The sequence below is a fragment of the Streptomyces sp. NPDC030165 genome, from assembly GCF_055573595.1.
This window is the reverse complement of sequence record NZ_JBVIBD010000025.1, coordinates 1-112,978: the sequence shown is the minus strand read 5'-3', so window position 1 is coordinate 112,978 and position 112,978 is coordinate 1. Positions and strand designations below refer to the sequence as shown.

Sequence of the window (112,978 nt, the reverse complement as noted above, 5' to 3'; positions counted from 1 at the left end):
GGCAGCCCGCAGCACGGCGATCTGGCGGGCCAGCATGTCCACCGCAACCGCGGAGCGTCCCACCTGATAGTGCCGCTGTCCGGCGGCCAGGGCACGGACCTCGTCATCGGTGACGACGGCGACGACGACCTGGTACTTCGCCAGCAGCCCCAGCGCCGAGGCGCGGGCGAAGGACAGCGTGTAGCTCCGGGGGCCATAGATTTTCGGGTTGTCCATGCTGACGGCGAAGTCGTCGAGACCGAGCCCCCTGCGGGTGCCGACGATCCGGGGCGTGGCCGTCAGATACAGCCGCCGGCCGGCCGGCAGCGCCACGTCGTCGTGGACCCGTGCCCAGGCTTTGCCGGCCGCTCCTGCGGTACGGTGCGCCTCGTCCACGATCCCGAGGCTCCAGGGGCCCAGGCCGTAGGAAGCGTGCGCCTCCTGCAGGACCCGCATGCCTGCGTAGGTGCTGACCACCGTCACCCGGCCCGGTCCCGCGGTCAGCCGGGCGAGTTCCGCTGGGCTGGTGGTCACGGCGGCGTGTTCGGCGCGCAGGTCCTGGCCGCGCCGGTCCATCACGCCCGGGTCGGAGCACAGGGCCACGGTACGGCCGGCGCCGTCGCCGTAGGTCTGCCGCCACGCGTGCAGGGTCTGCCCGACCAGTTCGATGCTGGGGACCACCGTCAGTACCCGGCCGGTGGGCGCGATGTTCTGTGCGATCTCGATGCCCACCCGGGTCTTGCCGGTCCCGCAGGCCATCACCGCGGTGGTGCGCTCGGTCCGCGACAGTGTGTCCGTGACCGTGGTGACGGCTTCGCGCTGGTGCGGCCACAGTTCGGGAGCACGCTGGTGGGGAGGGTAAGGCATCTGGGCTGTTCCTTTACGTTGTTCATCGGCGCTGGCCGCCAGCGCGGTAGCGGGCGGCTCAGGCGAACCTTGGCCGGGCTTCGTGGCGCGGGCCGGCGCTGGCCGTGGGGCAAGAGGTGGCGGGCTATGTCGGCGTAGGGCCTGTGGATTGGGGTGGCACAGGTTTCCATTGCGGTTGATGTGACATGAGCTTCAGTTCCTGAGCGACGCGGATGGATGAGGAGAGGTTCGGGCGGCCGTGTACCGCTCGCGCTGACATACCGGTGTCATCTTCCGAGGGTGCTGGCTGAGCAAGTCAGGCCGCCTGGTGCGGCTCCTGGCCCATGCGATCGGTGCAGCCGGGCTTGAGGCTGCCGGTCACAGCGCTTGCAGCAGTCGTCGGATGCGGTCGGCCTCGGCGGGGCGGATCCGGCGGTACAGCTCCGCGCTGCGCTGGTAGTGAAGGCGTGCGCGCTCGCGGGCGCCGGTGGCCTGGTGGGCCTGGGCCAGCAGCGCCAGGGTGCGGGCCTGCCAGAGGGTGCTGCCGGCTTGGGTGATGGTCTCCAGCGCGGCTTCCATCTCGGTGATGCCGTCGGCGATGCGGCCGAGGAGGACGTGCGTGTGGCCGTGGAGAGCGAGTGCGCGGGCGGCTTCGTAGGGTTCCTGGGCGTCCAGGAGGAGCGTGCGGGCGCGGTGGAGCTGGGTCAGGGCCTGGTGCGGCGCGTCGGTGGCGAGCGCGGTCTCGCCCAGCATGATGAGGGCGAGGCCGACCCCGCGTAGGTAACCGCATCCCTTCCAGCAGGTGATGGCCTGGGCGAGGTGCTCCTCGGCGTCGTGCGGGCGTCCGGCGTGCAGGTGGCAGGTGGCAGGTGCCGAGGCCGAGGTGGGCCTGTCCCTCGTCGCGGACATCAGCGCAGTCGCGGGCGGCGTCCAGCATCCCGGTGTACCACTCGATGGCGTCGTGGCTGCGGCCCGCCGCGGCCAGGCCGATGGCTCCGGAGGCGAGCATCTGAAACTGGAGTGCCGACGGGTTCCCTCCGGGGTGCTATGTGAAAGTTATGGCTGTTCACGCAGGTCGGGGCCGGTGGTCGATGCTTCACCCGATCGTGTGGGGATCTGACGATTCCTCGCAGGTTCCAGGAGTTCTCTTCGTATCTTGCGTGCTTGTGACGGATTCCAGGACCCGCCGCTTCTCCCTCATCACGGGTGGCGATGTAGCTGTGCAGGACCGGCCTGGCGAGCAAGAGCGGCCGGAGCCGGGACTGGCCGATGTGCTGACGCTGCAGCGGCAGAGTGCGGCAACCGCATCTGCGGAAGCAGAACGTGCGGTGTTCCAGGATTCCCTCGCCGAGTACGTGTGGGCCCGCGATGTCGCAGGGCTGTCGCCGCGGACACTGGAGTCGCTGGTCCAGCCGGTGCTGGAGATCTGTTCGTACTACGACGTCATGCCCTGGCAACTGAGCTCACGGCAGCTGGACCAGTACTTCGCGGGCCCAGGTAGGCGCCCGCGGCACAACACGATCCGCTCGAAGATCAATCGGATCGATCTCTACTACGCCTTCCTGGAGCAGCGGTACGCCGGCGAGATTCACCGGCGCTTCGGCGCGGTGGTCCAGTCGCCGGTCGATGCGTTCAACCGGCCCGTTCACCGCGGTGATTTCGGGTTGCGCATTCCGCCGTCGGCGCGGGCGACGAAGGAGTTCTTCGCCGCGTGGCGCGCGGCTCTGCCGCGGGCGCGGAAGTATCCCGTGGCGGTCCGCAACTATGTGATGTCGAAGCTGACGTACATCTCCGGGGTCCGGGCGAAGGAGCTGTGCCAGGTACAGCTGGGGGAGGTGCACTGGGAGAACGGCCAGTGGGGCCGGTTCCTGGTCCACGGCAAGGGCGCCGGCGGCTCCGGCCCGCGTGACCGGGAAGCCTTCCTCTTCGAGGAGGGCCGCGCGCTGTTGTGGTGGTACGTCGAAGTGGTGCGGGGCGAGTTTCCCGATGATCCCTGTGATCCGCGGGCGCCGCTGTTCCCGTCCGAGCGGCTGGCGAGTTCGCTGGCCGGCATGGAGGGGCTGCTCGCGCCGCCGGTGGGGCCCGACACATTCCGGCGGGCGCTGAAGATGGCCTCGCGCGAGTATCTGCGGGGGCCGGTCGGTGTGCTGTTTCCGCATCTGCTGCGGCACGCGTGCGCGACCCACAACTATGAGCGGGGGATGCCGTTGTGGGACGTGCAGGTTTTGCTCGGTCATGTCTGGGCCTCCACCACGGTCGGGTACCTGGCGACCGCGAAGGGCGATCCGGAGCGGGCGAGCCTGGAGTCGTCCCGGCGAGCGGTTCGCCGGCTGAGCACGGAGGCGTGATCCGGTGAAGTGGAATCTGCGCTGGGCTGCGGCCAAGCGCGACATCTGGCGTCCGACCCAGTTGCAGGCGGCCTTCCGCCAGGTGGGGTTCACCCCGTCGTTGAGCAAGGTGGCCGCCCTGTGGTCGAACAAGCCGGTCACCGTCCGGCTGGAGGACCTGGACAAGATCTGTGCCGCCCTGCACTGCACGGTCGCCGACCTGATGGAAGCCGAGCCGGTCGCGGGGCAGCCGAGCAACGCCCGGAGAGCGAGCAGCGGGCGGTCGGCGAGAGCAGGCCCGTGCGCCCGGTTCCCCGCCCGGGCAGCGGCGGGGCCCGGCGCCCGCTGCCGCCGAACTGACCCGGGTCAGGCCATGATCAGGGGGTTTGCTCGGCTGGGGTCGTGCGCAACGTGTGCGGGCTGGGGAGCGGTGAACGGGAAGACGCTGTGCCCGTGGTGCGCGTGGGCGTGGCGCCGGGTGGCTGCGGGCCGGGACGGCTGGAGCCAGGCACGGTGCCGCCGCTGCGCCTGGAGTGTTCCGGTGACGCGGTCGGGCGTGTGCGCGCCCTGCCTCTTGGCGGCCCGCCTGGGCGAGGACGATCCCTGGGCCTGGGGCGAGCTCCGCGGCGAGGACCTCGCCCCGGGCCGGCCACGCCAGCTCGTGCTGGGCATTGAGGGAATTTCCCTGCCCGAGGCCCGGCCGGTCCGGATGCCCCAGGGCAAGCCGGGGCGGCGCTACAGCGTTCCCGCCTGGTTACGGGCCCGGTCGCCCGAGCCGCTCCAGGACGATCCCCGCATCTGTACGCCCCAGGTTCCCGGGCAGCTGGAGCTCTTTGCCACCCCGGCTCGCCGGTTCGCCCGTACCCATGCGGCCCGCATCCGCGACCGGCACGTCCCCGGCTTCGAGGCCGTCGCCGGGCACCTGCGGCAGATGGTGGACGAACGCCGCATCAAGGTCCGCACGATGTGGATCTGGCGGTTGGAGGGCTTCGCCCGCCTGGCCCTGGCGGCCCGCGACCCCGACCAGCACCAGGTCGCCGCCGAGGCCCTGCACGACCTCCTGTACTACGGCCCGGTCCTCGGGCAGGCTCTGCAGCGGGCCGGTCTGCTTGCATCGCCTCCCCCTGCCCGTCTGGTCCCGCCCCGCAGCACCGGGCCCACCCGCCAGGGCGGGCAGCGCGACCCGGAGCTGCGGGGACAGTGCACGCACTGCCTGGCCTGGGCGAACGACCGCCGGACCCTGTGTGCGCCGTGCACAAGCTGGAGCACTGAGATCCGCAAACACGGCGGCAGCGAGACCGAGTGCGAACGCTGTCACCGCACATTGCTGCTCAGCGGAGGCATGTGCCGCAGGTGCCGGATCGTCGTCGCCGAGACCGAAGTCGACGCCGCCCAGGTCGCGATGGTGGGCGGTGATCAGCTGTGGTTCGCCGGCCTCCACGCCGCCGCACTGGCCACCGGACCTATGCCTCCGGGTACGGCAGCACACCACGGCCGCTTCGACCTCAAACGCCGCCGCGCCCGGGCCGCAGCCCAGCGCCGCCTGTCCGAGCATCTTCTCGACCCGGCCCAGCTGGAGCTCTTTGCGGCCCCGCCCAGGGACTGGTCCCGCCTGGACACCACCCACCCGCCCGCCCTGACCGAAGCGGCCGCCGCCCTGGTGGCCGACTTCACCACCTACATGCGCAGCCGCGGCTGGAACACCAACGCCTTCAATGGCAACATCCGCACGCTGCGCATCGTGACCGGCCACCTCGGCACCGAGCTGCTCATCCGCGAGACGGACATCCGGGCCCTGGCCTCCCTGCGCCCCAGCCTGAACGGTGCCCGCGTCCTCAACTACTTGCGCCTGCGCGGGCTCCTGGAACCCCAACCACCCCAGGAACCCAACATCGCCCGCGCCCGCCACCACGCCTGCTCCGTCAGCCAGCCGGCCTTCGCCGCCGCGCTCCACACCTTCATCGACGTCCTCACCGGACAAAGCAGCATCCCCAGCCGGCCCCGCAGGCCCAAGACGGTCGAGAACTACGTGGTCACCGTCCTGCCCACCGTCCACGCCTGGAGCGCCGCTGGCCTCACCGGCCCCCGCCAGATCACCACGGAGCACATCGAGGGCGTCCTGGACCCGCTGTGCGGCGATCAAGCCCACCGCCTGCACACCGCACTACGGTCCCTGTTCCGGGCCCTCAAACGCGAACGCCTCGTCTTCCGCGACCCCGCCCGCAACATCTCGCTCACCATCAGCCGACCGCTGCCCGCCTCACTGCCCGCCGACCGCATCGCCGGCCTACTGGACCAACTCGACGACCCGCGCGACCGCCTCATGACCGCCCTCGTCGCCATCCACGCCCTCCTGCCCGGACAACTCACCCGCCTCCTGCACGGCGACCTCGACCGCAGCAAGGGCCGACTACGCCTACGCCGGCCGGGCCACAGCGACCACCTGGTCTACCTCGACGCCTTCACCCTGCGCCTGGCCACCGCCTGGGAACACCGCCGTCACCGACGCTGGCCCGACAGCTCCAACCCCCACCTGTTCGTCACCCGCAACACAGCCGTTGACGACTCCGGCCTACCCATCAGTGCCGACACGGTCTACAAGACCTTCCGACGGCTCGGGCTGCCGCCCAGCGTCCTGCGCATCGACCGGATCTACGACGAAGCACGCCACAGCGCCGATCCCGTCCGGCTGATGCAACTCTTCGGCCTGTCCAACCACTCCGCCACCCGCTACGTCCTGGCCGCGCACCCGGACAAGAAGAACGGCCCCATCGCCCCGTGAGGCGTCACACGGAGACCCACTGGCCGTTTGTTCCATATTCTCGGGCGTGACGCTGACGACCATCTCGGCGCGCCGCCATCACCGGCTTGTCTGCCGCCCAGTGCGCAGGTGGAGGGGCACAGGTCCCGGTGCTGGCCGCACATTTCGGCGCCCAGTCGGTACCGGACGGAACGGTGATCCGAGCATCCATACTGCCCGGGTTCTTCGCGCCGGCGGACTGCCCTCGTGAGGCCGAAGCCCTTTCCTTTCCCGTCAGGAGCGGCGACCGGTGCCGCTCTGTGCGACTGTGACGGGGACGGCACTGATGCCTTGCAAGAAGCTGAGCGGGGACCAGGGGAGCTGCTCGGCGGGCACGGCGAGTTTCATGTGTGGCAGGAGCCCGGTGAGCGCGACCAGCACGGTCTGGATCTCCGCGCGGGCGAGTTCGGCTCCCGCGCAGTAGTGGCGGCCGTGCCCGAACGCCTGGTGAGGGGGTGCGGGCCGCCCGGGCAGCAGGCGGTCGGGGCCGGGATACGCGGCGGAGTCGTGGTTGGCGTGGTCGAGAGCGGCCAGGACGACGTCGCCGGTGTCGATCCGGGTCCCGGCAATAGTCATTGGGCGGGACGCGAAGCGCCAGGTGGACAAGGCTGTGGCCGACGTCAGTCGCAGCAGCTCTTCGGTGATGGGCCGCAGCAGAACGGGGTTGTCGCGCAGCAGGCCGGCCAATTGGGGTTCCTCCATCAGCCGGACCGCACCGTTCGCGAGGACTGAGACCGTGTTGAGAGTGTTCCCTGCGATGAACTGGAAGAGGATTCCGACGGCTTCGGACGCGCTGAGGGTGCCGTCGCGCCACGCCGTGGCAGCCAAGGTGACGATGTCGTCGCCGCGCCGGTCGCCGGCAGGCGCGTTGCGGCACTGCCGGAGCAGTCTCATCGCCATGCTGCGGACATCGGTAACGACCCTCAGATAGCGGGGATCGCCCGAGCTCAGCGGCCCGAACAGCGTCGCGCCGCCCTCCCGGACGAGTTCGCGGTACTCGTCGGGGACACCGAGGATCGCGCACAGGACGCGCACGCTGAGGGGCTCGAACACGTCGCCGACGAGTTCCCCGCCGCCCCGAGCCACGAACGCGTCGAGCAGCCGGTCCGTCTCGGCGCGGATGAGGGGCCGCCACCGCGCCGTGGCCCGGGCGGAGAACGCGTGCTGGGTGACGCGGCGTAGCCGCGTGTGGTCCGGCGCATCGAGGCCGAACAGGTGCCGCACCCCGGGCGCGTACCCGTCCTCAGGGTAGCGGCGCCCCCCGAAGGGCGGCTTCCCGTCCGGCAGGCTCAGCCAATCCTTGATCAGCCGGTCGTCGTCGAGGACTTGCTTGACCTCTTCGTATCCGGTGACGATCCAGGTCGGCAGCTCGTCGAACAGCAGGACCCGGTCGATCGGGCCGGGCAGCGCGGCGAGGGCGGCATGGATGGCGTGCGAGCAGCCGTGCGGAAGTTTCGGCAGCGGACGCGCGGGGCTCTCGTCGCCCAGGGCGGTGGGACGGTCGTCCGCGCCGGGACGGGCGTCGTCGTTCGGCATGAATTCCTCACGTCTCCCTGTCCTGCGGCGAGTCCTGCAGCGGCCCGTCCGTAGCGAGCCGCCGCGCTGCGGCGAGGCGCTGCCACTTGCCGCTGGTGGAGCGGGTGAGATAGTGGGGCGGGACGAGGTGCACCCGTAAGGGCGCGGCGCCGAGTTCGGCGCCGACATGGCCGCGGAGCCGCTCCGCCAACACGGGGCGGTCATCCGCCGGAAGGTCGGTTTCGGCGACAAGTCCGATACGGTCGTCGCCGTCCGGTCCGATGTCGGCGAACGCCACAACATGACCGTGGTAGACACCCGGCACCTCGTGGGCGAAGTGCTCCACGTCGGTGGGGAAGTAATTGCGGCCGTGCGCGATGACCATCTCCTTGCGGCGGCCTCCGACGTACAGGTTGCCGTCCAGCCAGAACCCGAGGTCGCCGCTGCGCAGCCAGCCCTCGTGGAAAAGCTCGGCAGTCGCGTGCTCGTTTCGGTAGTAGCCGGGTGTGACCGCGGTGCCGCGCAACTCGATCTCGCCCAGACGCCTTTCGCCGCAGACCGCGCCGTCCGCGACGATGCGGAGCTGCAACCCCTCGACGGCCGTGCCCACGCGCACCAGGCCGGTCGCCCCCGCGTCGTCGCGCGATACCGGACGGACCTCTCCCCGCGTGCCGAGCAGGTCGCGGTCGACCCACGTGGTTACCGGGAGAGCGCCGGGAGGGGGAAAGGCGATCGCCAGGGTCGCCTCGGCCATCCCGTACACCGGGTACATCACCGACGGCGCCATGCCGGCGGGCGCGAACGTCTCGGTGAACCGTTCGACGGTGCGCACGGAGATCGGCTCGCCGCCGTTGAACGTCAGCCGCCACGACGACAGGTCGATCCCGTCGGACATCCGTCCCGCACGCGCCGCGTCGACCATCAGGTCGTAGCTGAAGTTCGGGCCGGTCGTCAGCGTGCCGCCCACGGCGGACAGCAGGCTCAGGAACTCCTCGGGGCGGCGGACGAACGTCCGCGGCGTCACCGCGTGGGTGCGGCCGCCGTTGAGGATGTTGGTGAGCATTCCAAACAGGCCGAGATCGTGGTAGTGCGGCGCCCACTGCACCCAGACATCGCGCGGTGTCATCTGCGCCGAGACTGCGATCGCGGCGAGCCCCGCGAGGATATTGCGGTGTGGCAGCATGACCCCGCGCGGCGCCATCGTGCTGCCCGAGGTGAACTGCACGACCGCGAGATCATCGGCGCCCACCTGAGGCAGGGCCCGTCCTGCGGGCAGGTCGATATCGGTCTGCACGAGGCGCAGCACCGGCACGAGCTCCCGCAACTGGCCCGCCACGGCTCGGTGGGCGTTGTCGGTCACGAGGGTGCGCATTTCGGCGGCCTCGGCGAACCGCCGCAACTGTGGTGCCTGCGCAACGGGAAGGACTGTCGCGGCCGCGCCCGCCCGCATGATCCCGAACAGGACCTTGAGCAGGTCGGGGCCGAGGCTCATCAGTACGCCGACGATGTCGCCCGGCCGGACACCCTCCTCCAGCAGCGCACGGGCGAAGCGCGCCGACGCCTCGTCCAGCTCCGCCGGCGTCGTCCGGCGCGCCCGGGCGTCGGCGTCCGGGAACTGCACGGCCGTGTCGCGCAGGGATACGGAAGCGGCGACTTCGGCCAGCGCCGCGCCGAGTGTCGGTTGCGACCAGGCGCCCGAGACCGCGCCGCGCTCGTCGAGTCGCTTCATCCCCAACTCCCGTCCGGCTCGGGTTCGAAGATAGCGGTGAACTCCTCTTGGACGAGCTGGTGGAATCGCGACGGGTCGGTGAACGCGGCCGGGTCGATGTTGAGCGCGACGCAGGACGTGTCCCCGTGCGAGACCATGGTGGCGTTGCACGCGCTTCCGGCACGGGGCGCGAACGTCATGTCCTCGACGAACTCCGCCCCGGCGATGTAGCACGGCCGTGAGTAGCCCGGCACGCTGCTCACCCACAAGTCGATTTTGCTCAGCATGTCGTACGCGGACATCCGCAGGGCGATCCCGGGAATCCAGCAGGCCATCGCGCTGACCAGCGGGATCACCTCCTCAACGAGGTCGTTCCGCTCCCGCTTGATCAGCTCGTGGACCGCCCGGACGCGAGCGGCGGGATCGATGTCGCCGAAGGCTCCCCGCAGCAGCATGACGCCAATGTGGTTGCCCGGCCCCCGATGCCCGAAATCCCGCAGGTTGACGGGCATGGCCGTCGACAGATTTTCCGCGGTGGCGTTGAAGTGCCTGTGGTACTTCTGACAGGCGCCCAGCACGGCCGCGACGAAGACGGCGGCGGTGCTGGTCCCGGTGCGCTCCGCCGCCCTGCGCAGTGCTGACCCGGGCACTTCGACGGTTTCGAACCGGCGTCCGAGACCGCGTCGGCGCAGCAGCGCCGAGCCAGGCAGCAGTTTGTACTGACCGGCGGGCCAGGCGATGTCCGGCGGGCGGCAGGCGGCGGGCGTCGGATCTCGCATCAGGGTCTGCGCCTTGCCGAAGAAGTACTGGGCGGCGCGCCCGGTCTCCTGGGCGATCGCGGTGGCCATGGCTTGGAGGTGCTGGTTCAGCCCGGTCAACGCGGGATGGTGGGCTCGCGCTATCGCCTCGAACTCGAACGGTCGCTCCTCGTCCTGGCGGGCCTCGGGTGTCGACGGCAGCAGCCGCCTGAGCATCTGGACAATGCCGATACCGTCGGCGAAGCAGTGGTGCCATTTGAGGATGAGGGCTGCCCTGTCTCCCTTGTACCCTTCAACCAGGATCGCCTCCCAGGGAGCACGCGTCCGGTCAAGGTCCTGTCCGGCCCACCACTCGACGGCGTGGAGCAACTGGCGACGGTCTCCCGGCCCGGGGAGCCGGATGCGGCGCAGATGGTCGTCCAGGCGGAACTCCGGATCCGGCGACCATGTCGCGGGCCCGGTCTCGGTGGCGAACTCCAGGACGCGCTGACGCAGCCGGGGCACCCTTTCCAGGCACCACTTGAAGCACCTTCGCACCCGCTCCCAGTCGGGCGCCGAGGCCAGCACGTAGATCGCGACGACGTTCATCGGCAGTCGGGGATCACGGCTGACGCGCCACATCCACGCGTCACCGCCGTTCATCGGTCCGGGGAGGGCCCAGTCGTGTAAGGGAGCGTGGTCGATGCTCACAGCCAATCTTCTTTCGTGTCAGCTTCGTGAAAGGCTCGTTCGGCTTGCGGGCGACGCACCGTTGCAAGACCGTTTACACTCCGGGACGCGGCACGGCGCCTTATTTCGCGCTCCTGACAGGGAAAACAGAATCCGCCGGAAAATCACCGAACGGCATGCCGTCATTGCCTCGGTGACCCGTGATCACATTCACCCGTGACCGCGTCTACGAGGTCCGGGAACCGCGAGTTCTGCATGAGCACTTCACACTATCAAGTTATTAGCTTAACGTGGCCCTCATGGCTGGGCAATACCCAACTGCGTTCGTCTTCAGCGGTGGTGGAAACGAGGTGGCGTCGGAGATCGGAATGATCTTCGCGCTGACCGAGTCAGGGATTCGGCCGGACCTTATCCTGGGTTCGTCCGCAGGCGCATGGCTGGGGGCGATCTTCGCCGCGCAGCCCGATCGCCGCGGACTCACGGCCATTTCCAACTTCTGGGCGCAATACCTCGGATCACCGCGACTTTCTCGTACGTTCACCAGGGCCGTATTACGCCTCTTCTGGCTTCCGGTGCAGGAGGACACCCAGCGCGCGCTGCGCGTCGTACTGGCGCGCCACCTGCCGATACGGCGGTTTGAGGACCTGCCGGTGCCCTTCCAGTGCTCCGGCATCAGCCTGCGTTCGGGACAGATCGAGTGGTTCTCCAAGGGTGAACTGCTGACGGCGCTGCTCGCCTCGTCCGCGGCCCCCGTCCTGCAACCGCCGGCCTTTCGAGACGGCACGTGGTACCTCGACGGGGGACTGGTAGACCTCGTCCCCCTTCGGCGAGCCCTCAGCCTGGGAGCTCGCACGATCTACATCCTCCCGGCGACCGACCTCAGACCATTGTTCCCTTTCTCCCCACGCGTGGAAGTCCCGCCCGTAAATACCGCACTGACGCTGAGGTTCCAGGAGGCGCTGCAGCACGTGCCCGAGGGAACGGCCGTCCATATCCTCCCGCTCGGGCGCAGGAATCCGCCGCTCGGGCTCGAACTGTACCGCCGCATGCTCCGCCTCGAACTCACCAACCCTTTCCGTGACTCGGAAGAAGAGGCCCGGCTCGCCTACCGGGCCACCATCCGCTATCTGGCCGATCACGCGGACACATAGCGGCGGACAGCGAGCAGCGGGACGGCGCGGAAACGGGCGCCGGCCCGCTCGGGCTTCCGGCTCGCAACGCGCGTCCTACGAGTACTGGCCGCCTTACGTCACCGCGGCGGGAGATCACGCGCGGCTACCAGTTCCAGATGGCGCACATAGCGCGCGATGCGTTCTTGGGCCTGGTGCCCTTCGGGACGCAGCCCGCCGATGTCCAATAGCGCGAGCTTGCGCACGAAGGGCGCCACCACCGCTTCATAGTGGATGCGCGCGCCGTAGACACCCCCGGCGACGATGTCACGCGTCAGCGCGGCGAAATCGGCCGAGACGTGCCCCGGAAGCCGGAAGCCGGGCAGCACGTCGGCGACAGCGGTGAGGACGGCATCAGGATCGCGTTCCAGCGCGGCCTGCAGCACGTTCCGGTAGAAGATCATGTGCAGGTTCTCGTCGGCGGCTATGCGACCCATCATGCGGTCGCAGACGGGATCGCCGCTGGCCGAACCCGCGTTGCGGTGGGCCACCCGGGTCGCCCACTCCTGCAGCGTCGTGTAAGCGAGGGCCTGCAGGACCCCGTCTTGGTCGAAGCGGTACCCCGTGGTGAGCTGACGCATGCGAAAACGTTCGAGCGCGACCGGATCGACTTCCCGTGCGGTCAGCAGGTAGCCGCGCAGTGCGATGGAATGGCGGCCCTCCTCGGCGGTCCAGCGATGCACCCAGTCACTCCAGGGGGCACGCTCACCGAACGCCGTCAGGAGAATGTGGTAGTAGCTGGGCAGGTTGTCCTCGGTCAGCACGCCGAGGAGCAGCGACGCGCGGGCCGCCCTTGACAGGCGCGACTGCCCGGGGGCCCACGGTTCGCCGTTCTGCGGGCCCTCGAAGTCGCGTCCGCGGCTCCAGGGGATGTACTGGTGGGGGAACCACTCCCTGGCCTCGCGCAGGTGGCGGTGCAAGTTGTCCTCCACCACCGGCCCCAGGTCGGCCAGAACCCCGCGACCGCCGGTGGTGATGCCGGCGACCCTGCTGCTCATATCGGCACCCCCTGGGCGAGTTTGGCCAGGTCGCCCACAGTGCGCGCCATGAGCAGGTCCTCTTCGAACAGTTCTGCGCCCGTCCGTTCCTCGACGAGCACGACGATCTGCAGCAGCCGCAGTGAATCGCCGGACGGGAGCCCCAGCAGCAGATCGTCGTCGGCGATGTCGCCGGGCTCGACTCCGAGCACCTCCGCCACCGTAGCCCGCACCACGGCGGCTATGGAATCGTCCATCCGTGCTCTCCAATCGATTGCCGATATATCGGACGTCCTTCGAGGTGTGACGCCTGGGGCCAGCGTGAGCACCCGTCAGAACGGTGCGGATTGGCAGTCCCGCCACGCAGCCGTTCACCCACAGCGTCGCCACAGTGACCACCGCATTTTCGGTCTTGCCGTATCGGCCCAGCCACTGCCGGCCCATGTGCGCGGTCGCCGTCCCGTCCTTGGGATCCCCGGAGTCGTCGATCACCAGCACCCCGCCCGCATGCGGGGCCGTGCGGATCGCCTTGCGGCTGCTCCAGGCGGCAGGCATTGACCCGCTCACGCTCCCACGGAGATCCGGAAGGGAGAACTGCAGCCGCTGCACCGCCGGGTGCTGGGATCCGGCCACTGGTTCCGCCCCGGCCAAGCAAGCAGGCGTCTTGTTCCGCTCTTGCGGGACCAGCAGCCCGGTCACGTACTAGCGGAAGCCCTGCCGCTGGGCCAGCGGTTCGAGCAGATCATCGAAGTCGACGGCGTAGCCCTTGAGCGGTCCCGGCGCCGGTGGACACGGACGACGAGCGGTCATGGCAATCACCCCTGTTCGTCCTTTTACAGCGACGGCTGCCCGACGTCAACAAGCCGTCGATGATCGGGTGTTCGACATCCCGTGAGTTCGCACATTTCACCGGCCTGTCCGGACACACCTGCCACGCCCGACACGGTGCGGCCCTGCCCGGGCGGAGCGAGGAAGCCAGTCACACGCCCGCTCAGCCCCGGCGAGAACGCTGACGCCGAAGCCGACAGTCCTCGTCGAGCAGTCGCCAGTTCTCCTCCACCAGCACACGTTTCCTCTCCCGAGGTGCGCGGGCGTGCTCAAGGGCTGTCTCCAGCCGCTTCATGAGATCCGATAACTGCGTTCCCGCCGCCATGACGGTCTTCTTCCCCGACCCGGCCCCGTCATGACGGCACCGACGGAACCCGCCTGCCGGGCGGCGAAGGTCAGGCGGTGGGCTGGGGCTTCCGCCGCCCGGCCCCGGATCTGCTGCCAGGCCGCCGCGGCACCCGGGCCCGATGTCACCAGCAGGACCGTCAAGCCCAGTTCACCCGCGCTGTCCATCTCCCCAGCGTCCCGCCTGGGCACCGTACCGGTCAACGCGCTCGCACATCCCACGAGCACGGACGCGGCCGGGCGGCGCGAGCGAACCAGCGCGGAATGCCCGGCCACCGCCCGGCCGAGACCGATTCTTCACCGGCACCGCCAGCGAGCCAACCGAAGGACGAAAAGTCATACCGCGCAGGCGGGCCGGCCGGACTCGGCGACAGGGCGGCGCAGGTGCGGCCCCGGCTGCGTACTCATCCCGTCACAGGACAAAACCGGGGCCTGGCCCGCACGCTCCATACCGGTGCAGGCCACAGCGGAGCCTAGTGCCCCGCAGAAGGCGACGGCACCACGGGCCCCACCGACACGCCAGCCCGGACACTGACCGCAGCCAGCTTAAAGATCCACGGAGACCGCGAGCCGGGTACCGAGGATATGGAACGCAACGGACGGTAGGGGGCGCTCCGGCACAATGACCCGCAGGTTCGTCGCCAGAGCGCGCCAGGAATCCGGGAACCTGTCGGTTTCCGTTGGGCGGCGGGGTTTCCCGCACTGCGGGCGGCGGCGAGGCCGATCTCGTGTGCGTCCGCCCACAGGGTGTAGGGGTGGCGGAATTGGAAGAGGGGCCAGAAGGCATCAACCAATTTCCAGGCGGTGTCGTACCAGGCGGCCGTTTCGGCGGCGCGCAGGAGGCCGAGGAGGTTGTGCTGGTGGGAGTCCAGCCAGTCCAGAGCCCCCGCGTCGTCGGTGAAGGGCAGGCGGGCCGGGGGCGGGGGGCCCTCGCTGGCGCGGCGCAGCGTGGCCTGGGCCGGGGTGAGCCGGAACTGGGCGTGGGTGGCGATCAGGAGCATCCACTCGCACAGCCGCCGGCGGACGCCGGTGCGCTCGTGTTCCGGGTCGTGCTCGGCGGCCAGGGCGCAGGCGTGCTCACGGGCCGCGGCGGCCATCCGGTAGCGCACCGGGCGGGCGGCATCGGCTGCGAGCGGCTCCAGCAGCTGCTCGTCGGCCAGGACCTCCAAGAGCCAGTCGGTGGTGGCCCACGGCAGTGCGCCGGCCGCGACCGCCAGGTCCGGGTCGATGTCCTCGGTCGGCAGCAGGCCCAGGTACCGGTACAGGCGCTGGGCGTCCGCATCCAGACTGGTGTAGGTCGCGGTCAGAGCGGTGGTGATGGCCATCCGGACACGATCCTCGGGGTGAGCACGGGTATCGGCGGGAGCGGTGAGGGCGTCGGCAGTGCAGCGCAGGGGGCGCTGGGGCCGGGCCGCCAGCCGGGCGCCGGCCAGGACCAGGGGCAGGGGCAGGTGGGCGCAGGCTTCGGCGATCGCGGCGGCAGCCTCGGGGGCGGCCGCGATGCGGGTGGTGCCCGCGAACCGGCCGAGCAGCTGGAGCGATGCGGCGGGGGCAAGGGGCCCGACGCGGATGAAGGCGGCGCCGTCCGCGGCGAGTTCGCCAAGGGCGGTGCGGCTGGTGACGACGGCAAGGCTCGACGCCCCGCCCGGCAGCAGCGGCCGGACCTCGGCGGCCGAGGGGGCGTTGTCGAGCAGGAGTGCCACAGCCAGGTCCGCGGTGGCCGAGCGCCACAGGCCGACCAGTTCCTGGAGATCGTCGGACGGAACGGGCAGGCCCAGGGCGCGCAGCCACCGGGACAGGACCGCTTGCGGTGCGGTACTCGCGGCGGGGGAGTGCAGGTCGGCGTACAGGTGTCCGTCGGTGTAGGTGTCCTGGCTGTGGAGCCAGTGGGTGGCAAGGCCGGTCTTGCCGGCTCCGGCCAGACCGGTGATCGCCACGATCGTTGCTCCGGCGGTGCGCGCCGTTTCCACAGCCCGCAGCTGCTGGGTGCGGTTGGTGAAGTGCCGTGGCGACGGGGGTATCTGACGGGGCGCGGGGTAGCTCACGGTGAGGGCATGGTGGTGGTGGATGCCGCCGAAGACGGCCCTGGCCTGCACGGCCAGTCCGGAGACGTGAGCCGACCCGTTGATCCCGTTCGTCGTCATCGCGCGTTCCCCTTCGCTGTCGCGGCGGGTTCGCCGGCGGCAAGGCGGGCGGGGACGCGCAGTGGTCCGTGCGTTGGGGAATGCCGCTACCGGGTCGGCCTGTGCCTGCGGTGGCCGCAAGGCCGCCAGCAATGGGAGAAGAAGGCGCGCCGCTACAGGGGCTGACGCCTGCAGGGCGAGCGCGGTCTTGGTCACTGAAGGTGCTCCTGAGTGCCAGGTTCGTACGTGGTGATACAGGTTGACGGGATGATCCCGAGGGTCAGACCGCGGCCTTGAGCTGTGTCAGCGTCCGGACGAGCCGGTCGGCGATGACCCAGCGCCCTCAGGCCTGCTCGTAGGGCACAAGGACGGGGACGCCAACAGCCTCGAAGGCGGCGTCGGCGAACCGGTACCGCTGCCCGCGCACGCCGTACGGGACGGGGTCGGCGGAGCGGACCGCGGCGTAGCCGTGCCGCAGGTCAGGGCGGGCGCGCGCGTAGTCACCGATGTGCGCCAGACATACCGGGGGCCACATGGTCAGCTGGCCTTCGGCGCGGTGCTGGGCCCGCGGCACCAGGAACAGCCAGCCGCCGCGGTCGTTTCGGTGGGCAGGACAGGCGCCGATGGGGCAGTGCAGGAGACTCATCACCTCCCGGAGCCGGCCCGGGTGAACTCGCCCGGCCACCGGCTCGCCGGCCGGTCTGCCTGCGTCGTCGTGGCGCTGATGGTGACGGCGCCACAGCACACCATGGCTGTCACGGTCGGCGAAGGTCTCATCGACGTAGGACAGGACGCATATCCCGTCATCGCCGCTGCGCACCCCCAGTTCCGCGGTGGCGGGACCTTCGCCGGTGCGCCGCGTGATGAAGGAGATAGGGGGTTGCCGCAGCGCCGGGGGCGCGTGGAGCTGGGCGCGGCGGGCGAACGATACGACGTGGGCTGGGGTGAGCATGTGCCTGCCTGGGAAACGAGCTTCGAACGGATGGGGTGCCCCGGCCACAGGGCCGGGTGGTTCTGTGGCCGGAGGCAACTCGGTGGCCGCCAGCGTCCGCCGGGGGCTGGAATGCCAGCGTCCGGCAGGGGCTTCTTGAGGGCGTCGGCGGCCGACGTTGACATGACCGGTTCACAATCGCCAGTTGCCGAGCGCCTGTGCGATCGTGCTGATCAGTCGTTCGATGGGGGCGGCGAGGTGGGTGTCACGCAAATAGAAACCGAGCAGGGTGGCAGCCAGGGCGTGCCCGGCCTTCAGCCCCCACTTCTTGATCAAGACCCAGACAACGATCAGCAGTACGACGACGAGTGAGACACGCACCATCACGGGAGGCGTCGTCCTCCTCCACGGCACCGCTGTGAGGCGTCGGTTTCGAGCGCGGTGGGCGCGGGCGGGGCGTGATGTGGTCGGCGTTTGCCGAAGCCCGCAGCGCCACCGCACCTGGTCGTCGCGGGCCGGGCCGATGGCCGCCGGTCCGGTCCGGGCCGCGTGATGGGGACACCGGAGCCCGTGCCACCGGTGTGCTCGGCCAAGGGGGCTGCGGCGCGCACCGTAGGACGGAGCAGTCGGTGGCGGGACCGGGGGAGCAGTACCTTCGACATCTTCCTTGTCCGATGGCTGGTGCGACGCGGCGGCAGGCTGTCGTCGTTACCCGGCATGGCCGGCCAGGTAGCCGCTATGACCGCGGCCCAGGGCTTGCAGCGCGGCATCGATCCGCTCCACCAGGCTGTCGCGGGCGAAGGCGGTGAGTTGCTTGCGCGGCACGAACCGGTACTGAGTGACCTCATCGGTGGCGAGCTGGAACTCGGTGTGTGAGCTGATCACACCGCCGTCCCACACGTAGTTGTGCCCCTCGACGGTGTCGCCCGTGGGGGGCTGCCAGTGCATGAGCAGCAGCCGTCCGGGCTCTATGAGCAGGCCGGACTTCTCCTGGATCCGGCGTCGGCAGGCCGCCTGGGGGTCCTCGTTGCTCTGGGCGCAGCCGCCCGGCAGGTTCCAGGTCAGTACGTCCCCGCGCTCCACCCGGCGGCGCGACTCGAACAGCAAGGTTCCGCCCTTTTCGTCGCGGATCAGGGCCTGGGAGCCGATGCGGCGCTGGGGCGCGGCGGTGAAGTGGTCGGTGTCGAGGTGGTCCGGTCTGTTCATGGTGCCTCCGTGTCCGGTCGTTGGGGTGGGAGCTGGTGGTATGCGTGGGTTTCAGGGGGCGGTCTCGGGGCGGGCCGGGGCGAGGAAGCCGCGGTGGGTTCGCAGCCGTCGCAGGGTGGCTTCGTAGTGGTCGTCGTACGGGGAGATGTCGGTACGGGAGGCGACCACGAGTCCGTCGATCTCACCGCGGGTGACGGCGTGGCAGGCGCGGGCCAGCTGCGGGCGGGTGGCCGGATCGGTGGGGCCGGTGCGGTCGACGGTCCGCAAGCAGACCGTCCAGTTCCTGGCCATGGCCAGGCCGTGGGCGGTGGCCAGCCGGTTCGCCGGGTCCTGGCCGTCGTCGACCAGTACGTACAGGCCGACGCGCAAGGGCCGGGTGAGGCCGGCGGTGACCTCGGCGAAGTACGCCTCGCGCAGCCCGCGCAGCCAGTGCGCACCGTGGGCCTGGTCGCCGGGGCGGACCACGGCAGGCACCGGCCGCCGGGGCGGTGAGCTGGAGGCCAGGGGTGTCATCGTGCGCCTCCGGCGGTCAGGTGACGGGCGCGGTGGGCGAGGGCGACGGCGCGGGCCAGACGCAAGGCGCCCTGCTCCTCGGTGCCGGTGCGGCGGTGGTGCTCGTGCAGCAGAGCGGCCAGCACCGCGTCCGCATCGATGCGCGGCGCCCGGTCGAGTGCGGTGCGGTAGGCGGCGAGTGCCTGGTGGCGGGTGTCCCAGCGGTCGGCGAGGCGGTCTCCGCCGGGCAGGGTGCGCAGTCGCGCCCACCGGCCGTCCGTGGTGATCAGCCGTAGTGCGCTTTGGTGTGCGGGGCGCGGCAGCGGCCTGGAGACGGTCGGCTTGGGCTGGCCGGCCAGCCAGCGCAGACCCGCGTCGATGTCCCCGTGGAACCCGGCCGTGATGGCGACGGTGTTGGCCGCCGCCAGCACCCGGGCATCGTCCCCGCGCACGTGGAGCAGCTGGTGCAGGACGGCGGCGGAATCGGCGGTGAAGCAGCTTTCGGCGGCCGTGAGCTGGTCTTCGCCGCCCCAGCGGCCGGGGTGCGGCCGGTAGGGGACGATCTCCATCGCGCCGAGAGCGCCGGACTTGACCAGACGGGCGGCCCAGGCACCGACGATCTGCACGGCCGGGCCGACGGCCTGGCCTTCCGGGAACCGGAAGACCAAGGTCACCTGCTGCCCGCGCAGGACCCACCGCGGAATCCCGGCGAACTCGGCCAGCATGACCGGCAGTTGCTGAAGCACGTGGTCATAGCTGGGCCTGCGGACTCCGGACAGCCGGACACACAGATACGGGCTGGCCCCCGGCACCTGACCACCAGGGCGGACAGGCGGGGCGCTGGCGGGTACGGGCGGAGCGGGGGGCGCCGGCGTGGTGGAGCGCAGCAGCGTCACGATTTCGGTGGGACGGCCCTGGCACCAGCCCCAGGCACGCTCGTCGGGCGCCTCGGTGAGGACGAGGGGGTGCTTGGCGCGGTTCAGGTGGTGGCGCAGCAGCGCGAGGTGTCCGATGTCGTCCAGGTGCAGGGGCAGGCGCTGGTCGAAGTCCTCCAGCAGCACGGCATCGGGCAGCCGCCGCCGGGTGCGCAGGTCGGCGAAGGCGTCTTCCCAGGCGGCCTGGGTGGCCTCGGGGCCGGGCAGGGCGGCGCGGTCGAGGGACCAGGTGGCCGGGCTGAGCACGGTGCGTCCGTGCCGCAGCCGGGGCAGGACCGGCAGTGCGCCGGCGGCGCCCCAGTGGAAGGCCCGGACCAGCGCGGTCAGCACGGCGGTGTGCGTGCGGGCGAGTTCCTCGCAGAAGCGGGCCAGCCAGGGGGTGTGCCATTCGCGCTGCAGCGGATGTGGGATGGACGGATCGAGGATCTGGCCGCGTGAGCGGGAGACCAGGTGCAGGCGGTGGCCGTCGCAGAGTACGGCGAGGTCGTCGGGGGCGAGCGTGTCCGGCTCCGGGGCCCGGTGCTCGGCGAGACTGACGAGGTTCTGCTGGAGGCGGGGCAGGCGGGCGAGGTGGCTGGCGCCGGAGGCCAGGGAGGGGAAAGTGAGCTGGACCGGCAGCGCGTCCGCGGTACCGGCGGGCGGACGGGCCAGCGTGGTGAGCAGGGTGCTGGCCGGGGCGTGGGCGAGCAGGGCGGCGAACCGGCCCCCGCTCAGGTGGCCGTAGCCACGGGAGACGCCGCGCAGGACCAGCCCGAAGTCGCCGTGGTCGAGCGCGGCGGGGGAAGGGCTGTGCAGTTCGGCCAGCAGCTCGGTGTGCGGTGGGGCCTGCATCTGTGCCGGGTCGCCGATCGCCAGATGCTCGGTCAGGTGGTCGTCCAGCTCGATGTCGCGCCCTTCGAGCACGGCTTGCTGGGCCAGGGCGAGCAGCCGGCGGTCGCGGGAGGACAGCGGGGGCCGCGGTGCGGGGGCGGCGCTGTGGAAGCCGTCGGGCAGGCCGATGCCGGTGACCGGGTCGGTGCACTCCAGCAGCGGGACCAGCACATGCGGCCCGTAGCGCTCCAGGAAGCGGTGGCGGTAGGCGTGCCAGGCGGGGGCGCCGTAGGGGTAGGGCGTGAGCCGGGCCAGAACAGTCATGGCGGCCTCGGCCTCCCAGGCCACCGCGCGCGGCAGTTGCACCTCGGCATCCAGATGCAGGTCCACCGCCAGCGGGTCCGCCACGTCCCCGTGCTCGCGCATCCGCTGTGTCAGCGCCGTGCGGCGCTCTCTTCCTGCCGCGGCCGGGGCGCGGTTGTGCTCGGACATCAGGCCGTGGACCGCACGCAGGGCCGCGAGGGGTTCGGCGGCCGGCGGCACCTGGTGCACGCCGATCCTCTCCAGGCGGTCCAGGAGGTAGCCGAGGGCGTCAGGCTCGGTGGCCGGCGGATGCAGGCAGCTGATCAGGACGCGGTGGGCGATCAGCTCGTCAAGCAGGGCGCAGACGGTGCGCGCGTCGACATCGGGGGAGACCTCGGCGAGACGGCGGGCCAGGTCCCGGTACGCAACGGAGGCGCTGGCCATCTCCAGGGCGGCGCGCACGGCCGGGGTGTGGCGCACGGAGACCTCCCGGACCGCGGTGGTGCGGGCGCCGGGCCGCCGGGGACGCCAGGGCACCACGAGGCGGTCCCCGCGCACGACGGCGATGGTGTTGGCCACGACCGTCAGCAGGGGCCGGACCTCGGGCAGGCCCTCCAGGGTGGTGATCACGTGTGCCAGCCAGGTGCCGTCGGCCTGAGCCATGGCCCGGTGCCCGGTGCCCCAGCGCACCGTGGTCCGCGGCCCGAAGCGGGCCTCGCTCACCCCGGCGAACAGACCAAAGGGGCTGGTCCGGTGCTGCAAACGCAGCAGGTATCCGGCCAGGGCGAGCAGCAGCTTGGAGACGACGGCAGCGTCGCCGGGGGCCGACCCCGTGACCAGGGCGTCGAGGTCGTGGGCGAGGTCCGGGCTGGCGTGGCGTACGGCGTCGGCGACGACCGCGGTCCCCCACACCTGCCGCATCCACCCCACCCAGCTCTCGATGCCCGCGGGGGAGGTGTCGGCCAGGTCGGGCCAGGGCGGCACCGTGATGCCGGGGTGGTGCACGGAGCGCACCAGAGCGGACTGCTCGCACTGGTAGCGCAGCGGGGTGAAACCCATGTCTGTCCCTGTCAGGTGAAGGTGCGGTCGGCGGGGTCATCGCCGAAGAAGAAGGCGAAGGCGCCCGCGGTAACGGGCACTTCGGCGTCGCGCAGGTCGAGCGCGAAGTCGTCCTTGGTGTAAGGGCCCACCGGGCCCGGGGCCTGGGCCTGGGCGCCGGGGCGCTGGGGCGGGCGTGCCGCAGGGGTGCCCGTCACCGGCCGGCGCCCTCGGTACAGGCCGGGCTGGCGCCCCTGCGGCCCGGCGGAAGGGTCTGCGTGTGGCAGGTGGTCCATGAATCCTTCTCGATGCCTTCGGATGCTGACGTAAGACCGGCGAGGGTCAGGAGATGAGGAGCCGACGCCGCTGGTGGGCGGCCAGCTCGCAGCTCAAGGGCGGCAGCCCGACGGCGGCGCGCCGCGCCTCGACGCCCTCGGGGTCCTCGATCGGACAGGGCCGCAGCAGCCGGGGCACGAACTGGGTGCCGTAGCGCTGTTTCTGGCCTTGGAGGACGGCGGCGAGGTCGTGGGCGTAGGCGCCGTAGGCCACATCGCAGGCGCCTTCGGCGACCGCCGCCTGGATCAGCTCGCAGCAGGCCAGCACGAAGTCCCGGTCGGCCACGGGCGCGTGCAGCAGGATTTTCAGGGCGGCCACGGCCGCCTCGCCGCCGACCAGGGCGGCGGTCGGCCAGCCGTGCTCATGGACCAGGTGCCGCAGCTCCGCGGCGTGCTGGGCGCAGGCGTCATCCAGGTGCTGGCGGCGGTGGGTGGCGCCCGGCAGGGCGTGCACCTGACGCATCAGCCGGTCGTCCTCGGCGGCCATGGCCGTCAGCTGACGGCGCACGGCATCGCGGACCGGGGAAGACGTGGCGCGCGGGGTCTGCTGCGCGGGTGCCGGCTCGGCGGAGTGGGACATCTTGGACGCTCTCCAGAGGTGAGGCAGGCAGTACGGAAGGAGGTGGATGGTCGGCGTAGGGCTCAGGGGCACCGGTCGTCGCGCGGTGCGTTGGGGGCCTGGGCTGTGTCGGGTGCGCCGTCCTGGCGCGGCTGTTCGACAGGAGCCGGGGCCGGGGGCGGTGGGGCGAAGCCCAGCAGGTCTCGCAGGCGTTGCGCCGCCCGCAGCGCCTGCGGCGTGGGGTCCGGAAGCCGGGTGCTCATGCTGTTCGCTCCGCCCGTGCGGAGAGGGGCTGGACGGTCAGGTCTTCCTGGATGGGCAGCGCGTCGGCCTGGTGGCCGCGGCCTTCGGAAGAAGTCGTACGGCGCGGGGCGGGGCCGTGGCGGCCCGCCAGGGTGATGAGCCCTGGCGGGCCAGCGGCCGAGGGAGAGGCCCGGCTCGGCCTGGCTGCGTCCTGGCTGTGCTCAGGCCGCAGCCACACGGTGCCTCCCCCGGCTCTTCCCAGCCCTCGGTCGGCGAAGGCGGGAGCGGCACGAACCGGGGACGGCGGACGGTACGGCCGGCACACCGGCCGTACCCGGCGCGGGTGAACGCAGCCCGCGCCCTTCCCGGAATGAGGCTCGCGCTCGTCCGGGAAGTCGGCAAGGACGCGCTGGACGGGGTCGGTGACGCTGGTGGTGGGGCCCGTCATGGCGCACTCCTCGTAGGCGGAAAGAAGGGGAGGGGAGAGCCGGTCCCGGCCAGGGGCACCCCCTGGTCCGGCCCGGCCGGGGCCGGCTCGTGTGCCGCAGCGCCGAAGCCCCCCTCGGGCCCGGCGCCGACCCGGCCAGCCCGTCCCCACGGCGGGGCGGCCAGGTACTTCCCGGACGTCGTCGGCCGGGAAGGCGGCGGCGCGGCCCGCCCCGCTCTCGCCGTCTGGCGGGGCAGGGCCGCTGTCTTCCGACGGGCGCACCCGGGTCGGAAGCGGGTGGCCGTTCGGAAGGGCGGCAGCCGTCACGGGGAACGGCCGCCTGGGCACGGACGTGCCGTGCCCGCCCGCGCGACGGTGTTGGCCCACCGCCTGCGGAAGTTTCGTCAGGGGCGTCTTCGTCTGAGGACGCACGGCGGAAGCTGTGCGTGGACGGTGTCAGTGAGTCGGGGCAGGGGCTGGGTGCGGCGGCGCAGCAGGTAGGCCGACGTGGGGGTACGCAGCACTTCGAAGCCGTAGCGGTCGCCGATGACCTCGGCGACCGCGGCGTCGGCCACGTCCGTGGCCAGCCAGCGCACACACTCGTGTGCGCCGTAGTCGACGAGCCAGCCCGCAAGGCGCGGACCGTATGCGTCGGCGTCCGGCCCGTCACGGTCCTCGTACAGGTCGTCGATCCACAGTGCCCCGCCGGGCTGCTGCCTCCCGTGCTCGTCACGCATCGGATTTCTGATCACCAGGGCGCAGCTGCGGATGGTGGTGCCGTCCAGCAGCAGCCAGGTCAGCGGGTGGCCGCATTCGACCGCGCCGAGCATCGACAGCAGCGGGCAGTCGCCGGTCGTGGCGGGGCGGGGCCGGTGGTCCATCCAGTGCGTCGGGCGTGCGACGAACTGCTCCACGGCCTGGCGGTCGGCGTACTCCGCCGGGCGGATGACGCAGTCCGGCCGGGGCCCGGTGGCCGCCGCCGCTGTGGCGCCAGTGGGGATGCGGGACATCGTCACACCCCCGTCCGCCTGGCGTTGGCCGTCGGCCGATTGCCGGCCAGTGCCAGGCGGACGGGCAAGGCGGTGTAGGAGTTCATCAGTACGGTGCGCGAGCGGCGCGGCGGGGAGTCCAGGGTGACGTTCCAGCGCGTGAACAGCGCGCGCAGGGCGATGGCGCCTTCGAGACGGGCCAGGTGTTCCCCGGGGCACCGGTGCGCTCCGTGTCCGAAGGAGAGGTGCGTGCGGGGGACTCGGCGGACATCGAACCGGTCGGCATCCGGACCATGGCGCTCAGGGTCGCGGCCCATGGCGATGTAGGAGAGCATCACCATGTCCCCGGCGGCGATCTCCACGCCCCCCACGGTGACGTCGCGGGTGGCGAACCGGGCGAGGAAGTTGGCGGTGGGCGGGTCCCAGCGCAGGGTCTCCTCGACCGCTGCCTCCCAGCTCACCTCGCCGCTCCGCAGCAGCTTCAGCTGCTCGGGGCGGCCGGCCAGGCCGCGGACGCCGTTGACCAGCAGGTGCACCGTGGTCTCGTGCCCGGCGATGACGAGGACCTGCAAGGTGGGGACCAGCTCCTCGTTGGTCAGGCGTTGGTCCTCGGGCAGGCTCAGCAGCGCGCTGACCAGGTCGTCCTGCGGGGCGCACCGCCGCCGCTCGATCAGGCGGGTGAGGTAGTCGTGGAACGCGGCGAGGGCGTCGGCCGGGTCCTGGGTGTCGTCGAAAATCACCTGACACCAGGCATGCAGGTCGCCATGGTCGCGCCGCGGTACGCCCAGCAGGTGGCTGATGACGGTCATCGGCAGCGGCCAGGCCACCGCCTTGCGTAAGTCGACCACTCCCGTATCCGCCGCTGTGGCCGCCGCGACGTTCAGCAGCCGGGTGGTGGTGGCCTTGATGTATGTCCGCAGCGTCTCGACGCGGTGCCGGGTGAAAGCGCTGGCCAGTGGCTTGCGCAGCCGTTGGTGGTCGATGCCGTCGAAGGTGACCAGGCTGGGGCGCGGATCGGCCAGCCCCCGCAGGACCCAGTCTTTCGGGACCTGCCCGTTCTTCCGGGCACGCCAGTGGTCGCGGTTCGCGCTGAACGTGCCGGGGTCACTCTGGACGATGCGGGCGGTGGCGGTGGTGGTGATCGCCCAGCACGCCACGTCGCCGGGCAGCACGACGGGCACGACGGGACCGGCGGCGCGCATCCGGGCGGCGTCCTGGTGCATATCGGGGCTGTCCGGGTCGAGAACGAACAGGGGACGCGTCAGGCTCAGCGGCTGGTCGGGCGTGCTGGGTATGGCGGGGCTCAGGTCCATGGAGGTCTCCAGGGGGTTACGGGGCGGGGAAGAAGCAGACGGGCAGGGCTTTCAGGCCCCGCATCCAGATCGAGGGATCCCAGCGCAGCTCCTGCGGACGGCAGGCCAGGCGCACGCCAGGCAGAGCGTGGAGGAGAACTTCGATGCCGGTGGTGGCCATCACCTGGGACAAGTCCCGGGCGGCGTACGGACACCCGTGTTCTCCGTGGGAGTAGGAGAGGTTGGAGCGGCTGTCGTACAGATCGGCAGCCGCACCGAGGCGGACGACCGGATCGTGGTGCGCGGCAGCAATGCCGAGCAGGACCAGGTCGCCTTCGGGCAGGGTGTAGCGGCCCAGGGAGACCGGGCGGGCGGTGAAACGCCCGGCGTAGGTCTGGGTGGGGGTGTCGTCCCACAGCACCGCGTTGATGGCCTCCGGCACGGTCAGGTGGCTGCGCAGGAACGCGTCGGTGTGGCGCGTGTTGGTGAGCATCAGCCGCAGGGCGTTGCCGATGAGGTAGGCCGTGGTCTGGTGCCCGGCCGTCAGCGTGACCAGCAGGTCCTCGATGAGCTGCTCGCGGCTCAGGCCGGCGGGGTGGGCCGCGAGCCGGGCGGTGACGTGCGTGCCGGGACGGTGGCGGCTCTCGTCGACGAGACGGGCGATCATCTCGCGGGAGCGCTGCTGCGCGGCGATCGCGTCCGGCCCTCCGGCGATCATGGTGACGAAATCCTCGACCAGATGCGGGCCGTACCCGGCCGGCACCCCCAGGGCCCAGCTCATCGCCATGACCGGCAATTGCATGGCGTAGTCGGCCATCAGCTCGGCGCGGCCCACCGCGGCGAAGCGGCGCACCAGCTGCTGGCCGAACTGTTCGCAGCGGGCGGCGAATTCCTGGCGGTCGATGCCGTCGAGGGCGTTGTTGAGCGCGCCGGCGCGCCGACGGTGCGTCTCCTTCTCGGTGTACATCAGCGAGTGGCCGGCCGGGCCGCCGCCGAGCAGCGGCCACAGCTCCCATTCCCTCGGCAGGAGCGAGCCCAGCCGCCACCGGGCCGAGTCGCGGGCGAAGATGTCCGGTTGGCGGGTCACATGTACCAGCTCGCGGTAGCCCAGGACCAGCCAGGCCGGGACGCCGCCGTGCAGCAGCACCGGGGCGAGTGGTCCGTGGGCCTGGCGCAGCTCACAGAAGACGGCCTGGGAATCGCTCTGGTAGCGCGGATCGCCCAGACGCACCGCGCCGCGGTGGGTGGCGGGAAGCTCGACCAGTGCAGAACCGGGGTCAGACACGGCTGGGCTCCTGTCCGGCCTGGGCCGCGTCGTACGCACGGGCGGCGTGGGTGGCCCAGGTGATGAGGACCTGCCGGGAAGAGTCCGGTTCCCGGGCATCGCAGCGCACCAGCGGTATGCCGCTGTCCAGTTGCAGAGCCGCCCGGATCTCCTGGAGCGTGTGGATGGTGTCTTCACCGGCCCAGACGTTGTGCGCCACCACGAACGGCAGCTGGTCGGCCTCGAACTTGTCGATGTAGACGAAGGCGTCATCGAGCCGGCGGGTGTCGACCAGCACGACCGCTCCCAGCGAGCCCTCGAACAGGCCGTCCCACAGGAAGTGGAAGCGCTCCTGTCCCGGCGTGCCGAACAGGTAGAGCACGAGGTCGTCGTCCAGGGCTCGGCGGCCGAAGTCGAACGCCACGGTGGTGGTCGTCTTTCCGGGGACGCCGGCGACCTCGTCGACGCCGGTGCTGGCTTCGGTGATCTCTGCCTCGGTGGTCAGCGGCGTGATCTCACTGACGGCACCGATGAACGTGGTCTTGCCGACGCCGAAACCGCCGGCGATGATCACTTTGACCGCCGTACTGGTACTCGCCGGCAACAGGACGCCCGGGGCGGGATCAGAGTTTTTGCAGACCACGGATGACCCTTTCGAACAGTTGGGCCTTGTCGTCCAAGGCGGTGGTGGAGGCCGGGGGCCGGGCGTGGACCCGGTTCTCGTCGAGCAGGCGGGAGATGAGCACCCTGGTCACGCCCAGCGGCGTACCCAGGTGGGCGGCGATCTCCGCGACGGCCAGCGGCCTGCGGCACAGGGCGATGATGCCGACCTCTTCCATCTGCAGCCCGGCGGTGTCCCCGTGTTCGGTGACGATGAGCGTGAACGCATCGAGCGTGTGATCACTGCTGGTGCGTCCGCCCGTGATGACGAACCACCGGTCGGGCACGTCCAGGCTCATGACGAGGTGTGCTCCGGGGCCCGCGCTGCCGTGCCCAGATGCTCCCCCAGCTTCTCCACCATCTGCATCATGGCCGTGCCGATCACCGCAGGGTCGACGTCGGCGTTGGCGACGACGGCCAGGGTCGTACGGTCTCCGGCGTGGATCACCGCCAGTTGGTGGCGCTCCAGGTCGATGACCACCGAGTGCAGGGACCTGTCACCGTAGAGCTTGCCGAAGGCGATGCCGCTGGAGAGCAGGTTGCTGCACAGCGCCGCCATCTTGTCCGCCTCATCGGTCTGGAAGCGGTCGTCCGATGCTTTCCTCAGCCCGTCGCTGTTCACCAGCAGCACGTTGCGGCAGCCGGGGATGTCGTTGCGCAGCTGGTTCATCAGCCAGGTCAGGTCAGGGGCAGGGGTGTTCATGCGGAATTCTCCGGGGCGTCGGGGGAAGGGATGGAGGAGGGGGCGGACCGGACGGCAGCACGCCAGGCGCCCATGCGCTGGGCGGTGTCCGACCGCAGCGGGGCCTCAACCTCGGGGGTGGCCTGCGGGCGCGAAGGCGGCAGGGTCGCGCTCCGCTTGCGGACAGGCAGCCGAGGGCCGGATCCGGACGGCGGGACCAGGGGGGATGCCGCGTCCTGGCGTTCGTCTGCGGGCGAGGGCGGGACGGGACGGCTGGTCTGTGCCGAGGCTGCGGAACGTTGCTGCGGTGGTGTGGCAGGCGGCGCCGGACGGTCCGCGGGCAGGGCCGTAAGCCACTCCCAGGAAATCAGGACACTGGCCTCGGTCCCGCCCAGCCGGTGCGAGGCGCCAAAGGCGATCCTCATGCCGAAGCGCTCGGCGGTCTTGCGGGCGCTGGCCAGCCCGAGCTGGTGTCCCGACAGCTCGGCGTAGGGGCGCGGACAGTAGTCCAGGTCGACCGTGCGCAGCACCCGCTCGCGCATCTCGGGAGGCAGGCCCAGCCCGCTGTCCTCGACGCGGATGGCCAGCCCGGCGGTGACGGGCTCGACGCTCACGCTGACCTGGGTGTTCGGGGGGCTGTACTGCAACGCGTTTTCGATCAGCGCGGACGTGGCGTGGACGGCCGCGTTGACGGCTTGGGCGTGCACCGCGTGCTGGGCCTCCTGCGGAACCGACCATCGCACCCGGTGGAAGCCCTTGTGCTGCCCGATCGCCGCCCGCACAATCCGCTCCACCTCCATCGGACGGTCCCACGGGCGGCCGATGGAGCGAGCACCGGTCAGGGCGAGCAGGTTCTGGCTGTGGCGTCCCAGCCTCGACAGACTGGCATCCAGGGCGGTGAGGTCCTCAAGGATGTCCTTGCAGGGCACCAGCTCGCGCTGGCTGTCCTGGTACGGCCGTGCCCGCTCAGCAATCAGGGCGAGCAATGCGGTCACGGCGGCCTGCACCCTGTCGGCGCAAGTACGCAGCACGTCCACCGCGCCGTCACGCTCGCGCCGCTCCCGGCACACCGCCGTGACCACCGCCTCGACCAGATCCCGCACCTCCTGGTCCTCGGGCAGCGCACGCTCGGCATCGAGCCGCTCCAGGATGGTCCGGGCGGACTCGCGCTGCTCCAGACGCTGGAGCACCTCGGGAAGCAGCCGGGCACCGAGCCAGCGGACCTCGTCCCGGACCCGGGCCACCTCTCCTTGCCGCCGGGCGGCCCGGGAGCACGCCTCCCGACGCTCGCGGGATATCCGGGCCACACGGCGCTCCATCACGGTGACCAGCACGACGACCACAGCCCCCGCCACCGCGGCGCACCAGGCCACGGCCTCCCGCGCCGCCGGCGGCGCGGAAAGCACGGCTGCCCCTCCGGCTGCCAGGGCCAGGGCGAGGGCGGTGAGCGCCCGGAAGGTGACGGTGGTGTGCGGCGCCCGGTGGCGCGCGGAGGGCGCACCGGTAGCCGTCGTCGGGACAGGGACAGGCATGACAACCTCACGGTCGAGCTGAACTGAGATGAGCACGAGCGACGAACAGCGGTTCTGCGGGCGTTACCAGGCAGGGGGTCTGCCTGTTGCGAGGGCCGGACGGCGCTCGAAGTGGCTCGTCGGGGGCCGGTGCCCTCCCTCGTGCCGCCCACGCCGGGCCAGGTAGGCGTCGTGCAACGCCCGGCTGTCGGTGGTGGTGCTGTTTCCTCGACCGGGGTCCAGCCACAGCCGGTGGCAGCGGGATCCGGCGGGAGCGGTCGCGCAGTGCATCAGGGGGCTGCACACCGATTGCGGCGCGTGCCACCGGTCGGCGGCCTGCGCCGGCACGGGCACCAGCACCTGGCGGTGGACCAGACAGCACAGCACAGGCCCGACACGGTGGTGGAACGCGAGCAGGTCCTCAACTGCCTGCAGCCCTATTCGCAAGCCGAGTTGGGTGCGGATCCTCTGAAGTGACGGTTGTGGTCAAGCAGTGAGGTTGTAGTTCTGCTGGTCAGGGCTGAGGTGGAGGCGTTGATGTTCGCGGGCGGTATGGATCACGGTGAGTTTTTCTGCGGTCCAGATCTCGGCCTCACGGCTGCCGACCGGGTGGCAGGCGTGCGCGGCCGTCGAACCGTACTCGACGGCGATGACGAAGCCGAGCAGCACGTGAGGGTGGATGCTGCGGCGGGCGGCTTCGGTGTGGGCCAGGTCGGGCTGGTGGCGTGTGCCGTCAACGAGCACGATCTAGTCCCGCAGATGCTGCGGGACTCGGGCCTCGGCCTGGGCGAAGGCGTCGGCAACAACCTGCTCCGGAGGACGGATCACCGAAGCGATGCACCATTTCCGCTCTGCTTTCGGGCGCCGGCCGCGGCGGCCGGACCTCACTGCGGCCGTCCGGTGGGTGCACGAGCCTTGGGTACTCGCCGATGTCCCGTTGGGTGTCGCAGAGCAGGACTGGCAGGGGGCCGCAGACTGCGTCTCCGGTTAGCATCGAGCGGTGGGCGACTACGCTGGCACACCCCCGAAGGGTCCAGAAGACGACACGGTGCGCGCTCAGCTCGTCGCTGTCGCGGAGGACTGGGCGGCTGCGGTTGTCTCCAACGATGCCGCGCGGATCGGCCGCTTCATGGCCGACGAGTGGGTGATCGTCTCGGCCTCGGGCGTCGCCTCCAGGGAAGACTTTCTCGCGGTCGTCGAGTCCGGGGAGCTGACCCACTCGGCCATGAATCTCGTGAACCAGGCCAGGGTCCGGGTTTACGGCGACACTGCGGTTTTCACCGGACGAGTGACGAACACGGCCCACTACCGGGGACAGAGCTTTGACGCTGATGAGTGGACGACTGATGTGTTCGTGAAGCGGGACGGCCGCTGGCTGTGCGTGCTGAGCCACATCACAGCGGCGGCCCCTGACTGAATCCTCTTGAGGGGTGGTTGAGCGGGGAAGACGCTGATGGGCGTGTGCCGGTGCCGTTGTACTCCTACCGTGGCGGGGTGGAGGTGGGGCGCCATGGTGTCTTTGCCGGAAGAGCTGCGGGCGAGGGAGGCTGCGGCTCGGCAGCGAGTGGAGGAGCTTCAGGCCGAGGCTGCGGAGTTGGCCCTCCGGCTGGAGAAGGCGAGAGACGACCTTTCACGGCTGGAGATCACGCGGGAGACCGTCGCGCAGGTTCTGGCGGAGCAGTCGGCCGCGGAGAGCGAACCGGACGTTGCGGCAGGAGATGCGCCGGAACCGAGCGAGACGTCAGCGCCCCATGGGACCGGGGTGATGGTGGTGCCGCCGTGGCGGGAGGGCCTGGTCATGGCCATGCTGCCGGATGTGTACCGGGACATCCTGGAAGTCATCGCCGATGCACCGGGACCGTTGCAGGCCAAGCAGATCGTGCCGCGGATCGGTCTGCCGACAACCACCGGAAAGATCGAGGGCATGCGGTCCAAGCTGAAGCGGCTGGTGAAGCGGGGCTGGCTGGACGAAAACACACCGGGTCAGTTCACCCTCGCCCGTCGAGGACCGGGCACGGGGCGGTCTAACTCCCGGTGACCAAGGGGCTCTTCCTCATAGATTCGAAGGTGCCAACCAAACGAATCACTCCCGAAGAAGAGCCCTATGGAACCGTACGACGCCTTGGGTGAACCTGATCCGTACTCCGCCTCCCGTGATGCCTTCGAACGCCTCATCTCGACGCTGGCCGACGGCCCGGCGGCGACCATGCACCACGGCGAAGTGGAAGCCCAGCTCGAACTGCTGGGACGCGAGCTGCTGCGGCAACTGATGCAGGACCACCTCGATCAGCGAGCCAGGAAGGAGGAGGACACGGTACGGGCGGAAGGACAGCAGCCGGTGGTGCTCGGTCCGGAAGGACAGCCGCGGTCCTGGCGGGAGAAGGGCCATCACCGCCTGCTGACCTGCGTGTTCGGGCCGGTGCGGGTGAGCCGGATCGCCTACCGGGCCCGGGGCGTGGCCAACGTACACCCGGCGGACGCGGAACTGTCGCTGCCTGCCGGCCGGCACTCACGCGGACTGGCTCGGCTCGCGGTCCTGGAAGCAGTCCGCGGCTCCTTCGACCAGGCCGCCGCCGCGATCGAGCGACGATGCGGCAAGGTTGTGGGCAAGCGCCGCCTCCAAGAACTGGTAGTCGCCTCCGCCGTCGACATCGCCGCCTACTACACGGCGAAGATTCCCACCCCGTGCACCCGCGAGATGCCGCTGGTCCTCCAGGTCGACGGCAAGGGCGTGGTGATGCGCCCCGAAGCCCTGCGCGAAGCCACTCGCCAGGCCGCAGCCAAGACCGCGGCCGCCGGGCGGCGCGGACGCCTGGCCCCGGGAGAAAAGCCCAATCGCAAGCGCATGGCGACGGTGGCCTGCGTCTTCGACATCGCTCCCGCCCCGCGTCGGCCGCACGATATCGTTCACCCACCCGGCGGCCGCAGCGAAACCCGGCCGCCACGGCCGAGCCCGAAAGCGGTGCACAAATGGTGCACCGCCTCGGTGATCCGCCCTCCGGAACAGGTCGTCGCCGACGCGTTCGCCCAGGCCGAGGCCCGCGACCCCAGGCATCTGCGGGACTGGATCGTGCTCGTCGACGGCGCCCGCCACCAACTCGATCTGATCCATGCCGAAGCCGCCCGCCGCGATATCCGCCTGAACGTCCTGCTCGACTTCGTGCACGTCGCCGAATACTGCTGGACGGCCGCGCACGCCTTCCACCCGCCCGGCAGCCGCGAGGCCGAAACCTGGGCCGCGGACAAACTCACCGCCATACTCGCCGGACACGCCGACCGCACTGCCACCGAGATGACCGCCCAGGCCGCGGCCGAACAGCTTCCCGCCGCCCGCCGCGAGCAGGTCACCACCTGTCACCGCTACCTCACCGGCCACCTCGGCCAGCTCCACTACGACACCGCCCTCGCGGCCGGCTGGCCGATCGCCACGGGCGCCGTCGAAGGCGCTTGTCGCCACTTGATCGCCGACCGCCTCGACATCACCGGCGCCCGCTGGGGACTCGACGGTGCCGAAGCTGTCCTCCGACTCCGGGCCCTGATCGCGAACGGTGATTTCGAGGAATACTGGCACTTCCACTGCGCCCGCGAGCATCAACGCCTCTACCCCAGCCCGGACCAGCAGGAATACAGCCTCACGGCTTGATCCTGATCGTCACTTCAGAGGATCCGCACCCAAAGAAGAACGGGGGCCGGGAGGCATCGCCGGGGTCAGGCTCCTCGGGATTGATGCGGCCGGCGTCCACCTCGTATTGGCAGGCACCGACGCGCGCGTCACCATCACCGGGCCGGCTCCCAAACAGTGGCGGGCTGCCGTGTCCGAACACCGGGCCTCATGCCCTGACCACGATCTCCTCCCACTGTGGGACGCACCCGCGTTGACCCCATTCGAATCTGCCTACCTGGCAGAAGACCCCACCTGGTGGGAGGAGCAAGCTGCCTCGCGTGGGTCGCCAGCGGCCTGCTGCGCCGCATCGCCCTCTTCCACACGGTGACCAAGCCGTACTCCACGTTGGTGCGGTCAACTGGGCAGGGTCTGCATCTGCTCGTCGTCGCGGGGGCGGGCGCAGGGCACGGTACCCCGTCTACGGGGCAGGACGTGCAGGAGTACGACGCGTAAGCCAGCAACAGAGGCAGCGAACAGGGCGTGTGTCACCGGGACGGGGCGAGGCGATCGAGCAGGCGCCGTGCAAGGGGGCCGGCGGAGGCCGGGTTCTGCCCTGTGAAGAGGTTGCGGTCTTCGACGATGTGTTCCTGCCAGGGTTGGGAGGCGGCAAGGAAGCGGGCGCCGCGTTTGGTCAGGGCTTGCTGCGCAGTCCAGGGCAGGGTACTGAGCAGGGCGACGTCGTGTTCCTCGTCGTCGGTGAACGAGGTCATCCGGTATCCGGCGAAGGGCCACTCTCCGGTGGGTGTCATACAGGCGAGCAGGGCGGCCGGCCCGTGGCAGACCGCGGCGATGGGCTTGTCCTGGAGGTGGAAGTCGGTGAGCAGCCGTCCGCCGTGGGGGTCGGCCCACAGGTCGACCATCGGCGCGTAGCCTCCGGGGATGAAGACGGCGTCGAAGGGCTCGGCGGACAGGTCGCGCAGCGCCGCCGGTGTGTTCAGCAGGTCTTTGAGGGCGGCGACCTCTTGGTGCAGGGTGTGGCACCGGTCGGGGGACAGGCCGGTGCCCTCCGGGGTAAGGCCCGAGGGGTCGGGGGCGGCGGGGCGCCCGTCGGGGGTGGCGAGGGTGCATTGCGCGCCGTCGCGGGCGAAGACGTCCAAAGGCTCGACGACCTCTTCGGGCCAGAACCCGATGTCCCGGGAGCGTCCGTCGGTGAGGGGCATCTGGGTCGCGCCCGACAGCATGATCAGGATGTGTGGCATGGGGCTCTTTCGCATCGGGGGCCGGGGCGGGCCCGTCGGCGCCGCCCCGGCCCGGGTGATGTCAGGTGGTGTGCTCCGGTGCGGCTTCTTCGCTGTAGAGGCCGAGGGTCTGCAGGAGCGGGAACTCATTGGTGGAGAAGAGCACCGCGTCCTCGTCGGGGTGCCGATTGGTGTGCGCGTGCCAGGCCCACGAGGGCACGCAGAACGTGTCGCCGGCCGACCATTCGAAGTCGGTGCCGTTGATGGTGGTCGTGCCCTGGCCGCGGGCGGCGATGTAGATGACCGAGCCGGTGTGTCGGTGGGTGCGGGTACGCTCCCCGCCCTGGAAAAGTTGGAGTTTGCACCCGGTGGTCGGGGTGACCGGGCCTCCGGTGGCGGGATTGGTGTACTCCAGGATGACGCCGTCGTAGGGGCTGTGGTGTCCCGCACGGGCCGCCGCGTCCAGCGCTTCTTGGCACTTGTCCCATGGGTAGGTATAGAGAGGGGACGTCTGCTGGCTGCGCCGGGTGTCGGGCAGGAGGATGCCGCCCCAGGTGGCGAGGGTGTCGTTGGCCGGTGTTGAGGGCAGGTGGGTCTTGGCAGGGTGCAGTTCGAAGAAGTTGGCGCCCAGGGTGTTGACGAGTGGGTCGTTGGTGCAGTCCTGCCAGATGACCAGGCCGTCGTCGGCGTCGTTGCCGTGCTCATGCCACAGGCGGCTGGGAGTGACGATGACATCGCCGGGGCTGACCGGGATCCGGTCGCCGTTGACCGCCGTCCACCCGCCGTGGCCTTCGTGGACGAAGCGGATGGCGGATGCGGCGTGCCGGTGACAGGTCATGGCCTCGCCGGGCTTGAGCGCCTGAAGCCCTGAGTAGAGGTGCCCGCAGGCGGCCTCGTACTCCCGGTGCCCGGGATTGAGGTGGGTGAGCACCCGGAGGGCGGCATCGTCCCCCTTGACGAAGCTGGCAGCCTCCAGGACGAAGGGGCGCAGGTTGGCGTAGCGCCACATGCAGGGCCGCGAACGTGGAGCCGGGGTCCAGGGGAGATCGTCGTTGACGGCCTCCCACCGTCCGACGGCGTAGAACGCCGAGAGGCGCTCCGCAAAGGTCTCGGGCTCGGCGGCCCGCACAGCCGTCGTGGTCATCGGGTGCTTCCCTCCTCCGCCGCGGCTGCGGTGGTCAGCTCCTGCCACAGCCCGTCAATGTCCTCTGCTCCCGTGTGGATGTTGCCGATCGAGACGCGGATGACGTATCCGGCCGGGGTGACGGTGTGGGAGACGAAGGAGCGCCGGCCGGCGTTGACGCGGTGGTGGATGCGGCGGTTCAGTTCGTCGGTCTCCTGGGGGGCCAGGCCGTCCGGGACGTAGCGCAGGCATACCAGGGGGAAGGGGGTGTCGGGGTTGGTGACCTCCCAGCCGGGGGCATTCGCGGCCGTCTTGCGCAGTTGGTCTGCCAGGTCGGCGGCGGCCGAGAGCCGTTGGGCGATGCCCTGGCTCCCGAAGGACTTGATGATCCACCACAGTTTCAGGGCCCGGAACTGGCGGCCCAGCTGCAGCGAGTAGTTCATGAAGTCGACGCTGCCGTCCTCATGGCGGGTTGTGAGGTATTCCGGCACCAGCCGGAAGGTGTTGGTCAGCGCGTCGGGATGGCGGCACAGCAGGGCGCTGGCTTCCATGGGGCACAGCAGGACCTTGTGCGGGTTGGCCACCAGCGAATCGGCGGGCGACAGGTCCGGCAGATGGGGGCGTACCCGGTCGGCCAGGCGCCAGAACCCGCCGTAGGCGGCGTCCACGTGCAGCCACACCCCGTGCTGGGAGCACACCTCGGCGATCGCAGCGATCGGGTCGATGGCGCCCGTAGAGGTGCTGCCGACGTTGGCGACCACGGTCAGGGGCCGGTGGCCGGCACGCAGGTCGCTGCGGATGCGGGCGTCCAGGGCCGCGGGGGAGAGGGTGCCGTCGGTCGCGCTTGCGATGTGTACGACGTTGTCCAGGCCCAGGCCGAGGGTGATGGCCGCCTTGTCGACGCTGCTGTGCGACTGATCGGATGTGTAGATGCGCAGGACCGGTGCCCCGGCCAGGCCGCTGCGGCGGATGTCGAGGCCGTCAAGGTGCTCGCGGGCCGCGGCCAGGGCGTACAGCGTCGCAAGCGACGCGCCGTCCACGAGAACGGCGTCGCCGCCGGCCGGGTAGGCGAGCATGTCCGCGAGCCAGCCCAAAACGGTGGTCTCCACCGCCGCGGCCGCGGGGGCGGCGTCCCACAGCATCACGTTGACGTTCAGCGCTGCGGTGGCCATCTCGGCGAGGATGGCGGGCCCGCTGGAGCTGTTGGAGAAGTAGGCGTGGAAGCGGGGGTGGTTCCACAGCGTCAGGTTGGGCCGCAGGTCGCGCCAGGTCTGCGCGAGGATGTCGGCGAAGTCTTCCGGTTCAGTGGGCAGCGGCTGGTCGAACAGGGCGTGTATCTCCTGCGCCGAGCGGCCGGTGGTGACCGGCAGCGAACGCAGTGCCTCGAAGTGGTCGCGCAGTTGGGACAGCAGCAGACGGCCGTTGTCCTCCAGCTCCTGCGGAGACCAGTCACCCACCGCATCGGCCGGGAGCGCCGCGCCGGCTGCCTCCTGGACAAAGCCGGTGCGATCAGTGGTGGTCATGCTCGACCTCCACGGGGAGCTCGGCGGCGTAGCGGATCGTGCGCGGCTGGGTGCAGTACTGCGCTATGAGCGGCTGGACGATCGGCTCTTCGGTCTTCAGCAGGTCGGCATGGTCCTCCGCGCTGCGCCACGGGTAGACCCAAGTGACGACGTTGGGCTTCTTCTCGTCCTGCAGGAAGGTGGCGTGCCCGCTCCACCCCGGGTGGCCGTGAGCGTTCTCCCCGATCGCGTCGTCGATGATCTGCATGGTCCGGGTCGCCTGCCGCGCGGCCTCGTCGGTCAGGTACCAGGTCTCAACGATGGTGAAGGACATGCCAGTCTCCTCGTCACTCACTTCTCGGATGCGGCGAAGTACTCCTGGAGCAGGGACTTGCCGCCGGGAACGAACTTTTCGCAGATGAGCTTGTGGTTGGCGCGGTTGCGTGACTGCTCCTGCCACAGGAGCTGGGCGGCCTCTTGTACGTCTGCGGGGGCCGATCCGGTGCGGGCGGCCTTCTTCAGCGGGCTGCGGACGTCCTTGAGCAGGCGGAGCATGCGTTCGTGGTCGGTGTTGAACTTGCCGGAGAACCCGGGGCTGACCCAGGGCGGCTCCATCGCCGGCCGCAGCAGGTCCGAGTACGCAGCCTGCGGGAAGTCCGAGGCGTAGCGCATGGACGCCGTCGACGCCCGGTACAGCCGGGTCAGCACGTCCAGCAGCCGCCGGCAGGCGGGCCAGTCCTCCTCGTCCAGGGCCGTGCGCAAGGCGACGAGATGGGTGTTCATCACTGTCAGGTGCAGATGGAAGACGTGGTGTCCCAGCTTCCAGCGGCGCACCGCTGTTTCCTGCTCCGGGGTGAGTGCCATAGGTCGCTCCTGGTGGTGCGTGGTCACTGATCGGTCGTCAGGCTCACGGCGTGCTGCAACAGCAGCGTGATGCCGTCGAGGAGATCGGCACGGTCGGCTTCGTCGAGGCTGGTGCTGCTCAGGTCGTCGGTGACCTTGCGGGTCACGGACAGGGTCTGCGCCACCCACGTGGTGGTGGAGACCTCGTCGTGCCGGATCCGGAAGAACGAGTCGTACTCGTCCGGGCCGCTGACGTCACCGGGTGCCTGTCCGTCCCGCGGGATGCTGACAGGGGCGATGAGGCCGTAGTCGTCGGCCGAGGGCTGATCCATGCGATTCCCTTCTGCAGAGGGGGAGCCAAAGCCGCGCCTGCCGTGCGGCAGCGCTAGGGCACAGAGGGGTTTGGCGTTGTGTTGCGTACCACCTGCCGCCGCAGCTCAGGTCGTGGTGGTACGGGGGGCGCGGTTGCTGGCCCACACCGCGCCGATGACCAGAGCGCAGCCGCACAACTGGGCATAGGTGGGGGTCTCGTGAAGGATGAGCAGGGCGAAACCGATCGCCATGACAGGCTGAAGCAGCAGCAGAGCGGCTGTGGTGTTCGCCGACAGGTGCGGGCCGCCCTTGCTGATCAGCAGCCATGCCGCCACCTGGCCGAGGAGCGCGAGGGCAGTGATCCACCCCCACGAGGCGGCCGGGATGGACAGCGGCAGACCGGTGGTGAGCACGCTGATCAGGCCCGAGGCAATGGCCGCCGAGGCGGTGGACAGGCACACAGGGCTGACCAGGTGCCGGCTCGAGCGCTGGCCGGACAGCCGGCTGAGGTACAGATACACGGCGTAGGCGACTCCAGCGCCGATGCCCAAGAGCGCGCCCCGCACGGGATGACTGGCCTGCTGGCTGGAGTTGAGTACGCCGCCCGCCAAGGCGATGCCGGCGAGCATCAGGGGGCAGGCCCACAGGAAGCGGCGCGGGATCTTCGTGCCGTCGAACAGGCGGCCCAGCAGGGGAAAGACGATGACTTGCACGTTGATGAGCACGGTGGAGATGGCCGCGCCGATGTCCAGGATGCTGATGGTCCACATCACATAGTCGGCCCCCAGGAAGACTCCCGCGATGACCGCGTACCGGCGCAACGGGCGCGGCAGCGCCCCCTGGCGCCGGGTCTCGTGCACCAGCAAGGGGACGAGAGGGACCAGAGCGATCGCGCAGCGCAAGAAGGCCGCCGTGCCGGCGTTGACGTGGGCGAGCTTGACGAAGACCGCGGAGGCCGACAGGCAGGCGGCACCACCGATGATGAACAGACCGGCCACCGTTCGGGGCTCCGGCTCGGCTCGAAAGGCGGCAGACGAAGGACGGGTTTCGGGCGCAACATCCACAACCAGCACCCTGCCACCCAAGATCCCACAGCACTATTTACTGTTTGTTCGCTGCATTGCATAGTCTCGCTCAGGTGTTGTCATGGGAGAGATTACGAGTGTTCGCGGCCGTGGCCGAGCACGGGTCGATACGCGCCGCTGCCGAGAAGCTGCATGTGACCGGTCCTGCGATCTCGCAGCACATCCGCCGCCTCGAACGGGAAGCCGGCTGCAAGCTCCTAGAACCGTCCGGGCGCGGCATCCGCCTCACCCACGCCGGGCGGGTGCTGGCCTCCTCCGCGCAGAAAATGTCCGTCGTGGCCGCCCACGCCACCATGGACCTCGCCGCCGTCAGCGGCCTGATCGCCGGCCCTCTGCGCATCGGGGCCGTCGCCTCCGCCTTACGCTCCTTGATCCCGTCCAGCCTGGTGGCCCTGACCAACCGTCACCCGCGGCTGGAGCCGGAAGTGCGCGACGGCGAGGCGGCGCACATGCTGCCCGAACTGCACACCGGAAAGCTCGACGCCGTGGTCATGGAAAGCTGGACACACGCACCGACCCGCATCCCGCCCGCAACCCACACCCACACCCTGGTCCACGAGCAAGCGCTGCTGGCCGTACACCCGCGCCATCCGCTCGCCCACCTCCAGGAGGTGCCCCTGAGCAGCCTGCACGACCTGACCTGGGCCAGCTGCCCGCCGGGCAGCGACGCCCACCAAGCCCTCGAACAACTGCTGCGCCGGCATACCGTCTCCGACGCGGAGGTCCGCTACTGCGTGGCCGACTACGCCACCCAGCTCGAACTGGTCGCCGCCGGACTCACCACCGCACTGATCCCGCGGATGGCCGCACCCGTCGGAGACCGCCGGGTCCGTCTCATCCCGTGCCGCCCGGCGGTGACACGCACCATTGCCGTGGCCACCGCGCAGACCAACACCACCCCGGCCGTCCACGCCTTCGTCGCCGAGATGACCCGCACCGCCCACACCGAAATCCGGTGACGAGCCACAGACCCTGCCCTCCCCGTGGCCGGCCCCCGGTCCTCACCGGCGCACCTGCCGGGCCCGGTCACGGCACGAGGGCGATGCCGCCGTCCACTCGCAGATCGATCCCATTGATGTACCCAGCCAGCGGACTCGCAAGAAACGCCACGGCGGCCGCGATGTCCTCGCCCGTGCCCAGGCGGCCCACCGGATTCGGTGCGTATTCCTTGGCCACCTCCGGCTCCAGGTCCTCCCACTCGGTGGACCGGCCCCGCTGCGCGGCCTCCTGCCGAAACATTTCGCGCATGCCATCCGTCGCGACCACACCCGGGCTTACGGCATTGGCTGTGACCCCCGTGCCAGCCAGATGCCGGGCTAACGAGGTGGTCATGTTCACCACCGCCGCCTTGGCCGCCGAATACTCCACCATGTTGGGCAACGGCGTCGTCGCAGCCCGGCTGCCCACGTTGATGACACGCCCCCAACCGCACTCACGCATGTGAGGCAGCAGCGCACGGATCATCCGCACACCAGGAAGGACGTTGCCGTTGACCGCGTCCCACCAGGCCGAAGGCTCAGCCGTCTCCCAGTCATTCTCGACGAACGGGCCGGCGTTGTTGACCACCACATCCGCCCGCCACTCCCGCGCAGCCTCCGCCACCGCGGCAGCAGACGTCTCCTCCGTCAAGTCCCCCAGTACTACGTCCGCTACTCCGCCCCGGCTTCGCAACTCCTGGGCTAAGCCCTCGGCACGCTCCCGGTCACGGCCGTGAACCAAGACGACACACCCCTCCTCCGCCAACTGGCGGGCGATGGCCGCGCCGATGCCCTTACTGCTCGCGGTGACCACCGCACGTCGTCCAACAAGGTCAAGGTCCATATCCGGCAGGCTAAGTGGGCACCAGCCTTCCAGCAACCACCGGCCGCCCGACAGCACCCGCGCGGCACGGGTGGTGACCCAGGCGACCGCGCAGGCACGCCGACCAGGAACGAACGGTCCCGCCTGCGGCAGATCGCGCCGCAGCTGACCCGCGCCGCCCGTGTGGTGGCCGGCGATGCCCGCCGCGCCGCCGAGCAGCTGCCCGGCGACCACCAGGCCCTCGCGCTCGCCGACATCGTGCTCGCGGAAGCCGACCGCCGCCTGTCCGTACTGGTCAAGCACACTGTGCGCTGCGCCCAGGGCCGAGCCCGCCCGGTCCGCGCCCTGTACGAGCGCCTGGACCGTCTCACCGACGTCGCGCCCGCCAGGGACCTGTGAACCGCCGCGCATCCGGATGTGACCACGGATCCCCGGGTGTGCGGCACCGTACGGCACCACGGTCGGCCCGCCGGGCCGGGTGGGCACTACCCCGACCTCGATATATCTGCGGCTGATCGTGAAGCGCACGCGGCCATGCCCAAGCAACGATCTGAGGGCGCCCGGACCCGGCAGAGTGGGATACGGGCATTGGAGGAATTCGGAGCCGAGCGTTGCGAATGGCGCGTACGGTGACTGGATCACTGTCAGCCAACTGCCGAAGGACCCTACGTGGCTTCTACCGTCGCAACGTCCTCCCTCCAGCAGGCCATCTCCGATCTTGAACGGCAGTTGCCGGAACTGACCGCACGTGCGGAGACCTTGCGCACCGAGCTCCGCGAGGCCGAGCAGCACCTGGTATCGGCCCGGCAGGCACTCCAGCACTTGCGTGTCCTGACCGGAGCCGCCCCGTCCGATTCCGTCACGGCACCGGCACACGAGGCGCAGCCGGAGCCGGCCGGCGAAGCGCTCGGGGAAGAAGCACAGGCAGAGCCCGGGGCGCTGGAGCCGGCTGCGGAAGCCGTCGCCATGGTGCCCAAGCCGCGCACATCCGCCAAACCCGGCGCAAAGACCCGCCGGGCTGCTCCGGGGACCAGGAAGCCGGCGACGACCCGCGCCAAGGCAACGGCGAAGAAGCCAGCGAAGTCCCCGGCGCCGGCCCGAAAGAAGACGCCGGCCGGTATGCGCGCGACGGCCCCGGCGGCTGCCCCGCCTACGAAGATGACCTCGCCGCTCCTGAACGCGGCCATCACCATCCTGAAGGACCATGACACCGCGATGCGTCCGGCCGACATCAACACCGCGCTGGGCCGGGAGGACACCGCAGGCCAGCGCGAATCGCTGCGCAATACCCTGGAACGCGCCGTCAAGGCAGGGCTGCTGAAGCGCCCCGGACGCGGCCAGTACACCGTCTGAGCAGCCAGCGGCGCCCCGGCTTCTGCCGGCTCTCGGGGCCACAACGGGCCTGCACCTGCAGGTATCTCGGGCGGTGTTCGGTGGACATCACGACTTCGCAGGAAGGGCTGATACGGCTGGGCAGACGATCTGCGAGGGCCTCGGCACCCGGCCAGATCAGATACACCGCCGATTTCGCCGTGCCTCACCGGTGGTGGATCGCCGCCACCGGCGGCAAGCCGCCGCGGGAATCGAGCCGGTACGAGCGGGCCCGGGTCGCCAGCCTCGTCCTGCAGAACGCGATCCGCGCCGCCCGCACCGCACCTGCCGCGCCGGACGGAGCTCCGCCCGCGACCGCATCGGCCACCGCGCGTACCGGCGACCACGATCACGACCAGGCGGCGGCCGCGCCGCATGCCGTCGACCACCCGGGCCGGGACGCCGCGCTCACTCCGGCGCAGCGGGCTGCCGCTGTGCACATCCATCAGCAGGCCACGATGCCCGAGGAGTATCTGGAGGGCCGTACGACCGATCCGGCGACGTGGCTGTACGCACCGGCGAACCTCGCTCGGCTGGCCGCCTTCACCGAGGCCGCCGAAGCCCGCGCCCGCACCATCGCCGACGGGCCACAGCCGAAGCAGCCGGCCGCAGACGCGGCCGACCCTGCCAGCCAGCAGCAGCACACGACGCGGCCCGATCAGGACAGGGGAGCGGGCCGCGACCACTGACGGAGACGTCAACCAACCAGCGCATGGCCGATTGGCGACTTCACCCGCGAGCTCCAGCGGACCGGACTGAGAATCGGGGCGTCGGCACCTGGCGCGGGAGGGCCCTTGACCGACCTGCACGAACCGCTGGAACCGCTCGACGACTACCCGGACGAACTGCCCACGCCATGCCAGGGAGGTGACGTCAACCTGGTGAGCCTGCTCAGCATGGCTGCCGACCTCGCGAAGGTGTCGGCGCTGCAGGTCCGGGCCGCGGTCGGCATGATCGGCGTCCGCCGTCTGCGCGCCCGCGTCGACTCACTGGCCCACCACGACGATGCGCGCGGCCGCGTCGACCAAGCGTACGAGCTGCTGCAGCACACAGTGGCCTCGGCGAGAGTGCGCAGCGCGCTGTACGCACTGGCCGCGGATGCGACCACCACGGTGGCCTGGGCGGCGGTCGACACCCGCAGCTCCGCACGGGCCACCGCTTACCTACACCGGGCGCTTGCCCTGGCCGGGATGGCACACGATGCGGACGCTGAACTGCGCGCCTGGCACAACATCAGCATGCTCGCCGCCCAGCAGGACCGGCACACCGACGCCCTCGCGGCCGCCGGAGCTGCCCGCACTTCCCGCGCCGCTGCTTGCGACCCGCTCTACGCCTCCCTTGCCCACGCCCGCACCGCCTCCTGTCACGCACGCACCGGCAACCGGCAAGCCGCTACGCCGAGCGGGCCTTCACCCGCGCCGATGCCACCGCCTGGCGCCCGGGCTGGCTGCGGTTCTACGACGCGGCCGAACTCCACGACCTGGCCGCCGACTTCCCCAGGGGCTCGGGTAGTACGCCCTCGCCGAATACCGTGCCCACCACGCCCTGGCACAGCTGCACTCCGACCTGGTACGCAACCGCATCACCCCGAAGGGGTCGGCCGAGAACCCTTCCTCCGGTGCCGCTGGGCCAGACACTGTCGTGCTGCTGCCGGGGCGGTGCTCATACGACTTGCTTTTCGGATTCAGGCCTCCCGGCTGTGCGGCGGCAGGCTATTCGCTCCGGCGTGGTCCGCCGCGTTTCCTGCTCGTCCGTCGTGCCCGTTCACCGGTGCCCGTGCGCGGCCCCGGCGCCTCGCACCGTATCGACGAGGAATCCCGGGTTCCGGGGCAGCTCGTCACCGCGCCATGCCACACAGCCGTCCGGGCGGACCAGCACGAAGGGCCGCTCGTAGAGCTTGGCGATCTCCCCGTCGCCCGCGGTCCGCACGGTCAGCGGTACGCCCCGCTCGGCGAACGCGCGCTCGATCCCCTCCACCCCGGGGTGCTCGGCGAAGCACAGCAGGACGAATCCGCGCCCGAACAGGTCGAGGGTGGAAGTGCCCGCGTCCCACCACGCGTGCGCGGCGCGGTAGCCCGGCTCGCTGCCCGGGCGCCAGCCGGCGTCCGGCTTGCCGTGACGCACCGGTACGTCGGGGTCCTCGACGATGACGGGGGAGCGGTAACGCAGCCCGAAGTGGATCTCGGGGGCGTCGAACTCCCGCTCCACGCCGCTGCTCGCCAGCCGATGCGCCATCTCCGCACGGGCCCGCTCGCCCTCGGGCCCGTCCAGGTGGATCTCGGGCGGCAGCCGCCTGCGCAGGGTGCGCTCCAGGTTGAGGTTGGCCTCCTCCAGGCTCTGCACGGCGATCGGCCTGCGCTCGGTCTCGTACGTGTCGAGCAACTGCTGCCCGGACCAGCCGTTCAGCGTGGCGGCGAGTTTCCAGCCCAGGTCGGCGGCGTCGCCGATGCCGGTGTTGAGCCCGAAGCCGCCGGAGGGCGAGAGGGTGTGCGCGGCGTCGCCGGCGAGGAAGACGCGTCCGGCCCGGTACCGGTCGGCGACGCGGTGGGTGAGGTGCCACTCACCGTCGCTCATCAGCTCCACCGGGGTGTCGACGGCGAGGGCGTCGCCGATCAGCGACAGCGCGTCGACACGGCCGGCGGCGCCGTCGTCCACGCCCACGACCAGGTTGTACAGGTCGCTGCCGTTCAGCGAGCGCAGGGGGAAGCGCAGCGAGGACGAGAGCATGAGGAAGTGGACGAGCGCGGCGCGGTCGCCGAGCCGCTCCCTAAGCCCGGGCGCGCGGAAGAGGATGTTGCGGAAGATCTGTGTACGGTGGCGGGCCGGCGCGTCGATGCCGCAGGACTGCCGGATGGGGGAGGCGGCGCCGTCGCAGGCGACCAGGAACCGCGCCCGTATGGTGCCGGTCGTGCCGGTGGCGTGGTCGGTGAGGGTGGCGTCGACGTGGTCGTCGGTGCGCAGCACGCGGTCGACGGTGGTACGGAGCCGCAGCGGACCGTCCGGGTGGACGCCCACGGCCCGCGTCAGCACCGGGTTGAGCCAGTGCGCCGGGCAGATCTGGTCGGGCTCGGGGGTGTGCGCGAAAGCCGGGCGGTTCCCGGCGGCGCCCCGGCGGTACCGGTAGATCTCGTGACCGCCGACCCGGGTGACCCAGGCGATGTCCAGGGGGTGATCGGCCGGCCACCCGGCGCCGCGGACGGCGTCCGCGACGCCCCAGCGGCGGAACAGCTCCATCGAACGCGGACCGATCGTGCTGACCTTGGGATGCCGGACCTCTCCGTCACCGGCGTCCGCGAGCACGCAGTCGATCCCGCGGTACCTCAGGTCCAGGGCCAGCGCCATCCCGACCGGGCCGCCGCCCACGATCAGCACGTCGGTCCGCTCACCGGAATGCGTCATGTCGTCCTTGCCTCTCTTCGTGGGTTCGTCCCGGCCGTCGGTGGAACCGGGAGGGCGCGCCGGGCACCCTCCCGGGACTGTCATTGCTACGGGCGTTCCGCGGTGGCCAGCAGACAGCCGAAGTCGTCGACGCCCGCCAGGTCGGACGGCCGGAAGGCGTCGTCGGTGAAGAAGTTGCTCTCGTCGAGGGCTTCGGGGCGGTCCTCGACGGCCGGCAGCTTCGCGATCTCCTCGGCGAGGCGCAGCGTGGTCTGCTCGGTGACGTCGAGGATCTCGCGCAGCCGCAGGCCGGAACGGTGGAGCAGGGCGACGTAGTCGTCGATGTCCGCCGTGGTCGACATCAGGCCGCTGCAGAACTTGTCGATGCCCGGGTGCCGCACCTCCTTGCGCGGGAAGCGTTCGAACACGTCGGTCAGGACGAGCCGGCCGCCGGGTCGCAGGACCCGGCACACCTCGGTGAGCACCTGCTGCCGGTCCGGCATGTGGCAGAGCGACTCCAGGGCCATCACGGCGTCGAACGTCCCGTCGGGGAAGTCCAGCTTCATCGCGTCGGCGTGCCGGAACACGGCCCGGTCGGCGACCCCGGCCTCGGCCGCCAGCCGGTTGGCGGCCTTGATCTGCTCCTCGCTGATGCTGATGCCGGTGACCCGCGCGCCGGTGTGCGCCACGACCCGCAGGCCGGGGCCTCCCACGCCGCAGCCCAGGTCGAGGACATGGGACGAGCCGTCCACCTTCAGCCGTTCGATGAACACGTCGGTGAGCCGGTCCATCGCCGCCTCGATCGAGGCCTCGGAGTCCGGCGTGTCCCAGTAGCCGATGTGGACGTTGGTGTTGAAGGTGCCGTCGTTCATGGCGTTCAGCGTCAGCCGGTCGTAGAGCTTGCCGACGGCTCCCGGTACGGGCAGCGTCTGGGCGGAGTCGGTCATGGCAACGGCCTTTCGGTTCGACGGGTGCGGAGCGTGGTGCGGGGGACTGGTGCGGGCAGGGTGTGCGGTGGGCCGGTGGGAGGTGGGCCCCCTCGCGGCCGGTGCGGTGTGGGTGGTGGGCCCGGCCCGGTCGCCGTAGCCCTCAGCATCGGGCCGCGCGGGCCGCGGAGCAGCGGTGCGGACGAAAACCCGCTCGTTCACGTGGGAGCGCGCCGCCGGTTCGGTCCGGCCGGGTGGGCGGAACACCGTTCAGCCCATGCGCGCCCGGGCAGGCCGGGGGTAAGGATCTCTCGGAACGCCGGGCGGGCCGGGCCGTCAGGCGTCCGCGGCCTTCGGTGACCAGCCTTTCTCGATCTCCTGGCACCGGCCGTAGTCCGGCAGCAGGCCCTGTTCCCGGGCCTCGGCGAGCGTGATCGCCGCGCCGTCCCGCTCGGACAGGATCGGCTCGGTGTCCCGGGAGACGGGCAGCCCGAGCGCCGGGTCCAGGACGGACAGGGCGAGTTCGTTCTCCGGTACGTAGCTCCCGGAGAGCATGTATGACATGACGGTGTCGTCCTCCAGCGCCACGAACGCGTGGCCCACCCCCACCGGGAAGTAGGTGGTCCGGTGGTCCTGCTGGTCCATCAGCACCGAGTCCCACCGGCCGTACGTGGGCGAGCCGACCCGGATGTCGACCACGATGTCAAGGGCCGCGCCGCGCGCGCAGTAGACGTACTTCGCGGTGCCGGGTGGTGTCACGGTGTAGTGAATGCCGCGCACCACGCCGCGCCGGGAGACGCTGTGGTTGGTCTGCGCGACGCGGAAGAGCGGACCGCCGCGCGCCTCGGCGAACGCCTCCTCCTGAAATGGCGAGAAGAACAGGCCCCGTTCGTCGGGAAAGACGCGGGGGGTGAACTCCAGTGCTCCCTCGACGGTGAGTTCGCGTGCTTTCATGTCTGCTCCCGTGGCTGGGTGAACGGCTCGGCGGACTGGCGGTCGGCGGGTCTCACAGCGTCGCCAGCACCTCGCGCACGGCGTGGATGACCTTGTCCTGGAGGTCGCGCGGCAGCGAGGGGTACATCGGCAGTGAGAAGATCTCGCCGGCCAGCGCCTCGGTGACGGGCAGGGACCCCGTGGCGTATCCGAGGTGGGCGAACCCGGTCATGGTGTGCACCGGCCACGGATAGCTGATGTTGAGGTGGATGTCGTACACCTTGAGGCGCTCGATGATGTCGTCACGCTGGGGGTGGCGCACCACGTACACGTAGTACACGTGCTCGTTTCCGGGGACGGTGCGCGGGAGCACGAGACCGGTGTCGGCGAGACCGTCGGCGTAGCGCTGCGCGACGGCTCGGCGGCCGGCGATGTAGGTGTCGAGCCGCTTGAGTTTGCGCCGCAGGATCTCGGCCTGCACCTCGTCCAGGCGGCTGTTGTGGGCGGGCGTCTCCAGGGTGTAGTAGCGGTCCTCCATGCCGTAGTACCGCAGCCGCCGCAGCCGTTCCGCCACGGTCGCGTCCGAGGTGAGGGTCGCGCCGCCGTCGCCGTACGCGCCGAGGACCTTGGTCGGGTAGAAGGAGAAGGCGGCCGCGTCGCCGGTCGTGCCGGCCGGCGTGCCGCCCTGCCGGGCGCCGTGGGCCTGGGCGCAGTCCTCCAGGATGGCCAGCCCGTGCCGGGCGGCCAGCTCCTTCAAGGGGGCCATGTCCACGCACTGCCCGTACAGGTGCACCGGGAGCAGGCACCGCGTGCGTTCGGTGATGGCCGCTGCCACCTGGCCGGTGTCCATGAGGAAGTCGTCCTCGCGCACGTCGACGAAGACGGGGGTGGCGTCCGTGCCGTCGATGGCGACCACGGTCGGCGCCGCGGTGTTCGACACCGTGATCACCTCGTCGCCCGGGCCGACGCCCAGCGCCTGCAGCCCGAGCTTGATCGCGTTCGTCCCGTTGTCGACACCGACGCAGTGGGCCGCCCCGTGATAGGCGGCGAATTCCGCCTCGAAGCCGCGCACGCTCGCGCCCAGCACGAGCTGCCCCGAGCCGAAGACCGTCGTTACGGCGTCGAGGATGTCCGGACGCTCGTCCTCGTATTCCGCCAGGTAATCCCAAACACGCGTGGTCATGTGCCAGCCTTTCCAGGACTGCGGCGGACGGCCGTGCTGCGGCCGGACGCCTGCGGTGGGTGTCGTCCATCTGAAGTGTGTGTCGTCACCGGGCCTCGCTCTCCTGGCCGGCCAGAGCGGCGACGGTGCGCCGCAGCCCCTCGGGAAGCGAGGTCCGGGGGTGCCAGCCGGTGGCCGCCCGGAACGGGGAGGAGTCGATGGTCACGCTGCGGAAGTCCGTCGCGGGGGCGTGGGCCGGCGGTTCGACGGACTCCACGGCGACCGGCTGCCGCCCCGTGTGGTCGGACACGGTCCGGGCGATGAGCCGGAAGACGTCGCCGAGCGCGTCGCCCCGGCCGGCGCCGATCAGCCAGTGGCCGCCTACCAGGGCGTCCGGGTGGTCGAGGGCCGCCGCGAACGCCGCCGCGACATCGCTGACGTGGACCAGGTCGCGCCGCACTGTGCCGTCGTGCCACATGGTGAGCGGCAGGCCCGTGAGCGCCCGCCGCACCATGGCGGACACGACACCGCGGTCGCCGGTACCGGGCGCCGCTCCCTCACCGAACACCGTGGGCAGACGTAGGCTGATGCCGCGCGCCCGGCCCTCGGCCGTGGCCTTGAGCAGGAGGTGCTCCGCTGTCAGTTTCTGCCGGTCGTAGGCGGTTTCGGGGTGGTCGGGTTCACTGCCGTCGAGCGGTTCCCGCGGCGGCACGCCGACCTGTGAGGCGGCGCCCGCGTACACCACCAGCGGGGGCGTCCCGTCGTCCGCGGCCGGCCGCAGGACGTCCAGGAGGTCCCGCATCACGCCCACGTTCACGCGCTCGGCTTCCGGCTCGGTCTCGGCCGCCCGCCAGCCGCCGTCCGCCAGGAGCAGGTGCACCACCGTGTCCGAGCCCGCGACGGCCTCGGTGAGCGCCGCCCGGTCGGTGAGGTCGGCGGTGACGGCGGTGGTCCCGGCCGGGCCGGGGGGAATCGCGCTCAGCCTGCGCGCCACCGCCCGCAGGCGGACCGGGCGGTGCGCCAGTGCGCGCAGGACGGCCGATCCCACGAAGCCCGAGGCGCCGAGCACGGTGATCAGCGGTTCGGTGGCTGCCGGTGTGCGTGCCATGTCACACCTCTCCCCGGGTCCGCGTCGCCATGGCGTTGAGGCAGGCCAGGAGCGTGCGGGCCTCCACGTTGAGGTAGTGCCCGTGCCGGGTGAGGGCCCTGAGCTGGGCGGGGGTGGCCCAGGCGAAGCCGGCGGGCGGGTCGAGCGCGGCCCCGGTCCCGTCGGCGTCGACGACGAGGTACCGGCTCCGGGCGTTCAGGAAGCGCCCGCCCTCCTCGGAGTGGACGGCCTGGTAACGGATCCGCGACGCGGGGGCGTGCAGGACGGCGTCGAGGAAGGGCGGGCGGTCCGCCTCCGGCAGGTGGGCGTGGTTGCCGGGCGTGCACTGGACGGTGGGCGCCAGCTCGACCGTGTCCAGGAAGCCGCCCTCGGCCCGGGCCTGCACCAGCACGTGCGGCACCCTGTCGATCTCGCGCACGAGGAACGCGGTCACCCCCGTGCCGACGGGTTCGATCAACGGCTGGTCCCAGCGGACCACTTCGCGGTTGCCGGCCCGTACGGAGACCGCGACGACCTTGAAGTAGCGGCCGTCCTCGTGCTCGATCGCCTCGACACCGTGCTTCCAGCCGCGCACGGAGGCCAGCGGTACGCGGCGGGTCCGCACGTCGCGGCGGGAGCGCTCGCCGGTGAACCACGACAGGAGCTGAGCGTCGGAGAGCAGCGCGCCGGGCGATGTGTCCCGGTACGGCACGCAGGACAGCACGGTTCTGGCGTTCATGTTGACCATGTCGTCCTCGTGCAGGAGTTCGGCGATCTGGCCGAGGGTGAGCCAGCGGAAGTCGTCCGTCGCGGGGACCTCGCCGGCCGTCTCGACGATCATGTTGCGGTTGGACTTGCGGAAGAACCACGAGCCTTGTTCCGACTGGAGCACGTCCACGATGATCCGGTCGCGGTCGGGCCGCACGAAGTGGTCGATCAGCCGCACGTCCGCGCCCCGGTGGGCCCTGGTGTAGTTGCTGCGGGTGGCCTGCACGGTCGGCGAGAGCTGGAGCAGGTTGGGGTTGCCCGGCTCCATCTTGGCCTGCATCAGGAAGTGCAGCACCCCGTCGAACTCCTTGGCCAAGATGCCCAGGATGCCCACCTCCGGCTGCCTGATGACGGGCTGCTGCCACTCCCGGCGGGGGCCGTCGCCGTAGGGCCCGTCGTGTTCCTCCACGTGCAGGCCCTCGACGGTGAAGAACCGCCCGCTGCGGTGCACGAGATCGCCGGTGCCGGGCTCGAACCGCCACTCGCCCAGCTCCGCGAACGGTATGCGTTCCACGCGGAAGACATGGGCGCGGCGGCGCTCCGCCAGCCAGGCGTGGACGTCCTCGGTCCGCGACCGCACCCCGCGGCGGGCCGCTGCCGACAGGGCGAGACGGTCGGCCAGCGAACGGTCCTTGCGCGGACGTACGGCGACGGGGGCGGCAGGTGGTGGGCCGAGGCAAGACGACATCGAAGTACTCCCTGTCTGCGGGGGTCGAGAGCGGAACGGTGTTCGCCCGGCCGGCACGCGCCCGGCCGGCCACGCCCGCGGGGTCAGGTCCGCTGCGCGGTGATCAGGACGTAGCCCGCGTGCGGGTGCTTGCCGAAGGCGTCCATCAGGTCGGCCGCCGCGCTGATCTGCTCCGCCGCCGGGGCGTCGAGGGAGGCGGCGATGTCCCGGAAGGCGGCCGCGGCGTGCCCGTAACTGGCGCGGACCTGTTCGCCGATGTCCATAAGTTCCAGCAGTTGCCAGCCCGCTTCGGCCAGGCGCGCGCGGTGCTCGTCGGGCGTGTTGATCCCGGCGATCTCGTACACGTCCAGCATGCCGTCCAGCACGGTCCGGTCCTCGCCGGTGAACGGCTGCCGCTGGCACAGGTCGGTGACGACCAGACGCCCGCCGGGGCGGACGACGCGGCGGATCTCCGCCAGGGCGGCGGTCTGGTCGGTGATGTGCAGCAGCGATTCGATCGCCCAGGCCCCGTCGAAACAACCGTCGTCGAAGGGCAGGTCCACGGCGTCCGCGAACCGGAAGGAGACCCGGTCGCGCGCGTCGGAGCCGTCCGCCTCCTTGTCCGCCTGGGCGAGCTGCTGGTGGCTGACGGTGATGCCGGTCACGCGGACGTCGTGCGCGCCCGCGATACGCAGGGCCGGCAGGCCGTTGCCGCAGCCCACGTCGAGCAGCCGCTGGTCCGGCCGGAGGCCGAGGCGGGCGGCGACGAGGTCGGTGAGGCGGTCGGTGGCCTCGGTGATCGGGAGGCCGGGGTCGTCGTCCCAGTAGCCGACGTGGATGTTGCCGCCCAGGGCGGTCGTGGCCCCGGCGTCGGCGAACACGTCGTACGCCTGGCCGACGGAGTCGGGGCTGGTGCCGGGCTGCTGTGTCATGAGTGCCTTTCCTTCGCGCAGTGTCGGTGGGGCGCTGCGGGTCACGGCAGGTCGGATCTGCCGAGCACCAGCCGTGTCGGCCCGTGGAAGACCATGTCGTCGGCGTACTCGACCTGTTGACCGCCGCGACCCAGCCCGGGCATGCCGTCCAGCAGCGTCCGGAGACCGATTTCGGCCTCCGCGCGGGCCAGCGTCGCGCCGAGGCAGTAGTGGATGCCCAGCCCGAAGCCCAGGTGCCGGTCGGCGGGGCGGCGCACGTCCAGGACGTCGGGGCGCGAAAAGCGCGCGGGGTCCCGGTTCGCCGAGCCGAGCAGGGCGACCACTCGGCTGCCGCGCGGCACCTCGTGCTCACCGAGGCGGGTGTCCCGGTACGCCCATCGCGTCACCGCCTGCACCGGCGGGTCGTAGCGCATCAGCTCCTCGACCGCCCCCGGCGTCAGTTCGGGAGCGGCGCGCACCTCGTCGAGGACCTCGGGGTGCGCCCGCAGCGCCAGCACCGCCTTCGCCAGGAAGTTGGTGGTGGTCTCGTGTCCGGCGGTGAGCAGGTGGACGCAGGTCCCCACGATCCCGTCCACGCTCAGCGGCGCACCGCCGTCCCGGGCGCGGACCAGGAGCGTGAGCAGGTCACCGCGGTCGTCCCCGTGCCGCCGGGTCACCTCCTGCCGGAAGTAGCGGGTGAACGCGTCGGCGGCTGCCTCGGCCCGTGCGTAGCCGCCTGCGCTGTTGCGCGAGCGGGTGCTGCCGGCCTCCTGGAGGGCCATCGCGTTGGCGCGCAGCCATCCGTGGTGGTCCGGTGGAATGCCGAGCAGTTCGCAGATGACGAGGATGGGGAACGGCGCCGCGAAACCCTCGACGAGGTCGGCCTCCCGGCGCCGCCCGAACTGTTCCAGCAGCTCGTGTGCGATCTGTGTGATGCGGGGCCGCAGACCGGTGACGATCGAAGAGGAGAACTCTGTACCGAGCAGGGAGCGCAGTTCGGTGTGGCGCGGCGGGTCCAGGAACACCAGCCAGTTCTCGACGACGGCCCGCAGGGCCCGGTACTCGGCGGGGACCGGGACGGGCGCCGCGCCGGGGTCGCCGGAGGCCACGCGCGCGTCCCGGCCGAACCGCCGGTCCGACAGCACCTGGACGACTTCGTCGTAGGAGAAGGCGTAGAAGGTGTCCGGCGCGCCCGCGCCCGGTGCCCCGCGGTGGACCGGCGCGGTCTCCCGGTAGCGCCGGTACACCGGGTACGGGTGGGCGATGTCCTCCCCGCCCCAGCCCTTGAGGTCGAACCGCGGCAGCGTCGCGGATGGCATGCGGTCTCCTTCGCTCATGAGTGTGGCGTCGCCGCTCCGTACGGGCCCGCCGGGGATGCCTGGCAGCCCGGCGGCCGGAAGCGGTCGGCCCAGAACGCGCTCATCTCACCCACCCGGGCGGGCACCAGGGGTTGCTTGCCGCAGGCCACCGCGAGATGCGCGAGGCGCAGCGCGATGCCGCGTCTGGCCACGTCCGGGCGGGACACCGGCGCGGGCTGCTCGGACAGCTCGAACGACGGCCCGGCGGTCCGGCCCCGCCGTCCCGACGGCAGGGTCACCAGCAGTTCCGCCAGCGGGCGCATCAGCCCCGTCATCATGTCGATCGCCGCGTTCATCAGGTCGGAGCGGCGCAGGCTCGCGTCCGGGCACTCACCGAAGTGCTGGGCCATTAGCTGGAGCGCCATGAAGTAGGAACGGTTGAACAGCTCCATGACCGACCGGGCGTCCGGGTCGGTGACCGTCTCCATGGCCGCGTTCCCCTGCCCGAGGGTCGGGTTCCGTACGACGGGGTAGGCCGGGTTCCACCGTTCGCCGCCCGGGCGGGCCCGGGTGGCCGGCGAACCGCAGAGCAGGTCGGAGATCCGCAGGAACGAGGCGTAGTGCGAGTGCTCGGCGGTCCGCACGTCCAGCACCCCGCCCTCTCCCTGCTCGGTGATGACGTCGATCGCGAACAACGCGCTGGACAGGTCGTCGACTTCGAGCTGGTAGTCGGGGTGGTGCCGGTTGACCGACTCCCGCAGGAAGAGGTGGTGTTCCCCGCCGCCCCTGCCCTTCTCCACCAGGAAGAGGTCCGGGACGCGGTGCAGGCCCTCGCGGATGTCCGTGTACAGCTCGCTCAGCGAGGCGTAGGGGTGCCGGTCGTCGTGGGTCGCGGGGGCCGCCGGTGTGTCGCCCCGCCGTACGTCGTGGACGAGGTCTTCCGGCCGTTCGATCTGCACGAACCGTTCGACGCTGCCGGGCCCCAGCCTCTCCAGGGAGAAGTCCAGCGGTACCGGCAGGTCGTGGTTGACGGTGCCGAAGTCGAGCCGGGGCACGTGGAATGGCTCGCCCACCGCGGTGAGGATGTTGTTGACGAGGAGAAAGTGGATCATCTCCTCGCGGGCGATGTTCAGCAGCATGCTGCGGATGCCCTCGTCGAGGGTCTCCCCGCCGTCGCCGCAGGCGAGCCGGAGCTGCTCGGGTGTCCACATGCCCCGCCGCACGTACTCCAGGCCGGCACCGTGGGTGGGCACCGAATAGGCCGCGTACAAGTACTGGAGCATGACGGCCAGTTCGATCGTGGCGGCGTCGCGCAGCACCTCGACGAGGCGGCCGCGGGTGGTGATCTTTCCGCTCGAGCGGCCGGCCGCGGGCTCCGTCAGCAGGACCTCGTCCGGCGCCTGCTGGGCCCGCAGGAACGTCAGCAGGAGCTGTGCCTTCGGCTCGGACAGGTCCCGCGTCGGCGGCATGTAGTACGTCTTCGCCTTGTTGCGCGGGTCGCACATCTGCCAGATCAGCTTTGCGTATGTCTCCACCTTGCACCGGTCCGCCAGGCTGAAGACCTCCGCCTTCATGAAGGAGTACAGGTGCTCGTAGAACGCGAAGACCTCCGTGTAGACCAGGTCGAAGGTCGCCTCGTCCTGGCGGATACCGGTCAGCCGCCAGTCGTCGGGCAGCACCCGCACCGACAGGTAGCCGGCGCCGGGCCAGTAGCCGAGCGCGTCGTCGTGGTCGTGGCCGAGGGCCGCCGAGCCGGGCCGGTCCACGTCGCACGGCAGGTCGTCGGCGCCGGCGGACAGCAGGACGCGGGCGGTGCCGGCTGCCGCGCCCCGCAGGGTGAACCATCCGAGGCCCGCGTGGTCGGTGTCCAGGAGGCAGGTGTCGGACCACGGGCCGGAGCCGTCCCGCCGCCCCGCGCGCAGGTGGACGATGCCGACATCGGAACACCGTGCCTCGGGGGAGCGGGCGGCCGGGTCGCGCGGGAGGGCCCGGGGGTTGAAGAACTGCCGTACGTGGATTTCGGCGACGGCGGCCGGGCGGCCCCGCACGAAGGAGCGCACGAGTACGTCGACGTCCTGGTCCGCGTCGTCCGGGTCCCGTGGATGTTCCAGGAAGAGGCTCGCGTCGTCGGCCTGGACGTTGATCTCCTTTTCGCGCAGGTGCACCACCGGGCCGTTCGGGCCGGTGCCCACCAGGCGCAGCGCCTCGTCGGCCGCGGCGTGCGCCGGCAGCTCGATGGGGACCGTCACCAGGCCGCCGGCCAGGGCGTACTTCTCCCCGAGGTACGCCTGCCGGGGCACCCGGGCCACCAGCCGGTCGCTGTCCGCCGTGCGCAGTTCGAGATCGCCGATGTCGACCGGGGCGGGAGGGCCGGCCGCGACCCCGGGGGCTGCCTTTGGGGCACGGGTGGGCACCGCAGTGATCATGTTGAGGGTGACGTGCTCGTCCGTCAGCTCGACGGTGAGGTTGTGCAGCTCAACGGGTGCCCGGCCGGGCGCGTGGCGCTCCGGGACGAGCAGCCGGCCCGCCGGATAGGTACGCGGCTCGTGCGGGCGCCACGGTGCGATCGTCCCGCGCAACCGCCACCGGCCAGGCCGGTCGGGCGCGAGTGGAGCGGCCAGATGGCTCAGCGCGAACTGCACCACCAGGCCGCCGGCCCCCTCGGCGGCGGCCGCGGCCCGCAGGTGCCGTACGGCCGGCGAGACGGCCGCTTCGTCGAGCCAGGTCAGTTCGTCCTGCTCGGTCACGGCGAACTGGTGCACCACGGAGCGGCGCAGCCGCTCCGCCAGCCAGTGATCGCCGACGTCCCGGACGTGGCGGGCGTTGTGCCACCGCGGGGGATGGAAGCCGCGGACGCCTCCGGTGGCCATGTACCCGACGTCGTGGGAGCGGCCGTCCCGCCCGAAGCAGAACTGCCCGACCATGAGCGTCGTGGTCCAGTCGGACGACGGGTCGACGTCGAAGACGCGGGCCCGGTTGACCGTGGTGGCCAGGTACTCGTTGTAGTGTCCCCACATGTCGACACCGCGGCCGACCACCGGGTCGGCGGTGTCGACAGCGCCCGCACGGACCTCGACGCCGGTGATCCGCGCGTCGGCGGAGAAGTGCCCGTTGCCGGCGAAGTCCTCGCCCTTGGCCGCGCTGAAGGGTCCGTCGGACGCCGGGCGGCCCGAGCTGTCGAACCTCGGCCCCAGCCGGTCCAGATGGTCGTGGTACTCGCCGGGCGGGCGGTGCGCGGGGAAGGGCTGTCCGTCGTCGGTGAGCGCCGTGTTGGTCGCCAGATCGACGAGGCCGCTGCGCGCGCCGGTCGGCAGGTGCGTCGTCGCCGTCCCGCCGAAGTGCAGCCGGGGCAGGTCGAAGACGCTCATGCCGACTCCCGCGAGGGGCTCGGCCGGGTGCCGGCGAAGACGCGGTGGGCCCGCGGCTCGTACCACTCGATCTCGTGCGCGGTGTCGATCGCCGACTCGATCGCGCCCTCGATCCAGGCGGGCTTCGACGAGCAGTGCTCGCCGGCGAAGAAGAGCCCCTTCTGCCGCCGGGCCGCCTCTCGCCGCTCCGCCTCGCGCAGGGCGGCCTCCTGGCCCCAGCGGACCGTGGCCGCCCCCCAGGACCACCGGCGCGCGCCCCAGTCCCGGCCCGCCACGCCCAGGACCATGCCCGGTCGGCGTAACTCGGGGTGCATCGCGCTCAGTTCCCTGGTGACGACCGCGTTGCGCTCCGCCTCGCCCAGCCGGCTGAGCGCGTCCGCGTCCGGCCCGATGGCGTAGCTCGCGAGCAGCACCGCGCCGTGCTCCGGATCGCCTTCGGCGGGCGGGTAGTAGGTCTGCCGCACGTGTCCGCCGGTGAAGGACGCGCCCCCGCTGATCCCGTCCTTCTCCCAGAAGGCTTCGCGGCAGTGGAAGGCGACCTTCGTTGCGGCCCAGTATTTCGTCTGGTGGACGATGTCCAGTTTGTCCTGGTCGAAGCCGGACAACTGCATCCGCCTGAGCACCGTGAACGGAATGGTGCACACCACGTAGTCGCAGGTCCGGGTGAGGGACCTGACACCGTGGCGGATCCGCAGGACCACCGTGTCGTCGCGGACGTCGATGCCGACCACTTCCTGGCCGGTCGCTATCGGTCCCCGGATCCGCGCGGCGAGCTGCCGGGGGAGCGCGTCCATGCCGTCGCGCAGCCGCACGATGGTGGAGCTGGTCTCGTCCAGGACGTCGTCGAGGAATCGCTCCAGGCGCGGCGGGCAGAACGACCGCACCTGGGGGTGGTCGGCGAAGAAGGAGTGCAGGTCGATCCGGTTGTGCGCGCTGCCGCACCGGTAGGGCGCCAAGTCGATGTGATCGACGAGGTTCAGCAGTTCCACGCCGATTTCGTCGTGCATCCCGTCGTAGAACTGGCGGGGGGCGATGGCCCTGATGCTGGCGTCCAGCCAGGCGCCGAACAGCAGGGTGTTCCCCTGGTAAGGCCGGCTCGGCAGTCTGGCGGCGAACTCCTCGACGAGGGTTGTGTGCGCGTCGCGCACCCGGAGGTAGCCGGAGGCAGTGGGCAGGTAGGCCGCGTCGTCGGAGAACAGAGTGCGGAATTCGCGCACCTGGTGCTGCAGCCCGAGTTCGGCGATGTAGTGCATGGTCAGCCGGTGCCCGGCGGGGATCCGCATCGCGCCGAGTTCGGCGAACGGCCCGGCCTGGCCGCGGCCGGAGAACCGGTGGGTGTGAATGCGGCCGCCGATGTCCCGGCTTGCTTCGATGACGTGGACCTGATGTCCGAGGCGTTCCAGTTCATAAGCCGTGACCAGGCCGGCGATGCCGGCGCCGATGACGGTGACCTTCTTCGGTCCGCCGAGCGCCTCGTCCGCCCCGTCGATCTTCTGCGAGGGTGCCGTCACAGGTTGCCTCCAGTACGCGATGTCCAAGGCCGGGAGCATGTCCTGGGTGAACGCCAGCGCCTTCCCGGTCCCGGAAAGGGCGATGCCGGGGATTGCTTGTCGGTCATTGTTTGTGCAGTGGCGGCGCGTTCGTATCCCCCGCCGGGCCCGGGGACGGACGGTTCGGTCGGCGACGCGTCGGCGCCTTGGGGCGGCCCGGCATCGCCACCCTGCGCGAACGTGCGGGATTTGCCCCGCTCGCCTCACCCGAAGCCAGGGCCGGGCGATGCTGGCGTGTGTGGCCGGACGGCCGGGCCGTGGGCGCCCGGTCCGTCCGGCGGCAACGGTGACACCAGACCTTGACGGAGGCGAGAGCTGATGCGTGTGTTGATCGCTACCACACCGGCACCGGGACACGTCGTCAGCATGCTCGAAGTCGCACGCGAACTGACCCGGCGCGGTCACGAGGTGCGGTGGTACACCGGCCGGGCCTTCCGTGGACAGGTGGAGCGGACCGGGGCGCACTTCGAGCCCATGCACGCCGGGCTCGACTTCGGCGGCCGGAGCCGGGAGGAAGCGTTCCCCGGCCACGCCGGGCTGACCGGGGCCGCCAACTTCACCACCGGCGTCCGGGACATCTTCTACCGCACCGCACCGGGCCAGATGGATGACCTGCTGGCGGTGCTCGAACGGTTCGCGGCCGAGTGCATCCTCGCCGACGACATGTGCTACGGCGCCTGCTTCGCCGGCGAGCGCACCGGAACCCCGCTGGTCTGGCTGAACAACTCGGTCTACATCGCCGGCAGCAGGGACACCGCCCCGCTCGGGCGGGGCGCGATGCCCAGTTCGTCGCTGCTGGGCCGGGCACGCAACGCGCTGCTCAGGTTCGTCGCCGACCAGGTGGTGATGCGGGGCATGCGCCGGGAGGCGGACCGGACCCGGGCCCAGGTGGGACTGCCCCGGCTGCGGACCGGTGCCATGGAGAACATCGCGCGCCCGCCGGCCCTGTACCTGATGGGCACCGTGCGGTCCTTCGAGTTCCCGCGCAGCGACCTGCTGCCGGGAACCCACTTCGTGGGCGGGCTCCTCGGCCTTCCCCCGGAGCACTTCGACCCGCCCGGCTGGTGGGACGAGCTGCAGGGCGGCCGCCCGGTCGTGCTGCTCACTCAGGGCACTACCGCCAACGACGTCGACCGGCTGCTCGCGCCCGCCGTCCGGGCCCTGGGCGGACAGGACGTCCTCGTCGTGGTCACCACCGGCAGCGGCGTGGACGTCGACCGGCTGCGGCCGCTGCCGGACAACGTCCGGCTGGAGCGGTTCATCCCCTACCACCACCTGCTGCCGCACGTGGACGTGATGGTGACCAACGGCGGCTACAACGGCGCCAACGCGGCCCTCGCCCAGGGGATACCGCTGGTCGTCGCACCGGGCTCGGAGGAGAAGCCCGATGTAGCGGCGCGGGTCGAGTGGGCCGGGGCTGGCGTCGTCCTCAAACGGCGGGCCGTAACGGAAGCCGGCCTGCGCGAGGCGGTGACCACCGTGCTCAACGACGAACGCTACCGGCGGCGGGCACGCGAGATGTCCCGGGAGTTCCAGAGCTGCGACGCCCCGCGACGGGCCGCCGAACTGATCGAGTCCATGGCCGGCTCCCAGGGCCAGGTCCCCACCGGAGGTGTCACACAGTGAATGCCACGACGAAAACCGGCTTGGCACAAGCCCCCCTGGCGAGCATGCCGGTGGACCCGGGGCCGTTCGACTGCATGCCGGACCTGCTGGCGGCCGCCCGCGTCGCGCCGGTCGTGCGGATCCCCTACCTCGGTCAGCACGCCTGGGTCGTGTGCGATCCCGAACTGGTGCGGATCGCGCTGACACACCCCCGGATGGAGAAGGACGTGAGCCTGGTCCCGGACTTCATGCGCAAGCCGGGCCTGATGGTGGGATCGCAGCCCGATCCGGAGTACGCCCGCGCCATGATCATGAGCGACGGGGAGCACCACGCGCGGATCCGGCGGCTGCACGCACCGGTGCTCAGCCCCCGTAACACCGAGCGGTGGGGCGAGCGGGTCAGCGTCAAGGTCGACGGATTCCTGGACGAGCTGGAGCAATCCCGCTCCGCGGACTCCGCCGAAGTCGACGTGGTCACGGACTACACCCACCGGATCCCGCTGGCGTTCATCTCCGAGATGCTCGGCCTGCCCCTGGAGGCGGAGCGGCGGCTGCGCAGCATCACCGACGTGATGCTCTACTCCGCCGACTACCCGGCCCGCACCGAGGCGGTCGGGGCGCTGTTCGGTGCGGTCCAGGACTGGGTGCGCGACCCGGCCCCGCTGCGGGACGGGGTGATCACGGGCTTCCTGTCCGCCTCCGACGGGCCGGACGCGATCACCGAGGGCGAGGTCATCGTCTGGACGGTCGGAATGATCATCACCGGCTACGAGACGACCGGGAGCGCGATCTCCGCATCGCTGTACGAGGCGCTGCGCCGACCGCCCGAGGACCGGCCGCGAACCGACGAGGAGATCAAGGAGTGGATCGAGGAGGCCCTGCGGGTGCACCCGCCGTTCCCGCACCCGACCTGGCGCTTCGCCATGGAGGACCTCGACCTCGGCGGCTACCTGATCCCCAAGGGCGCCCCGGTGCAGGTCAGCATCGCGGCGGCGAACCGCGGGCCGGGCGAGGAGGCCGACAGCTTCGACCCGGCCCGCAAGGGCCAAGGGCACCTGACCTTCGGCCTGGGCATGCACTACTGCATCGGCGCCTCGCTGGTCCGGCTGGAGGCACAGATCGCGGTACGCGGCTTCCTGCGCCGGTTCCCGCAGGCGCGGCTGAGCAGCGACACCGCCGTCCAGTGGGAATCGGAGTGGATGATCCGCCGGTTGAGCGCCCTGCCCGCCGCGTTGACCTGAAGGCGTCCGTGCCGCGGCACGCCGGGCCGGCACATCCCCACCCGCGCCGACCGACACCGGGAAGGGGAGGCCCGGCCGTGCCAGGCGACGGGCGCCCGGCCGGGGTCATGACACAGGTTCTCACCAGGACGTGCCACGGAATCGGCCCGTTCACGGATATGGGGAAGATGATGGCTCCTAGCTTTGTGGCTGACGTACCGTGCGACCGGGGGACGCCCCGGCTGAGGCCGGACGCCTTCGGCAGCCGGCCGGACCTGCTTGAGCCGGACGGGCGCGGGGCCGTGCGCCGCCCCGGTGCGGCCGCCCCGGCCAAGGGGTGCCGATGAAGGCGCTCGTGCTGGCCGGCGGGTCCGGCTCCCGGCTGCGGCCGATCACACACACCTCGGCGAAGCAGCTCGTGCCGGTCGCCAACAAACCGGTCCTGTTCTACGGCCTGGAATCGGTAGCCGAGGCCGGTGTCCGCGAGGTGGGCATCGTCGTCGGCGACTCGGCCGCCGAGATCGAGGCGGCGGTCGGCGACGGCTCACGCTTCGGTCTGGAGGTGACCTACCTGCCGCAGGAGGCACCGCTGGGCCTGGCGCACGCCGTACACATCGCCCGGGACTACCTCGGCGATGACGACTTCGTGATGTACCTCGGCGACAACTTCATCGTCGGCGGCATCAGCTCGCTCGTGCGGCGGTTCCGCACCAACCGCCCGGACGCCCAGATCATGCTGGCCCGGGTCTCGGACCCGCGCGCGTTCGGCGTGGTCGAGCTGGACTCCCGCGGCCGGGTGACCGGACTGGAGGAGAAGCCGCAGCACCCGAAGAGCGATCTGGCGCTGGTCGGCGTCTACCTGTTCACCGCCCGCGTGCACGACGCCGTGTGCCGGATCAAGCCGTCCTGGCGAGGTGAACTGGAGATCACCGACGCGATCCAGGAACTGATCGACGCGGGGTGCCGGGTGGATTCCAGCGTCGTGTCCGGGTACTGGAAGGACACCGGCAACGTCGACGACATGCTGGAGGTCAACCGCCTGGTCCTGGACGGCGTCGCGGCCGACTGCGCCGGTGAGGTGCGCTCCAGCGAACTGGTCGGCCGGGTGGTGGTCGAAGAGGGCGCCACCGTCACCCGGTCGCGGATCGTCGGCCCGGCGGTCATCGCGGCCGGCTCGCACATCCGCGACTCCTACGTCGGCCCGTTCACCTCCATCGACAGCGACTGCGCGGTGACCGACAGTGAGATCGAGTACTCCATCGTGCTGCGCGGGGCCTCCCTCGCCGGGGTGCGGCGCGTCGAACGCTCGCTGATCGGACGCGAGGTCGAGGTGATGTCCACTCCCGGGGCCCTGCGGGCCCACCGCCTGGTCCTCGGCGACCACAGCAAGGTGCAGGTCACCTCATGAAAATCCTCGTGACCGGCGGCGCCGGCTTCATCGGATCGCACTTCGTACGGTCCTACGCCGGCGAGGACGAGGTGACCGTGCTCGACAAGCTGACCTACGCCGGGAACCCGGCCAACCTGGCGCCCGCCGAGGGCCGGTTCACCTTCGTCCACGGCGACATCTGCAACGCCGAACTGCTCCGGAAGGTGGTGCCCGGCCACGACATCGTCGTCAACTTCGCCGCCGAGACACACGTCGACCGCTCGATCACCGGCGCGGGCGACTTCGTCCGCAGCAACGTCCTGGGCGTGCAGTGCCTCATGGAGGCATGCCTCGACGCTGGCGCCCCGAGGGTCGTGCACGTCTCCACCGACGAGGTGTACGGCAGCATCGAGGCCGGATCCTGGGACGAGTCGGCCCCGCTCAGCCCGAACTCCCCCTACGCCGCGGCCAAGGCCGGCGGTGATCTGATCGCCCTGGCCTACGCGCGCACCCACGGGCTGCCGGTCAGCATCACCCGCTGCGGGAACAACTACGGGCCCTACCAGTACCCGGAGAAGGTCATCCCGCTGTTCACCACCCGTCTGCTCGACGGCCTGAAGGTGCCGCTGTACGGCGACGGCCGGCACGTACGCGACTGGATCCATGTCGATGACCACTGCCGGGCCGTCCGGCTGGTCGCCGAGCGCGGCGAGGCGGGCGAGGTTTACCACGTCGCGGGGACCGCTGAGCTGACCAACCGGGAGCTGACCGCCCGGCTGCTGGAGGCGCTCGGGGCCCCCTGGCGGCGTGTCGAGCACGTGCCCGACCGCAAGGGCCACGACCGCCGCTACTCCTTGACCGACGCCAAGCTGAGGGCCCTGGGCCATACGCCGCGGGTCACCTTCGAGCGGGGGCTCGCCGAGACGGTCGCGTGGTACGCCGCCAACCGCCGGTGGTGGCGGCCGCTGATGCAGGGAACCGGGTGAGCGGCTGCGACCGGGGCAGGTAGGCGCTACAGAGTGAAGCGGGCCAAGGCCGTACGGGAGCGGATGCCGAGCTTGCGGTAGATCTGCCGCAGGTGGAACCCGACCGTGTGCGGGGAGATGAACAGATGGCGGGCGGCCTGCCCGTTGGTAAGACCGCCCGCCACCAGTTCCGCCACCTTCCGTTCGGTCTTGGTCAGGCTCTCCCAGCCGGAGACCGGGCGTTCGGTGCGCGTCCAGTGCCGGCGCCGCACCCCGAGCCGGCGCAGTCGGGCCCGTACGCGGGCGGCGTCGTGTTCGCCGCCGAGCGCGCCGTACGCGCCCAGCGCCCGGTCCAGCGCGCTGACTGCGTTCTCCTGGTCGCCACGGTCGAGCAGGAGGACGGCCTGGTCCTCGGCCGCCGCGGCCTGGGCCCACGGATTGCGGTGCAGCCGGCCGGCCCGGTCCAGGGCATCCGCGTCCTTGTCGGCGAGCGCGCGAGCATGCAGGGCCGCGGCTAGGACCGCGGGAACGCCGCGGTTGTGCCGTCGCAGGTCCTCGGTCGCCTCGATGACGGCGCGGGCGAGGTCCGGCCGGTCCGCCGCCAGCGCGCAGCGCACACACCAGGCCGCGGCCGCCGGGTCCTCCAGGGCCAGTTCGCGCAGCGCACCGGCCTCCGAAGCGATCTCCGCCAGCATCTCCGCGGCTGCCCCGAAGTCCGACCGTGCCTCGGCCAGTTGGGCGTTCAGCAGCAGACGCGCGGACCACCAGGGACTCCAGGAAGCTGTCGGGAAGTCCTTCTCCAGGGTCTTGAGGTGATCCTCGGCCTGGGGGAGCGCCCCCCGGCGCAGCGCGGTCAGGGCCAGTACCAGCCACGCCTGGGGGGCGAGCATCGGCACGCACGGGCCGGCGGCGCCCACACCGTCCCGCGCCGCCTGTTCGGCCGCCTCCAGACGTCCCTGGGCCAGATACAGCGGTGCCCGGAGGACGGCCGCGACGGCGGCGGCCGGGGTGCCCGCCTGCACGGCGGCCAACGGCGCGCAGCACTCGACGACCTCTTGTGCCTCCTGGTACTCGTCGAGCCGGGTGAGCGTGAAGGCAAGGAACCAGCGTGGATCCAGAAACCGTGCGACTCGGTCCCCGCCGCCGAGGGCGACCGCCTGGCGCAGGGTCTGCAGCGCGTCACCCGCCCGGCCGGCGCGCCATTGGCCGAACGCTTGGAAGGCCATCGCGCCGGCGTGCACGGCCTGTGAGTGACGTCCGGGGGCGTCGAGGATCTCCTGGACCTGCTTGCGCGCGGTACTGTCACCGGTCAGCCAGGAGGCGGCGAGATGAGCGATCACGGCTTGGCGGCGCCCGAAGCCAGCCTCCTGCGCCGCCAGCGCGTCGCGTGCGGCCCGGTGCGCCCTGGGCGCGTCTCCCTGCAACAGCAGCGCGGCCGCCATCGTCGTCCGCAGCGCGGCGACGTCCTCGGCGAGCGAGCCCGGCGACAGGGCCGCGAGCCGGGTGGCCTCGTCGATGGTGTCCTCGGCCAAGGTGACCGCCTTCTCCAGGTGGCCGGCTCGGGTGAACGCCTCGACCGCGGTCTTCGCGCACCGCAAGCGCTCGGCCTGCCCGGGAGGCAGTAACTCCATGCAGCGCATCGCCAGTGACGCCGCGGTCGACGGATCGCCGGCCAGCAGTTTCCGGGACCCCTCGGAGACGATACGCAGGGTCTCCATGTCGCCGGGCTGGGCGATGTGTACCAGTTGGAGGGCGGCGCGCGCGAGGCCGTCGCGGCGCGACAGCAGCACCTGCGCCGCCTGCCGCCGCAGCAGCGCGCGCACCGGTAAGGGCACCGAGTCGAGCAGGACCCGCCAGATCGGCTCACTGCGAAACGCGAGGTCGTGCTCGCCGCAGACCACCAGCTTGCGGCTGACGGCTTCGTCCACCGCCGCCAGCAGGGCGACCGGTGTCTGGCCGAGCAGGGCCGACAGATCCTCCGGTGCGAACGGCGATCCGAGCACCGCTGCCACCCGAAGAGCCTTCAAGGTCGCCTCGGACAGCGACTGGAGATCCTTTTCGAGCAGCCCGGCGAAACGCTTCGGCACCGGCGCGGGCAGGCATACACCGGCCCCGCCCGCGGTGCCGCCGCTGACGTCGGGATGCAAGCGCGAGGTGTTGTCGACCAGGCAGACATCGCCGTCCTCCACGAGCCCGCGCATCAGCTCGATCACTGCCCGGGGGGTGCCGTTGACGCTTTCGGCCAGGGCCAGGAGCGCCGAGCCGGGGGTGGCACCGGTCACATCGGTGACCAATTGCGTCAACGCTTCACCCGAGAGCGGCCCCAGCTGGTGCACCGCTTCCACCGAAACCCTGCTCCTCAGCTTGCCGAGGCAGGTCCGCACCGCCTCGGACGAGACGGCGTCACGGTCCGAGGAGAAGGCCAGAAGCCATAGCGTTGGCCGGGTACTGAAGGCCTCGATCAGCTCGCACAACGCTGTCCAGGCGGGCCGGGACGCCAGATGCAGGTCGTCGAGCACCACGAGGATGTGCCGGCGCTCACTGTCGTTGCGCAACCATGTCCGCGCCGACTCGATCACGGACGTCACCAGCGGGGAGTGGCACCGGTGGTCGGCGGAACCCGACATGCCCGAGCGGGCACCCGCAAGCGCCGCCGGCCCATCGGAGACGGTCCCGGGGCCGGCCGTGATGCCGTTGACGACAGCGAAGCCGCTGCCGTTGGCGAGCGTGACAGCCTCCCTGAGAAGGCGGGACTTGCCCGCCCCGGGCGCGGCCTCCACCACCAGGACGCCACTGTGCCGGGTGCTCGCCACCCGCCGCAGGTTGGCGCGGACCTGCGCCAACTGCCGATCACGGCCGCGGACCTGCGGTAACGGTCGTGCATTGGACCCCATGACGCTCCCTTTGACGGGTTCGAGGAACGGACCAGTACCACGGCCGGCCCCGGAGCCCTGCCCGGGTACACGGGCAGGCGTGCCACGGGCCTGTGCGAGAGGGGCCGTCGGCAGACGGCCGCGCCGGTGACTCGTGCGGACGGCCCCTGACGGAGGTACCCCCACCGTGCTACCGGGAATACGCCCCGGCGCGAACAGAGGTTCAATGGCCAACGATTTGGGCGCCGCGGGAGGGTGGTTCCAGCCATGCGCTGCCCGGGGCCGCTGGTGTTCGTGCGCCCGCAGTAACGGCATGGTCGCCGGCCTCCCCACGAGGCACCCGGGTGATTCTCTGGAAGAACCACATCGGCTGGAACTACGCGGCAGGCGGCGTGGACGAATCTGGTGACGTTCTTCTTCCGTCCGTGTACCCCTGCTCGGACGCGGTCCCGAAGCGTGTTACAGGTTTCGGCGAGCAGTCCGCGCGGGGGCCGGAGCCGAACCAGCCAGCGCGCTCAGGGCCCCGGGACGCACGACGCCACCGGCCCCGGGGACGGAACTGCCGCTGGCCAGTGCCCTGGACCGCCTGCGCGCCCGCGCCTTCGCCGCCGACCCCAACGGCTCGCGCAGGCCCTACCAGCCCACCACCGGAGTCCAGCCGTCTAGAACGCGTTCCCAGCCTTCGGGTACGCACTGCGGGCGAGAAGCCAGCCCCTGACGCGCCCGATGCGGACGGTCGGTCGATGCGGCCCGTGCCTACCGACTGAACAGCCCGATGCGGGCCAGGAGACCCGCATCGGGCTGTTTTGCGAGACAGCGGGGGCGGTCCCACAGCTGGCGTCCGTCGCCGGTCCGCTGGGTGTGCCGTGCCACTCGGGCTCCGGCGACAACAGCCTGCCCGGCAGTGGGCACGGTCCCGCGCAGGCGACGCAGCTGTCCCCGGCCGGTGCATGAGATTGGATCTCATGTCGAAGCCTGATGCGCTGATCGTCGCTATCGCTGCCCTTGTGGAGTCCGGGCAGAGCAACCAGATGTCCTGGACCGTGGTCACCGATGGTGCCGTCATCACCGGTCACCTGGCTCCCGAAGCCGTGTGGCGGCGGAGGGCGGCAGAGGTGCTGACGGACTCCGCCCGCCTGGGCGAGTTCTCCGCTGTTTTCGACGCCCCCGCCAAGATGGACGGGCCGCCCACTCATCTGCACTTCCATGTCGCCCGGATCCTGCAGGGCACGGTGGGCATCCCGGAGACGAACGGGATGTACCGCGTGGCGATCGACGACATCAGTGCCTGGAGTGTGGGCTCCTTCAGCTACTCCGACCACTGACCCGCAGCCGCGCCGGGAGCTGAAGAGCGAGGAGTTCGCTGGATGCGTGGGCGGGCGCGGCGGAGGGATTTTGGACGATCTGACTCCGGGCGCGCCCGTGACGCGTCACATTTGAGGGCCGGCCGCATCGCTACCAACGTAGAGAACTGTGTGGTCGTGGTGCCGGGTCCGGTACCGAATCCCCGCGCCGGACAAACTCTTGCGCAATCACTCACCGGGCGACGACTCCCGCAAGCTCGGCACAAATGGCGGCGTTCGAGCCTGCTGGCTTACGTGGTGTGGAGGGCGCGTCTGGCAGTGTTGATGACGTTGTGGGCGTCGGTGCCGTAGACGGCGGACTCGCGCAGGGTGTCCCACGCCTTGCGGTACAGGGCGACGCTGTCCGCGTCGTCCAGCCACACTTCGGCGTGCCAGTCCTCGGTGACGACGAGGCGGTTATCGAAGATCCAGAAGCCGTTGGCGGCGGGGAGCTTCAGGGAGGCGCTGAAGGGTATGACGCCGAGTTCCACAGTGTCCATGCCGATCAGGCACGCGAGCCGGTCGAGTTGCGCGGCCAGTGTCGACGGTGGGCAGATCAGTGCGCGCAGAGCGGCTTCCCAGGTGATGACGTGCAGCGTGCGGCCCGCCCGGTACAGCCATTCCTGCCGTTTGACCCGCGTGCGGACCGCGGCGTCGATATCCGCCGCCGGCGCCAGGAGCTCCGCGTACCGCTTGAGGACGTGCCGCGTATAGTCCGCGGTCTGCAGCAGGCCGGGGACCACGGCCTCCTCCCACACCCATAGATGGGTGCTGCGGTCGATCTCTGTGGTCAGGTTGTCGTGGACGGGGCGGAAGCCATGGGTCAGGGCCCGGCGCCAGGACCTGATGTGTGCCTCGAAGCCGGTGAGCCGGGCCGCCAGCTCGGGGTATGCCTCCGGCTGGCCGGTCGCCTCCGCCCACGCCCGCAGGTCCTCGGGCGTAGCGGTCTGCCGTCCGTGTTCCAGCTTGCTGACCTTCGAGCTGGCCCAGCCGAGCTGCTGAGCCAGTTGGGCACCGGTGAGCCGGCCTGCGGGGCAGGAGAGCCGCAGTTCGCGAAGCCGCACGCCGAGGGCGGCACGTGCCTGCTGGAAGTCGGTCACCGGTGACTCTCGCTACTGTCCTGCGGACAGCCGGGCCGCGATCTCGGTGTACGGGACCGCGTGGTGCATCGCTGCGTCGCGGGTCCTGGAGTACTGCACGACACGTGCTGGGTCGGTGATCAGCTCGATGTCCAGGAGGGTGTCGGCTTCGTCGAATCGCAGCAGGGCCACAAGCCGGGAATCGAAGAGCCAGAAGTCCTCGTGCGGCAGGCCCGCCTGCTCGGCATCTGAGCGCCACAGGTAGCGCATGTCCTCGCCGGCGGCAGCGTTGTGCCGGGCGTAGTCGAGCAGGAACAGCTGCTCCTGCGTGGGCGGGCTGTCGATGATGCGGACCCGGCCGACGCGCTTGCCCGCGCCGGTCTGCTGTCGCGTGTTCACAAACCACGCTTCTTGCGGGTCGCAGGGGGCGGAGCCGGTCTCCACGAACGCCGTGTAGTCGGGGTCCTGGCGGTCGGAGGCGTATCCGCGCCGTGTTTCCAGACGCCATGCCGTGTGCTCGAAGGTTTCGAACAGGCGGCGGAAGGTGACGCGGTCGATGAGGTCCGGCACCCGGGTTACCTCCTTGGGGCCCCAGTTGACGAGTAGTTCGCGCGGCACGGCGACCGCGTGGTCGCCGGTCCCGAAGTGGCGGAGCTGGGCCAGTTCGCCAGGGTCGGTCAGCGGCTGGCCGTGCACGATGATCTCTCCTGAGTCCAGGTCTTCGTGGAGAGCGGGGCAGCCGTCGATCTTGCTGTCCGTGCCGGTGAAGTGCAGGCGTCGCACCATGACGGTCCTCTCTTGCGAGGTGATCCGCTCAGCATGCTCGGGGCCCCAAGCGTCCCTCTACACAGTGACCGCTGTCTCAGGAGAAAACAGCGGAAAACCGAATCAGACCGCGAGAAAGAACGAGAAATCCTCATGGCAGGTGGCCACCCTGCGTCTCTACGGTCTGGCTCATGACGAATAAGCAGCCGCAGCCGCAGCCCGAGACCGCAGACCCGGACGGGGCGACAGAGAGTCTGCGCGAGGCCCTGGCGCTGGCCGGTATCGTCCTGCCGTCCCTGGCCCCGGATCCCGCTTCCCCCACCCTGGGCCTGGTCAACCTCGGACGGGTGCGCGCGGATACCGCGATGCGGCTGGCCGCAGCCGTACGCCGGGGAGCTGCAGAATGAAGGACGACGAACCCGCCGTCGGCTGCCTCGCCTACGACACCGACCAGCAGCGCGTCGGCCAGGTCATGGGCCACGTCGGTGCGTACGTGCAGCTTCGGCCGCCAGCCGGCGGTCGTGAGTGGGACGCCCACCCCGAAGCACTTCGGTCTCCCACACCGCGCGAACTCTCATCTGGGCCTGGGCAGGCCGCTCCAGAGCCGGAGGAGAGCCGGTGACTCCCCTGGCGGTCGACCCAGTACACCTGACGGGTCCGCAGCAGGAGGGCTGGAACTGTGCACTGTGCGGTGCCCGGCTGTACGCCGACCGCTCCCTGGGCATCCACCGGATCCTCTCCTGCGGCCAGGAGATCGACATCGAACTGTGGGCCTGCGCGCCCTCGTGCGAAGCAGCCGCATCGGCGCGACGTCCTCTTCACTAACCGCCCACGCGACACCGGTGGCCGTTGTTCATCACCCGGGCCAGGGCGAGTACCTATATTGCCCGAACAAGGTCGAGGGACCGTGGAATCCGAGATTGCCGACGAAGCGGTACGTGTGTAGCCGACGTGGCTCCGGACATCACCGCGGAGACCGGCAGCCGTACGTACGCGCTCAGCGAGCTGATGGTCCGCGGCCCGTGGCACAAGACCGGCTCCGCCAAGCAGATGCTCGAAGGCCGGCCCGAAGAACGCGCCACGCTCCTCGTCGACCAGAGCCACCCCAAGGTCCACGCACTCTACGAGTCATGGGGCTGGCACACGCTCGGTGACCTCCGGCCCCGCCTGCCCGACGCGCCTCTCTTCCACGCCATGCTGCTGCCCCTCCACTGACCCGTCAGCAGGATGTGCGAGCTCGCGTTAAATGCGGTGATCCCGATCCGGTGCCACACGATGTGACAGGCCCATTCTCTGAACTACGCGCGCAACGGCCAGCACGACGGGAGGGTGAGGGCAGTCCTCAACGCCGCTGTACCGTCTTCGGGAGAGGACCACTGGCAGGGGGCGGGATGAGTCAGCTTGAGTTCAGCTGGGAACTCAGTGGTAGTGGTTGGGCGATCTGCCGCATCGCGGACGGTGTATCGGAGCGGAAAGACGTCGTGAGCTACTGCACGGACGCCCTTGCAGACGTGCTCCACGGTGTCGCAGGGCTCTACGGACCCACCTCCGTCCAGCGTTTCTCCTTCGATCTTGAGCCAGCCGAAGTGAGGTGGGTTCTGCGTCGCAGAAGCTCAGACGTTCAAGTTGCGATCTACCGGTTTCCCGACATGTCCACGAGCTTCGACGTGCCGGACCAGGCGGGCACGCTCTCGTGGACTTCCACTCAGCCCCTTAGCCGCCTCGGGCACGTCGTCTGGGAGGCTGCTCAATCGGTGGTCCGGCTCCACGGGGAGGACGGCTACAGGGCGAAGTGGGTTCAGCACCCGTTTCCCGTTGCTGCGCTGCAAGACCTCCGTCGTCTGCACGTGCAGCACGACCGATGCGAACGTCAGCATGGCGGATTGTCCGCGTAAACCACGGTCGGACGCAAGCATGCTCCTCTCTGACCTGAGCCTGTGTGGCGCAGTGGGTGTGAGGTGTCTGGGGACATGAACTGCAGGTTGTTTTTCGTGCGAGTCGGCAGGCCTGTTGACCTGCCGTCGTTCGCACCCGCCCAGCCTTGCGATCATGTACGGAGCGACAAAACGTTAGGGCGAGGAGGAGTGAGTTGTTGTTCAAGAGAGCCAAGCGCGACCGCAAGGATTCTGGCCTCAGGGACGTCAAGGGTGCCAAGGGCTACCAGAGGAAGACCGGATGGCGGACGGAAAGCGGCAAGACGTCCGACGAGGAGACTGTGGCGGCAGCGGTTGTAGCTTCCACCATTGTGATCAGCTGACCTGGGCTTGGTCTCAACACGTCTGACGCCCATTCCGCACCTGAGCTACCCTCGGCCGCTGCGCTGGGGAGAGGCGGAGGTCGCGGGCTGGCGTGCCGGCTATCGCTGGTGCGGTCCTGCGGCCGGGGGCGGGGTGACGTGCTCTGGATCTGGTGCAGCACCGCGTACAGCCGGTCGTCGCGGGGGCGCTTGGCTGGCCTCAGGTCCTGGCGGGGACGTCGAGCGGGACGGCCAGGTGCGCGGGGTTCGGGTGTCCGCTGACGCTGCGCGCTGCGTCGGTAAGGGCGGCGCGGACCGCCTTGCGGTAGGCGGCCGGCTCCAGGCGGGTGAGCTGGCCGCTGCCCCGGGACGCCGACTCTGATGGCCCGAAGACGGAGAGCGAGCCGCGCAGGGGCTGCGGCTCGCCGAGGCGGGCGAGTGCGGTGGCGGTGGAGCGGGCGGCTGCCCAGTGCGGTGACCAGCCCCGCCGTGCCAGGACGTTACGGCGTCCGTGCAGGGTGTGCGCGGTCCACGGCCGCGTCCGGGCTGTGGTCGTAGGAGGCGAGGTAGAGCGCCTGGCGGTGCAGCAGCGCACCGCCGGGTCCTTGAGCGGCTGCGTGCTCGGTCACTGCGCGCAGGTGGTCGAAGAACACGTGGCCGTCGGCCGGAGCCAGCCGCGGCGCGGTGGCGACCGGGCCGCGCCGCGGCCGGGGTATGCATCCGGCGAGTCCCGGCGGGGTGGTGCCGGTCAGGGCCCAGGCCAGCATGTGTGCGGTCTGCCGGGTGTGGACCCACCCGGCCAGCGGATGCGGGCGGCTGCCGTCTTCATCGAGGGCGGCGGCGAGGATGCGGTCCGCGTCCATCGCCGCGTCCAGCCATCCCACCAGCGCCGCGTCCGCGCCGATCGCGGGCAGGTGGCGGAGCAGCTCCAGCATCGCCCCGGCTCGCATGTTCGCCAGCGGCCGCCGCCCGGACTCCCAGCCCTGCACCGTCTCGGTATCCACCCCCAGGGCCTCGGCCAGGGCCGCTTGCGTGCGGGGGATGCTCTCGCGGGACAGCCGCAGCACAAAGCCGGTCACGGCCCCTGCTGCTGTCCGGCGTGGCCTGCCCATACCGGCCCACTCCCCGCTCGCCCAGCGCCCCGAAACCCGTACTCACGATCAGTCCTACGCACCCGCGCCCGCCGTACGGTCAGCATCCGTCGAACGAGACCGCCGTGCCGACCGGGTCCGCGACCACGTCAGCGAGGCGAACGATGAGCAGTACGCACACGGTTCTGTACGACCCCGCCGGGCGCACCGAAGGCGAGCTCCCCCTCGACCGGGACGCGCATCGGGACCTGGTCCAGACCGTGCTCGCATGGCCCGCCACACCGGTGCCGGCGGCCGCGGACCTCCGGCAGATCGCGCTGCAGCTGACCGGTGCCGCCCGGGCGGTGACCGGCGACGTCCGCCGCGCCGCCGGCCGGCTTCCCGGCGACCACCCGGCTCTCGCCCTGGCCGACGTCGTCCTCGCCGAAGCCGACCGCCGCCTGTCTGTACCGCCGCAAGCCACCGTGCGCTGCGCCCGGAACCGCGCCCGCCTGGTGCGCGCCCTGTGGTCGTTTGCTCGACAGCTGGTAGGCAGCCTGGACCGCTTTCCCGGGCGAGCTGTTCATGTGAGACGTCCCAGCTCTCTTCGGGATTGTGCCGACGAAAGCCCCGGCGGCCGCAGGCGGCGCGGCGCCGGGGCTTCCGTTGTGTGTGGGCTGGGTCAGGTCATCGGGTCATTTGGCGCAGTAGCGGCCCTTGCCGTCCGGTCCGCCGTTGTAGGTGGGGCACGGTGTGAAGACATCGGCGCGCGGCCCGTAGCCCTCTGCCTGGATCACCACGTGGTCCGCCAGGGTCTTCGAGGTGCCGATCGGGAGTTTCCAGCTATAGGTGTAGCCGTCGACGCTGGGCGTCGCGCTCCCCACAGGCGACCAGGACCATTCGCCCTTGGTCCCGGTGTAGGACATCAGGGTGTTGTTTTCCATCATGTACTGGGTGCAGACGAAGCCCCACTGATTGGTGTTGATGGGCCAGCACGGACTGTCGTCGTGCTCTGTCGAGAAGTCCTTCCAGAAGTAGACGCGGCGGAAGGAGTAGGGGACGTAGAAGTCCGCGGAGACGGTGGTGGAATCCGCGCCGGCGGCGACCTTGACGTTGCCGACGGGCCGGCCGCCGGGCAGGGACTCGGTCTTGACCGTGACGCTGTTGCTGGCGGCGGATTCGCGGCCGGCGGTGCTTTGTGCGGTGACGGACAGGGTGTAGGAGGTGCCGCCGGGCTCCAGCCCGCCCAGGGTCGCCTGGTGCATCGAGGCGGGCAGGACGGCCATGGTTTTGCCGTTGACGCGGACCACGTACCGGGCGGCGTCGGCGACAGGCTGCCACTGGATGCTGCTGGAGCTGTAGTCGGTGGCCGTGGCCTTCAGCCCGCCGGGGGGCGCGGGGGTGGCGCTGCCCGAGTTGCGGTTGTAGGGGGTGGGCGGTGCCGCCTTGGGGGTGCCCCCGGGAACGGCGGCCTGTTCGGCGGCCAGGTAGTCGGCGCCCGGCTGCTGGTCGTAGGGGTTGGGCATGACGTCGTCGGTGATCTGCACGTAGCCCGCGCCGCGTTCCCGGGCGGCCTTGGCCGTGCGGTCGATGCCGTCGGCGGGGACGTCGTAGATGATGTGCCAGATCTCCGAGGAGCTCTTGGGCGTCCAGCCCAGCGGCTTGTAGTTCAGCTCGGGGTTGGCCGCCTTCCCGAAGTACCCGGCGTAGCTGCCTTCGTAGGTCAGGAGGATGTCGGCGCTGCCCTCGTAGCACTGGGGCACGATGGTGCCGGGGTTCAAGACGGTCAGCGCGCCGCGGTGCATGCGCTTGACGTAGTCGTTGACCTCGCTGTACAGGGCGGGGAACTTGTTGTTGTCGCCACAGGCGTTGAAGCCGTCGTCGAAGAAGATGCCGTCGATGCTGGAACCATAGAGCTGGTACCAGGTGTTGACGTCCTGCTCGATCTGGGCGACCCAGTCGGCGGCGTCGAGCGAGCCGAGCCGGGTGCGGCGGTTGTCCGCCTGGCCGAAGTAGCCGGTGTCCACATAGCCCAAAACCCGCTTGCCCGAGGCGTGCGCCCGGTCGATGACCTTGCGCCACTCCTCGACGGGCTGGGAGCCGGGGCCGTTGAGGACGTTGGCGACCAGGACGCTCATCTTGTCGGAGGAGGCGCCGATCATCCGGTCCCACGCCTTGGGGTCGCCGACGGGGCTGGTGTAGGCGGCCACCGCCACCTGCTGGCCGAAGCCGTCGTCCTGGCCGCCGTCGCCGGATTCCGGATCCGCGACCCAGCCCATGAGCAGGGCGTAGGCGATGGCATCGTCGAACGCCTCGGCGATTTTCTTGGTGCCGGAGTCGTTCGGTGTCAGCCCGTCACCGGACAGATCAGAGGTGGTCAGGGCGCTGGTGTCGGCCAGCACGACGTGCCGCCCCGCGCTCTGCCAGGCGTCGACCATCGTGCGGATCTCGGCGTTGTAGGCGGTGATGCGGGTCTGGACGGTGGAGTCGGTGGAGGGCCCGAGGGGGGCGACGGCCACCACCGTGCTCGGGTTCTCCTGGTGGATCTGGTCGACCAGAGCCTTCAGCCGCTGCGCGGCGCCGTCCTGCTTGCCGTTCTTCATGTCGTAGGTGCCGGCCTGCAGCGTCACGACGTTGGGCCGGTACTTCGCCAGTGCCTTCGTGGCCCGCTTGGTGATGGCGCTGATGTCTTCGCCGGGAGCGCCCTCGTAGGCGGAGCCGCCCGTGACGTCCGAGGCCTTTGAGCCGACCAAGTGCACCGGAACGTCCCGCTTGTCGGAGAAGAAGGAGACTGCCGCCAAGAGGCCACCGACCATGGTGGTGCCGTAGCCGACCCACTCAGGTGTACCGAAGGTCGAGTCGCCCAGGGGCATCATGTCCAATTCCTTCGGCTCCGCGGCCGCCCGCATCCCGGCCAGTCGCACGGGGAAGTGGTCCGAGGAGCCGCCGGCCTCCACGCCGGCCCGGAGATGGCCGGTGTCCGGGTCGTTGGTGACGAAGTAGTCCAGTCGCCCGCCGTGTATGTGGGTGGGTTCGTTCCGCCTGCTCGCCAGTACGCGGGCGACAGGGAAGAGTCCGCGGTTCTGCAGTACGTCGGGGTCGACGTTGAAGTCGCCGCCGGCCGTCCACTCATAGTTGGGGTTCCAGCTCTCGACCGCATCGTCGATGGCCTCCAGGAGCGACGCGGAGTCGCCGCCCGACCCGGACAGGCCGTGGACGGTGAAGTACCAGTGCCGGCCGAAGCGGACACCGAGGGTGGCCCGGCCTGCCGAGACGGGGTTGGCGACGACCCGCACTTCGTCGGGCTGCCGGTGGGTGACGATCGCGATGTTCACCCGGCCGCCCACATTCGTGCCCCCGTTGCTGTCGGTCTGCAGGTAGTACACATGCATCGGGTGGTGCCGATACGAGCTCTCGGGGTGCCACTCGTAGTGCTCGACGGTGTGGCCGTCCGTGGTGATGGTGTCAGCCGGGTCGCCGGCGCCGGGCGGTCCCGAGGGGCCGACCTCCTGCAGGAGGACGATCTCGGCACGGTTGGTCTGGCGCACCACCATCCCCGTCCACTTGCTCGCGGCGTCCTGTGCCTGGCCCTGCATGTTGAGGGTGACTAGAGGGGTCTGCGCCAAGGGCGCGGCAGCCGCCGGGCGGCTGCCCGGCGCGACGACGAGGAAGGTGGCCAGGAGCGAGGCCGCGACCAGTATCACTCTCGGTCTGGTCACCAGACGCACCCGGGTCAGTGCGCCGGTGATGTGTTTCTTGATGTTCACCAAACGAGGTTAATGCCCTATACACATATAGCGAATGTGGCCCCCGGCCTGCGCAAACGTGCACCCTCTTGGGGCGGCCAGCCCTGGCGGTGAAGGCCGCTCCGGCCGCGGCCCACCGACGGTCAGACCAAGGCACCAGCCTCCTGCCCGGCGGCCGCCGGGCACGACCTTGACACGGCTGGCCCGCATGCGTCCGGGCACGCGCCCGCGGGCCTGACGGACAAGGCGTCCGCACCGGATCTCAGCAACGTTCCCACCAGCCCGGCCGGACACGGGGCGGCAGGAGGCCTCCGCCCCACGCCCGTTCGTCCAGCCGTCCGTGCCGCTACCCGTCACCGTGCCGACGGCTGCCGCGGGCTCGGCGCTATACGACCCGGCCCCGGCACCGAGCGCCGCGGTGGCCGGCGGGCAGCGAGTCGGCGGGGGAGGGCCGCAGCCGACCGCCCTCGATGTACCTGCGGCCCGCCTGCCGGAGCCTGCTGACGTCACCCTGCCGTGCGGGCGACGGCACGTCATCCGGGGCCGCAGCGGCGGACGCGCGGCGAGGCCGAACTGAACCCAGTTCAGCAACGGATTGTGACCATAGCCGGATGGCTCACCGAGGCGGAGGACATCGGCGAGAGCTCTACGGCGCGGAGGCCGCCCGCCGCCTGAGCCTGTCGCCGCGGACCGGACAGCGCCGCCTGAACAACGCCGAAGGCGTACCTGGCCGAGCAGTACCAGCAGGCGGGCGTACGCACCTGCCACCCGTAGGGAGCTTGACCGCCGCCCACCGTTTGGTGGCCGGCTACGGAGCCCGGCCATCGGCCACCGCCATGTCGCCGCCCCGCCCCCGCGGTCGGCCCGCTGACGGCTGGCGGCTGTGACCGCTGCCGGTGACCGGTGGCCGCTCGGCGGCTGACCGGCGCGGCAGGCCGGTGGCCGACGACCGGCCAGATGAGTCGTCGGCCACCGGCCATGGCCGATCCCTGCTGATCGGCACACCTCGTCCGCGGCCGACCCCTTGCGCTCCAGCCGTCGCCGGCGGCACGGCCGCGGAAGGCTTGCCCGCCACAGGGCGGGGCTTGCCCCCAGTGGCACGGCTCGGTCACACCCGGCTTGCCCGCCCGCGGCGTGGGCTTGCCCGATCGGCAACCGAAGGCTTGCCCAGCACGCGGGCAAGCCCCTGACCTGCTCTCTCAGGGCGATGGGCAAGCCTTCGGGCAAGCCGGGGTGAGGAGAGTGACGGCACGAGATCCGAAAGGAGACGTGCCGTGCTCGACGTAGTACCCGGCCCCGCCCGCACCGCCGGCGGGATCTTCCGCCGCCTGGATACGGAGTGGGCCGCGCTGTGCGCCGACACCGCCGTCCAGGCCGCCGTGGCCGACTGGCTGGTGGCCGATCAGCTGGCCGACGCCGTCACCGCCGTGACCGATGCCCGGACCTCCGCCGTGGCCGATTCCTGGGCAAGCACCCTGGGCCCCGCACAGGTGCTGGCCGCACTGCGGCCTGGCGCCAGCCGCCTGACCGACGAGCTGACCGACGCCGTCCTGCGCGCCCTGCTGCGCCGCGCGGCCGACGGTGGCCGATCGGCCACCCTGGCCGCACGCGTCATCGTCCAGGCGATGATCCCGGCAGCCGTCCGGCTGGCCCGCGGCCAGGTCCGCGCCACCGGTGGCCGCACCTTCGATGCGGTCGCCTCCCTGACGGTCGCCGGCCTCTTCGAAGTGGCCCGCTCCGGACGCCTGCACACCCGGGCCGGCCGGCCCGCCGCGAACCTGATGCTGGACACGTTGCGTTACGTCTGCGCCGGGCTCGCCGCCGACCACGAGGACCGCGGCGAGCACCTGGCCGCCGCCGAGCACCTGCCCGACACCGCCCCCGGCCCCTACGCGCAGGCCCACGCCGGTGAGGTCGAAGCCGCGGCCGCGGCCGCCGGCCTGACCCCCGCCGGGGAGGCCACAGAAGCAGAGACGGCCAGTGCCCGGCTGGAGCTGCTGGAGCTCGTCCTGGACGCCATGGGCGCCGGTGCACTGTCGCCCGCCGACGGCCGCGCCATCGCCTGGCACTACACCACCGCCGCGGTACCGGATGCCGAGGCCGCCGCCCGCGTCGGCACCACGCCGGGGGCCTGGCAGCGCCGCCGCTCGCGCGCCGTGGCCCGTCTGACCGCCGGCCTCGCTCACCTGCCGGCGGCATGACCCAGCGCCTCTCCCCGGCCACCGACCGCCCCCTGCCACGACAGGAGATCTCCATGCCCCAGGCCGACAAGGCGCCCCTGAATGCCGATGAAGAGCGCGTCACCCGCGCCCAACACCTGCTCATCCAGCTGGGCGCCGCCCTGGTCTGCCAGCCCTTCGACACCCGCACCCACGACCGGCTGCGGGCCTTCCTCGCCGAGGACGCCGACGCCGTCCTGGCCTCCTTGCACACCCTGCGGCAGCGCCCGGAAGCCGACCTGCAGCGCCGCATCACCGAACTGGCCGGCCACAGCCTGCCCCTGGGAGGCACCACATGAAGACGCCCTGGACCCGCCGTCTGCGGCAGCCCGGACCGGAGACGCCCGAGGAGCCGCCCGCCGGCCACGCCGCGGACACCGGCTGGACGACGTCGATGTCGACCGGCGCCACGGCGAATCTGACCGCCCTGCTGCGCTGGGGCATGTGGATGCTGCTGGCGGCCGGCCCGCTGCTCGGCACCTGGGCTCTGCTGGCCCCGCCCGCGCCAGTGGCCACCGCCACGCCCCGCGCACCGGCAGTCGGCCCGGCGGACGGCCGGGACGCAGCCGGCCCGGCCGGTTTCGCCGAGCAGTTCATCCTGGCCTACCTCGACGCCGGGGACGGCGCCGAGGCGAACCTCGCCCGCTTCTACCCGGCCGCCCGCCACATGACCTGGCCGGCCGGAGCCAGCGGCCAGCACGCCCAGGCGGCCTCGGCCATCCAGGTCCGGCCGGTCTGCGACGGCTACTGGTCGGTCACCGTCGCCGCCCGCGTCACCCCCACGGCCTCAGCGGGCGCGGCCCTGCGCTACTTCCAGGTGCCCGTACGCGCCGACGACCGTACGGGCGGCCGGACCCTGACCGCGACGGCACTGCCCGCCGAGATCGCCGCCCCCGCCACCGGCCCCGCCCCCGAACTCGCCTACGGGCCCGCCCATGCGGCGCTGCCCTCCGACCCGGCCGCCACCACCCTCCAAGCGTTCTTCGCCGCCTACCTGACCGACGGCCAAGCCGGACAGCTGGACCGCTACCTGGCCCCCGGCACCGCACTGGGACCGGTCCGTCCGGCGCCGTACCGGGCGGTGAAGGTCACCCAGTACGCCGAGCAAGGCCACGGCCCAGCCGACGGCGCCGCGGCCCAGCGCCCGCCGGACGGCGTCACCCGGCACCTGCTGGTCGATGTCACCGCCGACACCGAGCAGACCAAGGAACAGCCGCTGACCTACGCCATCGAGCTGCGCTCCCGCGCCGGCCGCTGGGAGATCGCCGCACTCCAGGGCGCGCCAGCCCTCGCCTCACCTCACCCCACGACCTCTGCTTCGCCCCACTCTTCGAAAGGACCTCGCTCATGACCTCCCTTGACCTGGTGCAGCTGGCCGGCATCCTCGACGACGCCGAGACCCTGGGCACCCGCATCAAGACCCTGCTGGTCGGTGTGGTGCTCGGCGTGATGTACCTGGTCTCGGTCGCCATGACCTGGGGCCAGACCAAGTCGGTGCTCAAGACGGTGGTGGTCGCCATCGGGGGCGCCGCGGTCTTGGCCATCGTCGCCAACGTCACTGTGCTGCGCGACAAGATCGGTGAGGACATCAAGACCGCCGACGCCCACCACAGCGTCAGCGCACCCGTGCTCACCGGCGGCGAGAAGCTGCCGGGCGAGGACGGCCGGTGAGCACCTCCGAGGACCAGCTCCTGGTCGGCCGCTGCTACACCAAGGCCCGCCGCCACCGCGCCGTCATCGGCCGGCTGCCGGGCGGCGGCCACCTGTGGGGCGGCCCGTACACCGTGCCGCAGTTCGCCGTGGCCGGCGCCGCCTTGGGGCTGATGCTGCTGACCAGCGGCCTGTGGGCCCGGCACGGCATCGTCGATGTGCTGCCGCTGCTGGCCGTGCCCTACGGCCTGGCGCTGGCGGTCGGACGCATCCGCCACGACGGACGCAACCCGCTGGCCACCGTCGCCAGCGCCCTGGGCCTGCTGGCCGGCGGCGGCACCGGACGGCTGCACGGCCGGCCGGTGCGGCAGCGGCGCCCGGCGGCCCTGGCCGGCATCTGCTCCCTGAACGTTCAGCCGCCCGAGAGCGCGGCGGAACCGCCCGGCCCCACCACCCTGGCCCGCCCCCATACCGCGGCGCCGCATCCCCCCGCGGACGTCGGCCGCCCGGCCCAGGTGGCCTCCGGCGTCCAGGCCCTGCTGGCCGCCCGCACCCCCGGGATATCCGGCCCGCCCGACGCCCCTTCTGCGACTTCGAGGTGACTTCATGCGCATCCCCGTCCGGCATGTGGCCGGCAACGTCATCTGGACCCACCACGGCACCTGCTGGGCCCTGTGGCGGGTAGCCGGCAGCGGCCACCCGCAGTCCTCCCTCGCCCTCAAGCAGCGGCGGCTGCGCACCCTGGAGGCTCTGGTCAAGCAGCTCGGCGGCGAGTCGATGCTGCTGTCGCTGTGCCCCCAGATCGACCCGGCCGCGGTCGTACGCAAGATGACCGACGGCATCGACCTGGACGCGTGCCCGCGCTACACCGAGCTGGCCCTGCGGGTGCTGGACCAGCTGGAGACCATGGAGCTGACCGGCCGTACCGACTGGCTGGCCGTGCCACTGCCGGCCGGCAGTGGCCGCCAGGCCGCCGGTGCGGCCTTCGCGGCAGCGCGCGCCGAACTGGCCCTGCAGCTGGGGCTGCTGCCCGCCCCGCTGAGCGCGGCCGAGGAGGCCCGGCGCCTGGCCCAGGCCCGCGACCTGGCCGCGGCCTGGCCCGCAGACGTGGACGTACGGCCCGCCAGCGAAGCGGAAATCCTGTGGATCTACGGGCACAGTGCCCGGCGCGGCGTGCTGGAGCCGCTGCTGCCCGACCCGGGCGACCAGCTTGTGTACAGCCGCGGCCGCGGCACGGCGGCGCTGGGCCAGGTGCTCCTGGCCGAAGGAGGCCGGCCCGCCCCCGACACCGCCCCGGCGCGGCAGGCCGGCAGCAGCCCGCTCGCGCGCCGCTGGCTGCAGGCGAGCACCGAATGGGGACAGAGCTACCAGGCGTTCATGATGCTGGCGGAGATGCCGGAACGGTTCGTCTTTCCCGGCTCCGACTATCTGGCCGCGCTGGACGAAGCGGCCTTCCCCGTCGACTGGACGGTGCGGTTGAAGGTCACCCCCGGCAGCGTCGCCGAGCGAAAAGCCCGCCAGCAGGCCCGCGAAGTGGCCGGCCAACCCGAGGAGTACGCCGCGGAGAGCGCCGGCGTGCCCGCCCACGTCCAGCGGGCCGCCGAGGACCTGCACGACTTGCGCACCGCCCTGACCAGTTCGCACAGCGAAGTCGAGGTCCAGGCCATGGTGGTGCTGTGCGTATGGGGCGCCACCCCCGGCGAAGCGGAGGCCCGCGTGGCGGACCTCAAGACGTACTTCGCCGGCAACGAGTACACCCTGACCCGGCCGGTGGGGGAGCAGGAGCGGCTGTTCTACGGCATGCTGCCCGGCGCCCGCACCCCGAAGGTCATGGCCGCCTACGCCCAGGTGCTGCTGGCCCGCGACTTCGCGATGGCCGGGCCCTTCGGCGCCTCGGAGCTGGGCGACGGCAGCGGGCCGCTGTACGGGCTGCAGCTGTCCGGCGGCGGCACCCGCCCGGTGCTGACCGACTGGTCACTGGGCCCGCGCAAGAAGGCCTCGGCCTCCGCCGCCTTCATCGGCGAACTCGGCGGCGGCAAGTCCCTGGCCATGAAGGCGGCCGTCTACGGCATCCTCGCCGCCGGCCGCCGCCTGCAGCGCCCCAACAGCCGCGGCCGGGCCGCCATCGTCGACCGCACCCCCGACCAGGAATGGGTGCGCTTCGCCACCGCCTGCCCCGGCACCACCCAGGTCATCACCCTGGATGAGAAGGCGCAGGTCTCCCTCGACCCGCTGCGCATCATCACCGACCGCACCGAGGCCCAGCGGCGCACCGAGTCGTTCCTGACGCTGCTGCTGGGCATCGCCCCGATGGACGAGATGGGCGTGGCCCTGTCGGAGGCCATCGAGACGGTCCTGGCCGCACCGCAGCCGTCGATGGCGCAGCTGATGGCCGACCTGACCGAGCGCGGCCGCCGGGATGCGGCCGCCCAGGCTTTGGCCCGGCGGCTGACGGCGGTCGCGCGCAAGGACTTGGCCCGTACCGTCTTCGACCCCGCGCTGCCGGTGGCCGATGTCGCGCGGGCCGACACCATCGTCTTCGCCGTCGCCAACCTCGCGCTGCCCAAGGAACACGAGCTGAGCGCGGACCGGCTGGCCAAGCTCGAGTTCGAGAAGAGCTTCGGACGGGCGGCGCTGTACTTGATCGCCGCGGTGTGCCGCAAGGTCTGCTTCGACGTGCGGGAGGAATTCGCCGTCGCGGTGTGGGACGAATGCTGGTGGCTGACCTCCTCCCCGGAAGGTATGGCCCTGCTGCTGGAACTCGTGCGCGACGGGCGCAAGCACAACGCCGGCGTCCTGGTCGGCTCCCACGACGCCGAGGACATCGGCCCGCGCGCCAGCGAGCTGGGGCAGGTCATCCGCGGCCTGTTCCCCCGCAAGTTCCTCTTCCGCCAGACCGACGTCACGCTCGCCAAGCGCGCTCTGGCCTTTCTCGACCTCGACCCCGAGGATGCCGACCTCATCGAGACGGTCACCAACAACCTGTCCCCGCTCAACCTGCCCGACGAGGAAAAGGCCCAGCGGGCGGGGGAGTGCCTGCACCGGGACCTGTACGGACGCATCGCCGGCATGCAGGTCGTCATCCCCGCCGACCCGCAGGCGGCCGCCGCCATCCACTCCGACCCGGTGGCGGCCGCATGACGCGGCTGCGCCGGGCCGGGCACACGGCGAGAGGCGGGCCGGGGAGCCTGTGGCGGCTGGCGCTGGTGATGTGCGTCGCCGCCGTCCTCACCGCGAGCGGGACGGCTCCTGCGGCCGCGGCTCCCGGCCCCCCACCGCCCGCGGCCAGCACGCAGCCGCCTTCCCCACCCGCCGGCTCGGCCGACCCGCCGGGCCCGGCCGGCGGGCAGGCCTGGGCGGACACGGCACACGGCAAGGCAGCCGCGCAGAAGGCACTGAAGGAACGAAAGAAGCTGTGGGCGCAGAAGGACGGACTGCGCCAGACCCTGGATCGCCTGGGGATCGGCCACGACGACCTGCTCGACTCCTTCCGCATCACCGACGAACACGGCATCCCCGTCTCCACGTTCTCGGTGGACGCCGACAGCGGCGCGTGGTCGGACTGGGATTTGAAGGTCGAAGCGTGGCTGACCAACGTGCTGTTCATGGCCGTCAAGTGGCTGGTGGCGTTCGCCTGCTGGCTGCTGACCTGGGCGCTGGGCTTCAAGCTGGCGCAGCTCCTGCTCAAGCCTGCGCTCGCCGTATCCGACTCGCTCTACACCAGCGTCCTGGTCCAGACCGGCATGCCCGCCCTGTTCCTGACGTTTTCCGGCATCACCGCCGCCTGGCACTTCTTCTTCGGGCAGCGCTCCCGCGGCTGGGGCGAACTGGCCGCCTCCCTGGTGATCTCGGCGCTGGCCGCCACCAGCCTGGCCTCACCGCCCCAGAGCCTGCTCGGCGCGGACGGCGCCGTCGGCAAGGCCCGCGACCTGGGGGTGGCGGGCGCGGCCATCGTCATGGGCGGCCAGGAGCCGGCCGGCACCGCAGCCGGGGAAACCTTGAAGACCATCACCACGCCGATCACCGACAAGCTCGTCGACGCCTTCGTCGTCCAGCCCGCCCAGCTGCTCACCTACGGACAGACCTTCACCGGCACCTGCGCCTCGCGCTACACGACCTCCCGCATCGACAAGGCCTTCATCAACCAGAAGGTCGCCGAGCAGACCAAGGCCATGAAGGACCTGCCCAGCGGCGGCGACGTCATGCTGCCCGGCATCGGCGGGAAGATCGAAGACTTCGTCCGGGACAAGGCCGGCCAGTGGGCCCTGGACACCTTCGGCCCCCAGCCGGACGAGAAGTTCGAAAAAGCCTGCGTCACCGGCGACGCCAAGGAGGCCAAGAAGGCCTCCGCGGACAAGCTGGCCGGCGCCGCCTTCATGCTCCTGGCCGCCCTGCTGGTCTGCGCACTAGTCATCGCGCTGGCCGGCGGCTACCTCGCCGCCCAGGTCTGGCTCGCCTACGAGGCGATGCTGCTGCGCGCCGCACTGGTCGCCGGCACCCTGCCCGGCCCCGGCCGCGCGTGGCTGTGGTCGCGCGGCGCCTCCATCACCCGCGGACTGGCCCTGCTGGTCGTCCTCGTCGTCGCGCTCGGCGTCTTCGTGGTGGCCGTCACCGCCGTCGTCACCGCCAAGACCACCGACATGCCCGGCGGCATCATGGTCCGCTTCGTCCTGGTGGACATCCTGTGCCTGGGCGCCCTTGTCTTCCGCAAACGCCTGACCCGCGCCACCCACCAGGCGGCCACCCGCCTCAAAGCCCGCCTGGGCGCCTCCAAGCTCGGAGGGGCTGGCGCTCCGTCCGGCCCGGGCGACGGCACGGGCAGCCGGCGTCACGGCGCCCTGCGCCGGGCCGGGACCGCCGCGCTGATGCTCGGCGCGATGGCCGCCACCGGCGGCACCGCCGGTGCAGCGGGCGCGGGACTCGGCCGGGCCGGCAGCGCCCGCGCCCTGACCAGCCGCCTGGCCCAGGGCGCCGGCCGCCTGGCCCGCGGCGCCGAGAAGACCGTACGCGCCGGTGGGCGTACCGGCCTGCGGCTGGGCGCGCTCAGCTACAAGGCGACCCACGGCCTGCCGGTCTACGGCCCGCGGGCCGCACGGCGCACCGTGGTGGCAGCCCAGGCAGCGCAGGGCCGGGTCACCGACGCCGCCGCACAGCTCAAGGAGCGTCTGCAGCAGGCCTACACCACCTACGAGGGCCCGGTGCGGGACTGGCTTGATGAGTACGAACGCGGCACCGGCCTGCGCTGGCTCCTCAACCGCCACCGCGTCCGCACCGGTCGGCCACCCGTCCAACCCCGCACCCCCAGCCGCCTGCAGAACCTCTTCACCACCTCTGCCCCCGCTCCGGCGGGTCGTCGTGCGCCGAGGCAGGCGCCCCCGCCGCCAGCCCCCGCGCCGCGGCCCAGCCGCCGCACCCAGCGCATCCCCCAGCGTCCGGCGACGCCACCGGCCTCCAGCCAACAGGCGAGCCTGCAGCAGCGGCTGCACCGCATCCGCACGCGCACCCGCGCGGCCAACCAGTCGGCCACGCCGCCCGCCCCGCCGCGCCGCCAGCCTCCGCCGGCGCGCGCCCCGCGGCCCAGGAGGCGACCGTGAAGGCCGCGGGGCGTACGGCCGTGGTCACCGGCCTCGGCCTGATCCCGGCCGCGCTGGTCGCCGTGCTGGTGCTGTTCATCGCCGCGGTGGCCAACGGCGCCGCCGGCCACCAGGAGACAACCGGCACGTCCGGCACCGTGCCAAGCGGCCACGTCGGCGATATTCCCCCGCAGATGCTGGCTCTCTACCAGCGGGCGGCGCCGACCTGCCTCGGTCTCGACTGGTCGGTGCTCGCCGCGATCGGCAAGGTCGAGACCGACCACGGACGCCACCCCACCATGCGCTCCAGCGCCGGGGCCGTCGGACCGATGCAGTTCCTGCCCTCCACCTTCCAGCAGTACGCCCACCCCGTGCCGCCCGGCGGGAAGAACCCGCCCAGCCCGTGGGATCCCACCGACGCGGTCTACGCCGCAGCCCGGATGCTGTGCGCCAACGGCGCCAAGGCCCGCACCAGCGACGGCCTGTACCGGGCCATCTACTCCTACAACCACGCCGACTGGTACGTGAAGAAGGTCCTCGCCCAGGCCAAGGCCTACGCCGCGATGCCCCGCAGCACCGGCCCGGGCTCCGGGGCGGGCGGGACGGACGACCACGGCTCCAGTCCGATCGTGCGCGCCGCGATGACCCAGCTCGGCGTGCCCTACGTCTGGGGCGGCGGCGGCATCCACGGACCCTCCGGCGGCGGCCTCGACTGCTCGGGCCTGACCTCCTACGCCGTCTACCAGGGCACCGGCGGACGCGTCACCCTGCCGCGCACCTCACAGCAACAGCGGTTCGTCGGCGTCGCCGTGCCCCGCGACCAGATGCGCCCCGGCGACCTGATCATTTTCGACAAGGACGGCTGGGGACACGTCGGCATCTACGCCGGCGGGCACAAGATGATCAACGCGCCAAGGCCAGGAAAAAGTGTGGAATACGCGTCTCTGGCCGGATACTGGGAACGCTACGCGTGGTCTGTACGGCGCGTCGGATGATCAGAAATGTCGACGTCTCGGTGTTCTGTCGTTGAGACGTCGACACAGGAGACCTCGCAGGCCAAGCGCCTCACTAATCTGTCCGGGCCAGCAAGATGCCCGATCTGTCTGCGGATTTCGCCAGATCGACGAGACGGAACCGCCGACAAGTCACTGAGACACCAGGGCGAAGGCTCAGGTCGAACGCGTCTGCTTCGGCAGCGCCCACATCGGGCTCAATCCAACAACCGAGATGTGTCACGGCTTCTCAGCACCGAGGCACTGTGACCCCATTGCGCCCGGTGCCGGTGTACGTACTGATCGCCGGCGTGCTGCGCGCCCGCATCAAACGCGGCGGCTGGAATCCGCTACGCCCCTTGCCTGGCGAGCAGCGTCTCGCCGACGAGTTCGGCGTCGCTCGCATGATCGCACGCAAAGCCGTTCGCGTGCTTGCGGACGAGGGGACGCTGTTCGTCGTTCCGCAGCGCGGCGCATTCGTCTCCGCTCCCGAGCAGTCCAGTCCCGAAGGGGCGTGAGTCGACGACCGTCCGACCGTGCTTACGTAGGCGTCCGCTGCAGGTCAAGGACCATCACGTCATGCAAGGCGGCCCCGTCCCAGGGGCGAGCCTCGCCGGCCTTGCGGTACCCCCACGACCGGTAGGCAGCCTGTGCAGCCTCGACATCCGGCCGTGCGTTGAGCAGTACCCGTTCCTCCGTGGCATCGGCGAGCACTGCCTCGTGCAGGCGCCGGGCTACGCCGAGGCGACGCCACGGGGCGCGCACCGCAAGTTCGATCAGTCCGAACGTTCGGTGCCCGTCCTCACGGCGCAGTTCGTCGGGTACAGGCGTAGTCAGCCGGCCCCACCAGCCAGTGGCAGGGCTGAGAGGGTAGCCGTAGGCCATACCGATCGGCTCACCGTCGCCAGCGCGGGCGAGGGCGGCTCGGAACGTTGCCTTACGGACCTGCGAGCGGAACCGCCGGAAGTTCGCTTCGACGTCCTTCTCGGACTTGTTGTAGGGCGGCTCGGCGAATGCCTCGGCGTAGACCACGGCGAACGCGTCCTCGGCCTTCGCTGCGTCCGCACCACTCATGCGCTCTATCGTGATCGTCATCGGCTCCCACCCCGCGTCATCTCGCGGATGCGCTCGACCGCGTCGCGCGCTACAGGAGCACCGAGGCGTACAGCGGCCCGCTCGAAGGCGCGCAGGCGGCGGCGCAGGCGCACCGACGACACTCCACCGCAGGCATCGAGCACACCCGTCATCTCGTGGCACGCATCCTCTACCTCGTCCGTGTCGAGCAATGTCTGCGCGAGCCGTGCACGGTACCAAGCGGTATTGCGGGTGTAGCCGCCCCCGAGGCCCGCGACCGCCGAGCGCAGGAATGGCACGGCCCGCTCGGGGCGGCCCTCTCGGGAGTAGTAGGCCGCCGTCGCATAGTCGACCTCGACGGGCCCGGCGAACCGCGCCCACCGCGGCACCTCAGCATCGGTATCGGCACGTCCCTGAAAGGACACGGCACGGCTCAGCGCCCGACGCGCGCCCGGCAGGTCGCCTGAGTGCGTCGCCGCGCTCGCCTCACGCAGCGAGATCACCAGGCGCACCGTCGCCCCCGCACCCGCCCGGCGCGCGAGGCCATAGGCGTTTTCGACCGCCGATGCGGCTTCCCAGTACCGCCCTGCGTCCACGGCGAGCAGGCACAGAGTGTTGAGCGCGCGGACCTGCAACAGGGGGTTGTCGATGAGCTGTGCCGCAGTCATCGCTTCCATGCAGGCGGCGCGGGCTTCGTCGGGCGGTCCCCCGTCGTACCCGAACCAAGCACGGTGGCAAGCGAGTTCGCACACCATCGTGTGCAGCTCACGGCCGACTCGGCTCGTGTAGACGCTACTGCTCAGAGTCCGCGTGATCTGCTGCTCAAGCTGCTTGGCGCGAGCCTTGGCGGGAATGCCGCCGGACCTGTGGTCGACCGTGTACAGGCCGACCAGGTCGGCCCGGAGTGCCGCCGCGTCGTTCGTGCCGATGCGCGGACCGTGTTGATCGGGGAGAATCGCCGCTGCCGCGAGCGCCCCCGTACCGGTGACGAATGCTCGACGTTTCACTTCTCCATCGTCACCGATCCTCCGAGCCGCTTCGTTCCGGCGAGGTGGGACCTCGAACCCCATCTCGGCGAGCGGCACGCCGAACATGACTTCTAGGACGTCCTGCTGGCTCGGGTGCGGCAACGGCGGAGGAGATTCGTTCTCCCACCGTCGGAGCTGGCGGACGCTCACCGACGCATCGACGCCCAGACGCGCAGCCTCTCGGGCGAACGCGGCAACAAAGGTCACCTGCGTGTACCTGGCTTTGCGCAACCGCGCGAGTCTGCTCACGCCTGCACCTGCCATGCGCTTCCCCTTGCGTGCGGACAATTCCCTTTTCAGGGTACTGACTTAATCAACGAGCGAAGGCGAAAGCGTCCGCCTAAATGTCCGGTCGCCGGGCGCCCTCGGATACCGCCGACGCGGTGCACTGATGAAGCACCACGTCATGAGGCAGACCTTCGAGGGGGTTCACCCGTGATCAGTCCGCGAGCGCGGCAGAACGCACCGTACGGCGTCGGGGCTCACTTGGCAGACAGGCGCCGCGGCCGAACGGGCGTGGTGATGGCCTCGACTGCCTCGCGCGTGTGGCTTCGTCCGGTCAGCGGTGGCCGCGAATGGGTGGCGCGTATAGACGAGGTGTCCCTCGCCGCCGGGGCCGCGTACCGAATTCGGCACGGTGACCCGTACTACTGGACCGCCCATGAGATCGAGGTCTACCTCGACCTCGTGACCGGGGCTGCCCGGCCGCTCGTACCGGAAGGCAGCAGATGACCGTAGAGGTACCGGGATGGCTGTACATCGGCGCACGCGTGGTGGACATGTCCCTCAACCGCGAGGGCGTAGTACACGGCATGGGTGAGCCGTATGTACAGGAGGAAACGCCCTCGTGCGTGTGGCTGCTGCCACCACACGGCGGATACGAGTGGCGAGCGAAGATCGCGGACGTGTGTCCCGCCGAAGGAGCACAGGAGATATGCGGCAGCGACTAGCGGTACTGCTGTGGATCTTCCTGTGTATCGCCATCGTCGTGCCGCTCGCCATCGCAGCCGACCCGAGGCGATAGCCCACGAACTCCGCCCCTGCCGGTGACTACCCACCGTGCTCCCCCACGAGCCAAGCCCCGGCAGGGGTGGACCCACCTCCCGCGGAAGAGAAGAGGGGACATGCACGAACTGATCGCTAGCCCGTTCCTCGAACAGCACATGCTCGTACGTCCTGGGGACTCGTCCGGGCTATTGCTCCCCGAAGTGAACTACGAGGAGCTGCGGCGCGTAGCCGGCAGCGACGCCCCCGCCCCGCCGTGGCTGCTCGACGCCGTCCGCGAACGGTGGGGTACGCACCGCGGCGACCGCGCCATGACCGACTACCTACTCGTTCGGGAGCCGTCCGCGCACGGCTACTCGCGGGCGAGTTGGGAAATCAACCTCGGCTGTAACTACCAGTGCAAGCACTGCTACCTCGGCTTGAAGGTCTTCTCTGGCATGTCGCTCGCCGACAAACTCAAGGTGCTGGAGGTCGTCCGCGATGCTGGGGTGCTGTTCTTCCAGATCACCGGCGGCGAACCGACCGTCGACAAACACTTCATGCACACCTACGAGGCAGCGTTCCGCATGGGCATGATGCTCACGGTCTCGACGAACGCCTCCCTCCTGTGGCGCGAGAACCTGCTGAGCATGTTCGAGCGGTTCCCGCCGTACCGGGTCACCGTGTCGATGTACGGCGCCACGAAGGACAGCTACGACGAGTTGACCCAGCGCCGTGGCGCGTGGGAACTGTTCCAACGCGGCATGGCAGCCGCCCGCGAGGCGGGGCTGCCGCTGAGACTTTCGATCATCGTCACCGAGGACAGCGCGCACGGGGAACAGCAGATGGTCGCGCTCGCCGAGCAGTGGGGCATCGAGCACAACGTCTACACGAACATGACGCCGACGATCTACGGAGGCGCCGAGTCGCTCACCGCTCAGTCGAAAGAGCATCTGCGGATGCGAAAGCCGTTCACCGGGTGCAACGCGGGACACACCTTCTTCCACGTCGACCCGCACGGCCTCGCCTCGATCTGCAAGATCGGGCGTGACGATCAAATCAATCTCGCCGAGGAAGGGCTCGACGGCCTCGCACGGCTGGGCGCCGTCGCCGACCGACTCATGCTTCGCACTGGCGGTTGCTCAGGCTGCACGCTCGCCGGCCGGTGCGTTGTGTGCCGTCCGCTTGCCAAGCACTACCAGGAGGCGGGGGCACAGAAGGAAACCTACTGTCAGCACGGGATGAAAAAGGCAGGGTGAAGCCGCATGACAGCCGTATCCGTCGAGATCGCACCGATTCAGCCCTTGGGGACCGTGCCCTACGCGACGCGTCCCGTCGCGCCCGCCGCAGCCCCGGTCACCACGGTCACCGTGGTACCGCGGCTCGACGAGGTCATGGACAGCGCAATGTGTTCGTGCCAAGCGGGCGACGACAACCCGCACTGACCACAACCGCTCGATCCCGCTCGGGCCCCGACACTTTCGTGCGGGGCCTGAGCCCTGTGTGGCAGGCGAGTAATGTGCCGCCATGCGATTCCGCTGGGACTGGCTAGGACCCGAGATCACTGCCCCGTACGTCCCGACGATCGGCCCGGTGCACCCCGACACGCTCGGTCCGCAACTGTTCGCCGACGTTGTCGCCAACGCCCCTACCGGCCGTTTCCTCCCATACGACAAGGACCAACGATGGTCTGACGCGAAGGCCGAACGCGTGCTCGTCGAGGACATCGCTCACAGCCCTCACGAGACGATGCTGCCGACCCTCTCGCAGCGGGGTGCGGGCACAGTGAGCGTCCACCTGTACGGCACGCACCCCGACGGGCACGACCTCGCCGCCGAACTCGCCGTGAAACTCTGTGCCACGCACGACGCGGCGACCGGTCGCGTCGTCTCGTTCGCAGGCCCGGAAGAACAGCCGGCCACTCAAGGTCAGGTGACCCGCGTCCAACTCCGCGAGTTCGGCCCTGAGTATCCGGCCCACGCCCCCGAAGGGGTACACCCACTCACCGACTGCCCGGTACCTGTGCAAGCGACGTTCCCGAGATTCGCCGAGCTGCTTGCCGACGAGGGATTCGCCTTCTTGCACGACCGTATAAGGGCCGGCGGTGTCGGCCCCGTCCTGGTCGCGGTCGACGAGGGGCGTGTCGTGGGCGCCATCGGACCGATGGAGGTCATGCCCGATTCACGCGGCGCCGCCCGCCTGCTCCCGCAGTACTTCGGCATCCTTCCCGAGCAGCGGGGCCGCGGCCTCGGGCGCGCTCTGTGGCGCGCGGCGATGAGCTGGGGACAGGAGAACGGGGCCGCCTACCAGCTTCTACAGACTGAGGCCGACGGTGCCTCAGATCACTTGTGCCGGTCCGAGGGGTTGCGGTCGCTCGGGTTCGTCTGCGTCACCAAAGTGTGAGCAGCGCAAGCGATGGCGTTCGTGGCACGAGATAGCACGCACGCACCCCCAGCACTTGTGGGACGCCGGAAGACACCTGCGCCCCGGCACTTCCGCATCGCTTCGACCAGCCAGCCGATTTCCACGCGGCCTGAGAGGCGCCAGCATCGTGGCCGTCGCGCAGGTCATCGGTCTCGTGACCGGCCACGCCGACTTGCCGAAAAAGGATTCTTCTTTCCCGCCGCGTGGAATTGTGACGGTTTCGCTCCCGTCCCGTGGTGCTGAACAGGCGAAACACCCTGGGCGATTGGAGCATCCTTGCGTAACGTACGGGAATGGGTCGGTCACCTGATGCCGGTGAGGCCGCGGCGGGCGCCCTGCCACTGGCCGGTAACCACCGGGTGACGGACACCGTTGATCAGCGCACGGGGAGGCGCAGTGACAATCTCGGCACGAACAACTCAAGCCGTGCGCAGCGGCGTACGGACGGCCCCGCTGGTTGCGGTGGCTTGCGCCCTGGCGGCCGTTTCCGCCTGCAGCAGCGGCGCGACGAAGAGCCAGGATTCCAAGCCCACCCCCTCCACGCAGCAGCCGACGAAGCCAGCCGATCCGGCGGAGATCGCCAAGCAGCAGGCCATCTCCACCTACCGGTCGTACTGGAAGGCCATGGAGCGGGTCTACGCCTCCGTCAAGATCGAGGGCACCGACATCACGAAGTACGCCGCGAGCGCAGCATTGAGTCAGCCTCGCAGTGATATCGAACGAATGCAGAAGGACGGCAGCAGCTTCACCGGCGGGGTGACCGTCACCAATCCGACGGTCACAGGCCTGGACCTCAAGCGGAAGACTCCCAACGTCTCCATTTCCAGCTGTTTGGATGTCTCGGCGTGGAAGGTCCTCGACAAGGACAAGAAGCCCATCGCCCTGCCGTCGACACGGCTGACGAAGTACGTCGTTCTCGCGACCGTCGAGCGCTGGCCGGAGGGGTGGAAGGTGATCAGGTACGAGCCGCAAGCAGGCCAGCCGTGCTGACCCGCGGGCTCGCTCTGGCCGTCTGCGGCCTGCTGACCGTGCTGTCCCTGCCCGGCACAGCCCGTGCTGACGGCCCCACCGGCAGCGTTGAGGGATGCAAGAACAACTTGGTGTGTGTGGAAGCCGAGGCGCCTGGCAACCCAGGTGGTGCCGTGCCCGGTGCTCCCGTCCAGGACAGCAAGGGCGGCGGCAAGGGGGGCAAGGGCGGGGGCAGCGCCAGCCGCTGGAGCTGCACCTACAAGCTCGCCGATCCGCCGCCGCCGGCGGACAGTTTGGACTGGGCCGGGCACAAGCCCGGTGACGGCGCGGTCTACGAGCAGCGCTGCATCTTCGACGGCAACGGCGCCTTCGCGGTCAACCGGATGGTGTGGGCGGCTGACCCGCCGGAGGGCGGCGGCGCTCCGGCCGTCGACCCGGCGGTCCTGGCGCAGCAGGCCGTCGACAAGATGCTGCTGCGCGGCCCGCAGATCGGTATCACGCCGAAGCCGGGCGGCAAGGGTGTGGTGGGAATGCCGGTCTACCTGTGGACCGCCACGGGGCCGGAGACGTACGGGCCGAACACCGCCAGTGCCTCCGCCGGCGGGGTCGCGGTGACGGCGACCGCGAAGGTCAGCAAGATCGTGTGGCAGATGGGCGACGGCAACACCGTCACCTGCACCACCCCGGGCACCCCGTACCGCCCCGAGTACGGCAAGCGGCCCTCCCCGGACTGCGGGCACCAATACCGCGTCCCGTCGGCGACCACGCCCACCGGGCGCTTCCATGTGACCGCAACATCGACGTGGGCCATCGACTGGCAGGTCACCGGCGGCGGCCAGTCCGGTCAGCTCACCGAGGTCCGCGACAGCGCCGTGGACATCACCGTCGCCGAGGTCCAGGTCCTCAACTAGCTCTTCGTTCAGCACGTCGAGAGGCACACCCGTATGGAAACCCCCGCCGCTCCGCCGGTGCCGCGCCCGACCCCGGCTGCCCGTTCCGAGGTGCCCATCACCACCGCCGCCCCGGTCAAGCGGGAGCGGCGCTGGTCGGTCGCGGCGCTGTGCACCGTGCTGGCCGTGGTGGCCGGTCTGGGGGCGGCCGCGGCCGTCAGTTCCGCCAGCGACCGCACGAAGGTCCTCGCCGTGGCCCGGGATGTCCCGGCCGGCCAGGCCTTGACCGGCAGCGATCTGACGGTGGCGGAGGTCTCCGCCGACGCCGCCCTGACCCCGGTGCCGGCCTCCGACAAGGCATCCCTGGTCGGACGGCGGCCGGCGGTCGATCTGCGCAAGGGCGGGCTTTTGACCGCGTCCCAGCTGGCTGCGGGCACCGGCCTGGGCGATGACCGGCAGCAGGTCGGCGTCCAGGTCAAGCGGGGCCAGGCGCCGGCCGGCACCCTCGCCCCGGGCGACAAGGTCCTCGCGGTCACCACTCCCGCCCAGGGGGAGCAGACCGGCAGCAAGGCGGAGGCCCCACCCGCCACGCTCAGCGCGACGGTGGTCTCCCTCTCGCGTCCGGACGCCACCGGCACCGTCGTGGTGAACCTGGCGGTGGCCACCACCGACGGGCCGCTGCTGGCCACCCGCGCCGCCCAGGGCCGTATCGCCCTGGTGCGCGAACCGCGGAGCCGCTGATGCCGGTCACCGCCCTCGTCTCCGCGAAGTCCTGCGGCGTCACCACCACCGCGCTGGCGCTGACCCTGGCCTCCCGGCAGCTGAGCCTGCTGGCCGAGTGCGACCCGGCCGGCGGCACCATCCGCGCGGGGCTGCTGCAGGGCGAAGTCGGTGCCGGCTACGGCCTGTACCACCTGGCTGCCGCCGACCGCACCGGCCCCGAAGCCCTCGCGCAGGCCTTCGCCAGCCACCTGTGGCCGCTGGATCCCGGCGGGCACCGCAAGCTGCTGCCCGGCCTGACCGACCCCGCCCAAGCCGGCGCGCTCGGGCGGACCTGGCCGGCCCTGGCGGAAGTTCTGCACGTGCTGGCCGAGGACGCCGGGTACGACGTGGTCGTCGACGCCGGCCGCCTGGCCCTGGAAGCCGGCCGGCCGCACCCGACGCTGACCCCGGCCGCACTGCTGCACCAGGCGGACCTGGTCCTGCTCGTGGTGCGCGGCACCGAGCAGTCCCTGGCCCTGGCCCGGCACGTGATCGACCCGCTGCGCGCCGACCTGGCCGAGCACGAGCGCTCCCCCGAGGCCCTGGGGCTGCTGCTCATCGAGGACGGCCCCTACCGCGCCCATCAGGTGGCCGACTCGCTGAAGACGCCGGTCGTGGCGGCCCTGCCGTACGACCGGGCCACCGCCGGCTACCTGGCCGGCGGCGGCCGCCCGGTCCGCGGGCTGGGCCGCAGCCCGCTGCTGCGGCACGCCCGCACCGCCACCGAGCAGTTGCGCGCCGCCGCCAGCCGCCAGCAGCTCCAGCGGCACTACCCCACGCGGCCCGCCCACGCCCAGCTCGCCGGCGTACTGCAGCGCCTGAACGAAAAGGGAGGCGGCCATGGCTGACCCCCAGCCCCGCCCCGGCCCCCGCACACATCCCCACGCCAACGGGCAGCCCCCGGCCGGGCCGGCGGACCGCGACTTCATCGCCGGCCTGCTCACCGGGCGGATCGGCCAGCGCCCGGCGGCCACGGAGCCGCCGCCCGCACCGCCCGGCCCGGCCGGTGGCGACGCCCGGCCGCCCGCGGCAGCGCACACCGCCGCGGACGTGCCGCGCCTGGCCGGGCTGCCCGGCGCCCTGCCGGTCGGCTGGGAGGTGATCGAGGAGCTGCAGGCCCTGGTCTCGCAGCGGCTCAGCGCCGCCGACCCGGACAAACTGCTCGAAGAGGCCGACCGGCGGGCCCTGGCCACCTCCCTGGTACGCAACGCGGTGGCCGACTGGGCCGCCAAGTACGCCCAGGGCAACACGGCGCTGAGCGCCGAGCAGGAGGCGGCCATCGGCACGGCCGTCTTCGACTCCATGTACCGCGGCGGGCGCCTGCAGGCCCTGCTGGACCAGGACGGCGTGGAAGACGTGATGGTCGACGGGCTGCGCGCCCACGTCGAATTCCACGACCGGCCCCGCCAGACGATCGAGCGGGTCGCCGACAGCCACGAAGAGCTGATCGCGTGGGTGAACCGGATGGCGCGCCTGTCCGGCCACGGCGAGCGCGCGCTGACCCAGTCCAGCCCCATGATCGGGTTCCGGATGCCCGACGGCTCCCGGGTCACCGCCTCCTTGCTGACCACCCGGCCGTCCGTGGTCATCCGCCGCCACCGCATCCGCCAGCACGGCATGGCCGAACTGGTGGCCTGGGGCACCCTCAACCCCATGCTGGAGCGGTTCTTGACCGCCTGCGTGCACGCCAAGCGCAACATCCTGGTCGTCGGCTCCATGGGTGCGGGCAAGACCTCGCTGCTGCGGGCGCTGGGCCGCGAAATCCCTGCGGACGAGCGGCTGGCGACCCTGGAGACCGACCGCGAACTCTACCTGGACGAGCCCGGCCCCAAGCCCGGCCCGGTCACCTTCGCCTTCGAGGCCCGCGAGTCCAACGGCGAGGTCCGCGCCGGCGAGCGGGCCGGCGAGGTCACCATCAGCGACCTGTTTCCCACCACACTGCGCTACAACGTCAGCCGGGTCATCGTCGGCGAGGTCCGCTCGGTGGAGATCCTGCCGATGCTGCGCACGATGACCGCCGCCGGCTCCGGCAGCATGTGCACCCTGCACGTCCGCCAGCCGCACGCCATCATCAGCCGCCTGGTGCAGCTGTGCACCGAGGCCGGGCTGCAGACCGACGCCGCCCATCATCTGATCGCCTCCGCCATCGACGTCGTGGTCTACCTGACCTACCTGGACGAGACCGCCCTTGGCGGCAAGAAGCACCGCTTCGTCTCCCACATCCACGAGGTGCACGACGTGGTGGGGGAGGGCGGCCGGCCCGTGATCACCGAGCTGTTCGTCCCCCAGGGCGGCGAGCAGCGCGCGGTGTTCAAGAACATGCCGTCCTTCGCCGACGACCTGGAGCGCACCGGCCTGCTGCGCCGCGCCTACTTCACCGACCGGCCCTTCGGCGCCTGGCAGGCTCCGCTGCAGACGGCGGGGCGCCCGTGAACACCTCCCAGCTCGCCCTGGCCGCGGCCTGCTGCGCCGTCCTGGCCGTCGTCGCGGCCGCCGCGGCCGTACGCGAGGTGCGCGGTCGCATCCCCGACCCGGCCAGGCCCAAGTCCCGCCTGAGCGGCCGCCTGGAGCGCGCCCGCACCGAGCTGCCGCTCAAATGGCAGCAGCGCTGGCGCCAGCTGCTGACCACCGCCGGCCTGGCGGCGCTCGCGGTGTGGGCCTGGACCGGCTGGCCCGTCCACGGCCTGCTCGCCGGCGCCGCTGTCCTCGCGCTGCCCTACGTCCTCAATCCCGACGCCGGCGCCCGCCAGCGCATCGACTGCCTCGAAGCCCTCGGGCAGTGGCTCAACCATCTCGCCGGGGTCCACCAGGCCGGCATCTCCCTGCCCCAGACCATCCGCGCCTCCGCCAAGGCCGCCCCCGCCCCCATCGCACCGCAGGTCCGCGACCTGGCCGACCGGCTGGGCTCCGGCATGGAGGCCCAGACGGCCTTCGCCCACTTCGCCGACGACCTCGCCGACGGCACCTCCGACCACGTGGTGCTGCTCTTTCAGTCCCACGCCGTCTACAAGGGCCCCGGCCTGGCCGATGCGCTGGAGGCGCTGGCCACCACCCTCCACCAGCAGGCCGCTGACGCCCGCGACATCGAAGCCGACCGCGCCAAGGTCCGCAAAAGCGCCCGCATGGTCAGCATCATCATCTGCCTGGTGGTCATCGGCTGCATGCTCAACGACGCCTGGTCCGCCTGGTACAAGACCCCGCCCGGCCAGCTGGTCCTGGCCGGCCTCGGCGCGGCCTTCGCCTGGACGCTGACCTGGCTGCGCCGTATCGCCCGCACCACGCCCGACCCCCGGCTGATCGACCCGCTGCCGGCCCGTGCCCAGCCCACCGCGCCGACGGGAGAACTGCGATGATCCCCATGGAGGCGGTGCTGCCCGCGGCCGCCGCCGGCGCCCTGATCGGCCTGGCCGTCCGCGCCGCCTTGCCGGCCCGCCGCGACCTGACCGCCGTGCTGGACCGCCTGGACGCCTCCAAGACCGGGGCCGGGCCCCTCCTGCCGGCCGCCGCCCCCGCCTCCTCCGGTGCTGTGCACGAACGCGTCGGCGCCCGGCTGCTGGGCGAACTCGGCGGCCGCCTGCCGCTGCCGGTCAAGGACCTGAACCTGCTGGGCATCAGTCCCGCCGCGCACCTCGGCAAACGCCTGTTGTTCGCCGCGTACGGGCTGGTGCTGCCGCAGCTGCTCCAGGCCCTGCTGGCCCTGGCCGGTGCCCCGCTGCCCTTCGCCCTGCCGGCGCTGGTCTCCCTCGCGCTGGCCGCTCTGTTCTGGCTGTGGCCCCGCAAGGAGGTCGCCCGGCAGGCGGCCGCCGTGCGCCGCGTGGTGCGGCACGCCGTGGCCTCCTACCTCGAACGCGTCGCCCTGGCCCGCATCGCCAACTCCGGCGCCGCCCAGGCCCTGACCCAGACCGCCGAGGTCGGCGACACGTTCATCTTCGTGCGCATGCGGCAGATCTTCCACCAGGCCGACCTGGCCGGCGTCACCGTCTGGGACGCCCTCAAACAGCTCGGCGACGAACTCGACATCCCCGAACTGACCCGCCCCGCCGACACCCTGGCCCTGGCTGGTGAGGGCGCCGCCGTCTACACCACCTTGCAGGCCCAGGCCCGGCAGCTGCGCATCGCCCTGCTCTCGGACGCCAAGGCCGAGGCCAACGCCGCCAGCGCCGCGATGGTCCTGCCGGTGACGGCCAGCGTCATCCTCATGCTCGTCTTCGTGATGATCCCCATCACCATCACCATCCTCGCCAGCTGACCGAAGGAACCCGTCATGGACATCAAGGTGCTGACCGTATGGATCCGCAGCCGCTACGAACTCCTCAAGCACAACCGGGACGACGGGCAGAGCTCCACCGAAATGGCCGTGATCGTCGGCGCGCTGCTGGTCGCCGCGGGCCTGCTCGTCGTGGCGGTCAAAACCAAGCTGATGGAGAAGATCGGCATCATCAACGGCGGCTGAGCGCCCGCCCCGGCAGAAAGGTACGAACACGGTGAGGACATCACGCCTGCGGCGCGCCCTGGTTCGCCGCCGGCTGCGCGGCGACCGCGGGTCGGGCAGCGTGGAGTTCGCGGTCCTGGCCACCGTCGTCCTCGCGCTGATCCTCACCGCCCTCCAGGCCGGCCTGTACTTCCACGCCCGCAAGGTCGCCCAGTCCGCCGCCCGCCAGGGCGTCGAAGCCGGCCGGCGCTTCGGCTCCGGCAGCGGGGACGCCGTCGCCCAGGCGCAGGTCTTCCTCGCCCGCTACGGCGGCAGCGTCCGTACGCCGAGCGTCTCCGCGGCGGGCAGCACCGACCAGGAGATCCGCATCACCGTGCGCGGCAGCGTCGCCACCCTGGTCCCCGGCCTGAGCCTGGACGTCGTCCAGCACGCCGACGCCCCCGTCGAACGCTGGACCACCCCATGAGCGCGCCCCGTCCCCTCGGCCCCCGCCTGCGCCGCCTGCTGGCGTCCCTGCGTCAGGACCGCGGCTCATACTCCCTGGAGACCGCCGTCCTCGCGCCGGTGGTCATCGCCCTGCTCCTGCTGATGGTCGCCTTCGGACGGATCACCGACGCCGACGGCGCCGTGGACAGCGCGGCCCGCGCCGCCGCCCGCGCGGCCTCCCTGGAACGCGACGCCGGCAGCGCCCAGAGCGCGGCCCAGGCCGCGGCCGAACGCAGCCTCAGCGGCGAGGGCATCACCTGCCAGACCACCAGCGTGAGGGTCGACACGTCCGGCTACCAGTCGGATGTCGGCGTGGACGCCGACGTCACCGCGGCCATCGCCTGCACCGCCCGCCTCTCCGACATCGGGCTGCCGGGCCTGCCCGGCGCCAAGACCCTGACTGCCTCGTGGACCAGCCCCCTCGACACCTACCGGACACGCCAGTGAAGAGCGCCGCGCACCGATTCCTTCTGCGGCGGCGTGCCGCGCTCACCGGCCACCGCGACCGGGGCTCCATGTCGGTGTTCTTCGCCCTGGCCACCGTAGCCATCTTGATGGTGATGGGGCTGCTCGTTGACGGCGGCGGCGCCCTGAACGCCGCCAACCGGGCCACCTCCCTGGCCCAGGAAGCCGCCCGCACCGCCGGCCAGCAGCTCGATCCGGCCCAGGCCGTCCAGGGCACGGCCATCACCATCGACCCGGACGCCGCGGCCGGCGCCGCCCGCGACTACCTGGCCGCCCAGGGCGTCCAGGGCAGCGCCGCGGTCACCGACGGCGGCAAGAACCTCACCGTCACCGTGACCGACACCTACCACACCTACTTCGCCCAGTTCGTCGGCAAGAGCACGATCACCGTGACCGGTACCGCGACCGCGCACCTGCAGACCCAAGCCGCTGGAGGCTGAGCATGGCCCACCGCACCCCCGCACCCCTGCGCGCCCTGCTGGCCGTGCTGCGGGCCCTGCTCGGCCTGATCGTCCTGGCCGCCCTGGTCGGCGGCGTGCCGTACGTGCTGCTGGCGCTCGGCCACCAGCCCACTGACCTGGCCGGCGGGATCGACCTGCTGGCCCAGGACGACGGCTCGCTGTTCCTGACCGTGCTCACCTGCATCGGCTGGGCCGGCTGGGCCGCCTTCACCTTCTCGGTCCTGCTCGAAGTCGTGGCCCTGCTGCGGCGCCGCTCAGCGCCCCGCATCAGGGGCCTGGGCAGCCTGCAGTCCCTGGCCTCCTTCCTCATCGGCGGCATCGTGCTGCTCGCCCCCACCGCCGCGTCCGCGGCCACCCCTTCACCGGTCACCGTGGCCGCCGCCACCCACACCGCAGGACAAGACCCGGCGGCACCGGCCGCGGCGCCCGCCATCTCCCGCACCGCCGGCCCCACGCACACCGTGACCTCGGCCACCGAGCTGCCCTGGGACCTGGCGCAGACCTACCTCGGCGACGGCACACGGTGGAAGGACCTCGCCGCCCTCAACCCCGGCATCGCGCAACTGGCCTCCGGGGACCAGTACCTGCCCAAGGACACCGTCCTCCAGCTGCCCGCCGACGCCCGCACCCCGGCCCCCGCCGCGCCCTCCCGGCCCCAGGCTGCCGCCGCCTCCGCGGCGTCCACCACCGCGGCACGGCAGCCGGACAGCGTCACGGTCCGCGAGGGCGACACCCTCTGGTCGATCGCCGACGACCAGGGCGACCCGCAGCAGTGGAAGGCGATCTACGACACCAACAAGGGCCAGCCGCTGCCCGGCGGCGGCACCTTCGACGACCCCGACCTCATCTACCCCGGCCAGGTCCTGGACCTGCCGCACACCGCCCCGGTCGGCGAACCGCACGACAAGCCAGGCAAACCGGATACGGCCCGCCCGAAGCCGCCCTCTGCCCACCACGACCAGCAGACCCCGACGACACCGCCGCCGGCGGCCGCGCCGTCCCCGAAGGCCGAAGCCGACCAGCCGACCGCCCCCTCCCGTACGCCAGCGCCTGCCCCCAGCACCTCCGCCCCCAGCAACGACGGCCGGCCCGCCACGCAGCCGGCCGCACCGGCCGGCCAGGACCACGACACCGCGCTCGCGCCGGCCGCCGTGTGGGCCGGCGCCGGCGCCCTGGCAGCCGCCCTCATCGGCACCCTGGCCACCCGCCGCCTGCTGCAACAGCGCCGCCGCCGGCCCGGCAGGCGCATCCCGATGCCCGCCGGCCGCGCGGCCGCCACCGAACAGGGCCTGCGCGCCGCCCAGCACCCCACCGGCCTTGACCTGCTCGGCACCGCACTGCGCTCCCTGGCCCTGCACCTGAGCGCCGCACACCGCGACCTGCCCGCCCTCGAAGCGGTGGTGCTGCACGGGGCCAAGGTCGAACTGCACCTCGCCGAGGACACCCCGCCCGCCAAGCCGTTCACCGCGGCCCCCGGCCGGCAGGACCTGTGGGTGTGCCCGGCCTCCAGCCCGGACCTGGCCGACAGCGAGCAACTGGCAGCCGCCGACGCCCCCTACCCGGCGCTGGTCTCCCTCGGCTGGGACGACGACGGTCACCTGGTCTTGATCGACCTGGAACACGCGGGCATCGTGCACCTGGCCGGCGACGCCACCTGCGCCCGCCAGGTACTGCAGGCCATCGCCATCGAACTCGCCAGCACCCCCCTGCCGGGCCACCTGGAAATCACCGCCCTGTCCGACACCGTCCCCGGCCTGGAAAACGCCGTACCCGAACGCGTCGCCCGCACCCGGGCCCTCACCGACGCCACCGCCGAACTGGTCGCGCACACCGCCGACCAGCGCCGCACCCTGACCGCCATCGGCGCCGACAGCCTGCGCGCCGCCCGCCTCACCGACGATGCCGCCGGCGCCTGGACCCCGCACATCCTGCTCGCGGCCAACCTCCCCGACGGCCCCGACCGCGCCGCGCTCATCCAGGCCCTCACCGAAAAACCCCGCACGGCAGGCGCCGTCATCACCGCCGACGCCACCAGCGATCTGCCGGACACTGCCTGGACCCTCGACTGCCAGGGCCCGGACCACACCGTCACGCTGCCCGGATCCAACCTGACCATCAGGCTGCAGGGCCTGAGCGACTGCCACTTCACCGACGCCGTCGAGCTGCTCACCCTCGCCGCCAGCGACACCGACGTCCCGGCCCCCGCTGACGGGACCGGCTCCTACGACCTGTACGACGGGTGGGAGGAGCCGGACGAATTCGACGACTACATTGATCCGTACGACGGTAGCGACGGCCAGGACACCGGCCCGTATGAGCCCGCCGAAGAGTCCGAGGCCACACCGACAGCCAATGCAGGCGGCAGCACCGGGGACAACATCACTAAGGGCGTCTCGCGTCACGCTCCCGACACCAGCCGACCCCCCGCTGCACAGCCGACCGACCGAGCAGACACCACCGCGGTGTCACCGGCAGGCAGCATCGCTGCGCCCACCACCCCGGCCAGCGGCACCGCCGGTGCGGCCAGCCCCTGCACCACGTCGACCCCGCCGACCGTAAACGCCACCATCCCCAGCCCGGCCGCCGACCCGGTCGGCGAACCCGCGGCGGCGGACGTCCTTTCTGCCGGACCAGCCACTGACACTGCCGCCGGACCCGCCGTCCTGTTGCTCGGCTCCATCACCATCGACGGCGCACGCGGGCGCATCGACTCCAGCCGCCGCAACGCCGGTACCGAGCTGACCGCGTTCCTCGCGCTGAACCCCGGCGCTGACCACCACGCGATCGACGACGCGCTGTGGCCCGGCCGTCTGGTCGGCAAGCAGATGCGCAACGCCGTCATCTCCCGCACCCGCTCCTGGCTGGGCAAGGGCGCCGACGGTCAGGCCCACCTGCCACGCGTGCAGGACACCGGCGACAGCCGCTACCGCCTCGGCCCGCACGTCACCTGCGACTGGACCCAGTTCCAGCGCCTGGCCCGCGCCGGCCTCACCCGCCACGATGAAGACGGCGACCTCGCCCTGCGCCGCGCACTCGCCCTGGTCCGGGGCCGGCCGTTCAGCGGCATCGACCCCCAGCGCTACGCCTGGGCCGAACCCGCCATCCAGGAGATGGTCTCCGCGATCGTGGACGTCGCCTACGAGCTGTCCACCCGCCGCCGGGAAGGCGACGACGTTTCCGGAGCCCTGTGGGCAGCGCGCCGCGGTCTGCTCGCGGCCGAGGAGAGCGAACTGCTGCACCGGCAGGTCTTCCTCGCCCACCACGCCGTCGGCGACATCGACGCCCTGCGCCAAGCCGCCGCCCGCCTCGCTCGCATCAACGAACAGCTCCTCGGCGGCGCCGACATGGAAGCCGAAACCGCCGAACTGCTGCGCAACCTGCTACCGCGGCCTGCGAGCCGCACCCGCTGATTCTAGGATCCGCGATTCGATGCGCAATGTCGGCTGAGGATGCGCAATGAATGCGCAAATCCGGGACTCGATGCGCACTCGCTACAGTCCGTGGCCGCCGTTCTCGCTCTCTTGCGGTCGTTCGGACCGGGGCGTCCGGGCGGCTCCGTACCGTCCAGAGCATGACGATACGGAGCTCGGGCAGCGCCCGTCGCACGCACGGCGCACCACAAGCCTCGTCTGTCAGCGGTGGTGGGTGAGGAAGATGCGGGCCCGCTCGTCGAGCTCGGCCGCGCACCGCACGCCGCGGGCCCGGTAGGGGCGCAGGTCCGTGCGCAGGGAACGGACGGCCTTGAGAGTGCGGGCCGACTTGACCCCCGCCATGGTGCCGATGGCCCGGCCCCAAGTGGTGCACGCCTCCTCGATGCCGCCCTGCTTGGCCTGCTGACCGGCCTGCGCCACCAGGTCGAGAGCGATGATCCGTGCGTACGTCGCCCCGGGCCGGCTCGCCGCGGCGGTCGCGTAGCTCCGTGCGGAGTTGCGGCGGTCGCCGAGCGTCTCGAAGACCTTCGCCGTACGGCTGTGGACGGTGGCGGCGGGCGGGCCCCACACCAGGGCCCACAATGGCACCTCGTCTCCGGCACGAGCCCCGGCCGCAAGGGCGGCGTGTGCGCGGTCAACGTCCGCCAGGGCCCGCTGGCGCTGCCCGGTCTTGGCGAGCGCGTGCGCGTGGGTGACGGCGAACAATGCCTCGACCTGCGCGTCGACCCGGCCCTTGGCCTGGCCCCATCCGGTCTCCACGAGTGCGAGGCAGTGCTCGGCGCGGTGCAGCTTCATGCCCTGCTGCGACATTGTGCGCATCACGAAGCCGTCCTGGCCGGGGACGCCCGCGGCCCGTGCGAGCGCGAGGGACTGCATGTAGTACTTCTGTGCGAGCCCTTGTTCCCCGGAGTCGTACGCCTTCCAGCCCGCGAGGTGGGCGCCGGCCGAGGCGACCGAGAGCGCCTCGGCGCGGACGGCGTCGTTGGCGAAGCGGCTCCGACACAGGTCGGCGATGTCGGTGATCAGGTATTGAACGAACGCGGCCCGTCCGTGCTGGCCGCCGTGCTTCTCGTCCATGTCCATGAAGAACTTCACCATCTCGCGCACCGCGGCGACATCCGTGTGCCCGGCCACCGCGCCGCCGCAGACCGTACGGGTCCGGGCCGCAGCCTCCTGCACGGTCTGAAGGGGGACAGACGCGGCGGCCAGGGAGTAGGCGGAGGCGGCGAGGAAACGGCGTCGGTTCACGTCTGCGCTCCCGATGGCGGTCAGCGTCTCGATCGGATCGAAGTCCAGCGTCAGTCCGATGCTGTCATCTTCGCTGCCGGGTAAGGAACCGAGTCCGAGGTCTTCGCGGGTGACCCGGCGTCCCAGGCGGCGGGAGAGCGCCTCGGCCAGGTACCCGGCGGTCGCGCCGGACGGTGTGGCGCCTGCGAGCCAGTGGTGGACGGCGGACCGGTTGGTGCCAAGGCGCTGGCCGCTTTCCATGGCCACGGCCTTTACGGCGCGGGCGATGCCGTCGTACGGCAGACCAGCTTCCTCGATCAAAGCCTTGAGGTGAACGTTCGCAGCGCGCTGGGTCATGGAGGGCCGGCCCTCATCCGCATAAACGCGATATACGGCTTGGCGTGCTCCGTACGGTACCCGCCTTCCCCGCTGTCCAGTTCACTAATTCACAAAACCCGTTGGCGGGGGGCAACGGGTGCGGATCGACAAGAAGGGGTTCGCGATGAAGGACCAAACGCGGCCGTGGGAGTCCGTGTTCGCCGGGCCGGAGATCACCGCTGTGCCCGGGGACACCGCGCGCTTCGAGGAGAAGCCGCAGGAGTCCTCCGACCAGGGCCGGTTCGAGGACTGACGGCCTGGCTCCGCTGTCCGTCCAGCACCACCGGGGCCCGCGCCCGGCCTGCGCCGCGCGGGCCCCGCCGCATGTCCGAAGACCGCCTGGAAGGGGAGTTCAGATGTTGACGTTAACGGTCGGCCTGCGGGCCGGCACCGATGGGCCGTGGCAGTGGTGCGAGCAGGCGGAGGGCTGCTGGAGGCGCGGCAGGGACCGCATCCGCCCGCTGGCCCACCCCGCGCTGGAGGCTCGGGCGGTGACCGGCAGCACCACCACGCTGATGGTGGTGCGCGAGCGGGTCGCCGACCGCGCCTCGCTGCTGCGCTCGACGGCACCCGTGCGGGTCGACGGCGCGGTCTACGCCCGCGCCGTCGAAGAGTGCCGCGACTGGCCGCTGCAATCTGTATGGGTCGAGGCGGGCCCGGACGGCGTTCGGCTCCAGACCGGGCTGGGCGGGGTGTGCCCGCTCTACCTCGCGTACGGCCAAGGGACGCTGAGCGGGTCGTGGAAGCTGATGGACCTGTCCGCGCAGATGACGCCGGGCCAGCTCGACGAGAAGGAGGTCATGCGCCTTTTGTCCGGCCACCCCCGGTACGGGCACGACACGCTGGTCACCGGCATCAAGCGGCTGTCCGAGCGATCGTCGGCGTACGCGGACGCCGACGGCCTGCGCCTGGTCTACCCGGCCGCCGCCGAGCACGCCGCGCCCTCCGAGCTCGCCGAGGGAACCGACGGCCCGACCCTGGTGGGCGCGTTCGAAGCGCTCGTCGACCACATCGGTGCCCGCCGCCCCCTCGCCCCGGCCCAGACCGCCGCCCAGCTGTCCGGGGGCAAGGACTCCACCAACCTTGCGATCTCCCTCGCGCTCGCGCACCCGGGCCGGATCACACCGTGCGCGCTGCTGATCGGCGGCCAGGCCGGGCCCCAGCAGGAAGCGCGACGCCGCATGGTCATCGACCACACTGGCTTCGCCCCGGACGTCACCGTGCCCGCCGCCGACCATCCGCCGCTCGTCCCGGGCGGGCTGCGCCGCTCCCGTCCGGAGGCGGTCAGCCCGCTGGACGAGCCGCACCTGGAGGCCGCCGACGCGCTCGCCCAGGCGCTGAGGGCGCGCGGCATCACCACGGTGATTGCCGGGTTCGGCGGCGACGAAGTCGCCCGCGTATGACGGCCCGACGGCGGTCCCGCCCGTACGCCCGAGGCGCCCGCCTGGTGCGGTGAGCGGGTCCGCGACCTGCTCGGCGAGGTGAACACCGGCATCGCCCCGGCCACCGTGGCACCGGAGACCGCACTGATCGCCCTGGAGGTCGCCACTCCGCTGCTGGCCCGCCGGGGCCTGTGGACGCTCGCGCCGTTCACCGATCCGGAGCTGGTGCGCTTCGGCCGGCGCCTCCCGCTGGAGTGGAAGCGCGACAAGCGGCTGCTGACCGAGCGCCTCGCCGCCCGCGGCCTGCCCGACGAGGTGGTGCACCCGGTGCTGCGGGAGAACTTCGGGCACCTGATGAACACCGCCGTGCACGCCTACGCCACCGGGCTACTTCGCGGCTGGGGCAAGGACCTGCACCTGGTCGAGCAGGGATTCCTCGACCCGTCCGCGCTCGCCGCAGCCGTCGAGCGGGCCGCGCTCGGACCCGACGAGGTCGCGCCGTACCGCACTGGCCTATTCCTGATCACCGCCATCGAACTGGCCCTGCGGGTCCTGTAGACACCGCACCCACCACGCGGGCGATTTCGGCTCGAACAGCTTCTGTCGCCCCGCCTGGCGCACCAGGATGGGGCGGGTGACCGAGTCCGCGCCCGCCCCGAAAGCCTCCGGTTCCCCGCAGCAGGTCGGCTACCGCAGCGACCCGCACTTCGAGGACATCGCAGGCGCCTCCTGGTGGCAAATGGCCGCCCGCCTGCCCCGCACGCTCGCCGCCGCGGCCCGTCTCGGCTGGGCCGCCGACCGGGCGGCGATGCTGTGGCTGAGCCCGTGCCAGGTGATCGTGGCCGTCTGCTCGGCCGTCGCACTCGGCGCCCTGCCCGGCGCCATGAACCAACTGCTCACCGGCGGACCGGTCGCCGATCGGGTGGGCGCTGCGGCCGGGGCACTGATCGTGGTCGCCCTCGCCATCGGAGTGCGAGCCGGTGCCGACGCCCTCGCCGTGTACGCCGCCGCCCGCCTCGCCCCGGAGGCCGCGACCGAGGCGGACCTCCAGATCATCGCCGCCACCCCCGAGATCGAGCTGGAAGCGTACGACCGGCCCGGCTTCACCGACCGGCTCCAGGCCGCTGGCAAGGGGGCGGAGGCAACCGAGAACCTCATCGGCGACGCCCAGGCCCTTCTCTCCGCGCTCGCCCAGCTCATCGCTGCGGCTTCGGTGCTGACCGTGCTGCACCCGCTGCTATTGCCGCTGCTCGTGCTGGCCGTGGTACCCAAGGGCGCCGCCGCCGTCACCATCGCCCGTATCCAGCACCGGGCGGACTACCAGAACATCTCGGACAACCACTTGCGCTACCTGCTGCGGTACTACTCCACCGACCGTCGCACGGCCGCCGAGGTCCGCGCGACCACCATGGCCGCCTTCCTGACCTCCTGGTATCGCCAGATCACTGACCGGATCAAAGCCACCCACCGTGCGGCAGCGCCCCGGGTTCTGCGGGCCACGCTGCTCGGCGCGGCCATCAGCGGGCTGATGCTCGCCGCAACCTGGGCCGCACTTGGCTGGCTGGCGGCAACCGATCGGATGGACCTGGCCATCGCGGCGACCGCCGTCATCGCCGTGCGCACCTCCACCGGCGCCCTGACCTCCCTGGTCATGGCCGCCGCACGGCTGTTCCGCACCTCGCTGTACCTGGATGACTGGCAGACGTTCCTGCGCCGCGCGAAGGACCTGCGCGCCGTACGCGGCACCAGGAAGATCCCGTCCGACGCTCCCGCCGAGATCCGCGCGGACAACGTCACCTACACCTACCCCAGCGCCGCCACCCCGGCGGTCGACGGTGTCAGCCTTACCCTGCGCCGCGGCGAACTGGTCGCCCTGGTCGGTGAGAACGGTAGCGGCAAGACGACCCTGGCGGCTTTGCTGACCGGGCTTCGCATCGCCAGCAGCGGCACCGTCACCTGGGACGGCACTGACCTGGCCGGGACGGACCCGGCGAGCGTGTGGGCGCGGGTCGGCCTGGTGCCGCAGGAGTTCACCCGCTGGCCCATGGACCTGCGCTCCAACATTCACCTCGGCCAGCCCCGCACCGACGACGACACCCTGCTGCTGAACGCAGCGAAGGCGGCCGGAGCGGACAGCGTCATCACCAAGGCCCCATACGGACTCGACACCCTGGTTGCCAGCTCCAACTGGGGCGGCACCGACCTGTCCGGCGGGCAGTGGCAGCGCATCGCCGTCGCCAGAGCGTTCTACCGCCACGCAACCGTGCTGATGCTGGACGAGCCGACATCCGCCATGGACCCGCGCGCCGAACACCTGGTCATCAGCCGGTTCAAGGAACTCGCCGCGGGCAAGGCCGCCGTCTTCGTCACGCACAACCTGGACAACGCCCGCATCGCCGACCGCATCATCGTCCTCGACGGCGGCCGCGTACGAGAACAAGGCGACTTCCAGGCCCTCATGGATCTCGGGGGGCTCTTTCAGGAGCTGTACAAACTCTCCCAGGACCGGTGAGGAGCAGCGATTCAGCCTCAGCCACGCCGGAGGTCTCTCCACGCACCACCTGCGCGGTTGCTCGGTACCGAGCGCGCCTGGAACGCTGGAGCCGTGCGCCTACGAGTGTTATTCCTGTCGCACAAGCAGGTCGGATGCGGTCCGGGCGAGACGGGCGTACGTAACGGCCAGGTTCAAATGCACGGCCCATTCGTCTACCACCCCCAGAGCATCGGCCCCGCCGGCCTCTTCCATGTGTCGACGAGCTTGGAGCGCATGTTCCTGCGCCACGGCCCATGAGGCTGCTACAGCTGGAGCTGGCCGCTTGCCAGACACCGCGACCTCAGCCTCGGCTGGCGCGCTGAAAGACGGGGGCCGTACGGCAGCCGCCTCTTCTTCGTAATCCTCGTAGCCCTCAGAGCGGTCGTTCTGCTTGACCAGGTGCGCGGATGCTGCGGCAAGCCGATCACGAACGTCTTGCGGGTCCACGCCGTGGCGGAGCACCAGGTCGAGCATCTCGATGACGGCGGCTGTCTCGAGCTGCGTGCCCCAACCGTCTCGTCCCTTGCGCTCTTCGGGATACGCGGCACGGGTTCCCCAGGACCAGCCGGTGTTGTGCAGCTGGTGCTTGCCGAACCGCATGGTGATGGTCGAGTCGATGGGCACGCTGTTCCTATCTGAGAGACCGGTTGGGGAGCACCGTCAGTATTCCGGGGAACGGCGTCCGGACTCGAGCGCACGCACGGAGGCAATGCGAACGGATCGGCGAGAATGCCCGTGTACACCCGCCACCAGCGAAGGAGTGGGGACGACGTGGAAGTATTGGTGACTGCGGCTAACAGAAGCTGAGGAATATCACTGGCCTGGTCCACCGTCGTCCGGTGGCGGTTGCCCTGGAAATTTTGGTGTTGGACGCTGTTTGACGGTGGTCTCGGCGGCATATCGGGCCCAGTGGCCTCAGGGCTGGGGCCAGGCGGTGGCGTGATGGTGCCTGCCGGGCGTCCGGCATGGGCACCGGGGCTACTCCTACGGCTCGTCGTCCGCTTCCCATCCGGCGTCGCGGTCGCCGTCGAGCAGGCAGTGCCGTCACCGGCTGTAGCCGACCTCAAAGTGCCCGGAACCGTCGATTGCTCGCTGCCCACCGACACGGTCGCTGCTCACTGCCCCCGGATTCCGGTGATTCCGCAGGAGCCAGTGCTCACGAGGTTGCGGATCCTAGACGCTGACCCCGCTCGTACGCGGTCATCGTCTGGGAACGTCGAGATGATCGGCCGAGCGCCGCGAGCGCTACGCCAACGATCTGGACGCGCCGCTTCCCGGCCCCTTCAGCTCGTGCCGTGAACTCTCCTCACTGGGGCGCCCCAAAGGCTTTCCCACAGCCTCACGCAGCAAGCGGGAGGCTTGCCCATGGAAACGGGCAAGCCGTGTCCGTCCCAGGGCATCCCTGGCGCCGGCCCTGGGCAAGCCTGTTGAGCTGGTGCCGCCGTTCTCCTGATCGAAGTCAAAGTGTGCCGATGGCCGGTCGATTGCCGTGGCCGATCGGTCACAGGACCGGCCACCGTCATCCGCCGGGCAAACCCTGTGGCGAGCGGGCGTACGGTCTGCCGCCCGCAGCGGACGTCCCGCCAGCCAGGCGCCCTGAAGGTAAAGAGTAAGGAAAGTCGAGGGGGTGCTGTCCGAATCGGTCTTCCAGCCGCACTTGGTCCTGGTGAAAGGACCGCAACCGCTGGAGGACCCATGCAGTACACCCGCCCCGGCCGGAGCCGGGCATGAGCGCCGAGCTGCCCGGTGCGGCAGCCGTCCTCGATGCCGCCCATGTCATCGCCGCGAGTTCCCCCTACCTCGCAGCGCTCGTCCTCGCCGGGGCCGTCGCCGCCGGGATTGCCGGCCTGCGCCGCCGCTGGCGGACAGATGCAGCCCTGGCCCACCGGGCCTGTGTCGAGCTGGTGCCGACGTCGACGTTCAACCCGGGCATGGAAGAGGTCGGCCGGGCAGCCCACCAGTTCGCCCGGATCCATCACGCGGCCGGCGCACCGGCCCGCGGCTCCGCCGCCCGCCTGCGCTACACCGTCACCGACGGTCAGATGCGCTGCTACCTCGAAGGCCCGGCCGACGCGGCCGCGGTGCTGCGTATGCCCGCCTACGCCGAGGTCGAGGTCCGCACCCCGCAGGCCCGCCCCGACATCCATCCGGTGCACTTCGCGGTGGCCAGGGAGGCCCGGCGATGACCGCCACCGGCCTGAGCAAACCGCCCCGGTCCTCGCCCGCCGCCCCGGCCGCGCCGCGCTACCTCGAACGCGCCGAGCTCGTCCTGGCGCTGCCCGACGCCAAGCCCCTCGCCTCCCTGGGCCTGGCCCCCGACCCGCTGCAGCAGGTGGCCGCCGCCCTGGCCGGTGTGCGCAGTGCGGACGGCGAACAGGCCGAGCTGTGCCTGGACCTGGTCCCGGTCAGCGAACGCCGCCTCGCCCGCCGCCGCCGCATCCTGCTCGCCGCCGCCCGCCGCCGCGGTCCCTCCGCCTACGGCGAGAGCCTGACCACGGGCAGCACCGCCGGTCTCATGGACGCTCTGGCCTCCGACTGGAACGGCAACCGCTCCGCACGCGCCACGCACCGGGTGCCGCGGCAGAGCGACATCCGCGACAGCGTCGGCAAGTTCACCCCCGGCGGCGCGGTCTTCGCCGTCCAGCTCCTGCTGCGTACCGGCGCCCACCATCCCCAGGCCGCCCACGCCCGCATGAACCA

At 71.3% G+C, this 112,978-nt stretch carries 102 protein-coding genes and 3 pseudogenes (1 of these 105 cut by a window edge); 51 read left to right on the top strand and 54 right to left on the bottom strand.

Translation table 11 applies throughout. The annotated features are described in order from the left end of the window. On the bottom strand, positions 1-846 hold the 5' portion of the coding sequence (locus ACZ4Z1_RS35020; RefSeq protein ID WP_468490708.1) for a helicase associated domain-containing protein. 1,488 nt of this gene lie to the left of the window's left edge; only the first 846 of its 2,334 coding nucleotides appear in the window; the start codon lies at positions 844-846; the stop codon falls past the left edge of the window. Positions 847-1,203: 357 nt separating this feature from the next. Further along, positions 1,204-1,734, bottom strand: a complete 531-nt coding sequence (locus ACZ4Z1_RS35015) for a tetratricopeptide repeat protein (protein ID WP_468490707.1) — start codon at positions 1,732-1,734, stop codon at positions 1,204-1,206. Between the two features lie 257 nt (positions 1,735-1,991). On the opposite strand from ACZ4Z1_RS35015, the gene ACZ4Z1_RS35010 reads away from it, so the two are divergent. Then, entirely contained in the window at positions 1,992-3,173 is a 1,182-nt protein-coding gene (locus tag ACZ4Z1_RS35010) for a tyrosine-type recombinase/integrase (RefSeq protein WP_468490706.1), read from the top strand. Positions 3,174-3,177: 4 nt separating this feature from the next. After that, positions 3,178-5,934 (top strand): helix-turn-helix domain-containing protein, encoded by a 2,757-nt coding sequence (locus ACZ4Z1_RS35005; RefSeq protein WP_468490705.1) that lies wholly within the window; start codon positions 3,178-3,180, stop codon positions 5,932-5,934. Positions 5,935-6,186: 252 nt separating this feature from the next. Here ACZ4Z1_RS35005 and ACZ4Z1_RS35000 read toward each other — a convergent pair whose 3' ends face one another. The 3 genes from ACZ4Z1_RS35000 to ACZ4Z1_RS34990 are packed head-to-tail and all read right to left on the bottom strand — an operon-like array spanning position 6,187 to position 10,623. Then, a complete protein-coding gene (locus ACZ4Z1_RS35000) occupies positions 6,187-7,488 on the bottom strand; it encodes a cytochrome P450 (RefSeq protein WP_468490704.1) in 1,302 nt (433 codons plus the stop codon). 7 nt (positions 7,489-7,495) lie between these two features. After that, a complete protein-coding gene (locus ACZ4Z1_RS34995) occupies positions 7,496-9,196 on the bottom strand; it encodes an AMP-binding protein (RefSeq protein WP_468490703.1) in 1,701 nt (566 codons plus the stop codon). Continuing rightward, on the bottom strand, positions 9,193-10,623 hold the full coding sequence (locus ACZ4Z1_RS34990; protein ID WP_468490702.1) for a wax ester/triacylglycerol synthase domain-containing protein: 1,431 nt from the start codon (positions 10,621-10,623) through the stop codon (positions 9,193-9,195). Before ACZ4Z1_RS34990 ends, ACZ4Z1_RS34995 begins: the two co-directional genes overlap by 4 nt. A gap of 278 nt (positions 10,624-10,901) precedes the next feature. On the opposite strand from ACZ4Z1_RS34990, the gene ACZ4Z1_RS34985 reads away from it, so the two are divergent. Continuing rightward, positions 10,902-11,753, top strand: coding sequence for a patatin-like phospholipase family protein (locus ACZ4Z1_RS34985; RefSeq protein WP_468490701.1), 852 nt, complete (start codon positions 10,902-10,904; stop codon positions 11,751-11,753). A gap of 98 nt (positions 11,754-11,851) precedes the next feature. On the opposite strand, the gene ACZ4Z1_RS34980 is transcribed toward ACZ4Z1_RS34985, so the two are convergent. The 21 genes and pseudogenes from ACZ4Z1_RS34980 to ACZ4Z1_RS34880 form a co-directional block, all read right to left on the bottom strand. Next, a complete protein-coding gene (locus ACZ4Z1_RS34980) occupies positions 11,852-12,769 on the bottom strand; it encodes an acyl-ACP desaturase (RefSeq protein ID WP_468490710.1) in 918 nt (305 codons plus the stop codon). Next, positions 12,766-13,005, bottom strand: coding sequence for an acyl carrier protein (locus ACZ4Z1_RS34975; RefSeq protein ID WP_468490709.1), 240 nt, complete (start codon positions 13,003-13,005; stop codon positions 12,766-12,768). The genes ACZ4Z1_RS34980 and ACZ4Z1_RS34975 overlap by 4 nt, the downstream gene beginning before the upstream one ends. A 103-nt stretch (positions 13,006-13,108) precedes the next feature. Then, positions 13,109-13,558, bottom strand: a pseudogene (locus ACZ4Z1_RS34970) (transposase); the annotation flags it as partial. Between the two features lie 836 nt (positions 13,559-14,394). Further along, the gene (locus tag ACZ4Z1_RS34965) at positions 14,395-16,065 is read right to left on the bottom strand and encodes a tetratricopeptide repeat protein (protein ID WP_468490700.1); all 1,671 of its coding nucleotides are present in this window, start codon (positions 16,063-16,065) and stop codon (positions 14,395-14,397) included. Between the two features lie 322 nt (positions 16,066-16,387). Beyond that, positions 16,388-16,996, bottom strand: coding sequence for a hypothetical protein (locus tag ACZ4Z1_RS34960; RefSeq protein WP_468490699.1), 609 nt, complete (start codon positions 16,994-16,996; stop codon positions 16,388-16,390). Between the two features lie 171 nt (positions 16,997-17,167). After that, entirely contained in the window at positions 17,168-17,359 is a 192-nt protein-coding gene (locus ACZ4Z1_RS34955) for a hypothetical protein (RefSeq protein WP_468490698.1), read from the bottom strand. Positions 17,360-17,683: 324 nt separating this feature from the next. Continuing rightward, positions 17,684-18,181: an NUDIX domain-containing protein gene (locus ACZ4Z1_RS34950; RefSeq protein ID WP_468490697.1), complete on the bottom strand. Its 498-nt coding sequence runs from the start codon at positions 18,179-18,181 to the stop codon at positions 17,684-17,686. 51 nt (positions 18,182-18,232) lie between these two features. Further along, positions 18,233-18,694, bottom strand: coding sequence for a hypothetical protein (locus ACZ4Z1_RS34945; RefSeq protein WP_468490696.1), 462 nt, complete (start codon positions 18,692-18,694; stop codon positions 18,233-18,235). Beyond that, positions 18,691-21,780, bottom strand: a complete 3,090-nt coding sequence (locus ACZ4Z1_RS34940; protein ID WP_468490695.1) for a lantibiotic dehydratase — start codon at positions 21,778-21,780, stop codon at positions 18,691-18,693. The genes ACZ4Z1_RS34945 and ACZ4Z1_RS34940 overlap by 4 nt, the downstream gene beginning before the upstream one ends. An 11-nt stretch (positions 21,781-21,791) precedes the next feature. Next, positions 21,792-21,977: a hypothetical protein gene (locus ACZ4Z1_RS34935; protein WP_468490694.1), complete on the bottom strand. Its 186-nt coding sequence runs from the start codon at positions 21,975-21,977 to the stop codon at positions 21,792-21,794. Positions 21,978-22,101: 124 nt separating this feature from the next. Further along, on the bottom strand, positions 22,102-22,674 hold the full coding sequence (locus tag ACZ4Z1_RS34930) for a DUF6624 domain-containing protein (protein WP_468490693.1): 573 nt from the start codon (positions 22,672-22,674) through the stop codon (positions 22,102-22,104). 62 nt (positions 22,675-22,736) lie between these two features. Next, on the bottom strand, positions 22,737-22,916 hold the full coding sequence (locus ACZ4Z1_RS34925; RefSeq protein ID WP_468490692.1) for a hypothetical protein: 180 nt from the start codon (positions 22,914-22,916) through the stop codon (positions 22,737-22,739). Beyond that, positions 22,913-23,344 (bottom strand): hypothetical protein, encoded by a 432-nt coding sequence (locus ACZ4Z1_RS34920; protein WP_468490691.1) that lies wholly within the window; start codon positions 23,342-23,344, stop codon positions 22,913-22,915. The genes ACZ4Z1_RS34925 and ACZ4Z1_RS34920 overlap by 4 nt, the downstream gene beginning before the upstream one ends. Positions 23,345-23,727: 383 nt before the next feature. Then, positions 23,728-24,333 (bottom strand): hypothetical protein, encoded by a 606-nt coding sequence (locus tag ACZ4Z1_RS34915; protein WP_468490690.1) that lies wholly within the window; start codon positions 24,331-24,333, stop codon positions 23,728-23,730. Between the two features lie 2 nt (positions 24,334-24,335). Then, positions 24,336-25,625, bottom strand: a complete 1,290-nt coding sequence (locus ACZ4Z1_RS34910; RefSeq protein ID WP_468490689.1) for a cytochrome P450 family protein — start codon at positions 25,623-25,625, stop codon at positions 24,336-24,338. 16 nt (positions 25,626-25,641) lie between these two features. Further along, entirely contained in the window at positions 25,642-26,889 is a 1,248-nt protein-coding gene (locus tag ACZ4Z1_RS34905) for a cytochrome P450 family protein (protein WP_468490688.1), read from the bottom strand. Then, the gene (locus tag ACZ4Z1_RS34900; RefSeq protein WP_468490687.1) at positions 26,882-27,442 is read right to left on the bottom strand and encodes a GTP-binding protein; all 561 of its coding nucleotides are present in this window, start codon (positions 27,440-27,442) and stop codon (positions 26,882-26,884) included. The genes ACZ4Z1_RS34905 and ACZ4Z1_RS34900 overlap by 8 nt, the downstream gene beginning before the upstream one ends. A 49-nt stretch (positions 27,443-27,491) precedes the next feature. Then, positions 27,492-27,827, bottom strand: coding sequence for a DUF742 domain-containing protein (locus ACZ4Z1_RS34895; RefSeq protein WP_468490686.1), 336 nt, complete (start codon positions 27,825-27,827; stop codon positions 27,492-27,494). Next, a complete protein-coding gene (locus tag ACZ4Z1_RS34890; RefSeq protein WP_468490685.1) occupies positions 27,824-28,231 on the bottom strand; it encodes a roadblock/LC7 domain-containing protein in 408 nt (135 codons plus the stop codon). The genes ACZ4Z1_RS34895 and ACZ4Z1_RS34890 overlap by 4 nt, the downstream gene beginning before the upstream one ends. After that, a complete protein-coding gene (locus ACZ4Z1_RS34885) occupies positions 28,228-29,742 on the bottom strand; it encodes a sensor histidine kinase (protein ID WP_468490684.1) in 1,515 nt (504 codons plus the stop codon). Before ACZ4Z1_RS34885 ends, ACZ4Z1_RS34890 begins: the two co-directional genes overlap by 4 nt. A gap of 534 nt (positions 29,743-30,276) precedes the next feature. Further along, positions 30,277-30,634 (bottom strand): annotated as a pseudogene (locus ACZ4Z1_RS34880) (ISKra4 family transposase); the annotation flags it as partial. 87 nt (positions 30,635-30,721) lie between these two features. Between ACZ4Z1_RS34880 and ACZ4Z1_RS34875 the strand changes: the two are divergent. From ACZ4Z1_RS34875 to ACZ4Z1_RS34860, 4 genes are all read left to right on the top strand, one after another. Beyond that, positions 30,722-31,138, top strand: a complete 417-nt coding sequence (locus ACZ4Z1_RS34875) for a nuclear transport factor 2 family protein (RefSeq protein ID WP_468490683.1) — start codon at positions 30,722-30,724, stop codon at positions 31,136-31,138. 93 nt (positions 31,139-31,231) lie between these two features. Further along, positions 31,232-31,759 carry a hypothetical protein gene (locus ACZ4Z1_RS34870; protein WP_468490682.1) on the top strand — a complete coding sequence of 176 codons (528 nt, stop codon included), beginning with the start codon at positions 31,232-31,234 and terminating at the stop codon, positions 31,757-31,759. A gap of 66 nt (positions 31,760-31,825) precedes the next feature. Then, positions 31,826-33,364: an ISKra4 family transposase gene (locus tag ACZ4Z1_RS34865; RefSeq protein ID WP_468490681.1), complete on the top strand. Its 1,539-nt coding sequence runs from the start codon at positions 31,826-31,828 to the stop codon at positions 33,362-33,364. A 276-nt stretch (positions 33,365-33,640) separates the two neighbouring features. Then, positions 33,641-33,838: a hypothetical protein gene (locus ACZ4Z1_RS34860; protein WP_468490680.1), complete on the top strand. Its 198-nt coding sequence runs from the start codon at positions 33,641-33,643 to the stop codon at positions 33,836-33,838. A gap of 32 nt (positions 33,839-33,870) precedes the next feature. Here ACZ4Z1_RS34860 and ACZ4Z1_RS34855 read toward each other — a convergent pair whose 3' ends face one another. The 7 genes from ACZ4Z1_RS34855 to ACZ4Z1_RS34825 form a co-directional block, all read right to left on the bottom strand. Next, on the bottom strand, positions 33,871-34,584 hold the full coding sequence (locus ACZ4Z1_RS34855; protein ID WP_468490679.1) for a type 1 glutamine amidotransferase domain-containing protein: 714 nt from the start codon (positions 34,582-34,584) through the stop codon (positions 33,871-33,873). A 61-nt stretch (positions 34,585-34,645) separates the two neighbouring features. After that, complete coding sequence (locus ACZ4Z1_RS34850) at positions 34,646-35,707, bottom strand: cupin domain-containing protein (protein WP_468490678.1); 1,062 nt, start codon at positions 35,705-35,707, stop codon at positions 34,646-34,648. Beyond that, the gene (locus ACZ4Z1_RS34845; protein WP_468490677.1) at positions 35,704-37,209 is read right to left on the bottom strand and encodes a pyridoxal phosphate-dependent decarboxylase family protein; all 1,506 of its coding nucleotides are present in this window, start codon (positions 37,207-37,209) and stop codon (positions 35,704-35,706) included. The genes ACZ4Z1_RS34850 and ACZ4Z1_RS34845 overlap by 4 nt, the downstream gene beginning before the upstream one ends. Continuing rightward, positions 37,196-37,522, bottom strand: coding sequence for a hypothetical protein (locus ACZ4Z1_RS34840; protein WP_468490676.1), 327 nt, complete (start codon positions 37,520-37,522; stop codon positions 37,196-37,198). Before ACZ4Z1_RS34840 ends, ACZ4Z1_RS34845 begins: the two co-directional genes overlap by 14 nt. A 17-nt stretch (positions 37,523-37,539) precedes the next feature. Next, positions 37,540-38,052 (bottom strand): hypothetical protein, encoded by a 513-nt coding sequence (locus ACZ4Z1_RS34835; RefSeq protein ID WP_468490675.1) that lies wholly within the window; start codon positions 38,050-38,052, stop codon positions 37,540-37,542. A 23-nt stretch (positions 38,053-38,075) separates the two neighbouring features. Next, positions 38,076-38,363 (bottom strand): hypothetical protein, encoded by a 288-nt coding sequence (locus ACZ4Z1_RS34830; RefSeq protein ID WP_468490674.1) that lies wholly within the window; start codon positions 38,361-38,363, stop codon positions 38,076-38,078. A gap of 105 nt (positions 38,364-38,468) precedes the next feature. Then, positions 38,469-39,341 carry a DMT family transporter gene (locus ACZ4Z1_RS34825; RefSeq protein ID WP_468490673.1) on the bottom strand — a complete coding sequence of 291 codons (873 nt, stop codon included), beginning with the start codon at positions 39,339-39,341 and terminating at the stop codon, positions 38,469-38,471. 140 nt (positions 39,342-39,481) lie between these two features. Between ACZ4Z1_RS34825 and ACZ4Z1_RS34820 the strand changes: the two genes are divergently transcribed. After that, entirely contained in the window at positions 39,482-40,387 is a 906-nt protein-coding gene (locus tag ACZ4Z1_RS34820; RefSeq protein ID WP_468490672.1) for a LysR family transcriptional regulator, read from the top strand. A gap of 67 nt (positions 40,388-40,454) precedes the next feature. Here ACZ4Z1_RS34820 and ACZ4Z1_RS34815 read toward each other — a convergent pair whose 3' ends face one another. Next, entirely contained in the window at positions 40,455-41,756 is a 1,302-nt protein-coding gene (locus ACZ4Z1_RS34815; RefSeq protein WP_468490671.1) for an SDR family NAD(P)-dependent oxidoreductase, read from the bottom strand. Positions 41,757-41,897: 141 nt separating this feature from the next. On the opposite strand from ACZ4Z1_RS34815, the gene ACZ4Z1_RS34810 reads away from it, so the two are divergent. Continuing rightward, the gene (locus ACZ4Z1_RS34810; RefSeq protein ID WP_468490670.1) at positions 41,898-42,581 is read left to right on the top strand and encodes a hypothetical protein; all 684 of its coding nucleotides are present in this window, start codon (positions 41,898-41,900) and stop codon (positions 42,579-42,581) included. A 179-nt stretch (positions 42,582-42,760) separates the two neighbouring features. Continuing rightward, complete coding sequence (locus tag ACZ4Z1_RS34805; protein WP_468490669.1) at positions 42,761-43,288, top strand: hypothetical protein; 528 nt, start codon at positions 42,761-42,763, stop codon at positions 43,286-43,288. Positions 43,289-44,363: 1,075 nt separating this feature from the next. Here ACZ4Z1_RS34805 and ACZ4Z1_RS34800 read toward each other — a convergent pair. The 10 genes from ACZ4Z1_RS34800 to ACZ4Z1_RS34755 form a co-directional block, all read right to left on the bottom strand. Next, entirely contained in the window at positions 44,364-45,998 is a 1,635-nt protein-coding gene (locus tag ACZ4Z1_RS34800; protein WP_468490668.1) for an FAD-dependent monooxygenase, read from the bottom strand. Positions 45,999-46,084: 86 nt separating this feature from the next. Next, positions 46,085-46,924: an SAM-dependent methyltransferase gene (locus ACZ4Z1_RS34795; protein ID WP_468490667.1), complete on the bottom strand. Its 840-nt coding sequence runs from the start codon at positions 46,922-46,924 to the stop codon at positions 46,085-46,087. Between the two features lie 315 nt (positions 46,925-47,239). Next, positions 47,240-47,857, bottom strand: coding sequence for a dTDP-4-dehydrorhamnose 3,5-epimerase family protein (locus ACZ4Z1_RS34790; RefSeq protein ID WP_468490666.1), 618 nt, complete (start codon positions 47,855-47,857; stop codon positions 47,240-47,242). Positions 47,858-47,909: 52 nt separating this feature from the next. Beyond that, on the bottom strand, positions 47,910-49,019 hold the full coding sequence (locus ACZ4Z1_RS34785) for a DegT/DnrJ/EryC1/StrS family aminotransferase (protein WP_468490665.1): 1,110 nt from the start codon (positions 49,017-49,019) through the stop codon (positions 47,910-47,912). Between the two features lie 85 nt (positions 49,020-49,104). After that, complete coding sequence (locus tag ACZ4Z1_RS34780) at positions 49,105-50,106, bottom strand: NAD-dependent epimerase/dehydratase family protein (RefSeq protein WP_468490664.1); 1,002 nt, start codon at positions 50,104-50,106, stop codon at positions 49,105-49,107. A 1-nt stretch (position 50,107) separates the two neighbouring features. Continuing rightward, positions 50,108-51,541, bottom strand: coding sequence for an NDP-hexose 2,3-dehydratase family protein (locus tag ACZ4Z1_RS34775; protein WP_468490663.1), 1,434 nt, complete (start codon positions 51,539-51,541; stop codon positions 50,108-50,110). Between the two features lie 83 nt (positions 51,542-51,624). Next, positions 51,625-52,452 (bottom strand): class I SAM-dependent methyltransferase, encoded by an 828-nt coding sequence (locus ACZ4Z1_RS34770; RefSeq protein WP_468490662.1) that lies wholly within the window; start codon positions 52,450-52,452, stop codon positions 51,625-51,627. Positions 52,453-52,493: 41 nt separating this feature from the next. Then, a complete protein-coding gene (locus tag ACZ4Z1_RS34765; protein WP_468490661.1) occupies positions 52,494-53,750 on the bottom strand; it encodes a cytochrome P450 in 1,257 nt (418 codons plus the stop codon). Between the two features lie 14 nt (positions 53,751-53,764). Further along, entirely contained in the window at positions 53,765-57,097 is a 3,333-nt protein-coding gene (locus ACZ4Z1_RS34760; RefSeq protein ID WP_468490660.1) for a ferritin-like domain-containing protein, read from the bottom strand. Beyond that, positions 57,094-58,608 carry a flavin monoamine oxidase family protein gene (locus ACZ4Z1_RS34755; RefSeq protein WP_468490659.1) on the bottom strand — a complete coding sequence of 505 codons (1,515 nt, stop codon included), beginning with the start codon at positions 58,606-58,608 and terminating at the stop codon, positions 57,094-57,096. Before ACZ4Z1_RS34755 ends, ACZ4Z1_RS34760 begins: the two co-directional genes overlap by 4 nt. Positions 58,609-59,013: 405 nt before the next feature. On the opposite strand from ACZ4Z1_RS34755, the gene ACZ4Z1_RS34750 reads away from it, so the two are divergent. The 4 genes from ACZ4Z1_RS34750 (at position 59,014) to rfbB (ending at position 63,827) form a co-directional block, all read left to right on the top strand. Beyond that, entirely contained in the window at positions 59,014-60,273 is a 1,260-nt protein-coding gene (locus tag ACZ4Z1_RS34750; protein ID WP_468490658.1) for a glycosyltransferase, read from the top strand. Positions 60,274-60,293: 20 nt separating this feature from the next. Further along, positions 60,294-61,493, top strand: a complete 1,200-nt coding sequence (locus tag ACZ4Z1_RS34745; protein ID WP_468490657.1) for a cytochrome P450 — start codon at positions 60,294-60,296, stop codon at positions 61,491-61,493. A 322-nt stretch (positions 61,494-61,815) separates the two neighbouring features. Beyond that, positions 61,816-62,880: a glucose-1-phosphate thymidylyltransferase gene (locus ACZ4Z1_RS34740; protein ID WP_468490656.1), complete on the top strand. Its 1,065-nt coding sequence runs from the start codon at positions 61,816-61,818 to the stop codon at positions 62,878-62,880. Beyond that, a complete protein-coding gene (rfbB, locus tag ACZ4Z1_RS34735; RefSeq protein ID WP_468490655.1) occupies positions 62,877-63,827 on the top strand; it encodes a dTDP-glucose 4,6-dehydratase in 951 nt (316 codons plus the stop codon). Before ACZ4Z1_RS34740 ends, rfbB begins: the two co-directional genes overlap by 4 nt. 26 nt (positions 63,828-63,853) lie before the next feature. Here rfbB and ACZ4Z1_RS34730 read toward each other — a convergent pair whose 3' ends face one another. Beyond that, positions 63,854-66,700: a helix-turn-helix transcriptional regulator gene (locus ACZ4Z1_RS34730; protein WP_468490654.1), complete on the bottom strand. Its 2,847-nt coding sequence runs from the start codon at positions 66,698-66,700 to the stop codon at positions 63,854-63,856. Between the two features lie 944 nt (positions 66,701-67,644). On the opposite strand from ACZ4Z1_RS34730, the gene ACZ4Z1_RS34725 reads away from it, so the two are divergent. Continuing rightward, positions 67,645-68,004: a hypothetical protein gene (locus ACZ4Z1_RS34725; protein WP_468490653.1), complete on the top strand. Its 360-nt coding sequence runs from the start codon at positions 67,645-67,647 to the stop codon at positions 68,002-68,004. A 269-nt stretch (positions 68,005-68,273) separates the two neighbouring features. On the opposite strand, the gene ACZ4Z1_RS34720 is transcribed toward ACZ4Z1_RS34725, so the two are convergent. Both ACZ4Z1_RS34720 and ACZ4Z1_RS34715 read right to left on the bottom strand, forming a co-directional pair. Further along, positions 68,274-69,122 carry a helix-turn-helix domain-containing protein gene (locus tag ACZ4Z1_RS34720; protein ID WP_468490652.1) on the bottom strand — a complete coding sequence of 283 codons (849 nt, stop codon included), beginning with the start codon at positions 69,120-69,122 and terminating at the stop codon, positions 68,274-68,276. A 12-nt stretch (positions 69,123-69,134) separates the two neighbouring features. Next, positions 69,135-69,887, bottom strand: a complete 753-nt coding sequence (locus tag ACZ4Z1_RS34715) for a DUF6879 family protein (RefSeq protein WP_468490651.1) — start codon at positions 69,885-69,887, stop codon at positions 69,135-69,137. A 170-nt stretch (positions 69,888-70,057) separates the two neighbouring features. On the opposite strand from ACZ4Z1_RS34715, the gene ACZ4Z1_RS34710 reads away from it, so the two are divergent. The 4 genes from ACZ4Z1_RS34710 to ACZ4Z1_RS34695 all read left to right on the top strand — a co-directional run bounded on the left by ACZ4Z1_RS34710 (position 70,058) and on the right by ACZ4Z1_RS34695 (position 71,081). Continuing rightward, positions 70,058-70,273 carry a hypothetical protein gene (locus ACZ4Z1_RS34710; protein ID WP_468490650.1) on the top strand — a complete coding sequence of 72 codons (216 nt, stop codon included), beginning with the start codon at positions 70,058-70,060 and terminating at the stop codon, positions 70,271-70,273. Then, complete coding sequence (locus tag ACZ4Z1_RS34705; protein WP_468490649.1) at positions 70,270-70,488, top strand: hypothetical protein; 219 nt, start codon at positions 70,270-70,272, stop codon at positions 70,486-70,488. Before ACZ4Z1_RS34710 ends, ACZ4Z1_RS34705 begins: the two co-directional genes overlap by 4 nt. Then, positions 70,485-70,691, top strand: coding sequence for a hypothetical protein (locus tag ACZ4Z1_RS34700; protein WP_468490648.1), 207 nt, complete (start codon positions 70,485-70,487; stop codon positions 70,689-70,691). The genes ACZ4Z1_RS34705 and ACZ4Z1_RS34700 overlap by 4 nt, the downstream gene beginning before the upstream one ends. Before the next feature lie 126 nt (positions 70,692-70,817). After that, entirely contained in the window at positions 70,818-71,081 is a 264-nt protein-coding gene (locus tag ACZ4Z1_RS34695; protein ID WP_468490647.1) for a hypothetical protein, read from the top strand. A 1,521-nt stretch (positions 71,082-72,602) separates the two neighbouring features. Here ACZ4Z1_RS34695 and ACZ4Z1_RS34690 read toward each other — a convergent pair. The 3 genes from ACZ4Z1_RS34690 to ACZ4Z1_RS34680 all read right to left on the bottom strand — a co-directional run bounded on the left by ACZ4Z1_RS34690 (position 72,603) and on the right by ACZ4Z1_RS34680 (position 76,939). Then, positions 72,603-73,181, bottom strand: coding sequence for a helix-turn-helix domain-containing protein (locus ACZ4Z1_RS34690; RefSeq protein WP_468490646.1), 579 nt, complete (start codon positions 73,179-73,181; stop codon positions 72,603-72,605). 161 nt (positions 73,182-73,342) lie between these two features. Further along, positions 73,343-73,759 (bottom strand): hypothetical protein, encoded by a 417-nt coding sequence (locus tag ACZ4Z1_RS34685; RefSeq protein ID WP_468490645.1) that lies wholly within the window; start codon positions 73,757-73,759, stop codon positions 73,343-73,345. Positions 73,760-73,867: 108 nt separating this feature from the next. Then, on the bottom strand, positions 73,868-76,939 hold the full coding sequence (locus ACZ4Z1_RS34680; RefSeq protein ID WP_468490644.1) for a spherulation-specific family 4 protein: 3,072 nt from the start codon (positions 76,937-76,939) through the stop codon (positions 73,868-73,870). Positions 76,940-78,192: 1,253 nt separating this feature from the next. Here ACZ4Z1_RS34680 and ACZ4Z1_RS34675 point away from each other — a divergent pair. The 9 genes from ACZ4Z1_RS34675 to ACZ4Z1_RS34635 all read left to right on the top strand — a co-directional run bounded on the left by ACZ4Z1_RS34675 (position 78,193) and on the right by ACZ4Z1_RS34635 (position 87,870). Beyond that, positions 78,193-79,119: a hypothetical protein gene (locus ACZ4Z1_RS34675; RefSeq protein ID WP_468490643.1), complete on the top strand. Its 927-nt coding sequence runs from the start codon at positions 78,193-78,195 to the stop codon at positions 79,117-79,119. Positions 79,120-79,172: 53 nt separating this feature from the next. Further along, positions 79,173-79,436: a hypothetical protein gene (locus ACZ4Z1_RS34670; RefSeq protein WP_468490642.1), complete on the top strand. Its 264-nt coding sequence runs from the start codon at positions 79,173-79,175 to the stop codon at positions 79,434-79,436. Continuing rightward, positions 79,433-80,488, top strand: a complete 1,056-nt coding sequence (locus ACZ4Z1_RS34665) for a conjugal transfer protein (RefSeq protein WP_468490641.1) — start codon at positions 79,433-79,435, stop codon at positions 80,486-80,488. Before ACZ4Z1_RS34670 ends, ACZ4Z1_RS34665 begins: the two co-directional genes overlap by 4 nt. Beyond that, positions 80,485-80,808, top strand: coding sequence for a hypothetical protein (locus ACZ4Z1_RS34660; protein ID WP_468490640.1), 324 nt, complete (start codon positions 80,485-80,487; stop codon positions 80,806-80,808). The genes ACZ4Z1_RS34665 and ACZ4Z1_RS34660 overlap by 4 nt, the downstream gene beginning before the upstream one ends. Then, entirely contained in the window at positions 80,805-81,389 is a 585-nt protein-coding gene (locus tag ACZ4Z1_RS34655) for a hypothetical protein (RefSeq protein WP_468490639.1), read from the top strand. Before ACZ4Z1_RS34660 ends, ACZ4Z1_RS34655 begins: the two co-directional genes overlap by 4 nt. A 4-nt stretch (positions 81,390-81,393) precedes the next feature. Then, on the top strand, positions 81,394-83,928 hold the full coding sequence (locus ACZ4Z1_RS34650; protein WP_468490638.1) for an ATP-binding protein: 2,535 nt from the start codon (positions 81,394-81,396) through the stop codon (positions 83,926-83,928). Beyond that, on the top strand, positions 83,925-86,381 hold the full coding sequence (locus ACZ4Z1_RS34645; protein ID WP_468490637.1) for a hypothetical protein: 2,457 nt from the start codon (positions 83,925-83,927) through the stop codon (positions 86,379-86,381). Before ACZ4Z1_RS34650 ends, ACZ4Z1_RS34645 begins: the two co-directional genes overlap by 4 nt. Next, complete coding sequence (locus tag ACZ4Z1_RS34640) at positions 86,378-87,355, top strand: C40 family peptidase (RefSeq protein WP_468490636.1); 978 nt, start codon at positions 86,378-86,380, stop codon at positions 87,353-87,355. Before ACZ4Z1_RS34645 ends, ACZ4Z1_RS34640 begins: the two co-directional genes overlap by 4 nt. A 263-nt stretch (positions 87,356-87,618) precedes the next feature. Then, positions 87,619-87,870 carry a GntR family transcriptional regulator gene (locus tag ACZ4Z1_RS34635; protein WP_468490635.1) on the top strand — a complete coding sequence of 84 codons (252 nt, stop codon included), beginning with the start codon at positions 87,619-87,621 and terminating at the stop codon, positions 87,868-87,870. 22 nt (positions 87,871-87,892) lie between these two features. Here the strand turns inward: ACZ4Z1_RS34635 and ACZ4Z1_RS34630 are convergent, their stop codons facing one another. Together ACZ4Z1_RS34630 and ACZ4Z1_RS34625 are read right to left on the bottom strand one after the other, a co-directional pair. Further along, the gene (locus tag ACZ4Z1_RS34630) at positions 87,893-88,447 is read right to left on the bottom strand and encodes a GNAT family N-acetyltransferase (RefSeq protein ID WP_468490634.1); all 555 of its coding nucleotides are present in this window, start codon (positions 88,445-88,447) and stop codon (positions 87,893-87,895) included. Further along, on the bottom strand, positions 88,444-89,703 hold the full coding sequence (locus ACZ4Z1_RS34625; protein ID WP_468490633.1) for a hypothetical protein: 1,260 nt from the start codon (positions 89,701-89,703) through the stop codon (positions 88,444-88,446). The genes ACZ4Z1_RS34630 and ACZ4Z1_RS34625 overlap by 4 nt, the downstream gene beginning before the upstream one ends. A 330-nt stretch (positions 89,704-90,033) precedes the next feature. Between ACZ4Z1_RS34625 and ACZ4Z1_RS34620 the strand changes: the two genes are divergently transcribed. The 17 genes from ACZ4Z1_RS34620 to ACZ4Z1_RS34540 all read left to right on the top strand — a co-directional run bounded on the left by ACZ4Z1_RS34620 (position 90,034) and on the right by ACZ4Z1_RS34540 (position 104,737). Further along, the gene (locus ACZ4Z1_RS34620; protein WP_468490632.1) at positions 90,034-90,186 is read left to right on the top strand and encodes a hypothetical protein; all 153 of its coding nucleotides are present in this window, start codon (positions 90,034-90,036) and stop codon (positions 90,184-90,186) included. Further along, on the top strand, positions 90,183-90,404 hold the full coding sequence (locus ACZ4Z1_RS34615) for a hypothetical protein (RefSeq protein WP_468490631.1): 222 nt from the start codon (positions 90,183-90,185) through the stop codon (positions 90,402-90,404). Before ACZ4Z1_RS34620 ends, ACZ4Z1_RS34615 begins: the two co-directional genes overlap by 4 nt. Positions 90,405-90,578: 174 nt before the next feature. Beyond that, complete coding sequence (locus tag ACZ4Z1_RS34610) at positions 90,579-91,697, top strand: radical SAM protein (protein ID WP_468490630.1); 1,119 nt, start codon at positions 90,579-90,581, stop codon at positions 91,695-91,697. 6 nt (positions 91,698-91,703) lie between these two features. Further along, positions 91,704-91,883: a hypothetical protein gene (locus ACZ4Z1_RS34605; protein ID WP_468490629.1), complete on the top strand. Its 180-nt coding sequence runs from the start codon at positions 91,704-91,706 to the stop codon at positions 91,881-91,883. 148 nt (positions 91,884-92,031) lie between these two features. After that, complete coding sequence (locus ACZ4Z1_RS34600) at positions 92,032-92,841, top strand: GNAT family N-acetyltransferase (RefSeq protein ID WP_468490628.1); 810 nt, start codon at positions 92,032-92,034, stop codon at positions 92,839-92,841. Between the two features lie 417 nt (positions 92,842-93,258). Further along, positions 93,259-93,852 carry a hypothetical protein gene (locus tag ACZ4Z1_RS34595; RefSeq protein ID WP_468490627.1) on the top strand — a complete coding sequence of 198 codons (594 nt, stop codon included), beginning with the start codon at positions 93,259-93,261 and terminating at the stop codon, positions 93,850-93,852. A gap of 152 nt (positions 93,853-94,004) precedes the next feature. Then, positions 94,005-94,742 (top strand): ATP/GTP-binding protein, encoded by a 738-nt coding sequence (locus ACZ4Z1_RS34590; RefSeq protein WP_468490626.1) that lies wholly within the window; start codon positions 94,005-94,007, stop codon positions 94,740-94,742. Positions 94,743-94,775: 33 nt separating this feature from the next. Then, complete coding sequence (locus ACZ4Z1_RS34585; RefSeq protein ID WP_468490625.1) at positions 94,776-95,462, top strand: SAF domain-containing protein; 687 nt, start codon at positions 94,776-94,778, stop codon at positions 95,460-95,462. Next, entirely contained in the window at positions 95,462-96,331 is an 870-nt protein-coding gene (locus ACZ4Z1_RS34580; protein ID WP_468490624.1) for a hypothetical protein, read from the top strand. Before ACZ4Z1_RS34585 ends, ACZ4Z1_RS34580 begins: the two co-directional genes overlap by 1 nt. After that, positions 96,324-97,916, top strand: a complete 1,593-nt coding sequence (locus ACZ4Z1_RS34575; protein WP_468490623.1) for a CpaF family protein — start codon at positions 96,324-96,326, stop codon at positions 97,914-97,916. Before ACZ4Z1_RS34580 ends, ACZ4Z1_RS34575 begins: the two co-directional genes overlap by 8 nt. Then, a complete protein-coding gene (locus tag ACZ4Z1_RS34570) occupies positions 97,913-98,836 on the top strand; it encodes a type II secretion system F family protein (RefSeq protein ID WP_468490622.1) in 924 nt (307 codons plus the stop codon). Before ACZ4Z1_RS34575 ends, ACZ4Z1_RS34570 begins: the two co-directional genes overlap by 4 nt. Then, complete coding sequence (locus tag ACZ4Z1_RS34565) at positions 98,833-99,732, top strand: type II secretion system F family protein (RefSeq protein ID WP_468490621.1); 900 nt, start codon at positions 98,833-98,835, stop codon at positions 99,730-99,732. Before ACZ4Z1_RS34570 ends, ACZ4Z1_RS34565 begins: the two co-directional genes overlap by 4 nt. 15 nt (positions 99,733-99,747) lie before the next feature. After that, positions 99,748-99,936: a hypothetical protein gene (locus tag ACZ4Z1_RS34560; protein ID WP_468490620.1), complete on the top strand. Its 189-nt coding sequence runs from the start codon at positions 99,748-99,750 to the stop codon at positions 99,934-99,936. Positions 99,937-99,967: 31 nt separating this feature from the next. After that, a complete protein-coding gene (locus ACZ4Z1_RS34555) occupies positions 99,968-100,381 on the top strand; it encodes a TadE family protein (RefSeq protein WP_468490619.1) in 414 nt (137 codons plus the stop codon). Further along, positions 100,378-100,848 (top strand): TadE family protein, encoded by a 471-nt coding sequence (locus ACZ4Z1_RS34550; RefSeq protein ID WP_468490618.1) that lies wholly within the window; start codon positions 100,378-100,380, stop codon positions 100,846-100,848. The genes ACZ4Z1_RS34555 and ACZ4Z1_RS34550 overlap by 4 nt, the downstream gene beginning before the upstream one ends. Then, the gene (locus ACZ4Z1_RS34545) at positions 100,845-101,306 is read left to right on the top strand and encodes a TadE/TadG family type IV pilus assembly protein (protein WP_467764179.1); all 462 of its coding nucleotides are present in this window, start codon (positions 100,845-100,847) and stop codon (positions 101,304-101,306) included. The genes ACZ4Z1_RS34550 and ACZ4Z1_RS34545 overlap by 4 nt, the downstream gene beginning before the upstream one ends. A 2-nt stretch (positions 101,307-101,308) precedes the next feature. Next, positions 101,309-104,737 carry a LysM peptidoglycan-binding domain-containing protein gene (locus ACZ4Z1_RS34540; RefSeq protein ID WP_468490617.1) on the top strand — a complete coding sequence of 1,143 codons (3,429 nt, stop codon included), beginning with the start codon at positions 101,309-101,311 and terminating at the stop codon, positions 104,735-104,737. Between the two features lie 222 nt (positions 104,738-104,959). On the opposite strand, the gene ACZ4Z1_RS34535 is transcribed toward ACZ4Z1_RS34540, so the two are convergent. After that, a complete protein-coding gene (locus ACZ4Z1_RS34535; protein WP_468490616.1) occupies positions 104,960-106,342 on the bottom strand; it encodes a hypothetical protein in 1,383 nt (460 codons plus the stop codon). Between the two features lie 145 nt (positions 106,343-106,487). Here ACZ4Z1_RS34535 and ACZ4Z1_RS34530 point away from each other — a divergent pair, with 145 nt between their 5' ends. From ACZ4Z1_RS34530 to ACZ4Z1_RS34515, 4 genes are all read left to right on the top strand, one after another. Continuing rightward, on the top strand, positions 106,488-106,616 hold the full coding sequence (locus ACZ4Z1_RS34530; RefSeq protein WP_468490615.1) for a hypothetical protein: 129 nt from the start codon (positions 106,488-106,490) through the stop codon (positions 106,614-106,616). A gap of 103 nt (positions 106,617-106,719) precedes the next feature. Next, a complete protein-coding gene (locus ACZ4Z1_RS34525) occupies positions 106,720-107,766 on the top strand; it encodes an asparagine synthetase B family protein (protein ID WP_468490614.1) in 1,047 nt (348 codons plus the stop codon). Between the two features lie 78 nt (positions 107,767-107,844). Then, positions 107,845-108,303 (top strand): asparagine synthase-related protein, encoded by a 459-nt coding sequence (locus ACZ4Z1_RS34520; RefSeq protein ID WP_468490613.1) that lies wholly within the window; start codon positions 107,845-107,847, stop codon positions 108,301-108,303. A gap of 76 nt (positions 108,304-108,379) precedes the next feature. After that, positions 108,380-110,257: an ATP-binding cassette domain-containing protein gene (locus ACZ4Z1_RS34515; RefSeq protein WP_468490612.1), complete on the top strand. Its 1,878-nt coding sequence runs from the start codon at positions 108,380-108,382 to the stop codon at positions 110,255-110,257. A gap of 108 nt (positions 110,258-110,365) precedes the next feature. Here the strand turns inward: ACZ4Z1_RS34515 and ACZ4Z1_RS34510 are convergent, their stop codons facing one another. Further along, positions 110,366-110,902 carry a hypothetical protein gene (locus tag ACZ4Z1_RS34510; RefSeq protein WP_468490611.1) on the bottom strand — a complete coding sequence of 179 codons (537 nt, stop codon included), beginning with the start codon at positions 110,900-110,902 and terminating at the stop codon, positions 110,366-110,368. Between the two features lie 1,103 nt (positions 110,903-112,005). Between ACZ4Z1_RS34510 and ACZ4Z1_RS34505 the strand changes: the two genes are divergently transcribed. Continuing rightward, a complete protein-coding gene (locus ACZ4Z1_RS34505) occupies positions 112,006-112,464 on the top strand; it encodes a hypothetical protein (protein ID WP_468490610.1) in 459 nt (152 codons plus the stop codon). Further along, positions 112,461-112,978, top strand: a pseudogene (locus tag ACZ4Z1_RS34500) (type IV secretory system conjugative DNA transfer family protein); the annotation flags it as partial. The gene ACZ4Z1_RS34505 and the pseudogene ACZ4Z1_RS34500, both read left to right, overlap by 4 nt.

Excerpts from the sequence above, each read along its gene's own strand:
- ACZ4Z1_RS35015 (WP_468490707.1), bottom strand. The coding sequence starts at position 1,734 with ATGTCCGCGACGAGGGACAGGCCCACCTCGGCCTCGGCACCTGCCACC.
- ACZ4Z1_RS35000 (WP_468490704.1), bottom strand. The coding sequence starts at position 7,488 with ATGCCGAACGACGACGCCCGTCCCGGCGCGGACGACCGTCCCACCGCC.
- ACZ4Z1_RS34995 (WP_468490703.1), bottom strand. The coding sequence starts at position 9,196 with ATGAAGCGACTCGACGAGCGCGGCGCGGTCTCGGGCGCCTGGTCGCAA.
- ACZ4Z1_RS34985 (WP_468490701.1), top strand. The coding sequence starts at position 10,902 with ATGGCTGGGCAATACCCAACTGCGTTCGTCTTCAGCGGTGGTGGAAAC.
- ACZ4Z1_RS34980 (WP_468490710.1), bottom strand. The coding sequence starts at position 12,769 with ATGAGCAGCAGGGTCGCCGGCATCACCACCGGCGGTCGCGGGGTTCTG.
- ACZ4Z1_RS34975 (WP_468490709.1), bottom strand. The coding sequence starts at position 13,005 with ATGGACGATTCCATAGCCGCCGTGGTGCGGGCTACGGTGGCGGAGGTG.
- ACZ4Z1_RS34965 (WP_468490700.1), bottom strand. The coding sequence starts at position 16,065 with ATGACGACGAACGGGATCAACGGGTCGGCTCACGTCTCCGGACTGGCC.
- ACZ4Z1_RS34960 (WP_468490699.1), bottom strand. The coding sequence starts at position 16,996 with ATGCTCACCCCAGCCCACGTCGTATCGTTCGCCCGCCGCGCCCAGCTC.
- ACZ4Z1_RS34955 (WP_468490698.1), bottom strand. The coding sequence starts at position 17,359 with ATGGTGCGTGTCTCACTCGTCGTCGTACTGCTGATCGTTGTCTGGGTC.
- ACZ4Z1_RS34950 (WP_468490697.1), bottom strand. The coding sequence starts at position 18,181 with ATGAACAGACCGGACCACCTCGACACCGACCACTTCACCGCCGCGCCC.
- ACZ4Z1_RS34945 (WP_468490696.1), bottom strand. The coding sequence starts at position 18,694 with ATGACACCCCTGGCCTCCAGCTCACCGCCCCGGCGGCCGGTGCCTGCC.
- ACZ4Z1_RS34940 (WP_468490695.1), bottom strand. The coding sequence starts at position 21,780 with ATGGGTTTCACCCCGCTGCGCTACCAGTGCGAGCAGTCCGCTCTGGTG.
- ACZ4Z1_RS34930 (WP_468490693.1), bottom strand. The coding sequence starts at position 22,674 with ATGTCCCACTCCGCCGAGCCGGCACCCGCGCAGCAGACCCCGCGCGCC.
- ACZ4Z1_RS34925 (WP_468490692.1), bottom strand. The coding sequence starts at position 22,916 with ATGAGCACCCGGCTTCCGGACCCCACGCCGCAGGCGCTGCGGGCGGCG.
- ACZ4Z1_RS34920 (WP_468490691.1), bottom strand. The coding sequence starts at position 23,344 with ATGACGGGCCCCACCACCAGCGTCACCGACCCCGTCCAGCGCGTCCTT.
- ACZ4Z1_RS34915 (WP_468490690.1), bottom strand. The coding sequence starts at position 24,333 with ATGTCCCGCATCCCCACTGGCGCCACAGCGGCGGCGGCCACCGGGCCC.
- ACZ4Z1_RS34910 (WP_468490689.1), bottom strand. The coding sequence starts at position 25,625 with ATGGACCTGAGCCCCGCCATACCCAGCACGCCCGACCAGCCGCTGAGC.
- ACZ4Z1_RS34895 (WP_468490686.1), bottom strand. The coding sequence starts at position 27,827 with ATGAGCCTGGACGTGCCCGACCGGTGGTTCGTCATCACGGGCGGACGC.
- ACZ4Z1_RS34890 (WP_468490685.1), bottom strand. The coding sequence starts at position 28,231 with ATGAACACCCCTGCCCCTGACCTGACCTGGCTGATGAACCAGCTGCGC.
- ACZ4Z1_RS34885 (WP_468490684.1), bottom strand. The coding sequence starts at position 29,742 with ATGCCTGTCCCTGTCCCGACGACGGCTACCGGTGCGCCCTCCGCGCGC.
- ACZ4Z1_RS34870 (WP_468490682.1), top strand. The coding sequence starts at position 31,232 with ATGGTGTCTTTGCCGGAAGAGCTGCGGGCGAGGGAGGCTGCGGCTCGG.
- ACZ4Z1_RS34865 (WP_468490681.1), top strand. The coding sequence starts at position 31,826 with ATGGAACCGTACGACGCCTTGGGTGAACCTGATCCGTACTCCGCCTCC.
- ACZ4Z1_RS34855 (WP_468490679.1), bottom strand. The coding sequence starts at position 34,584 with ATGCCACACATCCTGATCATGCTGTCGGGCGCGACCCAGATGCCCCTC.
- ACZ4Z1_RS34850 (WP_468490678.1), bottom strand. The coding sequence starts at position 35,707 with ATGACCACGACGGCTGTGCGGGCCGCCGAGCCCGAGACCTTTGCGGAG.
- ACZ4Z1_RS34845 (WP_468490677.1), bottom strand. The coding sequence starts at position 37,209 with ATGACCACCACTGATCGCACCGGCTTTGTCCAGGAGGCAGCCGGCGCG.
- ACZ4Z1_RS34840 (WP_468490676.1), bottom strand. The coding sequence starts at position 37,522 with ATGTCCTTCACCATCGTTGAGACCTGGTACCTGACCGACGAGGCCGCG.
- ACZ4Z1_RS34835 (WP_468490675.1), bottom strand. The coding sequence starts at position 38,052 with ATGGCACTCACCCCGGAGCAGGAAACAGCGGTGCGCCGCTGGAAGCTG.
- ACZ4Z1_RS34830 (WP_468490674.1), bottom strand. The coding sequence starts at position 38,363 with ATGGATCAGCCCTCGGCCGACGACTACGGCCTCATCGCCCCTGTCAGC.
- ACZ4Z1_RS34800 (WP_468490668.1), bottom strand. The coding sequence starts at position 45,998 with ATGACGCATTCCGGTGAGCGGACCGACGTGCTGATCGTGGGCGGCGGC.
- ACZ4Z1_RS34795 (WP_468490667.1), bottom strand. The coding sequence starts at position 46,924 with ATGACCGACTCCGCCCAGACGCTGCCCGTACCGGGAGCCGTCGGCAAG.
- ACZ4Z1_RS34790 (WP_468490666.1), bottom strand. The coding sequence starts at position 47,857 with ATGAAAGCACGCGAACTCACCGTCGAGGGAGCACTGGAGTTCACCCCC.
- ACZ4Z1_RS34785 (WP_468490665.1), bottom strand. The coding sequence starts at position 49,019 with ATGACCACGCGTGTTTGGGATTACCTGGCGGAATACGAGGACGAGCGT.
- ACZ4Z1_RS34780 (WP_468490664.1), bottom strand. The coding sequence starts at position 50,106 with ATGGCACGCACACCGGCAGCCACCGAACCGCTGATCACCGTGCTCGGC.
- ACZ4Z1_RS34775 (WP_468490663.1), bottom strand. The coding sequence starts at position 51,541 with ATGTCGTCTTGCCTCGGCCCACCACCTGCCGCCCCCGTCGCCGTACGT.
- ACZ4Z1_RS34770 (WP_468490662.1), bottom strand. The coding sequence starts at position 52,452 with ATGACACAGCAGCCCGGCACCAGCCCCGACTCCGTCGGCCAGGCGTAC.
- ACZ4Z1_RS34765 (WP_468490661.1), bottom strand. The coding sequence starts at position 53,750 with ATGCCATCCGCGACGCTGCCGCGGTTCGACCTCAAGGGCTGGGGCGGG.
- ACZ4Z1_RS34760 (WP_468490660.1), bottom strand. The coding sequence starts at position 57,097 with ATGAGCGTCTTCGACCTGCCCCGGCTGCACTTCGGCGGGACGGCGACG.
- ACZ4Z1_RS34750 (WP_468490658.1), top strand. The coding sequence starts at position 59,014 with ATGCTCGAAGTCGCACGCGAACTGACCCGGCGCGGTCACGAGGTGCGG.
- ACZ4Z1_RS34740 (WP_468490656.1), top strand. The coding sequence starts at position 61,816 with ATGAAGGCGCTCGTGCTGGCCGGCGGGTCCGGCTCCCGGCTGCGGCCG.
- rfbB (WP_468490655.1), top strand. The coding sequence starts at position 62,877 with ATGAAAATCCTCGTGACCGGCGGCGCCGGCTTCATCGGATCGCACTTC.
- ACZ4Z1_RS34730 (WP_468490654.1), bottom strand. The coding sequence starts at position 66,700 with ATGGGGTCCAATGCACGACCGTTACCGCAGGTCCGCGGCCGTGATCGG.
- ACZ4Z1_RS34725 (WP_468490653.1), top strand. The coding sequence starts at position 67,645 with ATGTCGAAGCCTGATGCGCTGATCGTCGCTATCGCTGCCCTTGTGGAG.
- ACZ4Z1_RS34715 (WP_468490651.1), bottom strand. The coding sequence starts at position 69,887 with ATGGTGCGACGCCTGCACTTCACCGGCACGGACAGCAAGATCGACGGC.
- ACZ4Z1_RS34710 (WP_468490650.1), top strand. The coding sequence starts at position 70,058 with ATGACGAATAAGCAGCCGCAGCCGCAGCCCGAGACCGCAGACCCGGAC.
- ACZ4Z1_RS34705 (WP_468490649.1), top strand. The coding sequence starts at position 70,270 with ATGAAGGACGACGAACCCGCCGTCGGCTGCCTCGCCTACGACACCGAC.
- ACZ4Z1_RS34685 (WP_468490645.1), bottom strand. The coding sequence starts at position 73,759 with ATGAACAGCTCGCCCGGGAAAGCGGTCCAGGCTGCCTACCAGCTGTCG.
- ACZ4Z1_RS34670 (WP_468490642.1), top strand. The coding sequence starts at position 79,173 with ATGCCCCAGGCCGACAAGGCGCCCCTGAATGCCGATGAAGAGCGCGTC.
- ACZ4Z1_RS34665 (WP_468490641.1), top strand. The coding sequence starts at position 79,433 with ATGAAGACGCCCTGGACCCGCCGTCTGCGGCAGCCCGGACCGGAGACG.
- ACZ4Z1_RS34660 (WP_468490640.1), top strand. The coding sequence starts at position 80,485 with ATGACCTCCCTTGACCTGGTGCAGCTGGCCGGCATCCTCGACGACGCC.
- ACZ4Z1_RS34650 (WP_468490638.1), top strand. The coding sequence starts at position 81,394 with ATGCGCATCCCCGTCCGGCATGTGGCCGGCAACGTCATCTGGACCCAC.
- ACZ4Z1_RS34645 (WP_468490637.1), top strand. The coding sequence starts at position 83,925 with ATGACGCGGCTGCGCCGGGCCGGGCACACGGCGAGAGGCGGGCCGGGG.
- ACZ4Z1_RS34630 (WP_468490634.1), bottom strand. The coding sequence starts at position 88,447 with ATGACGATCACGATAGAGCGCATGAGTGGTGCGGACGCAGCGAAGGCC.
- ACZ4Z1_RS34615 (WP_468490631.1), top strand. The coding sequence starts at position 90,183 with ATGACCGTAGAGGTACCGGGATGGCTGTACATCGGCGCACGCGTGGTG.
- ACZ4Z1_RS34610 (WP_468490630.1), top strand. The coding sequence starts at position 90,579 with ATGCACGAACTGATCGCTAGCCCGTTCCTCGAACAGCACATGCTCGTA.
- ACZ4Z1_RS34605 (WP_468490629.1), top strand. The coding sequence starts at position 91,704 with ATGACAGCCGTATCCGTCGAGATCGCACCGATTCAGCCCTTGGGGACC.
- ACZ4Z1_RS34585 (WP_468490625.1), top strand. The coding sequence starts at position 94,776 with ATGGAAACCCCCGCCGCTCCGCCGGTGCCGCGCCCGACCCCGGCTGCC.
- ACZ4Z1_RS34580 (WP_468490624.1), top strand. The coding sequence starts at position 95,462 with ATGCCGGTCACCGCCCTCGTCTCCGCGAAGTCCTGCGGCGTCACCACC.
- ACZ4Z1_RS34575 (WP_468490623.1), top strand. The coding sequence starts at position 96,324 with ATGGCTGACCCCCAGCCCCGCCCCGGCCCCCGCACACATCCCCACGCC.
- ACZ4Z1_RS34565 (WP_468490621.1), top strand. The coding sequence starts at position 98,833 with ATGATCCCCATGGAGGCGGTGCTGCCCGCGGCCGCCGCCGGCGCCCTG.
- ACZ4Z1_RS34560 (WP_468490620.1), top strand. The coding sequence starts at position 99,748 with ATGGACATCAAGGTGCTGACCGTATGGATCCGCAGCCGCTACGAACTC.
- ACZ4Z1_RS34550 (WP_468490618.1), top strand. The coding sequence starts at position 100,378 with ATGAGCGCGCCCCGTCCCCTCGGCCCCCGCCTGCGCCGCCTGCTGGCG.
- ACZ4Z1_RS34540 (WP_468490617.1), top strand. The coding sequence starts at position 101,309 with ATGGCCCACCGCACCCCCGCACCCCTGCGCGCCCTGCTGGCCGTGCTG.
- ACZ4Z1_RS34535 (WP_468490616.1), bottom strand. The coding sequence starts at position 106,342 with ATGACCCAGCGCGCTGCGAACGTTCACCTCAAGGCTTTGATCGAGGAA.
- ACZ4Z1_RS34530 (WP_468490615.1), top strand. The coding sequence starts at position 106,488 with ATGAAGGACCAAACGCGGCCGTGGGAGTCCGTGTTCGCCGGGCCGGAG.
- ACZ4Z1_RS34525 (WP_468490614.1), top strand. The coding sequence starts at position 106,720 with ATGTTGACGTTAACGGTCGGCCTGCGGGCCGGCACCGATGGGCCGTGG.
- ACZ4Z1_RS34505 (WP_468490610.1), top strand. The coding sequence starts at position 112,006 with ATGAGCGCCGAGCTGCCCGGTGCGGCAGCCGTCCTCGATGCCGCCCAT.